At 37.5% G+C, this 103,270-nt stretch carries 96 protein-coding genes and 2 pseudogenes; 57 read left to right on the top strand and 41 right to left on the bottom strand.

What is annotated here, in order from left to right; all coding sequences use genetic code 11:
• Nucleotides 1–238: 238 nt before the first annotated feature.
• A pseudogene (locus H6F45_RS11405) lies at nt 239–424 on the bottom strand (prepilin-type N-terminal cleavage/methylation domain-containing protein); the annotation flags it as partial.
• Between the two features lie 627 nt (nt 425–1,051).
• On the opposite strand from H6F45_RS11405, the gene H6F45_RS11400 reads away from it, so the two are divergent.
• Both H6F45_RS11400 and H6F45_RS27015 read left to right on the top strand, forming a co-directional pair.
• Nucleotides 1,052–1,945 carry an ROK family protein gene (locus H6F45_RS11400; protein ID WP_190347228.1) on the top strand — a complete coding sequence of 298 codons (894 nt, stop codon included), beginning with the start codon at nt 1,052–1,054 and terminating at the stop codon, nt 1,943–1,945.
• On the top strand, nt 1,942–2,073 hold the full coding sequence (locus tag H6F45_RS27015; protein ID WP_277876978.1) for a hypothetical protein: 132 nt from the start codon (nt 1,942–1,944) through the stop codon (nt 2,071–2,073). The genes H6F45_RS11400 and H6F45_RS27015 overlap by 4 nt, the downstream gene beginning before the upstream one ends.
• On the opposite strand, the gene H6F45_RS11395 is transcribed toward H6F45_RS27015, so the two are convergent.
• Entirely contained in the window at nt 2,051–3,688 is a 1,638-nt protein-coding gene (locus H6F45_RS11395) for a CTP synthase (protein WP_190347227.1), read from the bottom strand. The genes H6F45_RS27015 and H6F45_RS11395 overlap by 23 nt on opposite strands.
• Before the next feature lie 304 nt (nt 3,689–3,992).
• Here H6F45_RS11395 and H6F45_RS11390 point away from each other — a divergent pair, with 304 nt between their 5' ends.
• Complete coding sequence (locus H6F45_RS11390; protein WP_096565324.1) at nt 3,993–5,768, top strand: N-acetylmuramoyl-L-alanine amidase; 1,776 nt, start codon at nt 3,993–3,995, stop codon at nt 5,766–5,768.
• Nucleotides 5,769–6,046: 278 nt separating this feature from the next.
• Here the strand turns inward: H6F45_RS11390 and H6F45_RS11385 are convergent, their stop codons facing one another.
• Complete coding sequence (locus H6F45_RS11385) at nt 6,047–7,405, bottom strand: ATP-binding protein (RefSeq protein ID WP_096565326.1); 1,359 nt, start codon at nt 7,403–7,405, stop codon at nt 6,047–6,049.
• 84 nt (nt 7,406–7,489) lie between these two features.
• On the opposite strand from H6F45_RS11385, the gene H6F45_RS11380 reads away from it, so the two are divergent.
• Nucleotides 7,490–8,182 carry a response regulator transcription factor gene (locus H6F45_RS11380; protein ID WP_096565328.1) on the top strand — a complete coding sequence of 231 codons (693 nt, stop codon included), beginning with the start codon at nt 7,490–7,492 and terminating at the stop codon, nt 8,180–8,182.
• A 466-nt stretch (nt 8,183–8,648) separates the two neighbouring features.
• Here the strand turns inward: H6F45_RS11380 and H6F45_RS11375 are convergent, their stop codons facing one another.
• From H6F45_RS11375 to H6F45_RS11365, 3 genes are all read right to left on the bottom strand, one after another.
• Nucleotides 8,649–9,161, bottom strand: coding sequence for a DUF2085 domain-containing protein (locus H6F45_RS11375; RefSeq protein ID WP_137666980.1), 513 nt, complete (start codon nt 9,159–9,161; stop codon nt 8,649–8,651).
• Nucleotides 9,162–9,237: 76 nt separating this feature from the next.
• Nucleotides 9,238–10,035: a Uma2 family endonuclease gene (locus H6F45_RS11370; RefSeq protein ID WP_190347235.1), complete on the bottom strand. Its 798-nt coding sequence runs from the start codon at nt 10,033–10,035 to the stop codon at nt 9,238–9,240.
• A 248-nt stretch (nt 10,036–10,283) separates the two neighbouring features.
• A complete protein-coding gene (locus H6F45_RS11365) occupies nt 10,284–12,395 on the bottom strand; it encodes a TIGR00300 family protein (RefSeq protein ID WP_190347226.1) in 2,112 nt (703 codons plus the stop codon).
• A gap of 439 nt (nt 12,396–12,834) precedes the next feature.
• On the opposite strand from H6F45_RS11365, the gene H6F45_RS11360 reads away from it, so the two are divergent.
• The 5 genes from H6F45_RS11360 (at nt 12,835) to H6F45_RS11340 (ending at nt 14,665) form a co-directional block, all read left to right on the top strand.
• Nucleotides 12,835–13,110, top strand: a complete 276-nt coding sequence (locus H6F45_RS11360) for a hypothetical protein (protein ID WP_096565334.1) — start codon at nt 12,835–12,837, stop codon at nt 13,108–13,110.
• A gap of 102 nt (nt 13,111–13,212) precedes the next feature.
• Nucleotides 13,213–13,371, top strand: a complete 159-nt coding sequence (locus H6F45_RS11355) for a hypothetical protein (protein ID WP_190347225.1) — start codon at nt 13,213–13,215, stop codon at nt 13,369–13,371.
• Between the two features lie 130 nt (nt 13,372–13,501).
• The gene (locus H6F45_RS11350; RefSeq protein ID WP_190347224.1) at nt 13,502–13,732 is read left to right on the top strand and encodes an HNH endonuclease signature motif containing protein; all 231 of its coding nucleotides are present in this window, start codon (nt 13,502–13,504) and stop codon (nt 13,730–13,732) included.
• 12 nt (nt 13,733–13,744) lie between these two features.
• Entirely contained in the window at nt 13,745–14,092 is a 348-nt protein-coding gene (locus tag H6F45_RS11345; protein WP_199291119.1) for a toxin-antitoxin system HicB family antitoxin, read from the top strand.
• 273 nt (nt 14,093–14,365) lie between these two features.
• Entirely contained in the window at nt 14,366–14,665 is a 300-nt protein-coding gene (locus H6F45_RS11340; protein WP_096565339.1) for an RNA-binding protein, read from the top strand.
• A 117-nt stretch (nt 14,666–14,782) separates the two neighbouring features.
• On the opposite strand, the gene H6F45_RS11335 is transcribed toward H6F45_RS11340, so the two are convergent.
• Entirely contained in the window at nt 14,783–15,811 is a 1,029-nt protein-coding gene (locus H6F45_RS11335) for an NADP-dependent oxidoreductase (RefSeq protein ID WP_137666984.1), read from the bottom strand.
• Between the two features lie 354 nt (nt 15,812–16,165).
• Here H6F45_RS11335 and H6F45_RS11330 point away from each other — a divergent pair, with 354 nt between their 5' ends.
• Both H6F45_RS11330 and H6F45_RS11325 read left to right on the top strand, forming a co-directional pair.
• Nucleotides 16,166–17,086 carry a ribonuclease D gene (locus H6F45_RS11330; RefSeq protein ID WP_096565343.1) on the top strand — a complete coding sequence of 307 codons (921 nt, stop codon included), beginning with the start codon at nt 16,166–16,168 and terminating at the stop codon, nt 17,084–17,086.
• 267 nt (nt 17,087–17,353) lie between these two features.
• Complete coding sequence (locus H6F45_RS11325; RefSeq protein WP_190347223.1) at nt 17,354–18,196, top strand: tetratricopeptide repeat protein; 843 nt, start codon at nt 17,354–17,356, stop codon at nt 18,194–18,196.
• Nucleotides 18,197–18,266: 70 nt separating this feature from the next.
• Here H6F45_RS11325 and H6F45_RS11320 read toward each other — a convergent pair whose 3' ends face one another.
• From H6F45_RS11320 to H6F45_RS11310, 3 genes are all read right to left on the bottom strand, one after another.
• On the bottom strand, nt 18,267–19,922 hold the full coding sequence (locus H6F45_RS11320; RefSeq protein ID WP_190347222.1) for a VC_2705 family sodium/solute symporter: 1,656 nt from the start codon (nt 19,920–19,922) through the stop codon (nt 18,267–18,269).
• Nucleotides 19,923–19,941: 19 nt separating this feature from the next.
• Complete coding sequence (locus H6F45_RS11315) at nt 19,942–20,196, bottom strand: DUF4212 domain-containing protein (RefSeq protein WP_096565347.1); 255 nt, start codon at nt 20,194–20,196, stop codon at nt 19,942–19,944.
• A 443-nt stretch (nt 20,197–20,639) separates the two neighbouring features.
• Entirely contained in the window at nt 20,640–20,921 is a 282-nt protein-coding gene (locus H6F45_RS11310; RefSeq protein ID WP_190347221.1) for a hypothetical protein, read from the bottom strand.
• A gap of 39 nt (nt 20,922–20,960) precedes the next feature.
• On the opposite strand from H6F45_RS11310, the gene H6F45_RS11305 reads away from it, so the two are divergent.
• On the top strand, nt 20,961–21,191 hold the full coding sequence (locus tag H6F45_RS11305; protein WP_137666989.1) for a hypothetical protein: 231 nt from the start codon (nt 20,961–20,963) through the stop codon (nt 21,189–21,191).
• A 5-nt stretch (nt 21,192–21,196) separates the two neighbouring features.
• On the opposite strand, the gene H6F45_RS11300 is transcribed toward H6F45_RS11305, so the two are convergent.
• Together H6F45_RS11300 and H6F45_RS11295 are read right to left on the bottom strand one after the other, a co-directional pair.
• Complete coding sequence (locus tag H6F45_RS11300; RefSeq protein WP_190347220.1) at nt 21,197–21,856, bottom strand: LapA family protein; 660 nt, start codon at nt 21,854–21,856, stop codon at nt 21,197–21,199.
• A 94-nt stretch (nt 21,857–21,950) separates the two neighbouring features.
• Entirely contained in the window at nt 21,951–22,571 is a 621-nt protein-coding gene (locus H6F45_RS11295) for a flavin prenyltransferase UbiX (RefSeq protein ID WP_096565351.1), read from the bottom strand.
• Here H6F45_RS11295 and H6F45_RS11290 point away from each other — a divergent pair.
• Nucleotides 22,550–22,741, top strand: coding sequence for a hypothetical protein (locus H6F45_RS11290; protein ID WP_190347219.1), 192 nt, complete (start codon nt 22,550–22,552; stop codon nt 22,739–22,741). The two genes, H6F45_RS11295 and H6F45_RS11290, sit on opposite strands and share 22 nt — an antisense overlap.
• A 57-nt stretch (nt 22,742–22,798) precedes the next feature.
• On the opposite strand, the gene H6F45_RS11285 is transcribed toward H6F45_RS11290, so the two are convergent.
• The gene (locus tag H6F45_RS11285) at nt 22,799–25,153 is read right to left on the bottom strand and encodes a ribonuclease R family protein (protein WP_096565353.1); all 2,355 of its coding nucleotides are present in this window, start codon (nt 25,151–25,153) and stop codon (nt 22,799–22,801) included.
• A gap of 966 nt (nt 25,154–26,119) precedes the next feature.
• Between H6F45_RS11285 and H6F45_RS27010 the strand changes: the two genes are divergently transcribed.
• Both H6F45_RS27010 and H6F45_RS11280 read left to right on the top strand, forming a co-directional pair.
• Nucleotides 26,120–26,242, top strand: coding sequence for a hypothetical protein (locus H6F45_RS27010; protein ID WP_277876977.1), 123 nt, complete (start codon nt 26,120–26,122; stop codon nt 26,240–26,242).
• A gap of 76 nt (nt 26,243–26,318) precedes the next feature.
• On the top strand, nt 26,319–27,140 hold the full coding sequence (locus H6F45_RS11280; RefSeq protein WP_190347233.1) for a hypothetical protein: 822 nt from the start codon (nt 26,319–26,321) through the stop codon (nt 27,138–27,140).
• On the opposite strand, the gene H6F45_RS11275 is transcribed toward H6F45_RS11280, so the two are convergent.
• The 3 genes from H6F45_RS11275 to H6F45_RS11265 form a co-directional block, all read right to left on the bottom strand.
• Nucleotides 27,084–27,239 (bottom strand): hypothetical protein, encoded by a 156-nt coding sequence (locus H6F45_RS11275; RefSeq protein WP_190347218.1) that lies wholly within the window; start codon nt 27,237–27,239, stop codon nt 27,084–27,086. The two genes, H6F45_RS11280 and H6F45_RS11275, sit on opposite strands and share 57 nt — an antisense overlap.
• Nucleotides 27,240–27,475: 236 nt before the next feature.
• Nucleotides 27,476–28,081, bottom strand: coding sequence for an ATP-dependent Clp endopeptidase proteolytic subunit ClpP (gene clpP / locus H6F45_RS11270; protein WP_096565355.1), 606 nt, complete (start codon nt 28,079–28,081; stop codon nt 27,476–27,478).
• Nucleotides 28,082–28,595: 514 nt separating this feature from the next.
• Nucleotides 28,596–28,898, bottom strand: coding sequence for a hypothetical protein (locus tag H6F45_RS11265; protein WP_190347217.1), 303 nt, complete (start codon nt 28,896–28,898; stop codon nt 28,596–28,598).
• 100 nt (nt 28,899–28,998) lie between these two features.
• Between H6F45_RS11265 and H6F45_RS11260 the strand changes: the two genes are divergently transcribed.
• Nucleotides 28,999–31,056 (top strand): thioredoxin domain-containing protein, encoded by a 2,058-nt coding sequence (locus H6F45_RS11260; protein ID WP_190347216.1) that lies wholly within the window; start codon nt 28,999–29,001, stop codon nt 31,054–31,056.
• Between the two features lie 261 nt (nt 31,057–31,317).
• On the opposite strand, the gene H6F45_RS11255 is transcribed toward H6F45_RS11260, so the two are convergent.
• Together H6F45_RS11255 and H6F45_RS11250 are read right to left on the bottom strand one after the other, a co-directional pair.
• Entirely contained in the window at nt 31,318–31,839 is a 522-nt protein-coding gene (locus tag H6F45_RS11255) for a DUF29 family protein (protein WP_137667677.1), read from the bottom strand.
• Nucleotides 31,840–32,019: 180 nt separating this feature from the next.
• Nucleotides 32,020–32,376, bottom strand: a complete 357-nt coding sequence (locus tag H6F45_RS11250) for a tetratricopeptide repeat protein (protein ID WP_137667678.1) — start codon at nt 32,374–32,376, stop codon at nt 32,020–32,022.
• A 203-nt stretch (nt 32,377–32,579) separates the two neighbouring features.
• On the opposite strand from H6F45_RS11250, the gene H6F45_RS11245 reads away from it, so the two are divergent.
• Together H6F45_RS11245 and H6F45_RS11240 are read left to right on the top strand one after the other, a co-directional pair.
• Nucleotides 32,580–33,167, top strand: coding sequence for a molybdenum cofactor guanylyltransferase (locus H6F45_RS11245; protein WP_190347215.1), 588 nt, complete (start codon nt 32,580–32,582; stop codon nt 33,165–33,167).
• A 93-nt stretch (nt 33,168–33,260) separates the two neighbouring features.
• Entirely contained in the window at nt 33,261–34,181 is a 921-nt protein-coding gene (locus H6F45_RS11240) for an ABC transporter substrate-binding protein (RefSeq protein WP_236104068.1), read from the top strand.
• Nucleotides 34,182–34,348: 167 nt separating this feature from the next.
• Here the strand turns inward: H6F45_RS11240 and H6F45_RS11235 are convergent, their stop codons facing one another.
• The 4 genes from H6F45_RS11235 to H6F45_RS11220 form a co-directional block, all read right to left on the bottom strand.
• Nucleotides 34,349–35,296, bottom strand: a complete 948-nt coding sequence (locus tag H6F45_RS11235; protein ID WP_190347214.1) for an FTR1 family protein — start codon at nt 35,294–35,296, stop codon at nt 34,349–34,351.
• Nucleotides 35,297–35,451: 155 nt separating this feature from the next.
• Nucleotides 35,452–35,886, bottom strand: a complete 435-nt coding sequence (locus H6F45_RS11230) for a ferritin-like domain-containing protein (RefSeq protein ID WP_096565368.1) — start codon at nt 35,884–35,886, stop codon at nt 35,452–35,454.
• Between the two features lie 170 nt (nt 35,887–36,056).
• Nucleotides 36,057–37,076 carry a helix-hairpin-helix domain-containing protein gene (locus H6F45_RS11225; protein ID WP_190347213.1) on the bottom strand — a complete coding sequence of 340 codons (1,020 nt, stop codon included), beginning with the start codon at nt 37,074–37,076 and terminating at the stop codon, nt 36,057–36,059.
• Nucleotides 37,077–37,302: 226 nt separating this feature from the next.
• Nucleotides 37,303–38,316, bottom strand: a complete 1,014-nt coding sequence (locus tag H6F45_RS11220) for a multicopper oxidase domain-containing protein (protein ID WP_190347212.1) — start codon at nt 38,314–38,316, stop codon at nt 37,303–37,305.
• Nucleotides 38,317–38,642: 326 nt separating this feature from the next.
• Between H6F45_RS11220 and H6F45_RS11215 the strand changes: the two genes are divergently transcribed.
• The 6 genes from H6F45_RS11215 (at nt 38,643) to H6F45_RS11190 (ending at nt 43,544) form a co-directional block, all read left to right on the top strand.
• Complete coding sequence (locus H6F45_RS11215) at nt 38,643–39,464, top strand: FkbM family methyltransferase (protein WP_190347211.1); 822 nt, start codon at nt 38,643–38,645, stop codon at nt 39,462–39,464.
• Between the two features lie 290 nt (nt 39,465–39,754).
• On the top strand, nt 39,755–40,678 hold the full coding sequence (locus H6F45_RS11210) for an energy-coupling factor ABC transporter permease (protein ID WP_096565376.1): 924 nt from the start codon (nt 39,755–39,757) through the stop codon (nt 40,676–40,678).
• A complete protein-coding gene (locus H6F45_RS11205; protein ID WP_190347210.1) occupies nt 40,671–41,321 on the top strand; it encodes an energy-coupling factor transporter transmembrane component T in 651 nt (216 codons plus the stop codon). Before H6F45_RS11210 ends, H6F45_RS11205 begins: the two co-directional genes overlap by 8 nt.
• Before the next feature lie 121 nt (nt 41,322–41,442).
• Nucleotides 41,443–42,207: an ABC transporter ATP-binding protein gene (locus H6F45_RS11200; protein ID WP_190347209.1), complete on the top strand. Its 765-nt coding sequence runs from the start codon at nt 41,443–41,445 to the stop codon at nt 42,205–42,207.
• A 165-nt stretch (nt 42,208–42,372) separates the two neighbouring features.
• Nucleotides 42,373–43,263 carry a beta-carotene hydroxylase gene (crtR, locus tag H6F45_RS11195; protein ID WP_096565382.1) on the top strand — a complete coding sequence of 297 codons (891 nt, stop codon included), beginning with the start codon at nt 42,373–42,375 and terminating at the stop codon, nt 43,261–43,263.
• Between the two features lie 53 nt (nt 43,264–43,316).
• Nucleotides 43,317–43,544 carry a hypothetical protein gene (locus H6F45_RS11190; RefSeq protein WP_190347208.1) on the top strand — a complete coding sequence of 76 codons (228 nt, stop codon included), beginning with the start codon at nt 43,317–43,319 and terminating at the stop codon, nt 43,542–43,544.
• Nucleotides 43,545–43,892: 348 nt separating this feature from the next.
• Here H6F45_RS11190 and pyk read toward each other — a convergent pair whose 3' ends face one another.
• Entirely contained in the window at nt 43,893–45,662 is a 1,770-nt protein-coding gene (gene pyk, locus H6F45_RS11185) for a pyruvate kinase (RefSeq protein ID WP_190347207.1), read from the bottom strand.
• Between the two features lie 640 nt (nt 45,663–46,302).
• Here pyk and H6F45_RS11180 point away from each other — a divergent pair.
• Nucleotides 46,303–46,782, top strand: a complete 480-nt coding sequence (locus H6F45_RS11180) for a hypothetical protein (RefSeq protein WP_096572549.1) — start codon at nt 46,303–46,305, stop codon at nt 46,780–46,782.
• Between the two features lie 826 nt (nt 46,783–47,608).
• Here the strand turns inward: H6F45_RS11180 and H6F45_RS11175 are convergent.
• From H6F45_RS11175 to psaA, 5 genes are all read right to left on the bottom strand, one after another.
• Nucleotides 47,609–48,076: a hypothetical protein gene (locus H6F45_RS11175; RefSeq protein WP_137667722.1), complete on the bottom strand. Its 468-nt coding sequence runs from the start codon at nt 48,074–48,076 to the stop codon at nt 47,609–47,611.
• Nucleotides 48,070–48,924, bottom strand: a complete 855-nt coding sequence (locus H6F45_RS11170; protein WP_242052598.1) for an STAS-like domain-containing protein — start codon at nt 48,922–48,924, stop codon at nt 48,070–48,072. The genes H6F45_RS11175 and H6F45_RS11170 overlap by 7 nt, the downstream gene beginning before the upstream one ends.
• An 11-nt stretch (nt 48,925–48,935) precedes the next feature.
• Entirely contained in the window at nt 48,936–49,625 is a 690-nt protein-coding gene (locus H6F45_RS11165; RefSeq protein ID WP_190347206.1) for a hypothetical protein, read from the bottom strand.
• A 215-nt stretch (nt 49,626–49,840) separates the two neighbouring features.
• On the bottom strand, nt 49,841–52,072 hold the full coding sequence (gene psaB / locus H6F45_RS11160) for a photosystem I core protein PsaB (RefSeq protein WP_096565394.1): 2,232 nt from the start codon (nt 52,070–52,072) through the stop codon (nt 49,841–49,843).
• A 109-nt stretch (nt 52,073–52,181) separates the two neighbouring features.
• A complete protein-coding gene (psaA, locus tag H6F45_RS11155) occupies nt 52,182–54,437 on the bottom strand; it encodes a photosystem I core protein PsaA (protein WP_096565396.1) in 2,256 nt (751 codons plus the stop codon).
• 622 nt (nt 54,438–55,059) lie between these two features.
• Between psaA and H6F45_RS11150 the strand changes: the two genes are divergently transcribed.
• On the top strand, nt 55,060–56,676 hold the full coding sequence (locus H6F45_RS11150; RefSeq protein WP_242052597.1) for a hypothetical protein: 1,617 nt from the start codon (nt 55,060–55,062) through the stop codon (nt 56,674–56,676).
• A gap of 282 nt (nt 56,677–56,958) precedes the next feature.
• Here the strand turns inward: H6F45_RS11150 and glsA are convergent, their stop codons facing one another.
• Nucleotides 56,959–57,873: a glutaminase A gene (gene glsA, locus H6F45_RS11145; protein WP_137667718.1), complete on the bottom strand. Its 915-nt coding sequence runs from the start codon at nt 57,871–57,873 to the stop codon at nt 56,959–56,961.
• Between the two features lie 57 nt (nt 57,874–57,930).
• On the opposite strand from glsA, the gene H6F45_RS11140 reads away from it, so the two are divergent.
• The 5 genes from H6F45_RS11140 to H6F45_RS11120 all read left to right on the top strand — a co-directional run bounded on the left by H6F45_RS11140 (nt 57,931) and on the right by H6F45_RS11120 (nt 62,968).
• Nucleotides 57,931–59,409 (top strand): thioredoxin-like domain-containing protein, encoded by a 1,479-nt coding sequence (locus H6F45_RS11140; protein ID WP_190347205.1) that lies wholly within the window; start codon nt 57,931–57,933, stop codon nt 59,407–59,409.
• A gap of 287 nt (nt 59,410–59,696) precedes the next feature.
• On the top strand, nt 59,697–60,056 hold the full coding sequence (locus H6F45_RS11135) for a hypothetical protein (protein ID WP_190347204.1): 360 nt from the start codon (nt 59,697–59,699) through the stop codon (nt 60,054–60,056).
• An 81-nt stretch (nt 60,057–60,137) separates the two neighbouring features.
• A complete protein-coding gene (locus H6F45_RS11130) occupies nt 60,138–60,326 on the top strand; it encodes a DUF4089 domain-containing protein (protein ID WP_096565405.1) in 189 nt (62 codons plus the stop codon).
• Complete coding sequence (locus tag H6F45_RS11125; protein ID WP_190347203.1) at nt 60,323–61,705, top strand: AtzE family amidohydrolase; 1,383 nt, start codon at nt 60,323–60,325, stop codon at nt 61,703–61,705. Before H6F45_RS11130 ends, H6F45_RS11125 begins: the two co-directional genes overlap by 4 nt.
• A gap of 162 nt (nt 61,706–61,867) precedes the next feature.
• Nucleotides 61,868–62,968 (top strand): hemolysin family protein, encoded by a 1,101-nt coding sequence (locus H6F45_RS11120; protein ID WP_137667714.1) that lies wholly within the window; start codon nt 61,868–61,870, stop codon nt 62,966–62,968.
• 58 nt (nt 62,969–63,026) lie between these two features.
• On the opposite strand, the gene H6F45_RS11115 is transcribed toward H6F45_RS11120, so the two are convergent.
• Nucleotides 63,027–63,263: a hypothetical protein gene (locus H6F45_RS11115; RefSeq protein WP_096565410.1), complete on the bottom strand. Its 237-nt coding sequence runs from the start codon at nt 63,261–63,263 to the stop codon at nt 63,027–63,029.
• A 387-nt stretch (nt 63,264–63,650) separates the two neighbouring features.
• On the opposite strand from H6F45_RS11115, the gene H6F45_RS11110 reads away from it, so the two are divergent.
• Nucleotides 63,651–64,820 carry an FAD-binding oxidoreductase gene (locus H6F45_RS11110; RefSeq protein ID WP_190347202.1) on the top strand — a complete coding sequence of 390 codons (1,170 nt, stop codon included), beginning with the start codon at nt 63,651–63,653 and terminating at the stop codon, nt 64,818–64,820.
• A 295-nt stretch (nt 64,821–65,115) separates the two neighbouring features.
• Here the strand turns inward: H6F45_RS11110 and ilvD are convergent, their stop codons facing one another.
• Entirely contained in the window at nt 65,116–66,810 is a 1,695-nt protein-coding gene (gene ilvD, locus H6F45_RS11105) for a dihydroxy-acid dehydratase (RefSeq protein ID WP_190347201.1), read from the bottom strand.
• A gap of 22 nt (nt 66,811–66,832) precedes the next feature.
• On the opposite strand from ilvD, the gene H6F45_RS11100 reads away from it, so the two are divergent.
• The 19 genes from H6F45_RS11100 to H6F45_RS11010 all read left to right on the top strand — a co-directional run bounded on the left by H6F45_RS11100 (nt 66,833) and on the right by H6F45_RS11010 (nt 89,586).
• Nucleotides 66,833–67,000: a hypothetical protein gene (locus tag H6F45_RS11100; protein WP_190347200.1), complete on the top strand. Its 168-nt coding sequence runs from the start codon at nt 66,833–66,835 to the stop codon at nt 66,998–67,000.
• 592 nt (nt 67,001–67,592) lie between these two features.
• Nucleotides 67,593–68,339, top strand: a complete 747-nt coding sequence (locus tag H6F45_RS11095; protein ID WP_190347199.1) for a hypothetical protein — start codon at nt 67,593–67,595, stop codon at nt 68,337–68,339.
• A 74-nt stretch (nt 68,340–68,413) separates the two neighbouring features.
• Nucleotides 68,414–69,238, top strand: coding sequence for a hypothetical protein (locus H6F45_RS11090; RefSeq protein WP_190347198.1), 825 nt, complete (start codon nt 68,414–68,416; stop codon nt 69,236–69,238).
• A complete protein-coding gene (locus H6F45_RS11085) occupies nt 69,231–70,106 on the top strand; it encodes a hypothetical protein (protein WP_190347197.1) in 876 nt (291 codons plus the stop codon). Before H6F45_RS11090 ends, H6F45_RS11085 begins: the two co-directional genes overlap by 8 nt.
• A 272-nt stretch (nt 70,107–70,378) precedes the next feature.
• Nucleotides 70,379–70,534: a hypothetical protein gene (locus H6F45_RS11080; protein ID WP_190347196.1), complete on the top strand. Its 156-nt coding sequence runs from the start codon at nt 70,379–70,381 to the stop codon at nt 70,532–70,534.
• Between the two features lie 131 nt (nt 70,535–70,665).
• Nucleotides 70,666–72,996, top strand: coding sequence for a hypothetical protein (locus tag H6F45_RS11075; protein WP_190347195.1), 2,331 nt, complete (start codon nt 70,666–70,668; stop codon nt 72,994–72,996).
• Between the two features lie 98 nt (nt 72,997–73,094).
• Entirely contained in the window at nt 73,095–74,210 is a 1,116-nt protein-coding gene (locus H6F45_RS11070) for a hypothetical protein (RefSeq protein ID WP_190347194.1), read from the top strand.
• 17 nt (nt 74,211–74,227) lie between these two features.
• Nucleotides 74,228–75,514: a hypothetical protein gene (locus H6F45_RS26520; protein ID WP_242052595.1), complete on the top strand. Its 1,287-nt coding sequence runs from the start codon at nt 74,228–74,230 to the stop codon at nt 75,512–75,514.
• A 4-nt stretch (nt 75,515–75,518) separates the two neighbouring features.
• On the top strand, nt 75,519–76,949 hold the full coding sequence (locus tag H6F45_RS11060) for a VWA domain-containing protein (RefSeq protein ID WP_242052594.1): 1,431 nt from the start codon (nt 75,519–75,521) through the stop codon (nt 76,947–76,949).
• Between the two features lie 45 nt (nt 76,950–76,994).
• Entirely contained in the window at nt 76,995–78,020 is a 1,026-nt protein-coding gene (locus H6F45_RS11055; protein ID WP_190347193.1) for a hypothetical protein, read from the top strand.
• Nucleotides 78,021–78,024: 4 nt separating this feature from the next.
• On the top strand, nt 78,025–78,834 hold the full coding sequence (locus tag H6F45_RS11050) for a hypothetical protein (RefSeq protein ID WP_190347192.1): 810 nt from the start codon (nt 78,025–78,027) through the stop codon (nt 78,832–78,834).
• Nucleotides 78,835–78,930: 96 nt separating this feature from the next.
• Nucleotides 78,931–79,932 (top strand): ARC6/PARC6 family protein, encoded by a 1,002-nt coding sequence (locus H6F45_RS11045; protein ID WP_199301798.1) that lies wholly within the window; start codon nt 78,931–78,933, stop codon nt 79,930–79,932.
• Nucleotides 79,929–81,299, top strand: a complete 1,371-nt coding sequence (locus H6F45_RS11040) for a serine hydrolase (RefSeq protein WP_137666797.1) — start codon at nt 79,929–79,931, stop codon at nt 81,297–81,299. The genes H6F45_RS11045 and H6F45_RS11040 overlap by 4 nt, the downstream gene beginning before the upstream one ends.
• On the top strand, nt 81,296–82,774 hold the full coding sequence (locus tag H6F45_RS11035; protein ID WP_190347191.1) for a vWA domain-containing protein: 1,479 nt from the start codon (nt 81,296–81,298) through the stop codon (nt 82,772–82,774). Before H6F45_RS11040 ends, H6F45_RS11035 begins: the two co-directional genes overlap by 4 nt.
• A gap of 10 nt (nt 82,775–82,784) precedes the next feature.
• Nucleotides 82,785–83,168, top strand: coding sequence for a hypothetical protein (locus H6F45_RS11030; protein WP_096565431.1), 384 nt, complete (start codon nt 82,785–82,787; stop codon nt 83,166–83,168).
• Nucleotides 83,169–83,225: 57 nt separating this feature from the next.
• Nucleotides 83,226–84,620: a VWA domain-containing protein gene (locus H6F45_RS11025; RefSeq protein ID WP_190347190.1), complete on the top strand. Its 1,395-nt coding sequence runs from the start codon at nt 83,226–83,228 to the stop codon at nt 84,618–84,620.
• A 108-nt stretch (nt 84,621–84,728) separates the two neighbouring features.
• Nucleotides 84,729–85,337 carry an FHA domain-containing protein gene (locus H6F45_RS11020; protein ID WP_190347189.1) on the top strand — a complete coding sequence of 203 codons (609 nt, stop codon included), beginning with the start codon at nt 84,729–84,731 and terminating at the stop codon, nt 85,335–85,337.
• 262 nt (nt 85,338–85,599) lie between these two features.
• Nucleotides 85,600–87,342, top strand: a complete 1,743-nt coding sequence (locus H6F45_RS11015) for a protein phosphatase 2C domain-containing protein (protein ID WP_190347188.1) — start codon at nt 85,600–85,602, stop codon at nt 87,340–87,342.
• A 48-nt stretch (nt 87,343–87,390) separates the two neighbouring features.
• The gene (locus H6F45_RS11010) at nt 87,391–89,586 is read left to right on the top strand and encodes a serine/threonine-protein kinase (RefSeq protein ID WP_190347187.1); all 2,196 of its coding nucleotides are present in this window, start codon (nt 87,391–87,393) and stop codon (nt 89,584–89,586) included.
• A gap of 34 nt (nt 89,587–89,620) precedes the next feature.
• On the opposite strand, the gene H6F45_RS11005 is transcribed toward H6F45_RS11010, so the two are convergent.
• Nucleotides 89,621–89,869, bottom strand: a complete 249-nt coding sequence (locus H6F45_RS11005) for a hypothetical protein (protein ID WP_190347186.1) — start codon at nt 89,867–89,869, stop codon at nt 89,621–89,623.
• A 9-nt stretch (nt 89,870–89,878) separates the two neighbouring features.
• Nucleotides 89,879–90,031: pseudogene (locus tag H6F45_RS11000) on the bottom strand (tetratricopeptide repeat protein); the annotation flags it as partial.
• Between the two features lie 171 nt (nt 90,032–90,202).
• Between H6F45_RS11000 and H6F45_RS10995 the strand changes: the two are divergent.
• From H6F45_RS10995 to H6F45_RS10985, 3 genes are all read left to right on the top strand, one after another.
• Nucleotides 90,203–91,906, top strand: a complete 1,704-nt coding sequence (locus H6F45_RS10995; RefSeq protein WP_190347185.1) for a histidine kinase — start codon at nt 90,203–90,205, stop codon at nt 91,904–91,906.
• Between the two features lie 101 nt (nt 91,907–92,007).
• Complete coding sequence (locus tag H6F45_RS10990; RefSeq protein WP_096565443.1) at nt 92,008–92,469, top strand: BON domain-containing protein; 462 nt, start codon at nt 92,008–92,010, stop codon at nt 92,467–92,469.
• A 172-nt stretch (nt 92,470–92,641) separates the two neighbouring features.
• Nucleotides 92,642–93,082, top strand: a complete 441-nt coding sequence (locus H6F45_RS10985; RefSeq protein ID WP_096565445.1) for a CAAD domain-containing protein — start codon at nt 92,642–92,644, stop codon at nt 93,080–93,082.
• A 214-nt stretch (nt 93,083–93,296) separates the two neighbouring features.
• Here the strand turns inward: H6F45_RS10985 and H6F45_RS10980 are convergent, their stop codons facing one another.
• Nucleotides 93,297–94,265: a YegS/Rv2252/BmrU family lipid kinase gene (locus H6F45_RS10980; protein WP_096565447.1), complete on the bottom strand. Its 969-nt coding sequence runs from the start codon at nt 94,263–94,265 to the stop codon at nt 93,297–93,299.
• Between the two features lie 600 nt (nt 94,266–94,865).
• Between H6F45_RS10980 and hemC the strand changes: the two genes are divergently transcribed.
• Nucleotides 94,866–95,834: a hydroxymethylbilane synthase gene (gene hemC / locus H6F45_RS10975; RefSeq protein WP_096565449.1), complete on the top strand. Its 969-nt coding sequence runs from the start codon at nt 94,866–94,868 to the stop codon at nt 95,832–95,834.
• 128 nt (nt 95,835–95,962) lie between these two features.
• Nucleotides 95,963–97,348, top strand: a complete 1,386-nt coding sequence (gene glgA / locus H6F45_RS10970; RefSeq protein WP_096565451.1) for a glycogen synthase GlgA — start codon at nt 95,963–95,965, stop codon at nt 97,346–97,348.
• Here glgA and H6F45_RS10965 read toward each other — a convergent pair.
• From H6F45_RS10965 to H6F45_RS10940, 6 genes are all read right to left on the bottom strand, one after another.
• Nucleotides 97,293–97,532 carry a hypothetical protein gene (locus H6F45_RS10965; RefSeq protein WP_190347184.1) on the bottom strand — a complete coding sequence of 80 codons (240 nt, stop codon included), beginning with the start codon at nt 97,530–97,532 and terminating at the stop codon, nt 97,293–97,295. The two genes, glgA and H6F45_RS10965, sit on opposite strands and share 56 nt — an antisense overlap.
• 133 nt (nt 97,533–97,665) lie before the next feature.
• A complete protein-coding gene (locus H6F45_RS10960) occupies nt 97,666–98,187 on the bottom strand; it encodes a hypothetical protein (RefSeq protein WP_096565455.1) in 522 nt (173 codons plus the stop codon).
• A 279-nt stretch (nt 98,188–98,466) separates the two neighbouring features.
• A complete protein-coding gene (locus tag H6F45_RS10955; protein WP_137669267.1) occupies nt 98,467–98,904 on the bottom strand; it encodes a hypothetical protein in 438 nt (145 codons plus the stop codon).
• A 375-nt stretch (nt 98,905–99,279) separates the two neighbouring features.
• On the bottom strand, nt 99,280–99,462 hold the full coding sequence (locus tag H6F45_RS10950) for a CsbD family protein (protein ID WP_096572553.1): 183 nt from the start codon (nt 99,460–99,462) through the stop codon (nt 99,280–99,282).
• A 334-nt stretch (nt 99,463–99,796) separates the two neighbouring features.
• A complete protein-coding gene (locus H6F45_RS10945; protein ID WP_190347183.1) occupies nt 99,797–100,018 on the bottom strand; it encodes a hypothetical protein in 222 nt (73 codons plus the stop codon).
• Nucleotides 100,019–100,063: 45 nt separating this feature from the next.
• Complete coding sequence (locus tag H6F45_RS10940) at nt 100,064–100,417, bottom strand: hypothetical protein (protein WP_096565459.1); 354 nt, start codon at nt 100,415–100,417, stop codon at nt 100,064–100,066.
• 353 nt (nt 100,418–100,770) lie between these two features.
• Between H6F45_RS10940 and uvrB the strand changes: the two genes are divergently transcribed.
• Nucleotides 100,771–102,768, top strand: a complete 1,998-nt coding sequence (uvrB, locus tag H6F45_RS10935; RefSeq protein ID WP_347237726.1) for an excinuclease ABC subunit UvrB — start codon at nt 100,771–100,773, stop codon at nt 102,766–102,768.
• A gap of 13 nt (nt 102,769–102,781) precedes the next feature.
• Here uvrB and H6F45_RS10930 read toward each other — a convergent pair whose 3' ends face one another.
• Nucleotides 102,782–102,934, bottom strand: a complete 153-nt coding sequence (locus H6F45_RS10930; RefSeq protein WP_190347181.1) for a hypothetical protein — start codon at nt 102,932–102,934, stop codon at nt 102,782–102,784.
• Nucleotides 102,935–103,270 lie beyond the last annotated feature (336 nt).

Raw genomic sequence — 103,270 nt, 5'->3', positions numbered from 1 at the left:
TTCAACTTATTAGTCTAATTTATAATCTCTATCTTAAATATCTTCTTTTATTTATCTATTGACTCCTCTTGGTAGTATTCATTCTTATTGCTCCTTATTGAGAATGGGTTTTGATGGCATTTTTGGTGTTTTTCTTTTTCAACAATGTATTTTTTCGCTAATATGTGATTTTTTAGGCTCAGTTTCCTTTCTTATTTCCGTAATTTCTCTATGTGCCAGATCAGGGTGCGGAATGTGGGATATAAGTTTTAGCGTCTGATTGTTGTGCTTTTGCAGCTTGACTTAGGAAGGAAGGAAGAGCGATCGCTGATAGAATACCAATCAGAATAAATACAATTAACAATTCAATAATCGTAAAACCTGCATTATCGTGATTTTTGATCAGTAGATGCTGCATCAACTTAGCTTTTATGGTTAGTTTCATAGTGGTTTCTTTGGGGATGAGAGAATTTTTGTTACCTCTATGAATAAATTACCCAATTTAAATTATTTTTGTATACATAACATTATACTTGTAATATTTATTATATTTATACCATAGCTACTTTACATAATTTTAACATCTATCCGTTGCAATACATACATAATTTACACACACTTATAAAAAACTGCTTTCAAACTCGTTCAAATTGAACCAAATTGAACCACCCAATTAAGGAAAAATAGCTGTGGTAAAATCTTCTTGGTGTAAATAAATTTCTGCCTGTTTTTGAAGTTGATAAATATCTACAAGAATAAATACTTAATAAATTATTTCCTTGATTTTATACCAAAAATATGTGAAGCTACACAGAATCATGAAATCCATTCATTAGACATCTCCAGAAAAGAAATTATGGAACCTATTTATGGGGGCAGGTCGAAGCTTATGGGATATCTAGATGTCTGATTTTTCCGTTAAATTATCGCCCATAAGCTTCGCCCCTACAATTTATGACAAATTAATACATTCTATTTTGGAGAGGTCTATTTATCAATCCCTAGCCGCATTTATTTGCGTTTATCTGCGTTAAAATATATTCTCATAAAATCAAGATTTAGGAATTAAACAGTGCAGCAAGTAATCGGTATAGACTTAGGTGGAACAGCAATTAAGTTAGGACGTTTTACAACAGATGGTAAATGTTTACAATCTATAACTGTGGATACTCCCCAACCAGCAACACCAGAAGCTGTATTATTAAAGATGATAGAGGCGATCGCACAAGTTGATCCAGATAATCAAAGTATAGCTATCGGTGTGGGAACTCCCGGACCTGCTGATGCTGCTGGCAGAGTTGCCAAAGTTGCCATTAATCTGGTAGGATGGCAAGATGTACCCTTAGCAGATTGGCTAGAAGCAAAAACTGGCAAACCCACTATCCTAGCTAATGACGCTAACTGTGCAGGTTTGGGAGAAGCTTGGTTAGGTGCAGGCCGTAATTTTCAACATTTAATTTTATTAACTTTGGGAACTGGGGTTGGTGGTGCGATTATTCTTGATGGTAAATTATTTGTGGGACATCAAGGAGCAGCAGCAGAATTAGGTTTAATTACTCTCAACCCCGATGGTCCAATGTGTAATAGTGGTAATCAAGGTTCTTTAGAACAGCATACATCAATTGCCGCTATTCGTCGTCGCACAGGAAAAGAACCCGCAGAATTAGGTAAACTTGCCCAAAATGGTGATATTGAAGTCTTGACATTTTGGCAAGAATATGGTAAAGATTTGGGAATTGGTTTAACAAGTTTAATATATGTACTCACACCCCAAGCGGTAATTATTGGTGGTGGTGTAAGTGCGAGTTTTCAGTATTTCTTACCAGCAATGCAAGCAGAAATAGAAAAGCGAGTTTTACCAACATCCCGTTTAGGTTTACAAATTTTACCAGCAGAACTAGGTAATTCAGCGGGAATGGTAGGTGCTGCTAAGTTAGCTTGGGGACTGGTGACAGTTGACAGTTGACAGGTGACTGGGGAAGAAGCAGAGGAACAGGGTGCAGGGTGCAGGGGGAAATTATTTGTATTTTCCCAGTCACCAATCACCAGTCCCCAATCACCAATCACCAAATTAGGAAACCTGCACTGGTTTAGATGTATTCTTACTGTGATGAGTACGGGAAATAGCAGCTTCCATGAAACCTTTAAATAAAGGATGGGGTGTACTCGGACGAGATTGAAATTCTGGGTGAAACTGACAAGCTATAAAAAATGGATGTTTGGGATATTCAACTATTTCTACTAACCTTCCATCGGGAGAAGTACCACTGACAACGTAACCAGACCCTAATAAAGCATTGCGGTACAAGTTGTTAAACTCATAACGATGTCGGTGACGTTCATAAATGACTTCTTCTTGATATAAATCAAAGGCTATTGTACCCGGTTGCACTCGACAAGGATACAAACCTAAGCGCATTGTTCCACCTAAATCTACTACGTCTTGTTGTTCAGGTAAAAGATTAATAATGGGATTTGTGGTGTAGGGGTCAAATTCGGCACTGTTAGCATCTGCTAAACCTTCAACATTTCTCGCCCATTCAATCACAGAACATTGCATTCCTAAGCATAAACCTAAAAAGGGGATTTGGCGATCGCGTGCAAATTTAATCGCGGCAATTTTGCCATCTATCCCCCGACTACCAAAACCACCAGGAACGAGAATACCATCCACACCTGCAAGATAATTTTCCGCTGACTCAGTTTCTAGGGTTTCTGAATTTACCCATCTTATTCGTAAATCACCGTAAGTAGAAATCGCCGCATGACGTAAGGATTCAACCACAGAAAGATAAGCATCACTTAAACGCACATATTTACCAACAATGGCAATTTCCACGCTGTATTTAGGACTATACATTCTTTCTACCATTGTTTCCCACTGACTTAAATCAGGCTGGCGTTGTTCCATTTGCAACAAATCTAAAGTTTGTTGTGCCAGTCCTTCTTTTTCTAAAATCAGAGGTACTTCATAAATGCTACTAGCATCTTGGCAAGTAATCACACATTCTACCGGTACATCGCAAAATTCCGATAATTTTTGTTTTAAACCCACACCAATGGGGCGATCGCAACGACAGACTAAAATATCTGGTTGAATACCAATGGATCTCAATTCTTTAACAGAATGTTGTGTAGGTTTGGTTTTCATCTCCCCTGCTGAAGCAATCCAAGGGAGAAGGGTGACGTGCATATACAAAACATTCTGTCTTCCCACCTCTTTCCGCAACTGACGGATAGCTTCTAAAAATGGTAGAGACTCAATATCACCCACAGTCCCGCCAATTTCCGTAATTACTGCCGCTGGATTAGTTTCCTTAGCAACTCTTAAAATTCGGTCTTTAATTTCATTGGTAATGTGGGGAATTACTTGTACAGTCCCACCATTATAATCTCCCCGGCGTTCTTTATTAATCACAGATTGATAAATCAAGCCAGTAGTAACACTGTTTAACCGGGACATAGAAGTATCAGTAAAACGTTCATAATGTCCCAAATCCAAATCTGTTTCTGCACCATCTTGGGTAACAAAAACTTCCCCATGTTGAAAGGGACTCATAGTACCTGGATCAACATTAATATAAGGATCAAGTTTGAGAATAGAGACAGAATAATCTCTAGATTTTAACAACCTCCCCAAACTTGCTGCTACAATGCCTTTACCAATACTGGAAACAACGCCTCCAGTTACAAAGATAAACTTAGTCATAGTATTTTCAATTTCTAGCAACTTCTAAAAATACATCCTGTCTCTTGAAGGATCAAGCGTGCGCCCAAGGGCTAAATATGAAGTAAACATTCAGCTAATGCTTAAAGGTAAGCTACCTCGTCAGCTTTTAGCAGTCAGGTTTTTAACGGTTACGCCAAAAATCATGATTCGTTCATTTACTGATTTATCAAATATTCTGACTCCTGACTCCTGACTTCGGAATTTTCACTTTTTATGCTTCATTCTTTATCCTTTATTGCCCATTGTCTCACAGTCATTATCGTAAAATCTTCTGTGTTTTGCCGTGAAAAAACTCTTAGGATTAGTAGTATTTAACTGTCTGCTTACCTCCTCCGTTGCTTTTGCACAAACATCGCTCCTAGTAGTTTTTCCCCCAACAAACTACCAAACCAGTAAAGAAAAAATATTTTTTATCGGTACTGCACCACCAGATGGAGAAGTTCTCATCAATGGTAGACTAATTAACCGCAGCAAGGCTGGTCATTTTTCTCCCAGTTTCCCTTTACAGTTAGGGGAGAATGTATTTAAGGTACGTTACCAAAATCAGGAACGAGAGATTAAAGTAACAAGGCTTTCTACTCAACCAGAATTACCACAAGGTTTAGGCTTTGCTAAAGATTCTCTGACTCCTGCTGTTGATATTGCCAAACTACCGGGAGAACTGATTTGTTTTGGTGCGGTTGCACCTCCTCAAGCTGGTGTTTCTGTCAAGTTGGCCGAACAAACCATTCCCTTATTACCACAACCACCACAGGCGCAATTACCTGCTAATTCAGGTGTACTAACGGGAAGAAATCAACCCACAACTTCTAGTCCTAACAAATATCAAGGTTGTACAACAGTGGCCAATGCTGCTGATTTAGGACAACCTCAATATAGTTTGACATTGAATGGTCAGACTATCACTGAAACTGGTAAGGGCAAAATTGAAATTCTTGCACCTGCACAGTTGCCAGTTGTGGAAGTGTCAGCAACATCAGGTGTTGCTCGCACAGGTCCTAGTACAGATTATTCTCGACTGACACCACTACCACAGGGAACAAGAGCAACAGTTACAGGTAGAGAAGGTGACTGGCTTCGCTTAGACTATGGGGCTTGGATCAATAGTAAAGAAACTAGAATTATACCAGGTGCAGTACCACCACAGACTGTAATTCGTAGTGTGGGATATCGTCGCTTGTCTGATAGAACAGAAATCAGGTTTCCTTTACAAATGCCCATACCTGTAAGTGTGGAACAGAGCGATGGGCAAAGCCCCGCCTTCGGCGATCGCACTTTTAGTCTCACCCTTTACAATACTATTGCTCAAACAGACACCATTCGCCTGGATGATGACCCCTTAATTTATCGCCTGGATTGGCAACAGGTGAGTCCTAAACAGGTGAAATATACCTTTAACCTCAAAAACTTCCAACAGTGGGGATATAAGCTGAAATACGACAACACAACGCTGGTTTTGACCTTGCGCCATGCACCTAAGATTCACAACAGAAAACGCCTACCTTTATCTGGTATTAAGATATTACTTGATCCTGGTCACGGTGGTAAAGAGTCTGGTGCAATTGGTCCGACTGGGTATCCAGAAAAAGATGCCAACTTGGTAATTTCTAAGTTACTGCGGGATGAGTTGGTAAAACGGGGTGCAAAGGTGGTGATGACAAGGGAAGATGATCGGGATGTGTCTTTAGTGGAACGTCAGCAGATAATTGAAAAAGAAGAACCGGCGATCGCCCTTTCTATTCATTACAATGCTTTACCAGATGATGGCGATGCCGAAAAAACCAGAGGTTTTGGGACTTTTTGGTATCATCCACAAGCACATAGTTTAGCAATATTTTTGCAAAATCATGTAGTAAAAACATTGAAGAAACCTCATTATGGGGTATTTTGGAATAATTTAGCCCTGACTCGTCCTGCTGCTGCACCTTCAGTATTATTAGAATTAGGTTTTATGATTAACCCCCAGGAGTTTGAGGAAATAGTCAACCCCCAAGAACAGAGGAAAATGGCGCGGACTTTAGCGGATGGGGTGACAGAGTGGTTTAAAGCTGCGAAGTAGAAAAGAGTTTCGCGCAAAGACGCAAAGGAAGAGAGGGGGAAGCATTCAGGCAACCAATTATCAATTTTATGACCAGGCTATTTTCCTGTAAGGGCGAAGCATTCGGGCAAGAAATTATCAATTTTATGACCAGGCTATTTTCCGAATGCTTCGCCCCTACTTCGCCCCTACTTCGCCCCTACTTCGCCCCTACTTCGCCCCTACTTCGCCCCTACTTCGCCCCTACTTCGCCCCTACTTCGCCCCTACTTCGCCCCTACTTCGCCCCTACGACTCCTGCTATATAGGAATTTTCACAGTAAAAGTTGTTCCTACACCCACTTTACTTTCTACAAAAATTTCTCCTTGATGTCGATCTACACATTTTTTCACAATTGGTAATCCTAACCCAGTACCAACAATACCTTCAACATTTTCCGAGCGATAATAAGGCTCATAAAGCCTCACCTGTTCCTCTGGAGAAATACCGATACCTTCATCTATCACTTGAAAAATAGTAGCATCCTGTTGAGCATTTAAAAACAAGTAAATTTTACCCCCTGGTGATGAATATTTGATAGCATTTAACAGTAAATTACTCAAAATAGAATATAGTAACTTTTCATCTAGATTAGCCCGAAAAGATTGACCATGTTTGATAAACTTAATAGTATGAGTTGTGCGACTAAACATTTGCACATCTTCCAGCAAATTTAAACAAAAATTTTCCACATTAATTAATTGAGGTTTATAATCTAGTTCACCTGCCTCCGCTCTAGTCAAAGTTAATATATCTGTTAATAGGTGATTCATTAACTTAGCAGAAGACTGAATCCGGTAGAGATTTTTTAACTCTTTTTCATCTACTAATTCTATCAAAATTTCCCTTAATAACTGACAAGATAGCAAAATTACACTTAAAGGAGTACGAAATTCATGGGAAATCATAGAAAATAACTGAACCTTGAGTTCACCAATCTTTTTTTCTTGAGCTAAGGAAGCTTCTAAAGATTTAATATGTTCTCGTTTCACCGATTGACTCTCAATTACAAAACATAAAATGCAAATTACTAACAAACTTAAAAAAGTTCCTATAATTTCCATGATTATTCGTAAGTGAATACCATTTTCTGACTGCTGGAGATAAGTTTTCAAGTAACTTTGTTCTTCCCCTTGAATTTCTAAAAATATCGTTATAATTTGCTCTCTGAGCTTAACACTAAGTTCGGTAATTTTATTTTGCCGTTGCCATGCGTTTTCATCTTTTTGATAAAGTTTTATAGATTCTTCTAACAGAGATAATCTTTGATTAAACAATGATTTTAAATTGTTTAACCTCTGTCTTTGATTGATATTTTTATGTATTTGAATATCTAATAGATTGAGGTCATTTTTAATATTATTGATAGCAGTTTGATAACGATCCAAATCTTGTTGACTGCCCAAAAATATATACCCCCGTCGTGCTGATTCAGCCACAGTCATTGCTGCATAAAAATCTGTCAAAGTATTGAGTGTTTGAGAAGTATGTTGAACTTGAGCAACATTTTCCTTAATTTCGGTAGTGTTGTTTAATGCAGCGAAAGTAACCAAAAGCATCAGAGATATAGCCAAAGAAACTCCCGCAGAAATCCAATTTACTGAAAAATGCAATTTCATAAATTACCTTTTTATTCAGATAGTCAATTTAAGTTAATATTTCCCTCATTACTTCATGACTTGCTGTGGAATAAGGAATAAATTATGCGAATTTTAATAGTTGAGGACGATATTCAACTGGCAGAAGCACTAATAGAAGCTTTAACCAGACGAAAGTATATAGTCGATGTTGCTCAAGACGGAGAAGCAGCTTGGCACGCAGCAGAGTCAATGAAGTATGATTTAGTGGTGCTGGATGTCACTTTACCAAAGTTAGATGGCATCAGATTTTGTCACCGCTTACGCACCACTAGCACCAACAGTCCAGCACATCGTAATTCAGCAGCACCCGTATTAATGCTAACTGCCCGTGATACCGTAGCCGATAAGGTTGCTGGTTTAGATGCCGGCGCAGATGATTATGTAGCAAAGCCCTTTGACTTAGAAGAATTAATGGCTCGGATACGTGCTTTACTCAGACGTGGTAGTGCTGCCAGTACAGTCAGTTTATCTTGGGGAAAGTTAACTTTAAATCCCAGCACTTACGAGACTACCTATGATGGTCATCTTATGTCCTTGACTCCTAAAGAGTATGCAATTTTAGAATTGCTGGTTGCTAATGGTAGAAGGGTATTGAGTCGTTCTAGCATCATTGAGCAGGTTTGGTCTGTTGATGACTCTCCAGTGGAGGAAACAGTAAGGTCACATATTAAAAGTATTCGACAGAAATTAAGAGCTTTAGGTGCGCCGGAAACTTTGATTGAAACTGTTCATGGTTTGGGATATCGTCTCAACTGATACAATTGATACAAAATTATAGGGAATTTGTTGTTAATCTGTTCAATGTAGAGGCGATTGATAAACTGTCTCTACCAGATTTTTATATCTCACAGGTTTCATTTATTAAATGCATTGTTAGAAAAGAATCAACTCACCATCATCATACAACTTTCTAGAAAATTTGATCTGCACAAATTCTGCACAAATCTTGCACAGTAATTGCATATATAGGTTATATCCTGAGAGAGTAAAAATTCTTTTTGCTCAGGAAAGATTGGACTAATGAATTAGCATTTGAGTGATGATTGATTACTAAGAACAACAACAAAAACGCCTTTCCTCTATCTTCAAATCATGTATTAATCAAATTACTAGTTATCCAAGGTGCGTGAACTAAATCACATTATTTTCATCAAAGGAATAAAAAATGTTAACGAACATTGTAGACGATGGTCGTGGCAGTGGTAGGTTTACTCTAGGTGGTTTACCTTTTTGTGTGCCTGTGTAAAATTGGCATAGCAAACAACCCCCAAGCTAAACCAGTAATTAAACCAAAAGGAGTAACAATATAATTGTTAAAATCCCACAAACTAAAAACTTGCGCTGCTAACTCCAAAGGATAAGCCATCATTAACACACTAGCAAAAGCAGCACCGATCCAACCATATTGATGTAACCAGAAACGGTTTTTTCCCTGGGTAAAGATATACAAAATACGAGTAATTAACAACCCTGTAACCGTGCCATAACACCGCATACACACCGCCATAATGTGAGGTGGTGCTAACTCCAAACCCATAGTAGGTTGAGGACAGACATGATTACCCATAAAATAAATAATATCCCCAATATTAGGCAGTACCAAAAAACCAGAAGCGGCTAAAAAGGGAGCAATAGGAGGACCAAAAACCATTCCTACTAACAGGAAGTCAGCAAAAAAACTCACCCAATTAATTTTTTGAAGTTGAAAATTTTGTGATACAATAGCCCGTTGCATCTTCTCTCTGTGTCCTCTGTGGTTCGTTTGTTTGTAGATCCCCGGCTTCTTTTATATAAGTCGGGGATCTTAATGATTATAAATGATCCTCTGGATTTATACCCAATTCTCGCAATTTTGCAGCTAACTTTGCAGCTTTACTTTCTGCTTGTTCAGCCCTTTGTTGTTGTTGTTCAGTTCTCAATCTTTCTAACTGTGCTTCTTCCTTACCGACCAATAATAAATTACCCTGATTATCCCACCAACGCAACCAAACTTGATCGGGATTATTTAAGTAACTTCCTTGCCATAATCCTAATTCTACACCTAATGGCAGAATTGGATAATGTCCCCGTTCATTAGGTTGCATTTTGTGGTAAGAAAAATCTACCAAATGATAAACTTCTAAATTGCCACTATTAACTTCATAAATGGCATAGTAGGGAGCGCGAATAACTCTTTCATAAACCCAAAATTTACCAGGTTTTTCACATGGTTGTAAACCCGCTAAAGGTGTTTTATCTCGTTCTTCTTCACCATTACCACTGGCTAATTCTATGACAATTAAAGGGGGAATATATTCCCGCCATAGAACATAGGATCGGCGAATTTTACCATCTAATCTTGGTGGAACATCAGGGACATAAAACCAATCTGGTGCTACTGTTCCCTTTTCCGGTGGTTCTGTTTCTCGCCAATAAATCCCGCAATCTTGACCTATACAAAATTGTCCATCGGGATGTAACTTTTGTAAAGTTTGAATAATTGAATCTGTGATGATTATGCTTTGGGGATGTTCTTGAAAGTTCTTCACGAATGTACCATCAGACTCCGGTAGTTGAGTATGATCAGGAAACTGCGGTGGTATAGCAATATCAGCCAGGGTTTCACTCATACTATTTAAAGGATTGCAGTAATCAGCAAAAGTGTAAGATTGGTTAGCATCAATTATTGGTTTTTTTCCATAGTTATTTTTTTCAGCTTCCATGTTTTCACAAGCTAATTTTGAGTTAATTATGTTTTTTCTTAGTTTTCTTTATATTATAACTCTCTGCGTTCTCTGCGCCTCTGCGTGAAAAAACAAAGACACAAAAACGCACAGAAAAAACCTTTGCGTCTTTGCGCCTTTGCGTGAGAAAATTCTTAACCTACATTAGCAACATAAGGACTCGTCAACTTATCCAACTGTTGAATTAACAAACTCAGAAACAAACCCACATCCGTAACCACACCTACAGACTCAATTGAACCGCGATCGCTCAATTTTGTCACCACCGCAGGGTTAATATCCACACATACCATCTTCACCCCTGCTGGTGTCATATTTCCTACACCGATGGAATGCAGCATAGAAGACAGCATCAATATCATTTCCGCACCTTGAATGATTTGAGCATATTCTTGCTGTGCTAAAATCAAGTTCATCTGCGTATCCGGTAGGGGTCCATCATCCCGAATTGAACCAGCTAACACAAAGGGAACGTCATTTTTCACACATTCATACATCACACCGCTAGTAATTACCCCAGCATCTACCGCTTTAGTGATGCTACCAAAACGGCGAATGGCGTTAATTACCTTTAAATGATGTCGATGTCCACCACGTACAGCTACACCGCGTTTCATATCCACACCGAGAGATGTTCCCATCATATTTTGTTCGATGTCATGAACTGCGATCGCATTTCCCCCTAACAGTCCTTGAACATAACCTTCACGAATCAATCTAGAAAGATGTTCTCCGCCGCCCGTATGAATTACCACTGGACCAGCAGTAACAACTACTTTACCGCCAGCATCCCGAATTTTACGTAATTCCCAGGCTACCTGTTCCACAACTAATTCTACCCGTCTTTCACTGGAAACACCAGAAGACATAAAGCTAAATTCCTGGGCGTTGCGTTGTTCGCGGGATTCGGTTTTGCGGATAGTGCGGATACCTTGAACGTCAACTACTACCTGTTCACCAATTTCTAGATCACGCAAAATTTTACATCTAGCAACTAACCCATTGGCTGTACTAGAAATAGCGATCGCCCCATCCATGCGTTGATTTTCTACTTTCAGCCATTTTCCATTTACCCTTACTTCGGTAGGATAAATCGTACTTACATAGAAATCATCAGGAGCAACACCCGCTTGTAAAACAGGTTCGAGTTTTGCATCTCTTTCATCTTGGGGTAAGTCAACCGCACCCAAATCAATCAACTGGGATATAATCTCTTCCATCACCTCGTGAGATGGTGCAGAAACCCTGACTTCTGCTGCTGAAGTGCTTTGACGTTGTTCTCCCAAGTTGAACTTGAGAACTTGGAAACTCCCCCCCATGTCTACGATCAAATCTAAAGCGCGGTTAATTAAACCCGCATCTAATAAATGACCTTCTAAACGAATTATCCGACTTTCGACTTGAGTTGTAGCGTGTACTTCTTCCCGTACAGGTTCAGTTACTCGTAAAGTTAAGCATTTAGCCGCACCACCAGCTTTGAGAAATTCAGTTAAAGGGGTTTCAATCACTTGAAAACCAACTTCCGCTAACCGTGATTTTAAACTATCACTGGCTTTGTTCATAATCACGATGCTTTCGATGTTCACCGCATTACAAGCAAAGTTAACCGCATCAGCTTCTGCAATGGCAATACGTTTTTCTGGTGCAACGCGCATTTCTATCACCCGGTTAGAGTAAGAGTCAAATGCACCGGGGTAATACAGCAAATACCCATTAGCTAGGGGACAGAAACAGGTATCAAGATGATAAAATCTTTCATCCATCAACCGCAGAGAAATCACCTCAATATCTAGCCATTTAGCCAAATAGGGGTGAGAATCTAACTCAGAACGGAAACCATACCCCGCCCATAACCAGCGCCCTTCTCTGTCTAGCAGTGCGTCACCTGCACCTTCAAAGGGTAAGTCTTTAGGAAGTGTGTAAACCTTAAAACTATTATTTTCAAACCACTGTTGAAAATACGGTTCTTCTCCTTGGCGTTCTTTATGTAAAAAACGGCTGAGAACCACATTTTCACCAAGAACTAAACCAGCATTGGCACTGAATACCATATCTGGCCAACCTTTTTGGGGTGTCACTAAATCGACAATGGCGTGATTTTTGATAACATTGTATAATTTATTCCACTGTTCTACAGCGCGATCGCGTGATGATTTGTGAATATTCCCTTCCATCCACGGATTAATTACATAGTCTACATCGTAGTGGTCGGGAGCGCACATTAAAAACCGAATTTGGGAAACCATAAAAAATTTTACTTTGCTTTTCAGTAATCTCTTCTGGATACAGAGTTTTGGTGTTCTAAGTCTGTCAAATCTGCTACTTAATTTCTACCTTTTGCTCTTGGTAGGCTTTACAAGGATATCGTTTTTATTCTATTACTGCTATAGGGAAATAGAGGGGGAGGAGGGAAAAATGAATTGTGGGGGATGTAAACTACTGGCACTTACATTTTCAACTAACTCATACTGAGTTAATTTTTATGAAAATTTGTATTAAAAAAATAATTCATTTTATGTATAACGACTGATTGCAAAAACTTACACTGAATCTAAAATCATAATTGTCACAATTAAGCACTTACACACAGAAGAATACCTATTGCATGAACCACACAGTCTGTTTGAGGATTTCCATATTAAAATTGTAGTATGACTTGATATTTACGAAATGGAGAAGATACCTATGTCAGCTAATCATATCTATCCACCAGAAATCAAAATTCTTAAAGAAGGAGAAGAGGTGCTGAATTTATGGCCTACAGATACAGGCTACCACGTTGTTATCAAAAATCAAAAAGGAGAAGTATCTGTGATGTCCATAAGTCTAGATGAGGATAAAATTCCCAGAATTAACCAAACTCCCAACTTAATTATTACTCACATGGATGAAGCTGGCATCGCAGAAGTAGTTACTAAGCAAGAAACACCAAACGGCACAGTAACAATGTCTAATTTCTAGAATATAGTGTCATGTAGTTTTGTATTTTGTATCCACTCAATCAAGGTGTTAACCATATCCAATAAATCAGATAGAAATAGAGCGATTAATGTCAGAATTGATATGTTAACAGAAACGGAACAAGAACAGCTTGCGAGTGGAATTAAAAAACTAAAAAAGCAAATTGCTCCTGAAGCAAGAGGTACAATAGTTGAAGGTAATATGAAATCTCTTCCTGCTAAGGAATCGAAATTACTGGATTCAAGTGACAGTAATGAATAATTACTTTTAGTTATATGTTATGAATTAAATTTCATCCTCTCCTGTTCTGTCAATTAAAAATAAATAATTGAAAACATCTAGAATAGGGGAGGAAATAATTTTTGATTGATAAGTTATCAGGAACATCGAAATGGGAAAAAAAAGATCTTACGAAAATAGAAAAGTGCAAAAGGAAGTAAAAGAAGTTGATGGATACCAGTGTATGGTTTGTGGAAAAATAACACAACAAGCGCATGGACATCATCTGATTCCTTACAGTGAAGGAGGAGAGGCTGACCTGCAAAATATGATCACTTTCTGCCCAGAGTGTCACCGTAAATATCATAGTGGTGAATTGAATATAGATATTGATAGGTTTTGATTTAGTGGGATAATGATCAGTCAATTAACATTGAGATTACCAGCTACATTACACCAACATTTAATCAAATTAGCTGAAACTGAAGGTATTTCATTAAATCAATATATAGTTTATGCTTTAACCCGCCAAGTTGTATCCACAGATTTTGTTCAAGCAACACCAGAAAAAGAAATAAGTGAACAGGAACAAAGTTTTCAAACACTACTACAAAGACTAGGAAAAGCCTCTGAAGGTCAAATTCAATCAGTTTTAGCTGAACGTGAAGTTGTAGAACCAGAAGAAGAATTAAGTAATGAAATTATCGCTTCTCTTCAACAAAAAATAAATAACGCAATCAACAAAGGACACAATAACCAATAAAAATAAAGAATTTTATATAAGCGTTACCGGATTAGGCGTTAATGTAATCAGCTTAAACGGATAATTTGCTTAGATGTTAATTGTTCACGTAACGATATGTAAAAGTTTCTGTCACTTCTTCCCCGAAAGTTAATTTCCGTGCCATGATGAGAAGTGAGAAGTAATTCGGCGACGGCGTTTGTTTTTAATATTAATAGGTTTTTTCCTTTTGGTACTTACAGACTTTTCTCCGAAATCTAAATCTCTACACTTTTATGATTTTGGAGAAAATCTATGTCAATTTATGTAGGCAACCTCTCTTATGAAGTTACCCAAGATACTCTAACTGCGGTTTTTGCAGAATACGGTTCTGTAAAGCGCGTTCAACTACCTACAGATCGTGAAACAGGAAGACTGCGCGGTTTTGGGTTTGTGGAAATGAGTACAGATGAAGAAGAAACATCTGCTATTGATGCCCTTGATGGTGCTGAGTGGATGGGAAGAGATTTAAAAGTTAACAAAGCTAAACCCAAGGAAGATAGAGGTGGTGGTAATCGCAGTGGTGGTGGTGGTTATAATCGCAATCGCTACTAAGTTATAAAATCAAGCATTTTTGCTAATGCAATAGTTTTAGCAAATTAATTGAATTAATTAAAGGCTCAGGTATGACAAAATAGTAATACTTGAGCCTTTTTAATGAATAATCTCAGATTAGGGCTGTTCAGAAATCTGCACAATTAATTTACCCATTTTTTCACTATTAAAAAGTTTGAGAATAGCTGTAGGTGCATTTTCCAAACCCTGGACAATTTCTTGCTGATATTTAAGTTTTCCCTGTTGTATCCATTGTCCCATCTCCCTAAAAGCAAGATCCCATTGACTCACATAATCAGTGACAATGAAACCTTTTATTAACACCCGCTTCATTAAAATCTGACTGAAATTATAAGGTCCAGGTAAAGGTTCTTCAGTATTATAAGTAGAAATCAAACCACAAAGAGGAATGCGGGCATTTAAATTCACTTGTGTTAAAACAGCGTCGAGAATTTCCCCACCAACGTTTTCAAAATATATATCAATTCCATTGGGACAAGATGCAGCTAAAGCGGGACTTAAATCTGCGGTTTTATAATTTATTGCAGCATCAAAACCCAGTTCTTCTAATAAATAGCGACATTTTTCATCGGAACTGGTGATCCCCACTACATGACAACCTTTAATTTTCCCTATTTGTCCGACTAATGAACCTACAGCACCAGAGGCCGCTGAGACTACCAAAGTTTCTCCTGCTTGAGGTTTTCCTATATCTAAAAGTCCAAAATAAGCGGTGCAACCAATAAAGCTAAGAACTGCCATAAAAGCAGTGAGGGGAACTGTTAAGGGTTGGGGAATTTTGGTGATGTAAGGAAGATTTCCAGTAGTAATTAAAGCGTAATCTTGCCATCCTAACAGTCCAGAAACGAGATCCCCCCGTTGAAAGTTGGGATTTTTAGATTCTTCCACTATACCCAGAACTAAACCACGCATGACTTCCCCAATTTCCACAGGTGGCATATACTGGGGGCGATCGCTCATCCAAATGCGATGGGTAGGATCTAAGGAAAGATAGATATTGCGGATCAGTATTTCGCCTGCTTTTGGTGTGGGAATGGGTTCTTGACGATACTCAAAGTCACTTACTTTGATGTCACCCACAGGACGAGATGCTAAACGCCATTGACGATTAATAGATGATTTCATAAATTTGAGTTTGTTTGTCAGGATTTTTGCAGATTAGCAAGAATTTTTATTAAAACTTAGCATAATTATCGGGCAGTAAGTAAGGGCAAAATGTCAGCATTCAGCCGTCAGCCAGAAACTGAAAAGTATCAGTAATAGGCTATAATCTACTCTCATGAACACTGATGTAAGTTAACAAAACTATGCATCTTTTTACTAACTCAGTCTTACTCAAGACAAAAGCTGTTAGCGTAGCGTGGCGTAGTCATTTACTGATTACTGATAGCTGAATACTTACGGCAAAATTAGTCACAAAATGTTAATTTATAAAATTATAACTAATTATAACTAAGTTAAACTGCTCTATATCTACCAATGCCTTATCTTACTACTGCTGCGGAAATCCGTTCTCAAATTGCTAAATACACCAAATCTAAAACTCTTTGGATAGATACAGAAGTGGCTGATTATAAAAGTCGTAATCCTCGATTATCCCTGATTCAAATATTGGATCATCCTCAAGATATGACTGGTGACAGTGTTTATATTTTGGATGTTTTAAATAAGTCTGATGTGATTGCTGCTTTTATTGAGCAAATCATGATGAATGAATCTATTGAAAAGGTTTTTCACAATGCAAGTTATGACTTGAAACTTTTAGGCAATAAAAAAGCCAAAAATATCACTTGTACTTTAGAAATGGCTAAGTCCATACCATATCATATTCTACCATTGCCTAATTATCAACTGAAAACTTTAGGTAATGTGTTGTGTAATTTTTATGGTATTGATAAACAGGAACAAGGTAGCGATTGGGGTATAAGACCTTTAAGCGATGAGCAATTAGAATATGCTTATTTTGATTGTATTTATCTGGCTCAAGTACATTCAAAATTATTAGCTTTACAGTCTCAAGTTATTACAAAACCAGAAACGGAAGATTTATCTGTACTTTCCCAAAAATATACAGAAGTGGAACAGCAAAAAAAACTGATTAATTCTGAATTTGATTATTTACAAGAAAGATTAAAAAAAGCGATGCAAATTCAAAATGTATCCGAAACTGAATATTATCAACTCAGTGGTTATGAACGGAAATCTGTTAAGGTGAAATTTACGGAGTTGGTGAGATTAGTAGAAAATGAAGATATTGATTTGGATTTTACCATTACTTTAACTGAGAAATTACAAAAAGAATTAGGCAGAAATTTAGAACAATTAGATGTAGATATTGAAAAAACTTCTGTTTGGCGGTTAATTACTAAATCTCAGGAAGAAGATGTTAAAAATGATTAATGGAATGCAAAAGCCAGAATTTATTATATTTTGAACTCACAGAACCCTGACTTATTTAATAAGTCGGGGTTTTAATTATTTATATTTACGTAAATGTATCTTAATCAACATTTTATAAAAGCTGAAATAGAATTATTTATACATTAAATTTTCCAATTACTGGTTAAATTTTGAAAAAGTAATTCATGGAATCTATTAGTTTCTTTTAGTTTCTATTAGATTTTGGTAACAATTTTTTCCGGGTATGCAAGTGATTGATAAGAACTTATGAAATGGCAGTTATTGACATATAATAGACAAGTGCTAGGTAGAATATTAAAAATAACAGTGATTACTGTTTTCAGTGGAATTTTATGCGTTTCTTGCAATCAAAATCAGGATGTTTTAGTAACAGAAATAGGGGTTAGTCCTCCGAACCGACTGACATCTAGAACATCCAAAGCAGGAGAGTTTTATATTCAGGGACAAAATCAGCACGCTAAAGGTAATTCTGAAGCGGCTATTGCTGCTTATAGTCGTTCAATTAGTCTTAATTCTCAATATGCACCTGCGTTTAAAAGTCGGGGTTTAGCATATTTTGATATTGGTAATAAAGAAGGTGCGATCTCTGATTATAATCAAGCATTACGTCTTAATCCTAATGATGCAGAAACCTATAATAATCGTGGTAATGCTTTTGCATCTTTGGGAGATCAGCAAGCAGCTATTTCTGATTATAATGAAGCGATTCGTTTAGCTCCAAATTATGCCGAAGCTTTCAATAATCGCGGTAATGCCCGTGCAGCCATAGGTGATAGAAATGGGGCAATAGAAGATTATACTGAAGCAATTAGAATAGATGAAAATTATTCTGTTGCCTATAATAACCGCGGAAATGCTTACGCTGCCCTGGGAGATCCACAAAAAGCGATCGCAGATTACAATCAAGCCATTCGTTTAAATCCTAATTTTGGTCCTGGGTTTAATAACCGAGGAAATGCTTTTGCTGCTGCTGGAGATAAACGCAGTGCATTACAAGATTTACAACGGGCAGCAGCTATTTTTGATCGAGAAGGTAACAAAGAATTGTATCAACAAGTAATGAAAAATATTGAAGATTTGGGAAGGTAAAAAGAATAGGAGTCAGGAGATCAAGGAGTCAGGAGTTAGAAGAAAGATAAATATTCCCAGTCCCCAATTACTATTCTTCAAAACTAGGAGTGCGTAAATCTTCCACTAAAGCTTGAATATCTTCAGGAGGTGGAGGAGTAAAACGGGAAACTATCAAGGTGACAATAAAATTAATGACCATTCCTAAAGTGCCGATCCCTTCAGCAGAAACGCCAAAAAACCAAGGTGTCATTCCGGCAAACTTCACACCAATAATATAGATGATTGTGAAAATTAAACCACTCAACATTCCCGCAATAGCACCTTGAGAATTTGTCCGCTTATCAAAAATTCCTAACACTATTACCGGAAAGAAACTAGCAGCAGCTAAACCAAAAGCAAAAGCTACCACCTGAGACACAAAACCAGGAGGGTTAACACCAAAATAACCCGCCAAAACTAAGGACAAACCAACAACAACCCGCCCTACAAATACCCGTTTTTCTTCCGATGCTGTTTCATCAAAAATACGATAATAAAGATCATGGGCGACAGAACTGGAAATCACCAATAATAAACCGGAAGCTGTGGATAATGCAGCAGCTAAACCACCCGCAGCAACTAAAGCTATCACCCAAGCTGGTAAGTTAGCAACTTCAGGAGTTGAGAGAACAATAATATCATTGTCAATGGTAATTTCGTTAGTTTGTTTATTCGGTGTTAACTGCAATTTTCCATCTTGGTTTTTATCTTCAAACGTCAACAGTTTAGTTTTTTCCCACTTATTTACCCAGTCTAATTTTCTCACTTCCTCAATTTTTTGATCATTAAAAGTCTGGATCAAATTGTACCTGGCAAACATGGATAAAGCGGGGGCAGTGGTGTATAGAATCGCAATAAATAATAAAGCCCAACCTGCGGAAAATCTCGCCGCCCGTACATTTGGAACAGTGTAAAAACGGACAATAATATGGGGTAACCCAGCAGTTCCCACCATCAAAGCAATAGTGATGAATAGGACATCTAACATAGTTTTATTAGCAAAAGGTTGGGTATATTCTTTAAACCCTAAATCCACCTGAAGTTGATTTAAATTATTAGCAACATCACTAAAAGTAAATGCTAATTGGGGAAAAGGATTTCCTGTAAGTTTATTTGCAATAGCAATGGCAGGAATTAAATAAGCTAAAATCAAAATGCAATATTGGGCAACTTGTGTCCAAGTAATACCTTTCATTCCTCCCAAAACTGCAAAAAAACCAACGATCACAATACCGATCATGACACCAGTATTGATATCAACTTGCAAAAAGCGACTAAATACAATTCCTACCCCGCGCATTTGTCCGGCAACATAGGTTAAAGAAACGAAAATTGCCGCCACAACTGCAACTAAACGAGCGAGATTTGATTTATAGCGATCGCCTACAAAATCTGGTACTGTATATTTACCAAACTTCCGCAAATATGGGGCTAATAATAAAGCTAATAAAACATAGCCACCAGTCCAACCCATCAAATAAATTGAACCATCATAACCCAGGGAAGAAATTAATCCAGCCATCGAAATAAACGAAGCCGCAGACATCCAATCTGCTGCGGTTGCTGCACCATTAGCAATAGAAGGAATACCCTGTCCAGCTACAAAAAAATCCTTGGTATTTTCTACTCTTGACTGCCAACCAATGTAAATGTAAAGAACAAAAGAAAGTCCTACTAAAATAATCGTCCAAAGTTCAACTGACACCGTTTATCCTCGCTTTGTTTTATTTTTTGATATTATATTTTCGGTCTAATTTATCCATTTGGAAAGCGTAGGTAAAAATCAAAACTACAAAAATCAAAATTGATCCTTGTTGTGCCATCCAAAAACCAAAAGGAACACCAAAAAACTTGATTGTGTTTAATGGTTGAACTAATAAAATGCTGAAAACTATGGAAGCTAAAGCCCAAATAATTAACAGATTTCTGATTAAATCAGTGTTAGCACGCCAATAAGCACGGCGTTGTTCTTCATCCATTGTTGTTATCCTGGTTGAATCATAGATAATTTCAATAGCCGTTATTATCTAACAAGAATCCAATTTTTCATGTTAATTTTTTTGAATTTTTGTAAATTATCTTTTGTAAATAAACTTCCGCAAAGTTGATTAACCATACTATGTACATATAGGAATCTGATTTGATATCTGAAATTATCTATGTAGGCAGGCAAGAGGCAAAAGGGTTTTAGAGAATTTAAGTGTACGGAGTTTTTTTCAAAAATCAAATATTATTCCTATAGTAAAATACAATTATTTCTAAATTTTTATTTCATCCTACATTCCGCAGAAGCGTAGAGTTAAAAAATAATTATCCCCAAAAGCCTTTATTGGTAATGATTTTCAGGATTTTAGTTAAAATGAACCATTATTCCCAAACTTGAAGAAAGTAAAACTGTTCAAACGCATATAAGATGTCATTTTTAACAAACTAAAATTGATAATGTCTCCCTTTGTTGATCAATATCATCAATAATAAAATCATATACTTGTCTATCAAATTGTTTCAAATTTTCAATATTATCGCCGCCAAGTTGGCAATAAAATTTATATTCATAAGTTGTCAGATATAAATTTTCGTCAAAACTAACTATAATTAAATCGTCTTTTTCAACATTTCCATTAGTTATAATAAAATCATTGTCAACAATTCCCAAATGTTCGTCTTTTATAAACCAGCTTTTCTCAACTGAGTTAGCTTTCATCAATCAGCAAATGTAATAAATATGCCTAATATGCAAACTATGACTCGAATTCGAGACATTGTACACACAGCTTTAACTACTGGCTATTTAACTTTGGCAGCAGAAAATCAACTTAGGGAACTTTTAACTACCCGATATGACAGTGAGGATTTTAATGCCTTTATGGCTTTGCAAGAAGCAGCAATGATGGGTCAAATAAAACAGGAGTCAAGAGAATCAAGAAAGCAGTTTAGCTTAAAGCAGACCGAATCACAAATTTCTGTGTCATAAACTTACTAGCGAGGACGTTCATTATTATCATCAAAATCTTCCTCTTCATCTTCAAAAAAACCCCAATCATCATCACTTTGATCAGTAGTTGGGGGTTGATAAGGAGGGATAATTACTCGGTAATCAGCATCATAAATTGATTCGGTTTTTCCTACACCAGTATTTTTCGGTGATTGAGAACTGTAGGAGTAAACAGAATCAGACTGAGATACATTTTTCCGAGCTTGCTGATTTGGGTAGGGTTTCGGGCTTGGTGTCTCGGCTGGTTCTGCAAAATCCCAATCATCAGCTTGATTAGGATCTGTTTCCCAATCATCAAATTCATTACTGGTAGTGTAATCGGTTTCTGTAACTGGCCTGCGTGGGCTACTGGGAGATGGTATAGTTTCTTCCCTGGGATTTGTCTTAACACGCGGTGCTGTTCTCGTTGACCTAGATGAAGATGCTTTTTCAGTAAAATAAGTAGTAAATTTAAACAAGGTGGTAATTAAAAAAGATGTTACACCACCAGCAGCAATGCTAAATAAAATCCATAAAGCCAGTGGTAATGGTTGAGTTCGCATCCCCAAAAATACTAAGGGGAGGGCAGGAGAAAAATTTTGAACTAACAATAGTGTTAGTCCCCCCAGCACCACTACCAACAAAATTACACGAATTCCAGCCATTTTTGTTATTAGTTATTAGTCATTAGTCATTAGTCATTAGTCATTAGTCATTTTTATCCAATCACCAGTCCCCAGTCCCCAGTCCCCAGTCCCCTTAAATATGACCTTCCCAGCGTTGAATGGGAATACAATCAATATCTAGTTGATCTAAAGCACGGGCTACGACAAAATCAACTAAATCTTCAACTGTTTGGGGGTTGTGATACCAGGCGGGAATGGCGGGAACAACTCTCACTCCTGTTTCTGCTAAGGTGGTTAAGTTCCGCAGGTGAATCAGGCTAAAAGGCGTTTCTCTGGGAACAATCACCAGTTTACGCCCTTCTTTGATCTGTACATCTGCTGCCCGTTCTAGTAAGTCTGAACTTAAACCCACTGCTAGTTTAGCTACTGTACTCATGCTACAGGGGATAATGATCATCCCCAAAGTTTTGAACGAACCACTAGCAATACCAGCACCAACATCACTCCAAGGATGACAGCGTAGTTGACCAGATAGGGTTACTCCGGCTTGAGTTCGCCAAAATTGCTCTTGTGCTTGGGGATCTGCTGGCATTCGGATATTTTGCTCTGCTTGCCAAACCATGTAAGTTGATTTAGATGCAACCAGTTCAATTTTATACTCAGCTTCTAAAAGAAATTTAAGAGCGCGAATGGCGTAAATCAGTCCGGATGCACCTGATACGCCTAAAATAAGTGGTTTACTGTTATTGGACACGAAAATACCCAGAAAATTTACCTAAGAAGAATTTAGAAGTCAGGAGTCAGGAGTCAGGAGTCAGAATGAATTCTGTGCAACTGGTGGATGAATCGGGGTTTAAAGCCCCCAGATTTATCCGTGAAGAAAAGAAAAAATTTTCGCGAGGTGTTACCCCTGACTATGTCTAGGGCACGTCTACGACGAACAGGCATGGGGTATTCTGACCGCTGAATTCTGACTTCTCTTCATTCATCTTCACTATAGGGATCTAAATCAAAAGATTTGATGTGATTTGGTAAGTAAATATCTGTGCCATCTTCATTAGCAACACTTACTCCTGAACCTTTGACCATACCATCAGCGCCAACTGTGACTAAATCAATTTGTTGACGGTAGTAGTCTACACTTTTGACTTGTACGGAGACGCGATCGCCTAATCTATAGGAAGCGCGATTTTTCCGCCCAAATAGTGCTTGTTGTCTAGCCCGATATTCATACCAATCATCTTTTAGTGAACTGACGTGTACTAATCCTTCTACCCGCAAAGGTGTACTTAGTTGAGAGCCGATTTCTGACTCTGTAGCTGGGACTTCGATTTCTACAAAGAAACCGTAGGATTGAACGCCTGTAATTACACCGGGAAAAACTTGACCGATGCGCTGTTTCATCAGTTGGGCCTTTTGTAGTCCAGCTAAATCGGCTTCAGCTTCTTGAACTTCTTTTTCTCGGTCATTAATCTGGACAAGGACTCTATTTAAATCGCTTTGTAGTTCTTGTTGTAGTTCTGGTGGGAGAACGTTCCAGTTAATTTCCAAATGAGAAGAAGAGTGACGCAGGTTAACACGCTCTTTAACACGGGTGTTGCGGCGATCGCGCCCATATTCCAATAAGGCATGATATACCCTTTGCATGAGTAAATCTGGGTAACGCCGCAAGGGTGAGCTTATGTGAAGATACTGTGGCAGTGCTAAACCAAAGTGAGATCCTTTGGTGGTGCTGTACATAGCAGGTTTGAGAGTATCTTGCAGCAGGTAGGTAAGAACTTGCTCAGATGGTGATTCAGCGAAAATACCGGTTAATTGCTGATAATCTAGGGGTTGAATTTCCAATTCTGGATCAAGTGTTAATTCCACACCTAAATTAATTGCCAGTTTCAGCATTTCCTGGACATCTTCAGGATCAGGTGTACCTTGAACTCGCCAAATAGCAGGAACTCCCAAGGCGCTGAGTTGATCTGCCATTAGTTCATTTACCATCAGTACAAACTCTGTGATGAGCGATCGCACTGATGAGTCATGAGGTACTACCGCCCCCATATTACCTTCATCATGATAAGGATTTTGGCTAGGTGGTAGATTCAACTGCAAGCTACCGCGAGATAAGCGAGCTTGTTTGACTGTTGTCGCCAAAGTTGCCAAATCACGTAATATCTCTGTACTTTCAACAGATGCTTTTGTTGATTCACCATTGAGTATTGCTTCCCCTTGCTCTTTGCTTACAGCCGTATCAACATTAATCACACTCGGTTGAATTTCCCACTCAATCACTTCTCCCAGTTGGGGATCAATGGTGATGACAAAGGAGAGTGCGAGGCGATCGCTGTCCGGTATCAATGAACAACGTTCCCCTACCGCATCAGGTAACATCGGCAAAATTAAATCTCCGAGATACACTGACCTGCCCCGCTTGAGTGCTTCTCTATCTAATATCTCGTCAGCCTGAATAAAGTGAGATAAATCAGTAATATGAACAATTAACCGCCAGGGTTGACTGGGGTTTTTCTCTAAGCTAAAAGCATTTTCTACTACTCTATCGTCACCGTTTACCCCTTCTATCGTCAGAGTAAACAAATTCCGTAAATCTACGCGATCTTTTAAATCTGCTTTCAGCAGCTTTTTAGGTAATTTCGCGGCTGCATCCAAGACATTTTCTGTAAAAGTCCGAGATAAATCGTGTTTGCACGTTACCAAGTCTATATCAGCAGCGGCTTCAGCATCGCTACCCAGAATTTGTACCACCCGCCCCAGGGGTGGATATTGAGCTAAGGGATAACGCAAGACTTCCACATGAGCTAAGTGGTCGATAGCTGCGTCTAAGTTAATGCCATTGGTGAGCAGTTTCAATTCAAACAGCAAACGATCATCCAAAGGTACAGCACGGAAACCCCCTTCTACTTGCTTAATCCGTGCTAGTAAAGTGTGATTAGAACGCTCCAGAATCAACTTTACCTCACCTTCAGGAGAACGGCGACGACTACCTTCTTTTAGAACTCTCACCAAAACGCGATCGCCATTCCAGGCATTACTGAGATGGCTTTCCCGGATATAAATATCCTCCGAGCCTTCCACATCCTGAATTGCAAAACAAAACCCCTTACTAGAACAGCGGAGTTTCGCTTCAATCAGCCCCTCTTCTGATACACGACGATACTTACCCCGATCTTTGACTAACAGTCCAATTTTTTCCAGCACCTCCAAAGCAATGTGAAGTTTTTCCAAACTATCTTCATCTTCACAACCCAGTTTTTTTTCCAAAACCTTCCGAGCTACCAATTTATCATCAGTAAAATTGGCAAGAAGTGTAGCGATTGAAAATTCCATGCAGTGAACCGACCTTTGGTCAAAACATCATTTTTCGTGTAATCTGGTTCTTCCGCTTTACTAAACTTACTCAAATCTACCTAAAGACTTGCAGTTAGCTTCCTGCTTTACTTAAGAGTGACGGCACTTACTTAATCCACAGGCTTTTGGTTTGGACAAAGCTTGCCCTACCTTAGAATTTTAGGATTTTCCGGCTTGGTTATCGCCTAAAAGGTATTTTAGATGAACTAATTTACCTTTTTCAAAACCTTGTTTACTTAAATTTGAGCAAATTTAAGTATATTTAGGTAAAATTTTGAGTTCAGTTGTTAGCTCTGTATCTCCTCACAGCCAACAGACACTCGTTGCCAACGAATTACCCTAGAGTGGTCTCTCGTAGATAAGACAAGGCAGCACAAGTTCCTTTCAGAGCGAGGCTCTGCTCGGAATTCTCACTGCACGACCAGAATTCACTTGGGTTCAACCTTCTTCACCTAACCAATCTTACACAGCACTCCTGATACTCGATTTCCACCTGATAATTACGCAATGGAATTTTGAGAGATTTGGTTTAGAGAACTCTTCAATTTCCACTAGCTGATACAAAAGGCAAGTAACAGATGTTTGATTGTCTAGATTTCAACAGGTACTACCATGAGAATCTGAGTTTTAACTAGGAGACACAGCCGATTAACCTAATTTTCCCCTCTGTAGAATCGGTAACAATCAGGTAAGCAGCTGAACAAGCAATGAGGGCGAACCTTATCTTTATTATTGTAGATTTAGAGCGCACTTCCAGAAAATACTTCTAGATATCTAGTTGGGTGATTAGTATAGCATTGAAAGGAAGACACCTGATTCAGTCAGCAGTAACTAAAATTTTCTGCGAATTATGCACAAATTAGTTGCTGCTACAATCTTGACTGATGATCATAGCGCAAAAAGTCGTAGGGGCGAAGTAGGGGCGAAGCATTCGGAAAATAACCTGTGATAAAAATTAATAATTGTTCGCCCGAATCCTTCGCCCGTACAGGAGGCAGGAGGCAGAAGTTCAAGGAGTCAGGCGTATGGCTTCGCCACGCTTCGCTATCAGGACGTATTACCAAGTAGTTAAATATCTATATAAAATCAAACAAATCTACAAAGTACAAATAAAGTAAAACAGATTGAGATGGGTGGAAATATGATGTTGGCTCAGTTCCAGAGATTGTATCCTAACGGAAGTATTATTTCTGAATTAGTAGAGATTTTTCAAGGTAAATATATCGTCCGAGTCAGTCTACAAATTGAAGGTGTCACCCGTGCCACTGCTATGGCGGGATCAGACACTGTGGAAGCTGCTGAAGACCAAGCTAGAAATCGGGCGCTGATGGTTTTGGGAATCACAAATACAACCAGGGAAAATGCTGCTGTTTCTGTTTCCCCAGAACCTGTTTCCCCTGTAACCGTGAATCCTTCCCCAAAAACTACCACAGTTTTCAATGAATCTGTCCCTAGCACTGGTGATGTTGCCAGGGGTCAATGGTCACTGGCTAACAACACTAAAAACGATACCTACAACCAAACTTTAGATCAAACTTTAGATCAAACTTTAGATCAAACTTTAGATCAAAGTTTTTCTGAAACTACTCCCACAGAAGAAAAAGTTCATACCTCAGCGCCTAACCTGAATCTAGTATCTAATCCCGAACCTGAACTTCAACCTTTACCAGAAATTCCTCCTAGTAATGTCACCCCATTTACTCCACGTAGTTATTCTTCTGTTGAAGATACTGGTTTGCGCTTAGGGATAGGCAAAACCAAGAGAAAAAGCGAACCAGTTAATTTATCTGATGTCATTGCCCAAACCGATGTCCAAATAGAACGCTTGGGCTGGACTAAAGAACAGGGAAGAGAACATCTCAAGAAAACCTACGGTAAACTGGGGCGTTCTTTACTGAGTGAGGAAGAGTTACTCGATTTTCTCAACTACCTCAAAGCTCAACCTGATCCTATAGCTGGATTTTAAAAGGAGGGGACTGGGGACTGGGGACTGGGGACTGGGGACTGGGGACTGGGGGAAATTAATTAGGGTTTGCTGAATAAACCTAAAACCTTGATATATCAAAGGTTAGAGGCTGATAAACAGAAAAAAAGTGCAAGGGTTTTGAAGGGTATACCGGAAAAAGTGTGCATTTTTTGGGATTTCAAGAGATGGCAAAGAAATTTTCAAATCTTCTCCTGACTCCTGACTCCTGACTCCTGACTCCTATGCCCTCACGGAAAGACTTTCTCAGCAACCCCTAATTATTTGTATTTTCCCAATCACCAATCAGCAATCAGCAATCACCAATCACCAATCACCTACACTACAACCATTGGACGGCTACCGGCGGAGTGACGGTCAATCACTTGGTCGATTAAGCCGTATTCTTTGGCTTCTTCTGGAGACATGAAAAAGTCGCGTTCTGTATCTTCGGCAATACGTTCAAAAGGCTGACCAGTGTGTTCGGCTAAATACTCATTCAGCTTGCGCTTGTGGTATAAAATTTCCCGTGCCTGAATTTCAATATCAGTCGCTTGACCTTGAGCGCCGCCTAAAGGTTGGTGAATCATAATCCGTGAATGAGGTAAACTCATCCTTTTACCTTTAGTACCTGCACTTAATAGGAAAGCGCCCATACTCGCCGCTAGTCCGGTACAAATGGTACAGACATCGGGGCGGATATTTTTCATGGTGTCAAAAATGCCCATCCCCGCCGTCACTGAACCACCAGGAGAGTTGATATACATATAAATGTCTTTCTCCGGGTCTTCAGAATCTAAAAACAACAATTGGGCAACTATCAGGTTAGCCAGACTGCTGTCCACCTGTTGTCCCAAAAAAATGATCCGCTCACGTAACAGCCGTGAGTAGATATCAAAGGCGCGTTCGCCTCGACCCGATTGTTCAATAACGATAGGAATCATTGAGCGTATTTGTATCTATTTGCTATTTATTCTATCTATGAGAGAGGCTGATTGTGTTGATTGTCAAATTTGGATATCTCGACAATAACAGATAAATTTTTGATCTCCTAATCATCTGCTCTGAGCAAACAGATTTTTCAATAGCAATACTCTAGAATCAAATATCTCATCGCCAAAATTTTTTTTAACAGGCACTTTTAGCGACTGATAGCAGTCTCAAGAATTGTGGCGATGTCAAAAGCGGGAGAATTCAAAAGTTCATCATCATTAACAGATGATTAACTTACATTCTGACACTAGCTGTCTGCGTGCCTATTTATTGACCTATAACTTTAGCTTGCCTTGTGTTGGCGAATCTATATTATTTGGTCGAAATTCTTTTTCAGGTATTAGTAACTTTTTTCACAATTTTTAACCTGAACCTGGTTAATTTTCCGGACATATTTTGCAAATCCGGTAAATCGGGACTATCTGGTGTATTTAGATTAACCAATCTAAATTTAAATGCTATTTTTCAAGAGAGGAGTGCTATGCTAGAAAGACTTATGCAAGCTGCTTTAATCACTTTTTTGCTGCACCTAATCGCAGCACTAAACCCCAGTACCCAAATTCCTCGCAAGTCTGTATCACCTGTATCGGAAATTCCAGCCCCTGTTCTCGGTTCAACTATTCGTTTTTCCAAATAAAAGGTGATTGGTGATTGGTGATTGGTGACTGGGTAAAAATAACTAATAAATAATAAATAATAACTAATGACTAAAAAGTAATAAGCTGATAAACCTTTAATTTGCACAACCAATGCGGGCAGGATGCCCACCCCACAAGAGTTTCAATTTTAGATAATATGCAAGTTAAATGTCCAACAGCTTAACTTTAAAAACGCTAGACTGGTCAGAAAATGGTGGAAAACTATTATCATGACTAATCGACTAGCTGACACAAAAAGTCTTTATCTCCGCAAACACACTGAAAACCCGATTGACTGGTGGCCTTGGTGTGATGAAGCATTGGAAACTGCAAGGGCGCAAAATAAACCGATTTTTCTTTCTATTGGTTACTCTAGTTGTCACTGGTGTACGGTGATGGAAGGTGAGGCGTTTTCTGATTTGGCGATCGCCCAATATATGAATGCCAATTTTCTCCCCATCAAGGTAGACAGAGAAGAAAGACCCGACCTTGATAGCATCTATATGCAAAGTTTACAAATGATGACTGGTCAAGGGGGTTGGCCTCTTAATGCTTTTCTCTCTCCTGATGATTTAGTCCCTTTTTACGCGGGTACTTATTTTCCTGTTGATCCCCGTTATGGTCGTCCGGGTTTTTTGCAGGTTTTACAAGCTTTACGCAATTACTACGATACTGAAAAAGAGGAGTTACGTCAAAGAAAAGCTTTAATTCTCGAAGCTTTGCTGACATCTGCGGTGTTACAAAATGATGGCAGTCAGGAAGTAGCTGATCAAGAATTATTACAAATAGGTTGGGAAGTTTGCACGGGGATCATTTCTCCTAAGCAGGTTGGTAATAGTTTTCCGATGATCCCCTATGGTGAGTTGGTTTTGCGGGGTTCTCGGTTTAATGATCAATCTCGGTATGATGGATTACAAGTTTCTACTCAACGGGGTTTAGATTTAGCTTTGGGGGGTATTTATGATCATGTTGCTGGTGGTTTTCATCGCTACACTGTTGATCCTACTTGGACTGTCCCCCACTTTGAAAAGATGCTTTACGATAATGGTCAGATTGTAGAATATCTGGCTGATTTGTGGAGTGCGGGAATTGAAGAACCGGCTTTTAAACGAGCGGTGGCTGGAACTGTAAAATGGTTACAACGGGAAATGACAGCACTTAGCGGTTATTTTTATGCTGCTCAAGATGCGGATAGTTTCACTAACCCCATAGATACAGAACCGGAGGAAGGTGCTTTTTATGTCTGGAGTTATCAGGAATTACAACAACTGTTAACAACTGAAGAATTAACGGAATTAGAACAACAGTTTACTGTTAGTGTTAATGGCAATTTTGAAGGGAAAAATGTTTTACAAAGGTTACATCCCGGTGAACTGAGTGAAACTTTAGAAGTTGCTTTGAGTAAGTTGTTTACTGTGCGTTATGGTGCAACTCCTGATGCACTAGCAACTTTTCCCCCAGCGCGAGATAATCAGGAAGCGAAAATCACTAACTGGCCTGGTCGCATTCCTGCGGTGACTGATACTAAGATGATTGTAGCTTGGAATAGTTTGATGATCTCCGGTTTAGCTAGAGCAGGGGAGGTTTTTCAAGAACCTAGTTATTTGGAGTTAGCAATAAAAGCGGCTAAGTTTATTTTAGATCATCAATTTGTGGATGGACGTTTTCACCGACTTAATTATGAGGGTGAAGCGACGGTATTAGCTCAATCTGAAGATTATGCTTTGTTTATTAAAGCATTGTTGGATTTACAGCAAGCGGATTTAGAAAATGCTGATTGGTTGGAAAAAGCGATCGCTCTCCAAGATGAGTTTAATGATTTTCTTTGGAGTGTAGAATTAGGTGGTTACTTTAACACATCTAGCGATAATAGTCAAGATTTAATTATCAGGGAGCGGAGTTTTGCGGATAATGCTACACCCTCAGCTAATGGGGTGGCGATCGCCAATTTAGTCAGGTTATCTTTACTTACTGATAACTTACATTATCTTGATTTAGCTGAATCAGGATTAAAAGCCTTTAAAGGTGTAATGAATGAATCTCCTCAAGGTTGTGCTAGTTTATTTACTGCTTTAGATTGGTATCGGAATTGTACATTGATTCGTAGTACCACTGAGCAGATTAAGTCATTAATGCCTAAATATCTACCCACTACCGCTTTTTCAGTTGTATTAGATTTACCAGATGGAAGTGTGGGTTTAGTGTGTCAAGGGTTGAAATGTCTTCCCGCACCAGGGAGTTTAGAGGAGTTGTTGTTACAGGTGCAAAGAAGTCAGAATAGAGGGTGAGGTGACAGGTAACAGGTGACAGGTGACAGGTGACAGTAAGAAGGGAATAGGGAATAGGGAGGAAGATTTTAGATTTTAGATTTTAGATTGGAGTTAAGAAAAACAATCCAAAATCCAAAATCCAAAATCCAAAATCCAAAATCCAAAATTAATAACTCCTGACTCCTGTACGGGCGAAGCATTCGGGTGATCAATTCTCGATTTTTCCCCAATATTGTTGTCCGAATGCTTCGCCCCTACGACTCCTGACTCCTGCGGTATTTACCTTTTTCCTATTTTCCAATCTTCACCACCAGGTAACTGAGTTAAAGTTTCTGCAACCATAGCAGGTAATTCTTTAGGTGAATAGGAATAAGTTAAATTGAGGAATTGTAAAGCAGTTGCAATTAACTGTTTTCTATCTATAATTTCTCCTAGTTGGAATTGGTTATAAATACCATTCATCACTTCCAAACTAGCATCAGCGATCGCATCTTCAATCACCTCTTCCTCCATAAAACTTTCCCATTCATCTTGATTGATGTAATAGGATTTCTTATTATCTTTAATATTGATCTTTTTAATTTCTCGGATAGCATTACGAATAGATGCAGACCAAGAATTTGTTAAACGCTGTTCGATTTGATTTTTAATTAAATGAATTAACAAAATCCTTACATACGACTGGATATTGCCCAAAATAGCTTGTTTACTCATTCCTTCTAACTCGTCCACAATTGCCAAAGCATCTGCGTAACGTCCTTGTAAAATACTATTTCTGAGGTCTATTAATTCTTGGGTCATATTTGTTAACCTCTCATCTAGCTATGTTTTATATTTTAACATAAAGGTGATACATCATTAGTCAGCAGTCACAAGTTTCAACAAATCAAGAGATATTTAATCAGAGATGTGACTGCAAAATAAAGTCATTCCCACACAGAGTATGGGAATGAGAATATTAGAAAGAAGTAAATATTAACATTAACGCAACTGTGATAACAAATTTTTCATTTGAGGAGTAGATAGAAATTTCTGAGCATCAGTAATCATACTTTGACCCCAAAAATGCTTTTTCATCCAGTGAAAATCAGCAAATTTTCTATCTAACTTTAATGCTGTTTCTGCTAACTTATAAGCCTGTTGTTGTTCTCCTTTACCATATAAAGCTACAGCTAAAGCTAAGGTGGCCTCAGCAGATTTATTGTTAATTTTAATCGCTTGTTGCCATTGTTGAATCGCTGTTTCTTTGTCTCCTTGTTCATATTTAATGAACCCTATATTATTGATAGCTGCTAAGTTGTTGACATCTATAGCAACTGCTTGATTATAATCAGACATAGCGGTGATATAATTTCCTAGTGGATAATAAATAATACATCTTTTAATGTCAGAATCCGCAAAATATGGCTCTATTTTGATACCTGTTCATAGAAAATGTACATTTTACTGAACCTTATTTAAGGTATCAATAAATATATTGATATAAATTTAACACTTATTAATACTTGATGATTAGACGTATCAATAAAGATTTTGTTCCTATGACTACATTAAGCGCCATAGTTCTTGCAGGTGGTAAAAGTTCGAGGATGGGAAAGGATAAAGCTTTGATTCCTATTCAGGGAATACCCTTATTACAAAAAGTTGGCAATGTCGCTAAAAGTTGCACGGATACTATATATATAGTTACACCTTGGCCAGAAAGATATCAACACTTACCGTTACCAGAATGTGAATTTATACAAGAAAACCCCCATAACACACAAGGACCTTTAGTGGGTTTTGTAAAAGGTTTAGAGAAAGTAAACACAGAATGGGTGTTATTATTAGCTTGCGATTTACCAAATTTGCAAGTTGAAGTGTTGCAAGATTGGGTGAAAAGATTAGATAATATAAAAGGAGAAAATATTGCTTGTTTGGTAAAAAATACCCAATGTTGGGAACCGCTTTGTGGTTTTTATCGCAGTTCTTGTTTACCTCTAATTTTAGATTTTATCAATCAAGGAGGACGATCTTTTCAACAGTTTCTAAAATTACATCCTGTGGAAACTTTACCTTTGTTAAAATCGGATATGTTATTTAATTGTAATACTCCTGAAGATTTAGATGAAGTGACAGGTGACAGGTGATAGGTGACAGGTAACAGAGGTAAAAACCTTGTTTGTTGCTAGAAGTTGCTATAATTTGAAAAAATAAAATTGCCGATTCCCAAAAAATAAGAAATGAGAAATCAAAACAATATTATGCGTCATAAATCATTTTTAGTATCAATTTTTTTAAGTTTGTTTTTGTTGTCTTGTGCTACAGAAACCAGCCAAACACAAGCAGTAAAACCAGAAATTACACCAGATATTACCATTGCACAAAAATCACCTAACACATCTGTGAAAAGAGTGGTTGCGCTTTCTTCGCTGTCTGCTGATATTATTGCTGAACTAGATCAAACAAAATTAGTAGGAATTGTTGGTAGTAAGTTATTAAAAGATGATCCTCGATTTAAAGATATTCCTCAAGTTAGTCAAGGACAAAATGCACCAAACTTAGAAAAGATTGTAGCATTAAAACCAGATTTAGTAATTGGTGTAGCAGGTTTTTCTGATGTACCATTACAAAAACTGCAACAGCTAGGAATAAAAACTTTATCCACAAAAGTATATAGCTGGGAAGCTTTGGAAGAACTCACTAAAAATATTGCAGAGAAAATAGGTGCAGATCCCCAACCTTTATTAAATAGATATCAAACTTTTTTACCGGAAAAGAAAAATCAAAAAAATCAGAATCTTTCGACTTTAGTTTTAGTAAGTCGTCAACCAATTTTAGCACCAAATAAAAACAGTTGGGCAGGTGATATAGTTTCTCTGTTTGGTGCGAAAAATGTCGCCGCAGAATTACAAGGTAATAGCCCTATTGGTGGTTATGTAACACTTTCAGCCGAAAAAGTTTTAGCAGCAAATCCTGATGTTTTAATTGTGGTTAGTGCTGAAGCAACTTTGTTAGATTCTTTGAAAAAAGAGCCGTTTTGGCAGAAATTAAAAGCTACTCAAAATAATCAAGTTTATGTTTTTGATTATTACGGAATGGTGAATCCTGGCAGTATAGCTGCAATTGAAAAATCTGCTCAGGAATTAAAGAAAATCTTTTGAGTTGTATTTAACAGGAGTCGTAGGGGCGAAGCATTCGGAAAATAACCTGTGATAAAAATTGAGAATTTATTGCCCGAATGCTGATGCTTCCAGCACGCTTCGCGAACGCCCTTACAGGAAAATAACCTAGATACCCGACTTCTTGGTATCTGGGTTGATATAGAATGCTATTTTTCAGCGACAGGAATATTTTTTTGTTTTTGCATATTTCCACCCATGATACTGCGAAAATACAAGCCACCAATACTAATTAAAAACACTAAATATCCAACTGCTTGCACTATATAAAGTTTATCTCTATAGCCAAATAAAGATTTGAGAATAATACCAGGAAACTTGCTATCAGGTAAAATGTTAGCAGTATTCCAAACCATTGGACCTAAAATACAAGAGTGAATTTTAGTAAAGTGTTCATAATAAAAACAAAGATTTTCCGAGGCGCGGTTGCTGAGTGCTAAACTAGCCATTGCATCATCAAAATGTTTTAAAGCCGAAATTACTAAACCAGCGACAATTAAAACTAATAAAACGCCCATAATTTGGAAAAATTGGCGAATATTAATTTTCACACCCCATTTAAATAATAAAACACCAATTCCTGCTGCTGTTGCTAAACCACCAAGTGCGCCTAAAGTTGGTAATAAACCTTGTTGAAAATTGGCAGCTACAAATAAGACTGTTTCAAAACCTTCCCGCACAACAGCAACTAAAATTAAACTAAAAACCCCCCATCCAGCATTTGAATTTTGTGTTAATGCTTCGTTAACTGCACCTTCAACTTGAGCTTTCATAAATCTGGCTTGTTTTGTCATCCAGATCAGCATCCAACTCAGCATAATGATTGCTAAAATACTAAATACACCTTCTAATGTTGGTTCAACTACAGAGGTGTATTGAGGATTTATAGAACCTAAAAATTTAATGATTTCAGTGAATAAAACGCCAATTAAAGCACTAACAATAATACCAACTCCAACACCTGCATATACCCATGAATTGAGATGAGATTGTTTGGCTTTTTTCAATAAAGCGAGGACAATACCCACAACTAGGGCAGCTTCTACACCTTCTCGGAGAGTAATAACGAAAGTAGGTAATGCAATACTAAAATTCATTTTTATTAGTGGTTATGAACGCTTGATCACTATTCTTGATTGTGTAAAAAACTGAGAACTATCAAATTTCTTTTTTCTTTGCTCGTTCCTACACATAGTATAGAAACGAACGAAAGAAAAGAAACTAAAAAGCTGAATCTTGACTCCTCGAAATATTAGCTGAAATCGCGTAACATTTTCTTGAGTTCTAAATTATGTAACTCTTCTTGTCCGATCATGCCACGGGCAAATTCTTCCAGATAAATACTAGCATCTTCAACTGTATTTAGTAGAGTTTTATACATATCCAATGCTTTCTTTTCATGGGATAAACTTTCTTCCAAAATATCTTTGACTGAATGTTTGAAAGTTTCTTCCATTTGGGCAATTCTCAAGGTAGGATGTCCATCTAAACCGGTGAGAATTTCTCCTACTTGTTGGGCATGAAGTAATGATTCACTGGCTTGGGCTTTGAAAAAAGCGACAATAGGTAAGCGGTTTGGTCCTGTTACCATTAGGGAATAATGAGTGTAGCGAACAACGCCAGCTAGTTCAAATTCCATGATGGCGTTGAGGATGTCAATGGTTTTTTGGTGGTCGAGTTCTCGCATCAGTTGTTAAGATGAGCAAAATTAAATTTGGAGAGGATTTTAGTGAGTAGCTATACACTTTTTATCTTAGTTCAATGTAGATAATTTTTTTAGTGTTTCACTTTTCACTATTTCCTCTATTTTCACTTATTTTAAGCTGTTTTTTGTGGATGTCCAATGGTGTGCAAATACTAACTTTGTGCTTTCGTGTTAGTTTGAGATAACACTTTTTGAGTGTTTTCCTCTATAATTTTTACCATTTTGGTAACATCTTCAGGGGTTTTGACTGCTTGTACGGGTGGAATAACAGCAGGCCAAACTTTTAATAGTTCTGTGAAAGCTTTATCTATGGCTTTGTGTGCTTCTGGGTTTGCTTGAGCCATTTGTCCAGAAATTCCTTGATATAGTTCATGGGAATAGACAACAAAACCACGAGAGTCTTGATATTCTATTGGTTCGGTAATTTTACCTTTTGCTACTGCTGCTCCATATTCGGCGTTAGCTGCGTCTAATAAACCATTAATTACTTTTAACACAAATTCTGGTTTTGAGCGTTCTTGAGTTGGTAATGCGGCGATCGCACTATCCACAGATGCCATAGAATTGGTAAAATTATCTTTGATTTTAGCATCTTGAGGATTAGATTTTACCAAGTTAGTCAAATTCACTAAATTAGTTTTAAATTCTTTGACTTTGCGTTCATTAAGTTGTTCTTCTACATCAACATAAATCTCCTCAACTGGATGTCCTATATGGGGTTCGGCTTGTTTGGGTTGATTTTGTGCTAACAATTCTTGTGCTACTAAAAGATGTCCTTTCATTAATGCCAATTTTGTCATGTAATCTACATCTTTTGCTTCTCCTGTGAGTACAACTTCTTCAACTGTCACCATGTCTTTAATTTGCTCAAACTGTGCTTGAGTAATTACTTTTTTGGTGACTAAATCTTCTGGAGAACTGTAAGGACGACTGGCTTGTATTTTATTAGATAAAGCGGGTACACCAAGTTGAGCTTCAAATTTGTCTAACTCGGACAAAATAGCATCATTAATATTAATTTTGGCTTTCCCACTATGACTACTGTGGGCGCTGGCTTGCGTCACTGCTGGGGTTGAAGTCGTTTCTGCGGTGGGGGTATTCCCCGCACAAGAACCAAGGGTAACAATCACACAAGCCGCTATTGATAATAATATGTAACGTGATTTAATCATTGATTTGCTCCTGGAGACGCTAAAACCCAATAATGGACAAATTTACAGAATTGACTGGTGAGTATAATTAAAAGTAATTTGCATTAGTAATTATATTTTTTTAGCATAAATGACAAATTATAGTAACTATTTTTAACCAGCAAAAGTATAGTTTAATCATTTCTTAACCAAGTGTTAGGTAAGTTCCATGACTTACAAATTTCTGTCCCCAGTCACCTGTCACCTGTCACCTGTCACCTGCGATAACTTCAAACTGTCCCATACATCCATTTTCAGCGATCGCATCCTGATGGGGATGAAACATATACTTACCCGGATAACGAAACGCAAACTCTAAAATGTGCCTTTCTGCTACACCCATTGTTAAAACATCCGTCTTTTCACTGGGAGTCATCGTCATCCCCGAACGATAAACATCAAAAAAGTTAGCGTGTAAATGGAAGGTGACAGCAGGATCAAACTCAATAATATTCAAAACATAAGCTCTAATTAATTGATTTTGATAAATTTGAATAGGATGGTGCATATAATGATGAGGCAAACCATTAAATGCGTAATACTCATTTTTATTATCATCATTTATGTCATATCCAGACATAATTAAAACAATTTCATCAGCAGGAGGACGGGATTGAGGCGGATCAATAATAAACATTCCATATAAACCCTTAGCAATGTGACGGGTTACAGGTGCAATATGACAGTGATACAAATGCACACCATAGGGTTCTGCATCAAATTCATAGATAGTTGCTTTACCATTACTCACAGGTTTTACACCATCCATTTCTGCGGGATGCACCCCATGGAAATGTAAAGAATGGGAATGTCCAGCCTTATTGAGAAATAATACTCTTATTCTTTCCCCTGCTTTTGCTCTTAACGTCGGTCCAGGAATACGCCCATTTAAATCCCAAATATTGTAAGATACCGCATTATTTAGCTGAATGGTGGAAGTACCTGCTATTAACTCAAATTCTCGAATAGTCCGCCCATTTTCCTGCTTTAATGTCCCATAATCAAAGTTTCTCAGCACCTGTATGGGTTTGGTAGCACTGTTAGTAGCATTATTAGATGATTCCATTTCCATTGGGGGAACTTTAACAGTGACATTATTTTTTGCATTTATAGTCTGTAAAATTGCAGTTACACCAATTACACCACCGCCAAATATGCCCATTGTTATCAGTTGGCGGCGATTTAAAAGTATATTTTTACTCCGACTAAAGTTTTCAGACATTTTTCAGACATCAGGTGATGAGGAGGGAACACAAATAGGAAATTGCAAATTATTTGCAATTACCATTAGTTATAGTATAGGAATCAGGAATTATTGTCAATAATTATGGAAACTATGGAGAAATACAGGGCATAGTTAAGCAGCGCAATTTCGAGAAATTTTTAGTTTATTAGATAATTTAGGTTACGCTTACGCTGGTAATCTTGATCAAGTCTTGGGAAAAGATGGTCATGTTCGTTATTTTAATGCTGTCTTTATTAAAGAATAAAAGCAGAAAAATTTCTACTTGGTTCTACTTGAAATAATTAACTGTGAGGTTGAAAATCATGCGTGTTGAATCTTGTTGTCAATCATTATTAGCAGAAATTATCCAGGAAATTGATCCCCAAAAAGAAGGATTTTGTATTGATGTTGGGGTGGGGACTTTTGCTTTTTATTGTGAAGTATTTGCTAAATTAGGTTATCCCACTATTGCAGTTGAACCCCTTCCTGTTAAGAAATTAAAACAGATTAGTGCTAGTTATGGAATTAAACTTTTGGAAAGTTGTTTATCTAATATAGATGGAAAACAACTGCTATATTTAGGGAATTTTGCAGGTCTATTTAATAGTAATTTTAGTTCTCTTTCTCCTGAGTGGTTTGGTTCTTCTCCTAAAACCAAAGAAGTAGAATCTATCACTTTATCTACTTTATTATCCAGAATTAAACCTGATAAAATTACTTGTTTGAAATTGGATATTGAAGGTTGGGAATTTAATGTAATTGAGCAATTGCCAAACATTGATAACGCTTTACTTCCCCAGGTAATTATGTTTGAGTATGGTGGTGGAGTCAATAAAAAACAAGGTCAAAAAGGTTGGTCAAAGGATTTTTTAGAAAAAACTTTAAATTGTCTGAAGATTTTGCAAAAATGTGGTTATCAATCGTGTATTATGATTGATTTTGCTCCCCAAAGTAAAGAGAGATGTTTTGATCTGCAATCTGTGAATATAGCAGTTGATCAATTATTTGATGATCAATCTGTTTATGGTAACATAATTACCTTGAAAAATGGCAATATTTCACCAGCCAAAATTCACACAATTTGTCAACCTTATTATCAAGCTTCTCTGATTGATCTTTTGGTTCATCAGTTAGTTTCTAGATAGTTAACCACAAACACTGCAAATTCCTGACTGATTAAATCAATCAGGAATTAATATTTACAAAAATAAACAATAAATATACAAATATTCATAATTTAATAAATAAATACAAATTTGGATGTATTTTTTATTATAAAAATTTTCCAAATCCCTGCCAAAACATCCTCCAATGGGGCATTGTAAATATAGGGGAAATTTAGTTTCCTATAAATTTAGAATTGTCATGCTATCTTTTGCAGTTGTAATTCTATTGCTGAAATTAGTGTAAAAAAAAGCGAAAAACAAGGATTTTCATGCATATACCAGATGGATTTATTTCTGTTCCAGTAGCAGCAGCTACAAGTTTAGCCAGTGGAGCAGCTTTATTTGTGTCCTTTGGGCGATCGCAAACAGCTTTTGGTGTTCGTCGCGCTCCCGTATTAGGATTAACCACAGCCTTTATTTTTGCCGCCCAAATGATTAATTTTCCCGTAGCGGGAGGTACTAGCGGACACCTGTGCGGCGGTGCTTTAGCGGCGATTATGTTAGGTAGTCCTTGGGCAGCAATGTTATGTATAGCAACAGTTTTAATAATTCAAGCAGTGCTATTTGCTGATGGTGGTATTACTGCCTTGGGTGCAAATATTTTAAACTTGGGAGTAATCAGTGTTTGGGTAGCTTGGTTCTTAACCCAGACCTTACAGCGACTACTGGGTGGTTCTAAAGGGCGTTTACCCCTAGCCGCAGGTATAGCAGCAGGTGTTAGTGTAGTGGCAGCAGCTATAGCTTGTGCTATTCAGTTAGCCCTTTCTGGGACAGCACCAGCGAATATAGTTTTACCTGCAATGACAGGTGTACATATTTTGATCGGTGTAGGTGAAGGCTTGATTACTGGTGGTGTGTTAGCCTATTTAGCCACAGCACGTCCAGACTTGTTACCAGGAGAAGAAGAGAAATTTGGAGGATGGTTGATACCAGTGGTGAGTATTTTCCTAGTTGCAGGTGTTTTATCTTTATTTGCTTCCGCTTGGCCAGATGGGTTAGAAAGAGTAGCAGAAAACTTGGATTTTATCAACAAAGCCGAAGAAGTCAGAGTTGTAGTACCAACACCCTTAGCTGATTATGAAATTCAAGGTTTAGGACAAATCGGTACAAGTATTACTGGTTGGGTAGGTGCGACAGCTTGCTTTGCTGTGGCTTTTGGTATTGCTAAAGTGATGAAACCTAAAAATGCTTAACATTTCCTTGGCATTACGCTTGCAATTATCCCTGATCATTGTGATTGGGGCAGCTTTTTTAAAGCCTCATAGCTGGTCAAATTTGCTGGTGTATGGTGCGATCGCACTTTTGTGGGTATTTATATTCCGGGTTTCTATTCGCAAATTAGGGAGTTTACTAGGTGCAGAATTGATTTTTCTGTCATTGGTAGCGTTACCCTTGGGGTGGGAAAAAGCAAGTTTTTTACTGGTGCGATCGCTAATTTGTTTAATAGTCATGAATAGCTTTTTACTCACCTTACCCCCCCACAGTTTTGGCATCGCCCTTAAAGGTTTACCCGTACCCGCCCCATTAAAGGAAAATTTGCTCCTAGCTGGGCAATATCTAGAAATTTTACTCTCAGAATTAGCCAGAATGCAGCGTAGCGCCCAACTACGAGGTTTAAATGGTGCTGGGGGATGGTTACGTTATGCCAGTGCAGCTATGATCGGCTCTTTGTATCTGCGTACTTTAGACAGAGCAGAACGAGTTTATGGTGCAATGATCACTCGTGGTTACAATGGTCAACTACCTATAGACTCTACCCTTAACCCAAAAGAACGTTTTACACTAATCTTAGTCTTCATTATTGCTGCTTGTATTACCGTCAGTTCCTATTTTTAATACACCAGGAAACAGGAAGGGGAGATGGGTAGATGGGGAGGAAAGGGAAGTTAATAACCCAATCACCAATCACCAATCACCAATCACCAATCACCAATCACCTATATTTGAGTTGTGAATCTTGACATCCTTAACTTCTCATCCCCAAACTTTTATCTTTCATCCTCATACCTCTGTCGTTGAGGTGAAAAATCTGGTGTATGCCTACTCACACCAGCAACCCGTATTAAAAGATATTTCCTTTACCTTAAATGCAGGCGATCGCGTCGCTTTAATGGGTGCAACAGGTTCAGGAAAAAGCACTCTCCTAGAAAATCTCATCGGTTTAAAACATCCCCACAGTGGCACAATTTCTATTAACGGTATTCCCGTAGAACCAAATACGTTACCCCAAATACGCAGACACATCGGTTTTACTTTTCAAGATGCCAATGATCAATTATTTATGCCGACAATTTTGGAAGATGTCACCTTTGGACCACGCAACTATGGTATTTCACCAGCAGTAGCAACGGACAAAGCACGACAGTTATTAGCTGATTTTGGTTTAGAAGAATATGCTCACCGTTCCGCACACGAACTTTCTGGAGGACAAAGACGTTTAGCCGCCCTAGCATCAATATTAGCTCTAGACCCAGCAATTCTGATTTTAGATGAACCAACCAACGGACTTGATCCTGCATGGCGACGACATTTAGCCCAAGTATTATTAAAGTTGCCTGTGCAGGTAATGTTAATTGCTTCCCATGACTTACAGTGGTTAGGGAAAGTGACCCAACGTGCTTTAGTCCTTTCAGGTGGTCAAATTCATATAGACAGCCAGATCCATCCGCTATTACAAGATGGCAAAACCTTAGAACAGTTAGGTTTACCAGTAGACTGGTGATGAGATTGACACTCTCCGGGCTAAAGCCACGGAGATTTTACATTCTACGTCAGAATTTGCTTGAGATATTTGTCTATGCTTTTTGGAACTATGAAATTAACATAAGTTTACTTTTTACTAAGAATTGTCGTATATTTTTAATATTTGACACAAAAGGAGTTAATAATGCTTACGTCGGAGGCACAAAAGCCGCTGACAATCCCGCCCAAAGAACTTTTAGCACCTCCTGGGGATTTTAATCCCACAATGTTGCTATTTTTTACAGTAGTGACAATGTTGGTATTTTCCAACTTTGGTTATTGGGTATGGGAATGGCCGCATTGGCTATGTTTTAGCATTAACACTCTGGCTTTACACTGTTCTGGGACGATTATTCATGATGCTTGTCATCAGTCCGCCCATCGTAACCGGGTGATTAATGCGATGTTAGGGCATGGTAGCGCCCTGATTTTGGCTTTTGCTTTTCCAGTATTTACACGAGTACATCTTCAGCATCATGGTAACGTCAATCACCCCAAAGACGACCCAGATCATTACGTTTCTACGGGTGGTCCATTATGGTTGATAGCGGTGAGGTTTTTGTACCATGAAGTATTTTTCTTTCAACGGCGATTGTGGCGCAAATATGAGCTACTAGAATGGTTTATTAGCCGTTTGATTGTAGTTTCTATTGTTTATATTTCCGTCCAATATCACTTTTTGGGCTATATTCTCAATTTTTGGTTTATTCCAGCGTTTATAGTGGGAATAGGACTAGGGTTATTTTTTGATTATTTACCCCATCGTCCCTTTGTAGAACGCGATCGCTGGAAAAATGCCCGCGTATATCCTGGTAAAATTCTCAACATCCTGATTTTAGGACAGAATTACCACCTCATTCATCATTTGTGGCCTTCAATTCCTTGGTATAATTACCAACCCACTTACTATTTGATGAAACCGCTGTTAGATGAAAAAGGTAGTCCTCAGACTTCAGGGTTATTGCAGAAAAAGGATTTCTTTGAGTTTGTCTATGATATTTTCATAGGTATTCGCTTTCATCACCACAAAGAATAGGTAAATTTTTAAGGTGGGTTAACGACTGTTTAACCCACTAATATAAATAGGGGTTGCTGAGAAAGTCTTTCCGTGAGGGCATAGGAGTCAGGAGTCAGGAGTCAGGAGTCAGGAGTCAGGAGTCAGGAGGAGATTTGAAAATTTCTTTGCCATCTCTTGAAATCCCAAAAAATGCACACTTTTTCCGGTATACCCTTCAAAACCCTTGCACTAATTTCTGTGTTTATCAGCCTCTAACCTTTGATCCCACATTCCGCACCCCCCAGTGTCACAATCGGTAATTTCGGATTTTTGAAGACCTTTGAGGATAATTTTAATACAAAATGGTCTAAAGTTTAGGTAGCGATAGCGAAGCGCTGCTGCAAGCAGTTCGCCAATCTCAAATCCCCAAATGACCATTTTTCGTTGTGTGACAGTTTAGGGTGCGGAAGGTGGGTTAAAATGAATCTGACGATAAAAACAGAATCTTCAACCTAGCATTTGCTAACTCTCAAATTCCTCATCGTCAGATTTATAAATCAGTCAAATTACAAGAACAGAAAGTTTCAAAAAAGCGGTAGAAATTAAAAATTAAAACAGATAATTGTTGGGTTTTAATTTTCAATTTTCAATTTTCAATTTTTAATTCTTTACGGTGTTCCCACTGCACCAGAATAAACCAAACCCCGCTGCATATCCAAAGTCAAAATTGACCCATCTTTTATTACCTGCGTCGCTTCCTTCACACCAACAATAACAGGTACACCAAGACGTAAACCAATTACTGCTGCGTGACTAGTAAGACTTTCATCTTCAGTAATAATACCACTAGCTTTGCGAATCGCATCAACAAAATCAACGCCTGTACTCGATGCCACCAAAATATCGCCATGATTAAAATGAGTCGCATCTATACCAGTACGCACAACCCTAGCGCGGCCACTGACAGAACCTTGTCCTAAACCAATACCTTGACCTAGTACCGCTGTCACCACTTCCACTTTAATCAAATCTGTTGACCCAGAAACACCTTGCAGTGTACCAGCAGTCATCACCACCAAATCACCCTCACTCAACAGGTTTTTTTCCTGGGCTACATTAATAGCAGCTTGGAAGGTTTGACCAGTAGAAGGTAAATCTAACACCAACAACGGTTTTACACCCCAAACCATCTGCAATTGTCGCGCCACATTGACATGGGGTGTGATGGCTAAAATTGGCGTTTTCGGACGGTATTTAGAAACATTCCGCGCAGTTGCTCCCGTTTGTGTCAAAGTCATAATTGCTGCTGCACCTAAATTCTCAGCAATTTGACCAACTGCTTGACTGATAGCATTAGGAATAGAACGTTTATCATCTCGCGTCAAACGGGAAGGATGTTCTGCTTCTTCCTGTTCAATGCGTTCAGCAATTCTCGCCATAGTTGCTACCGCTTCCACAGGATAACTACCTACAGCAGTTTCGTTGGAAAGCATCACCGCATCCGTACCATCTAAAATCGCGTTAGCCACATCAGATACTTCTGCACGGGTAGGACGGGGGTTGCTGACCATGCTATCTAACATTTGGGTAGCGGTGATGATGGGAATACCCAAACGGTTAGCAGTAGCAATTAACCGCTTTTGCAACACAGGTACATCTTCTGCTGGCAATTCTACCCCTAAATCACCTCTAGCCACCATCACCCCATCACACAAAGACAGAACCGCTTCCATTTGTTCTATCGCTTCGTGTTTTTCAATTTTGGCAACTACAGGAACGTTTTTCCCCGTGCTGGAAATTAACTCTTTAATTTCGATAATATCCTGGGGGTTGCGAACAAAGGAAAGTGCTACCCAGTCTACACCCTGATCTAGACCAAACATCAGATCCTCGCGGTCTTTGTCGGTCATGGCTTTGATGGATAAGTAAACTCCCGGAAAATTAACACCTTTGTTGTTAGAAAGTTTACCTGCAACTGTAACCCGACAATGTAAATCGCCTTTATCGCGGTTAATTTCCTCAACAACCATTTCTACCCGGCCGTCATCGAGGAGAATTTTGGAACCGACGGGGACTTCTTCTGCTAAATAATCGTAGGTAACGCAGCTAATTTCTTGAGTTCCTACCACTGGGCGGTTTGTTAAAGTGAAGCGATCGCCCTTAGACAACATGATAAAACCATTTTCAAATTGTCCCAAGCGAATTTTTGGACCTTGCAAATCTTGTAAAATTGCTACAGGTCTATTCAGTTCAAAAGCGGTTTGTCTAATTAACCGGATACTGCGCTGATGGTCAGCATGAGTGCCGTGGGAAAAATTTAATCGCAGTGTCGTTGCACCCGCTTCAATAATTGCTTTCAGCATTTCTGGACTACTGGTAGCAGGTCCAACAGTAGCAACAATTTTGGTTCGGCGCAGAGAATCTCTTAGTTGCGTCATGGGCGGATTTTAGAATTTTTTGGTTCTATCTGGGAAATAATGGTAAATTAAGCAGTCAATTCTTTTCAGTCACTGCTATATCAATGTCAATTAATATCAAAAGCAGTGAAAGTGGGGGTGAAGTATAGATTTGATTTCGTACAGTTAGTAACTTTATAGAAAAATCTCCTCAAGCCACTTCCTCTAATCAGCAAGACTCCGGTTAAATCTTACTATACAGAATCCCCAGAAAAAAGTTAGAAATAACTCAGGATTAAGTTATAGACAAGTCAGAGTTAATTTTACTTCTCAACAGACCTGATAGACACTTCCAGCTTGTCTAACCTGTAATCTTGGATTTGATTAGCAGCAATCACTTCCTGCCTGATCAGCTTCATTTCTGATTTAATCTCGTTGAGCTTTTCCCACGCAGCAAACCCCCAATTAGCAGCTAAAGTCCAGTTGGCCTCAAAATAGTCAATAGCGTTATCAACATCATCACCGGTTCATTACTCATGGGTGGTTTTTCTGTGTTCATAAAATCCGCATTAGTAAGGATGTATCAATAATTTTTCAAAAAGCTACTCAATTAAGAGTGGTTTTTGTTTTGGGTGTAGAATTGGATTATCCTGAATGGGTTTTTACTACTTTTAGCATATTCATATTAATCGTGCGTAAGTATACAGTAATTGCTCCTGTGAGCCTAAGTATTGCTTTGTTGATGACTGGTTGTAATGAGAGTAAAATCTCTCAGTGTCAACGATTGGTTAAAGTTGTGAATCAAGGGACTTCTTTGATTGATAACAATAAAGGAACACAAGTAACAACTAGCTTGCAACTCTCCAAAGATTTGCAAAATGTCACTAAATCAATTCAAGAATTAAGATTAGCAGATCCCAAACTCCAAGAATTTCAAAGTAGTTTTGCGAAAGTTTTTGATAATCTCAGTCAAGCGATCGCTAAAGCTGCTAATGCTCTGGGTACAACTAAAACAGCAGAAGCTTCTACAGCAGGTAGGGTAAAAATCCAAAAGGCCAGAACAGATATTGACTCAGCATTAACAGCAGCAGCTAAAAGTGCTGGTAAAGAATCAGATACCTTTGGGAATCAGTTAAATAAATACTGTAGTCAATCGCAATGATTTTTGATTTTTTACCCCTCCTGTGGGGAGATATTTGACCATTTTGGGCAATTAATTTATAATCAGTAGGAATTTAAAGATATTTTAAACCTTCCACCCAAAATATTTTATATTTTGGGTTATTTTTTGGCTGCTTGTAGAGCAGGTTATATAGGGCGATCATGTTTGCGCTCTCATTATAGCCAAACTGCGAATAGTTATAGCTTGCTGAATAAATGTAAAACCTAGAGAAATTAAAGGTTTGAGGCTGATAAACAGAAAAATAGGTGCAAGGATTTTGAAGGATCTACCATCACTGAAATCTTGAACCAACAAAAATTGATGGATTTTATTACACAGTATAATCACAAAACCCTTGATTTATCGTTTAAAACCAATAAAAATAAGGTAGTCTTATGGCGCATCTTTTTAGAGGATGTCTGAGAAGTATCAGGTTTTATCCAGATTCCCCCAAAAAATTAATCAAAGTTCCCCTTTTTAAGGGGAATAAAGGGGGATTTACAAGTGTTTTATGCAACACAAAAAAGTTTTCAGACATCCTCTTAGATTATCTGGGTTTGTACGGTGTGGTGTAAGATTTGAGATCAAAAGCGTGAACTTATCCCACTAATCCAAAAATGCCTATTTTTTCAATTTAGGTGTGTTGTCAAATCTTGATTTTTCGTTTTTGATGTGCAAAAAAATAAAGATTTTTACCGCAAATCAGATTAGTGGGATAGATTCGTGTATTTTGGGTCTCATAAAAGGAAAAAATTGGTTGTTAAAGATAGCAGTTACTAGCCCTTTCCTCTTGTATTTGAAATATACTCTTATATCGCTTGATAAATTAAATTGGTTTTTTCATCAAAAAGGCAACCTCGCCATAACCAGGATTTCCGGTTAAACCTTGTAAATTATTATGTTCTATATCTTCATCTTGACCAAGTTTACTTGTCCATTTGCCATCAGGTAATTGTCTAGCAATGTGGGTTGGTATTTTATTGGAGTTGGCATATATAGCAATTTTCTGAAATCCTGTTTCTAATACGTCATTCTCACAAATTTCATAACCAATTGTTTTAAATGCTTGCTGAAAAGCTTCAAGAGTTTCTTCTCTAGGAACACCTGGTGGCCAGTATTCTTCATTTTGAGCATCTGGCCACCACCACTTTTCATCATCTTCTGCTGCCCAAGCTACACAATTATAATCTGTTGTATCTGGACTGGTGAGCTTATATCCGTGGATCACTAAATTGGGAAAATCACGCTCAATAAAGTTTTTTACATATTTAGTCCAGGCGTTATTTCCTACCACTTATAGCCTCTTTCCCTTCCCCAATCAAGCCATGCTTTAGTCATTTCTTTTGTATTTCCTCTGTACTCTGGAGGCACAGGATCTTCTCTAGAAATAGATTTTAATGCCCAAAACCATCTTCCAGATTTTTTCTCTAATTCTCTCAGTAATAAAGGTATTACAGGTTCACCCATACCTATAATTTGTTGATAGGCAGGGTGCATACACATTTGGTTGGTTGATGACACACCACGAGTTTCTTCACGCCATTCTTCAACAAGTGTGGTGAAATCAGATTTTTCATTTATTACTTGGTCTAATCTACTACGAAAAATAGGATCCGAGTAGTATCGCTTGGAGTTTTCTATTACTAAACTGATTATTTGATTGCCAAGAGGTTTAATATTATTTATTTTTAATAACTTGCTGAGGTTTTCTGGCTGTATATCTTTCAATAATTGTCCGATAGCAAAGTTAAAAAATGGAGCAGCAAAAACTTCCACTCCTGCAAAGTCTAATTCTACAGGTTGGTTAGCTTGTAATTGTCGATGAACCAAATCATAAATTTTTTGTCCATCGTTCACTGTAATACAGGTTTTACCTACTAGGTCGAAAACTTCATATTTTGTAAATACTTTAACTTTACTATTACTGGGAGGCAATATACCTCTTTTGAATAAGAATAAATTGTTAGGATTATTCTCACTGACTCTTTTTTTTAGATTTAAATAATTCCAGTCCAACTTGTTTGTGAGGCTGGCTTTATTCATTTCATTAGAATCTTGACTAGGTACATAAGCAAGGGGAAAGTGCTTCAAACTTCGCTGCTTCTTAGGAAACCAAGAGCTAACTTTTTCTGCTACTGTCATCTTTATAACCTCTACTCTACATCTAGATCATTTAAGTATGGAATATTTGCTTTATTTAGCATTGACTCAATAGCTTTTACTTTTCTATCTGCTATATCTAACTGTTCGCGTAATTGTTTTAAATCATTTGCATCCAAAGCTACAAAAAACTCATGTTTACCATCTAAATCTACATATTCAATTTTCAGCATATTAACTATAGCTACCGCTGCTGTACTGTCTTCTAAGTCAGATTCAAAAACAGGACGCATATCAGTGTGAATCCGTGAATTTTGAAATAGCCGCTCATGGTCGCGTATAACTTCAATGGCTTTAGATGTAAAATTAAGAATACTATCAAAATCTAAAAAAGTAACTAAACGCCTCTCAAATTCCTGTTTTTGTTCTTTAGTAATCTCAACTTCTTCATCATTTTCAACAGCTTGACTAATTTTTTCTACTACTTCATCTGTAGAAGCATCATTATTTTCCTGAAGGTAGTCTCTAAGGTTATGTATAGAAATCAGAGTTTCTATGACATCTTTGACTTCTTTTTTTGTCAAAGTATTAACCCTTGAAGTAACTGCTGATACTAAATCATTAATCTGTAATGGCTGTGCTTGTTGAAAAGCATCAATAAAACCCTGTAAAGTTTTTTCATCAATGCTTATCAGTAGCTTAAAACCAGGCTTAAATTCTTCTGGTATTTGCAGTTCTGTCATATTGCTCCTAAAGCATTAAAACAATTTAAAACTTACAACAATTTCAAAATAATAGTTTTTTACAAAAATTTATTCTAGTGATTTACTAAAATTCTAGCAAATCTATTGTTGCTAATAGCTTATTCCTTTTGATTTTGCATAGTCAGATACTACCAAAATCCCCCACCTTGCGGCAGGGGATTTTTTAGTTACTTACCTAAAACCAGTAGTCAAGATCAACCGAACTTACCAGCAGTAGAAGCAATGAGGAACGCTGCGTAGGTGACGATATAGCCAACGGTGAAGTGAGCTAAACCAACCACACGAGCTTGAACAATGGAGAGAGCAACAGGCTTATCTTTCCAGCGAACCAAGTTAGCCAGAGGAGTACGCTCGTGGGCCCAAACCAAGGTTTCAATTAACTCTTGCCAGTAACCTCTCCAGGAGATTAAGAACATGAAACCAGTTGCCCAAACCAGGTGTCCAAAGAGGAACATCCAAGCCCAAACAGAGAGGTTGTTCATGCCGTAGGCGTTGTAACCGTTGATCAACTGAGCAGAGTTCGCCCAGAGGTAGTCACGGAACCAGCCCATCAAGTAAGTGGAGTTTTCGTTGAACTGAGCAACGTTACCTTGCCAAATACCCAGGTGTTTCCAGTGCCAGTAGAATGTTACCCAACCAATGGTGTTTAACATCCAGAACATAGACAGGTAGAAAGCGTCCCAAGCGGAGATGTCGCAAGTACCGCCACGGCCTGGACCGTCGCAGGGGAAGGCATAACCGAAGTCCTTTTTATCGGGCATCAGTTTAGAACCACGAGCATCCAAAGCACCTTTAACAAGTACCAAGGTGGTGGTGTGGATAGCCAAGGCGAAAGCGTGGTGAACCAAGAAGTCGCCAGGACCAATTGTTAAGAACAAGGAGTTTGTTCCAGAGTTAATGGCATCTAACCAACCAGGTAGCCAAACGTTACCAGCGTTGGGGTAAGCGGTGTAGGCGATACTGTCAGGGTTGGACAATAATACATCCAATCCGTACAGAGCTTTACCTTGAGCCGCTTGAATGAATTGAGCAAATACTGGTTCGATGAGGATTTGTTTTTCAGGAGTACCGAAAGCAACTACTACATCGTTGTGAACGTACAAGCCCAAGGTGTGGAAACCAAGGAATAAGGATACCCAGCTGAGGTGAGAGATGATCGCCTCTTTGTGCTGCAACATCCGGTCTAGTACGTTGCCTTTGTTTTGTTCGGGATCGTAGTCACGAACCCAGAAGATTGCGGCGTGTGCAAAAGCACCAACCATCAAGAAACCAGCGATGTACTGGTGGTGGGTGTACAGTGCTGCCTGTGTGGTGTAGTCCTTAGCGATGAAAGCATAAGGAGGCAGAGCGTACATATGTTGAGCAACCAAGGAAGTAATTGTTCCTAACGCAGCCAAAGCCAAAGACAATTGGAAGTGTAAGGAGTTGTTGATGGTGTCGTACAAACCTTGGTGGGGCAGGTTAAACTGACCTTCGCTCTTGCTACCGGGAACTAAACCGGACTTGGAGTTGAGCATTTCTTTGATGCTGTGACCAATTCCGAAGTTAGTGCGGTACATATGACCAGCGATGATGAAGATAACAGCGATCGCCAAGTGGTGGTGAGCCATGTCAGTCAACCACAAGGATTCTGTTTGGGGGTGGAAACCGCCCAAGAATGTGAGGATCGCAGTACCAGCACCAGTGGAAGTACCAAAAAGATGGCCGGCAGTGTCAGGGTTCTGAGCGTAAACACCCCAGTTACCAGTGAAGAAGGGGGTTAAGCCTGCGGGGTGGGGAGCAACGGACAGGAAGTTATCCCAGCCTACGTGGATACCACGGGATTCGGGGATAGCAACGTGAACCAAGTGACCAGTCCAAGCTAAGGAGCTAACACCGAACAAACCAGCCAGGTGGTGGTTCAGACGGGGTTCAGCACTCTTGAACCAAGAGAGGCTAGGACGGAACTTGGGTTGTAAGTGCAACCAACCAGCGAACAGGAACAATGCAGCCAACAGCAACAAGCCCAAAGAACCTACATACAGTTCTTGGTTTGTCCGCATCCCGATGGTGTACCACCAGTGATAAACACCGGAGTAAGCAATGTTTACAGGATTGCTTGCGCCAGCTTGAGTGAAAGCGTCAACTGCTGGTGCGCCGAAGTGGGGGTCCCAAATCGCATGGGCGATAGGACGGACATGAAGGGGATCTTTAATCCACTGTTCAAAGTTACCTTGCCAGGCTACGTGGAACAGGAGGCTGGAAGCCCACAAGAAAATGATTGCCAAGTGACCGAAGTGAGTGGCGAAAATCTTTTGGTAAAGATTTTCTTCTGTCATGCCATCGTGGCTCTCAAAGTCATTGCCCATGGCGATCGCATACCAAATGCGCCGCGTAGTTGGGTCCTGTGCGAGATCCTGGCTAAATTTTGGAAATTTTGTTGCCATAGGGTTGATGATTCCTCTGACCTTTAGCCATTGCTATCACTGCTACCAGTGAAATTTTGGATTTTGGGTTGGAGATTGATCCAAAACCCAAAATATTCACTGAAATTTTTTAACCTACTGAAAGGATGTGTGCGTGGAAGAATGCCCAGGTGGTGGCTATTCCTCCGAGTAGATAGTGAGCTACACCTACTGCCCGACCTTGAGTGATGCTCAAAGCACGGGGTTGAATTGTAGGAGCTACTTTCAGTTTATTATGCGCCCAGACGATGGACTCAATTAATTCTTGCCAGTAGCCACGACCACTGAACAGGAACATTAAGCTGAATGCCCAAACAAAGTGAGCGCCTAAGAACATCAGTCCATAAGCGGACAGTTCACTACCGTAGGAGTTGATTACTTGTGTAGCTTGCGCCCACAGGAAGTCACGTAACCAACCGTTGATGGTGATAGCACTTTGTGCAAAGTTGTCACCTGTGATATGACTTACCACACCATCATCTACTGTACCCCATACATCAGACTGCATTTTCCAGCTGAAGTGGAAAATTACAATTGACAAGGAGTTATACATCCAGAACAGTCCCAAGAATACATGGTCCCAACCAGAAACTTGGCAAGTACCACCACGGCCTGGACCGTCGCAAGGGAAGCGGAAGCCTAAGTTGGCTTTGTCTGGAATTAGACGAGAACTGCGAGCGTACAATACACCTTTGAGCAGAATCAGCACAGTCACGTGAATGGTGAAGGCGTGAATGTGGTGAATCATGAAGTCGGCTGTACCTAAAGGAATTGCAGCAGCAGCTACTTTTCCGCCTACAGCTAACACACCACCGCCAAACACATAACTTACTGTTTCTAGGGCGTTAGGTGCGGTTGTTCCTGGTGCTAGTGTATGTAGGTTTTGTACCCACTGAGCAAACACTGGTTGCAATTGAATTGCAGCATCAGAGAACATATCTTGGGGACGACCCAAGGCACGCATGGTGTCGTTGTGGATGTACAAACCAAAGCTGTGGAAGCCGAGGAAAATACAAACCCAGTTGAGGTGAGAGATGATTGCATCACGGTGACGAATCACGCGATCCAATACGTTGTTTTGGTTCACAACGGGATCATAATCACGCACCATGAAGATTGCTGCGTGAGCAGCACCACCCACAATCAAGAAGCCACCGATCCAAATATGGTGAGTGAAGATACACAACTGAGTAGCGTAGTCAGTTGCCAAATAAGGATAGGGGGGCATCGCGTACATATGATGCGCGATGATGATTGTCAAGGAACCCAAGAAGGCCAGGTTAGTAGCCAACTGAGCGTGCCAAGAGGTGGTCAAGTTTTCATAAAGTCCTTTGTGGCCTTCGCCTGTGAAAGGACCTTTGTGGTTTTCTAGGATATCTTTGATGCTGTGACCGATACCCCAGTTGGTGCGGTACATATGACCGGCAATGATGAACAGCACTGCGATCGCTAAGTGGTGATGAGCAATGTCAGTCATCCACAAACCGCCTGTTACGGGGTTCAATCCGCCTTTGAAGGTCAGAATGTCAGCATAAGTTCCCCAGTTCAAGGTGAAGAAAGGTGCTAAACCACTAGCAAAGCTGGGATACAACTCTGTGATTAAGTCTTTGTTCAAAATGAACTCATGGGGCAAGGGGATGTCCTTAATGGCAACACCAGCGTCTAATAGCTTGTTAACTGGTGCGGACACATGGATTAAGTGACCTGTCCATCCCAAAGAACCGCAACCTAGCAATACTGATAGGTGGTGATTCAACATTGACTCCACGTTCTGGAACCATTCCAGTTTGGGAGCGCGTTTGTGGTAATGGAACCAACCAGCGAACAGGAACAAGCCCGCTAATACTAAGCCGCCAATGGCAGTTACGTATAGTTGGAAAGAGCTAGTGATACCCCAGCCACGCCATACTTGGAACAATCCAGAGGTGATTTGAATGCCGTGGAAACCACCGCCCATATCACCGTTTAAAATATCTTGTCCCACAATAGGCCAAACTGTTTGGGCGCTGGGCTTGACTCCTAATGGATCAGCCAGCCAAGCTTCATAGTTGGAGAACTTAGCGCCGTGGAATAACATTCCGCTTAACCAAATTGTCACTACAGCCAAGTGGCCAAAGTGAGCAGAGAAGATTTTGCGAGAAATGTCTTCTAAGTCGCTTGTATGTGTATCGAAGTCATGGGCGAGGGCGTGCAGGTCCCAAATCCAGGTGGTGGTTTTTGGTCCTTTAGCTAAGGTTCTGTCGAAGTGTCCTGGTTTAGCCCATTTCTCAAATGAGGTGGGTACAGGATCGTTATCAACGATGACTCTTGCTTTTTTCTCCTCTCGCTCCGGAGGACTAATCGTCATTCGACCTCCTCTGTGAATAGGGAATGAGGAATCATGTACACCACAGAGTGAATTTCACTCTTTGTCCCCAGATGTTTTTTGGGGACCTGTGGATTTGTTGTTTCTGTTGAATTATAGAGTCTGTACTTGTACTTTGTTGGAGACATTTTAACAATAATTCAAAATCGCCAGATTTATTGTCATATCTGCCTTTTTATATTCAAAGCTATTGTAAAAAAGTCAATACTTTTTCTATTAAATTTACAAACTATAACAATTCTTAAAATTTATGGTTAATCTCTAATACAGCCATAAATCATCATGTTGTAACTGGATATGTTGCTTATGCTGAAATTTAAATCTGTAAATTTAGTGATAAATATTACTTAATTTTCATATTTTTCATCTTGATGTAAAGAGATGAACCAAATTTTCTGTAAATCACAAAGTTACAACAGCTTGCCGTTTTCAGCAGTTAGTTTGCAGCAGCATAACCTTTGATATGTAAGGCTTTTTGATGTAAATTTATAACTAATAAACCTGCAATTTGCTGTATACCCCAGTCTGGGTTTATGGTATCTGGGGTGTAGGGTGTAAAGTGTAGTTAATAAATTTTGCTGAATAAAATCATAGGTATAACAGCATGAAATGTAAACGAAAGCAAGCTTTTAATGAAGCCTTAAACAAGAGCTTACCTATTTTTAAGTGGCTCTTGACTTTGGTGCTGGTGTTAGGTTTAAGTAGTTGTGCTGATAAAGCTGGTGGACAAGACGTATTTATTAATAAGCAAAAACCAGTTGCTGAAATTGCCCAAGTTGATCGTAAATTTTCAGAAACTGCTCCTCCAAAGCTAATACAAGAACTAAGAGGAGATTTGGAAAGTTATCAACCACAGGTAACAATACTTACGCCTACAGCAGATGAGATAATTGAAGATAATACTGTTACAGTCCGTTTTCAGGTTAAGGACTTACCAATTTTTAAAGATCCCAAATGGCAACTGGGACCACATCTGCACGTAATTCTTGACAATCAACCTTATATAGCTGTTTACGACTTAAATAAGCCTTTAGTATTCCCTGATTTATCCGCAGGTACTCATACTTTGCGTGTATTTGCGTCTCGTCCTTGGCATGAAAGCTTTAAAAATGAAGGTGCTTATGCCCAAACCACATTTCACGTCTTTACTAAAACCGACGATAACAACCCTGACCCTAATTTACCTCTTCTCACCTATAGTCGTCCTAATGGTAGTTATGGTGCTGAACCAATTATGTTGGATTTTTACCTAACTAACGCGCCTTTGCATCTTATGGCTGAAGATCATCCTGAAGACACAATGAGCGATTGGCGTATTCGTTGCACAATTAATGGTGAAAGTTTTATTTTTGACCGCTGGCAAACAGTCTACCTCAAAGGTTTTAAACCTGGTAAAAACTGGGTAGAACTAGAATTTCTTGATAACCAAGGCAACCCAGTAAAAAATGTCTTTAATAGTACAGTGAGAGTGATTAATTACCAACCGGGTGGTAAAGATACCCTTTCTAGAATGGTAAGAGGGGAAGTTACGGCTGATGAAGTGCGTGGTATTGTAGACCCAAATTACACAGTTGAGATTCCTATTACTGAACCTAGACCGACTGTAACGCCCAAAGTTGAAGAAATTCCAGCACCTCAACCACAGATAGAACCTAAAGTAGAAAAACCCACAGTTCCAGAAATTGAAGTTTCTCCTATTCCTCAACCCCAGATAGAACCTAAAGTAGAAAAACCCACAGTTCCAGAAATTGAAGTTTCTCCTATTCCTCAACCACAGATAGAACCTAAAGTAGAAAAACCCACAGTTCCAGAAATTGAAGTTTCTCCTATTCCTCAACCCCAGGTAGAACCCAAGACAGAAAAACCCACAGTTCCAGAAATTGAAGTTTCTCCTATTCCTCAACCACAGGTAGAACCCAAGACAGAAAAACCCACAGTTCCAGAAATTGAAGTTTCTCCTATTCCTCAACCCCAGGTAGAACCCAAAGTAGAAAAACCCACAGTTCCAGAAATTGAAGTTTCTCCTATTCCTCAACCACAGGTAGAACCCAAAGTAGAAACAACTCCTACTCCTGAAATTGAAATTCGTAAAACACCCGCTGACTCATTAGAAACAGAGGAGTTGAAACCAGAAACAACAGAAAAAACAGGGTTAAACAGATTAAGTGAGTATTTTAAGAATCGAAATGTAATTAAACCCGAAGAGCAAGTCCTAAGTTGACAATTTCATAGACAAAACTATACTTATATTGACAAAAATCAATATATTTTTAGGAAAAAATCAACTACTTGATATATAATACGGTGATATCAAGTATTGAATTGAGACTATTGCCGACGCGAAAACCAAGCAATGATGGTGGTAGTCTTTTTCAGAAACTTAATTGGAACACAATCGCGTCTGGCTAAGGCGTGAAAGTCTACTGAGGGATAACTGCTCCCATGCTCCCGTTGAAGTAGAAAGTAAAGTCTAGTTTTGTCTAGGTTTTATATAGCAGAACAATTAACTAAAAATACTCAGTTGCAAATTTTGGGATAAAGTTTCCATCAAGGTCAGACCAGCTACAGAATTACCTATACTATCTAAAGCAGGACTGTAGCTGGCTATAGCTCCTTGATTTGGTACTATTGCTATCAAAGCCCCACTTATACCCGATTTCATGGGTAAACCAATTTTGACTGCATACTGAGGAGAAGCTTCATATAGTCCACAAGTTAACATTAAAGCGTTAACAATTTGGCGATGTTGGGAATTTATAAAACTACTTTTACAGGCTAATAATTTTCCTAATTTCGCTAAATCTTCCACAGTACCAGAAATACAGCATATTTGCTCATAAGTGTCAAGAGCCAATTCAATATTTTCAATGTGTTGAGTTTGGTAGAGATATTGAGCGATCGCCACATTTACCTGAGAACGAGTAGCACGCACGGAAGCCAACATTTCTACATCTAAATATAGTTGACTACCGGCTAATTTATTCAACCACTGACAAAACAACTGAGTGCGATGATTTCCATTTTTACCTGGTAACTTATCAGCTAAAGTAATAGCACCACTATTAATCATTGGGTTGCGGGGATGTCCATGATCAGCTATTAACTGTTCTAAAGAATTAAAAGGCATTGCTGAAGGTTCAACACCAACCGAGTTTAAAACATTTGCCGTTCCTAAATGTTCCAACAGATATAGTAAAGAAAAAGGTTTAATCACACTCATTAAAGGAAATATACAAGCGTTATCTCCTAAAGTGTAATTTTCTCCTGACTGACAATAGATATGAACAGCAACCCAACTAGGGTTAGCTACAGCTAAAAGGGGTATCCGTTGCATCACACTTCCTTGTGTTGCTTGGTTTTTCCCTTGCTGAACCCAGAGAGATAAATTATTTATATTGATGTCTTGAAGTTTTACCAAAACGCTGATCTCAATCTTAAAATCTACAATAATCTTCTACAATAATCTAAAATTACTATGATTCCTCGTGTTAGATCGCCAGAATTACCAGAAAATTACCCTTGGTTAAATACAGATAAACCCTTATCTCTAAAAGCACTCAGAGGGAGAATTATCATTTTAGACTTTTGGACATACTGTTGTATTAACTGTTTGCACATATTACCAGACTTAAAATATTTAGAACGTAAATATCAAGAGATTATAACAGTTATTGGTGTTCACTCTGGGAAATTTGACAACGAGAAAGAAATTGAAAATATCCGTCAAGCGATATTGCGTTATGACATTGAACATCCGATTTTAGTTGATAGTGATTTTCGCGTTTGGGAACATTATACTATCAAAGCTTGGCCTACTTTAATTATTATTGATCTACAAGGATATGTGATCGGGCAATTTGCAGGGGAAGGACATCTTCACAAGATTGAAAACATGATCATTCAGATTTTGAGTAAAATCCCAAATCACATTAATATTCAACCATTAAAATTCACCTTAGAAAAACAGCATCAAACATTAATTACACCTTTAGCTTTTCCAGGTAAAGTTTTAGCTACACCAGACGGTTTATTTATTGCTGACTCTGGACATCATCGCGTAATTATGAGTAGTTTACAAGGGGAAGTTATTGATATAATAGGAATAGGTAAACGGGGTGTAAAAGATGGTAATTTTCAAAGTTGTGAATTTTCCGCACCTCAAGGAATGACTTATGATAGTGACACTAAAAGTCTCTACATTGCTGATACAGAAAATCATCTTTTAAGAAAAATTGATCTGCAAAAACAAATAGTAGAAACTATTGCCGGAACAGGGAAACAAAGTAATATCATCTATCCTCATGGTGGTAAAGCCTTGGAAATAGAATTAAATTCACCTTGGGATCTAGTTAAAGTGGGAAATTCTCTCTTTATTACCATGTCTGGAAATCATCAAATTTGGGAAATGAATTTATTAACAAATACCATTCATAGCTATGCTGGTAGTGGCGCAGAAGGTTGTGTAGATGGGAATTTTCAAGAATGTGCATTTGCTCAACCTAGTGGGATAACTACAAATGGTAAAGAGTTGTTTATTGCTGATAGTGAAACCAGTTCTATTCGGGGGGTGGAAATATCAGAAAATGGTAAGGTGAGAACTATTTGCGGTAGTGGGATGTTATTTGGTTTTGGTGATGTAGATGGAGTAGGTGAGGATGTGCGTTTACAGCATTGTTTGGGTGTAGAATATTTTAATCATCAGCTTTTTATTGCAGATACATATAATCATAAAATCAAATTAGTGAATCTGAGCAATGGGGAGTGTAAAACGATTTTATCAGGTGGGGAAAGTTGGGTTTTTTATGAACCTTCAGGGTTGAGTTTTTTTGGTGATTTTCTCTATGTTTGTGATACAAATAATCATGTAATTAGAAGGGTAAATTTAGAAACTTTGGAGGTGATAATAATGGAGTTTGCTGGTTTATGTGCGTCTGGTGTGTGTTTTCCATCTTGAGGATTTAAACAATAATTAACCGCAAATAAACGCAGATAAACGCAGATGATAATGGATGATTTTATGTAATCTTATCTGAAAACAATGTTACGTATTTTTACGGCATGATTAGTTAAATAATAAATATGATATATTTATTATTGATGTAATTGAGTTTAATGATTTAGTATATTACTTGTTAGGTTGATGAACATGAAATATAAATTTATTCCTTTAGACTGTGATGATGATATATTGCTGATTAACAAAGAATTTAATCTATCTCAATAGCTTAATGATGAGGTAAAATGATTGTAACAGTATCAATTAAAGATGAATACATTGAAGTTTTATCCGCATTAGGAGATTTACAAGAATCAATGGATTTGGCGCTTAAACAATATACTCTTGATAAGATTGCTGTAAAAATTGCTGAACTGCGTCACCGAGATATTAAGTATCAAGAAAAATATCAGTTAGATTATTCTAGGTTTTGTCAGAAAATATATGAAGATGAAGAATTTCTTCAACAAATAGAAAATTCTGTAGATAAAACATGGGAGATTGATTTAGCTGATTGGGAATTTTGTCATAAAGGAGTTGAAGATTGGATAGAAAAATTACAGACTATTTTGCTGACATATGTAAAATTCTCTAATTGTTGCTAATTCAATATTTATTTAAAGGAGTATTAATAAATATGATATAAAACAAGATTAATAACAAATCACAAATTAAGTATCAAAAACATGGAAAATCAAAATTTAAATACCCTAGAATATGTGAAACAAATGTCGTTATTATTGGAATTACCAATTAATAATGAATATAAAGATGGAGTAATTGCCAATTTTGAAAGAATCAAATCAATAGCAGAAGTAGTCAATAACTTCCCTTTACCAGAAGAAATAGAAATAGCAACTACTTTTGAACCATGAATGACGCTGTAAATATATCTCAAAATGTCTTATCAGGTAAATTTAGCGCAGTTGAAATTACCCAAACAACCTTAAATAAAATAGCCGCCAAAAATCAACAATTAAACTGTTTTACTGAAATTACCACAGAAACAGCTTTAAAAGATGCTGCCAAAATAGATCAAGAAATTGCTCAAGGTAAAAATCCTGGTATATTAGCTGGTGTACCTTTTGCTGTTAAAAATTTATTTGATATTGCTGGTTTAACAACTTTAGCAGGGGCAAAAATTAACGCCGAAAATTTACCAGCTATCCAAGATGCAACCGCAGTTGCTAGGTTGAAAAAAGCCGGTGCAGTTTTGGTGGGTGCGTTGAATATGGATGAGTATGCTTATGGGTTTGTGACAGAAAATGCCCATTATGGTACAACTTGTAACCCCCATGATCTACAACGAATAGCGGGAGGTTCTTCGGGAGGTTCTGCTGCTGCGGTTGCTGGGGGTTTAGTTCCTTTCTCTTTGGGTTCAGATACGAATGGTTCTATTCGTGTTCCTGCGGCTTTATGTGGTATTTTTGGTTTTAAACCTACTTATGGCAGGTTATCCCGTGCGGGTGTCAAATTATTTTCTAGTAGTTTAGATCATATCGGACATTTTGCAACTTCTGTGAGAGATATTGCGACAATATTTGATGTTTTGCAAGGTGAAGATGAGCAAGATCCGGTTTGTACAAAACGTCCGATTGATTTATGTTTACCACAAATAAATAATGATATTTCTGGGATTAAAATTGCCATTGCCGATGATTATTTTACCCAAAAAGCAGAACCAGCAGCTTTAGCAGCAGTGGCAAAAGTTGCTCATGCTTTAAATGTTACTGAATATGTCACAATACCAGAAGCGGAAATAGCTCGTGCTGCGGCATTTGTAATTACAGCTTGTGAAGGTGCAAATCTGCATTTAGAAAACTTAAAATCCCGTCCGCAAGATTTTGATCCAGCAACGCGAGATAGATTTTTAGCTGGTGCTTTAATTCCTCATTCTTGGTATATCCAAGCACAACGTTTTAGAAGATGGTATAGAGATCAAGTGAGAGAGATATTTGCCAATGTAAATATAATTATTGCTCCAACAACCCCAATTTCTGCCCCATTAATTGGACAAAAAACGATGATGTTAGATGGTGAAGAAATTCTTGTCCGTCCACATTTAGGGTTGTTTACTCAACCATTGTCTTTTATTGGTTTACCTGTTTTATCAGTACCAATTAAGGAGAAAAATTCTCTACCTTTAGGAGTACAATTAATAGCTGCACCCTATAATGAAGCTTTGATTTTAAGAGTTGCCGCATTTTTGGAAGCACAGGGTATTGTTTCTGGTGGTTTACTGCATGAATTTTGACTTCTGAGGTTTCGCCAAATAAATTATGAAAATCTGTGAAAATTTTTATATTGAGAAATTTCCAAATCGCGTTACAATCATTAAAGCTTAAATGAGTTAATTAGCTGATTCAGCTTTTAGCTAACTCCAACCATCTATCTATTCCCAAACTTGGGAAATTATATGTTACAGCTAGTAATTACTGTTTGTGTACTGCTTTTAGGTTCAGCATTGTGTTCTGCTACAGAAACGGCGCTGTTATCTGTTCCCACATTGAGAGTGCGACAATTAGCGGAATTTAAAAAACCTGCCGCAGTTGCACTTCTAGCGATTCGTGAAAACATGAATCGGCCTATTGCCACAATAGTAATCCTCAATAATATTTTCAACATTATTGGAAGTATTATCACAGGTAGTATTGCAACTCAAGTATTAGGAGATAGATGGCTTGGTATATTTTCGGGAATATTAACTTTTCTGATTATTATTTTTGGAGAAATTATACCCAAGACAATTGGTGAGAGATATTCTGAACAAATTGCTATACTCACAGCCATACCTGTAACGGGAATTTCTCTAGCTTTTACACCCTTAGTATGGATTTTAGAAAATGTCACTGCACCATTTTCTCAAGGGAGAAAAAGACCAACAACCAACGAAGCAGAAATCAAACTCCTAGCAAATATTGGTCAGCAAGAAGGTATTATCCAAAGTGATGAAGCAGAAATGATTCAGAGGGTATTTAGATTAAATGATGTGACAGCATCTGATTTAATGACACCCCAAATTATGCTGACATATATACGCGGTAATTTGACCTTGGCTGAAGCAAAAGCAGATATTATTGCTTCCCAACATACCCGGATTATTGTTATTGATGAATCTATTGATCAAGTGATGGGATTTGCTTTAAAACAGAGTTTACTTACAGCGATGGTGGAAGGAAGTGGTGAACAAAAAATTGCTGATTTAGCTAGAAAAGTGCGCTTTGTTCCTGAGATCATTCGTGCTGACAAACTGCTCAAAAATTTTATAGAATCCCATGAACATCTTGCAGTAGTAGTAGATGAATATGGATGTGTTGCTGGTGTGATTACTTTGGAAGATGTGCTGGAGGTAATAACTGGTGAAATTGTAGATGAGACTGATAAAACGGTCGATTTACAAGAAATTGCCAGGAAGAAACGAGCAAAAATGTTGCAGTCTATCAATACTCTTCATACTGGAGAAAAAACTGAAGAAAAACATGATAACTATGATCTAAAAATAGGAAACACAAATTAATTTAAAATTCCAAATTTTTGCAAAATAAGCTACGCGAAAAAAACTTAACATCCAGGAATTAAACATTGTGAACTCCCGGAGGATAAATAACTTTTCCTTGATATTTATCTTCATAACCTAAGAGTGGTTTCACCATAAAAAAGTCTTCAGGAACATTAAAAGGACATTCTATTTGATAATTTATGGCTGCTTGAAAACCAAAGGGGTGATAAAGTTTGGGATATCCCAAAACTACAACTAATGCTTCTCCTCTATTGTCTGCTAGTTCTAGTACAGCACGGCGTAAATAAACCAACCATTCTCAATCGCTAAAAAGCTTACGACTCACATTCCGCATAAGCGGAGAGTAAAAAAATAATTATCTCCAAAAACATTGTTTGGTAAGGGTTTTCAGGATTTTAGTTCAAAAGAACTATAAAATGTTTATTAGGAATTTATCTCATTTATTGAGAATATTTTTGGAGTAAAGTTTGTACAACCCTGAATCTTTCGTGATAATTATTCAGAATTGGATTTTATCTGCGGAATGTGGGTTACGACCTATTATTTTTGACTTTTGACTTTTGACTTTTGACTTCCGCGAAGCGGTACTAGTGTGTTGACTTTTGCTATGGTTGGATAGTCGAGGATATTTTCAGCACGGATTTTCATAATCAAATTGTAATTATTTATGTAATTTTTTATGAAAGTGTATGATTGGATTGTGGTTGGTGCAGGAATTACAGGTGCTGCACTTGCTTATGAATTAGCAAAAACGGGGTTTTCGGTACTGCTGCTAGAACAAGACAAAACACCACAAAATGCTACTCGCTATAGTTATGGTGGAATTGCTTATTGGTCTGGTACAACACCTGTGACACAACAACTATGTCAAGAAGCGATCGCTCGTTATCAAATCCTAGCGCCAGAATTAGATGCTGATATCCAATTCCGAGAATTAGATTTATTACTAACTATCGCTAATGATACTGAACCAAAGGTAGCAGCCGCATCCTATTCTCATCTTAGCACACCACCCCAGCTATTGAGTGTTCAAGAAGCTTGTGAGTTAGAACCATTACTCAATAAAAATGCTATCTCTGGTACTTTAACTGTCAAACATGGTCATGTCCATCCGCAAAAACTAAGGCAAGCATACATTCAAGCATTTCTACGTCTGGGGGGAGAAATACAGTTTACCAAAGTATTAGAACCTACATATATTTTTGCCGCTGACAAAAGTTTTAGAGGTGTAAAAACAACCACGGACACCTTCCACAGTGCTGATATAGCCATTTGTACTGGTGGAATGAGCCGAAAATTATTAAAATCAGTAGGTATTTCTGTGAAAATTTATTTTTCTCATGCAGAAATAATTGAAACTCCATCAGTGGATCTGCGGTTACGCACCTTAGTCACACCGGCGATTTTACAACGCCTTCAATTAGAAATTGCATCAACTCAAAATGATCAATTATGGGATCAACCTGGTGAAATAGTACCACCTATTTTAGATGCAGGTGCAGTCCAGTTTCTTGATGGTAGTTTGCGTTTAGGTCAAATTAGTCGTATTCTTACAGATCCCCATGAACAAATTAACTCAGAGGAAAGTGAAAAATGGTTGCGAACAAGTATCACCCACATATTACCAGCTTTGGGAAATTTACCAGGAACTTGGCATCATTGTTTAGTTGCATTTAGCAAAGATAAATTACCTTTAATTGGTACTATTCCCGAATTTGAACATATTCATATTTTCTCTGGTTTTAGCAGTCCGTTTGTTTTTGTTCCACCTTTAGCACAACGCTTTGCTAAATTTCTATCTGGACAGGAAGATGAGATTATTGATCAGTTGTTGACGCTACCCGCCTGAAAAGGACGGGGATTCTTGTTTCAATGGTAGGGACAATTCATGAATTGTCCCTACATCTTTTTCGGACAGGTCTAATTAGGGGTTGCTGAGAAAGTCTTTCCGTGAGGGCATAGGAGTCAGGAGTCAGGAGTCAGGAGTCAGGAGGAGATTGGAAAATTTCTTTGCCATCTCTTGAAATCCCAAAAAATGCACACTTTTTCCGGTATACCCTTCAAAACCCTTGCACTAATTTCTGTGTTTATCAGCCTCTAACCTTTGATATATCAAGGTTTTAGGTTTATTCAGCAAACCCTAATTAATGATGATCGAACAAATCTAAATCTGTAACTGCGCCAACGCTACTAGAGGCTACGAGTTTAGCATATTTAGCTAACACACCTTTAGTATAGCGGGGTGGACGGGGTTGCCAGTTGGCACGACGACGGGCTAATTCTTCATCAGATACATTGATCTGTAATAACCGCGCATTAGCGTCAATGGTAATGCTATCACCTTCTTCTACCAAGGCAATATTACCACCAACTGCGGCTTCCGGGGCAACGTGACCAACTACCATCCCGTAAGTACCACCGGAAAAACGCCCATCGGTGATTAAACCCACGGAGTCACCTAAACCTGCACCAATAATAGCAGAGGTGGGAGCGAGCATTTCCCGCATTCCTGGACCGCCTTTGGGTCCTTCATAACGGACAATTACCACATCCCCAGCTTTGATTTTCCCTGCCAAAATGGCATCTAAACAAGATTCTTCTGATTCAAATACTCTCGCAGGTCCGGTAATGGCTGGTTTTTTCACTCCGGTAATTTTGGCAACTGCACCTTCAGTAGCCAGGTTGCCTTTGAGAATAGCCAGGTGTCCTTGGGCGTACATGGGGTTATTCCAAGGACGGATCACATCTTGAGCGGGTGATGGTTCGTCAGGAATATCTGCTAAAACTTCGGCTACAGTTTGTCCTGAGATGGTGAGACAGTCACCATGTAACAGGCCATGAACTAAGAGCATTTTCATGACTTGGGGAATACCACCGGCTTTGTGTAAGTCTGTGGCTACATATCTACCACTGGGTTTTAAGTCACAGATGACGGGAACACGACCGCGAATGGTTTCAAAGTCGTCTAAAGTGAGTTCTACACCAGCAGCACGGGCGATCGCCAGAAAATGTAAAACTGCATTGGTAGAACCACCCACGGCCATAATCACAGAAATGGCATTTTCTATAGATTTACGGGTGATAATTTGCCGGGGTAAGATTTGTTTACGGATAGCTTCTACTAAAACGGCTGCTGATTTGGCGGTACTTTCGGCTTTTTCCTCATCTTCTGCGGCCATTGTGGAGGAATAGGGTATACTCATGCCCATTGCTTCAAAAGCTGAGGACATAGTGTTAGCTGTGAACATTCCTCCGCAAGAACCAGCACCGGGACAAGCGTTACGTTCTACTGCGAATAGTTCATTTTCATCAATTTTACCGGCGCTGTGTTGACCTACTGCTTCAAAAGAACTGACAACGGTTAAGTCTTTACCGTCATATTTTCCGGGTTTGATTGTGCCACCATATACAAATATGGCGGGGATGTTCATGCGTGCCATTGCTAACATAGCACCGGGCATATTTTTATCACAACCACCAATAGCCAGCACACCGTCCATACTTTGCCCACTACAAGCGGTTTCGATAGAATCGGCGATGACTTCCCGGGAAACTAGGGAATATTTCATTCCTTCTGTTCCCATTGAAATGCCATCACTGATGGTAATAGTACCGAAAATCTGGGGCATTGCTCCCGCTTCTTTTACACCAATTTCTGCTCTTTGGGCGAGTTTGTTAATCCCCATATTACAGGGGGTGATGGTGCTGTAACCATTGGCAATACCGACAATGGCTTTGTTAAAATCTTCATCTTGGAAACCAACCGCCCGTAACATAGCCCGGTTAGGCGATCGCTGCACCCCTTGAGTAACTACTTTACTTCTTAAATTTTCTGCCATTTTTATTGATTCCTTCTGTACCATGATCGCTATTATGGCGATTTTTGTGGGTTTTGTAGACTCTGTAGATTTTGTAGGTTTTGTAGATATTTATTCTCTCAAAAAGTGGTCATTGGTTATTAGTTTCTTAGTTATTGATTTATTAATGATTGGCTTATTAATCATTGGTGATTATTTATGTATCAAATAAGTAGTCGTGTAAAATAAATTTTATAGTTAAATCTTATAGTTAGATTTTATAGTTAGATTTTATAGTTAGATTTTATAGTTAGATTTTATAGTTAAACGATGTTTTAAAAGTGCTATTCCGTGAAGTAATGTAATTAAAATCATGGTATAAGCTGTTACACAGCTAAATTGTATAATCCTAATATTCTGAACTCTTGTTTAACAGGCAAGATGCCTGTTCCACTTATACAAATTAAATGAACAACAGCTTATCACTTTAAATTACTTATTTTACAAATCTTTAGAAATTGTTAAAAAATTTTTTTTAGGTATAAATTAACTCCTATTAAAACCTCTCCCTTACAAGGTGAGATGCTTTAAAAAAACCTTAAAAAACCTTTTACGTAGTTATGTAATGACTTATGTAACAAGTGTAGAGATGTTAGTTTCTCGTAGATTTTTAGTTTTATTTTATACTTTTTGAACAAACTGCTACACAAAAAAAATAAAAAAAATAAAAAAAATAAAAAAAATATACTTCATTTCAAAACTGTGTCACAACTATTATCGTATAATTAGATTCAAATATATATAGTGTCATCAAAGTAATCTGTGTGGGAGTAGTATACATAGGCGATCGCGCAACAGGCAAGACTCACCTAGCACTAGAGTTAGCCAACCCCGATGGTGAATATGTCAAAGTTAGTAATCTCGATTATGACAATCTGAGATTGTTATTGCTGGATGAAAATTACCAAGGCAAGCCCACGGATGCAGTAGCACCATATGAATATTATTTAGATATGAATGTGCGGCTACCATCTGGGAACAAGCAGGTTTTAGTAAATTGGGTTGATACAGGGGGGGAGGTATGGCGGAAAAGTTGGCAAAAAGATAATACTGATCGGTGGATTCAATTTTTAGATCCTATTCGCAATAGTGAAGGACTATTACTCATTATTCCACCCCATCGGGGGATGACTTTTCAAGCTGGTGTGGATGTAGAACAGTTCCCCACACAGAAACAATGGTGTAATCGTTTTGAGAGATGGGTAACATTTTTCCATCAACAATGTCCAAAAGTCAGACATTTGGCTATTTGTATGAACAAAGCTGATTTATTTTGTAATTTATCCACAGAAGGAGGAAAACTAGCTTATAAACCCCACGGTAGTTCCCTCAACTGGCAACAACGACATAGTTATGTTTTACAAAGATATTTTCGTCCGATTTATTCCCAGATAGAAAAATTAAATCAAGGTATTGATGGCGGTTCTGTGCGGTGTTTCATTACATCTATTTACCATCGGAGTCTCCTAGAATTACCTTGGATTTATTTAGGTAGTTTTTTAGCTAAATAGGTGTAAATTATGTAGATATTATGGATATTATTCAACGATAACAAAGATTTGAAAAATCATTACAAGGGTGTGATATGGGCAATATTCACGTAATTGGACCACAGGCTTCAGGAAAAACTACTTATTTAGCAGCTTTGGCTTATCAACCAAGTAAAGCAGCTTGGAGAAAGAAAAATTTTAAAGTTCAAGCATTAAATGACGAAACCAAAGAATTAGCAGATAATGCAGAAAATATTATTGTAGAAGGTGCATCTTTAGAGCCTACTCAGACCTATGTTACAACCATTGATGATTTAAAAGTTTACTCATTTTTGATTGAAATCCAGAAAAAATGGCAAAAACCAGAAAAAATTAATTTAGCTGTCCGTGACTATCCAGGAGAAGTTTTTAAAGAATTAGAATCTGTATCTGCTGATCCAGTCCATGAAGAATTTATGAATGAGTGTTTAAGTAAAGATACTCAAGGGTGTTTAATTTTGTTAACTGAGTGGAAACAAGGAACAGATAAATTTTATAAACGAGTCTTCAAAAGGTTCATAGACTTAATGGATAAACAAGAAAGATTGCAGGATTTACGGTTAGCAGTAGCCATGAGTAAATGTGAAAGAGGGGAACTGTGGCCTGGTAGGTTAGATCCAGAAAATGATTTATTTGCCATTCATTTTCCAGACACTCTAAGATTTTTAAAAGACAATATTCCTAGTAAAAATCTACAGTTTTATGCTATTTCCACCTTTGGAGTTTTACACCGTACAGATCCACGACCAAATCGCAAAGAAGAATTAGGAAAACAGAACAGATATTCTGTTTTAAGAGAACCTGAACAATGGTCTCCCTATGGAATGATCTCCCCTCTTTATTGGTTGAGTACAGGTAAGAAGATGAAAGAAGATGCTTAATTTATTTAAAAGTAAAAATCAGACCCCATTACAAAGTAGTGTAGTGTTACGAGTGATAGGCGATCGCGCTTCTGGAAAAACCACATATATGGCTTCCTTAGCACGGTGGCCAAATGCTGATCCTGACAGTCCAGTGCAAGCTGTAACTGCTGTAGATGAAGGTGGAGAAGAACTGATCAGCAAAGCTCAGAATATCTTAGAACAAGGGTTACAACTAGAACCAAATAAGTTAGAGAATATTTCAGAGGTTACAAATTGCACTTTGCAAATAAGTCTAAAAGAAAAAAAAATAGGTTCTCCATTGTTTAACCTGAATATCAGTTCTAAAGACTATACAGGGGAATTTTTTAGTGACTTATTACATCAAAGTCAAAATCCCCAGTTAGAGGAATATTTAGAAGATTGTTTACAAGCTAATGGTATTATGTTTTTAGTTGATGGTAGCAGTCGCCGTAAAGACTTAGAATATGCCAATGGTTTAGACAAATTGCTGTTAGCACTGGATCGGAATGATATCAATGGCAGTAAGCGCCGAATTGCCTTAGTATTGAATAAATGTGAACAATCTGATTTATGGGTAAATCGAGATAAACCAGGATTTTTAGCATCAGCGCGGTTTCCCCAAGTTTGCCGCAAATTACAAGCTTGGCAACAAATGGGAGGAGGAGAGATAGAATTTTTTACAGCTTCTGCTTTTGGGATGTTGGGTAATAAATATCCCGAACCAAATGTTAACTTATTAAATAGGAGTAGAGGAGGAGTGAGAGCAGTAATTAAAAATCCTAGACTGTGGCGGCCTTTTGGTTTAGTTGCGCCCATTTATTGGCTGGCTAAAGGTTCACGTCATCCAGAGTTAGATCATCTATGAAAGAAGTTAGCCATTTTTGATCTTACCCTCACCCTCTCCTAGAACACCGATTCATTAATCGTAAGGGCGAAGCATTCAGACAGAATATCAATGGTTTTAGCGATAGGTTATCAGCCAAATGCTTCGCCCCTACTAAAACCAAAATTTTATTGTAAGGGCGAAGCATTCAGACAGAATATCAATGGTTTTAGCGATAGGTTATCAGCCGAATGCTTCGCCCCTACTAAAACCAAAATTTTATTGTAAGGGCGAAGCATTCAGACAGAATATCAATGGTTTTAGCGATAGGTTATCAGCCGAATGCTTCGCCCCTACTAAAACCAAAATTTTATCGTAAGGGTGAAGCATTCAGACAGAATATCAATGGTTTTAGCGATAGGTTATCAGCCGAATGCTTCGCCCCTACTAAAACCAAAATTTTATCGTAAGGGCGAAGCATTTGGACAGAATATGAACTGGTTTTAGCGATAGGTTATCAGCCGAATGCTTCGCCCCTACTAAAACCAAAATTTCAAAGCCTCTCTCCTTGTAGGTAAAAATAAAAAACATGATAAAAAATATGAGTTCACCAAACATTGAAATCCACGAATTTAGTACAGGTATTCACATTCAAAAACGCGATAATGGTTGGGTGTCCCTTGGTTTTACGGGACAATATATGAACGCTACTATTAACCCTATTCCTCAAGTTGTAGAAAGGGCGATCGCTAATCAAGAATTTGCTTTAACTGAAGGTGCATCTAGTGAAAAACCGGCAATTATTGGGCGGGTAGTAGGAAGCGGTGATGATGCTTGGTGTGTAATCGCTGTTGTTACACGAGGAGAGGATGAAGTGGGACGCAGTGCGGCTTTTTATCGTTATTTTTTATGTCAGGGAGATAACAGTTATTTACGGTTTATATTGGCTTGGTGGGAACAAAATCAAAAACCAAGATTTAACCCTTTAGATGTTAAAGATAGTCCTCATTTATTTACAGGAGAAACTCCTAAACCTGATCATGATCAAATAAATGAATATAAATCTTTACCATTTGCACAACAAAAACCGATAGTTTTACCAGTAGAACGGCAAATTGATTTATATACTCTTAACAGTTTAGCTATTAGAAAACCTAATGAATCTAAAAATGGTTTACCTGTATCCTGGGCGTTTAATGTAGAAGCACTGGTAAAACCAGAACGTTTCCAAATAATTCAACCAGCATCACAAAAAGCCTATGACGGACTAACACGAGCCATTGCTAATGCTGGTCAGATTGTTTCAGCAGTAAATTTTGATGAAGCAGCGTTAAAGGCCGGGATTCGCAGTTTAATGAATAGTTCCCAAGTCAAACCGGAAGCAGTGGAGGAAATTGTTAAAGCTGTAGAAAATGAGGAAGTTACTGATGAATATTGGGAGAATTTATTTAATGGTCAAGGTGCGGATAAAGCGATCAAGCAAAAAATTTACAGTCCGCAAATGGTAAGATTGATGACAATAAGGGCGATGGTTTTACCAGAGACTTTACCGCAGTTTTTGGCATGGTTGAAGATTCAACCTGGTAAGAAACCTGATGAAAATCAAATGATGTCTTTAGAGTTGCAAAAAGCTATTCGGAAATCATTCCCTAAAGAACAACTATCAGCAGGAATTAAATATCTATTACCCAAGTTATTAGATGAGAAAATATCCGTAGATAGTCTTAGTTGGTTGTTAGCGATGGAAGGTAGTGCTTGGGTTTATGCTCAAAAGGAATTTTTTAATGATATTAAATATGATTTACAATTAATTCATGATCATTGTTCTAATTCTAATAACTTATACCCAAATTCTGTTCTTAAAAGTCAAATTAAAACTCAAAATGATTCATGGCAAAATAATTTGAAATGTGAAAAGGAAATTTGGGAAACGTTAATACACAATTGGAAAGGTATTCAACAAAGACTCTATATAATCGAAGGATATCAACCTTTAGCTGAATTATTTGAAAATTTCAAAGAATATGATTTAGCTGCATATTTTTATCAAATCCAAGAGGGAGAAGTCAAAAAAGATTTATTTGATCTAGTAACTGATGCACCATACCGTCGCCGATCTTCATCTGTTGTTTTTGGTTTAAGTCTTGTACGAAAAAAGAATTTAATTGATCATGCCTTTGATTTTATTATTTTTATTGTGGAGTATGATATGAAACTTGGATTGGTTGTTCCTCTTTCCCTAGTAATCTTAGTCAGTGGTTGGTTTATCGGTACAAAAACTTGGCAATCTTATACTAGTGCAACTGATATTGAAAAATCTTTGTGTAGTAAGACTTTTAACGATCCTCAAGAGAACAAAGACTGTCAGGTTATATTGGTAGATAATGACATTTATGCTTTTAGTGAAATCAAGCAATTAATTCCAGCGATTGTAAATGATGTTGTTAATCAAAAAATTAACCCACCAACACCAACATCAACACCAACACCAACACCAACATCAACACCAGTAGATCAAAACGAGATAAAAGAACAAGTCTCAAGGAAGCTAGAGGAAATCTTAGAAAAATCAAGATTAAAAAACAATACAGAACCTAAACTTCAATACACAGATTTATCCCTTGATAAAAAAGCAACAGACTTAGTGATTCAACAGCAATGGGTGAGAGCAATTTATAATTATCAAATTGATAACCAAATAGAATATCAAAAAATCGCAGTTAATAATGGTGAAAAACCTAAATGTTTTTTCAGGATTTTCTTCTGTTCTGATCCTAAGAACGATAATTCTAATAACCAAACTGTTGAGGTAAAAAACTCTAAGCTTTATGAAAAGTTGACAAAAGATATTAAAAAGAAATTGAAAGATACTAAGGGGGTAAATAATAAACCATCCAGTTCAGTTCCCTCCTCTTTACAAGGGGAGGATTAGGGAGGGGTAAAATATTTGATACAGTATGACAGACTTTTCAAACAACTTCTCACAAAAAGTTGAATTAATCATCGCTATTCACAATATTCACAACTTTCATGAACTCACAAACACAAACATCACTAAAATTAGCGATTCGGAAATTAATCCACAGTTCCCAAGTCAAACCGGAAGCAGTGGAGGAAATTGTTAAAGCTGTAGAAAATGAGCAAGTTACTGATGAATATTGGGAAAATCTCTTTAATAATGAAGGTGCTGATATTGGAATCAAGCAAAAAATTTACAGTCCGCAAATGGTAAGATTGATGACAATAAGGGCGATGGTTCTTCCAGAGACTTTACCGCAGTTGTTGGCATGGTTGAATATTCAACCTGGTAAAAAAGTTGATGAAAATCAAATGATGTCTTTAGAGTTGCAATCTAAAATTACTGGATATCTCAAAGAACAAATAAAAGAAAAAATTATTCAGGGCATTGATTTGTTAATGATTAAGTTACTAAAAAAACAAATCACTCCTGAGATTTTAGCATCGTTCTTTCAGATGGAAGGTAGTATTTGGAATGTTTGTTATCAAGATTATGTGAAAATTATTAACTATGGTTTAAATGTGACTCCTAAATCTGAAATGCTAAATTCTCTGATGGATAATTTGTCAGATATAAGTAATAATTTAAGCAATAATCTAACATATTATTACCTGGATAATTTGTCAGATATAAGTAATAATTTAAGCAATAATCTAACATATTATTACCCGATGGCAAAACTATTTGAATTACTAGCAGAATACAAATTAGCTGCATATTTTTATCAAGTGAGTTGTGGCGAAGTTCCTCAAAATATTTTATCAAAAATGTCTCTGGATCCTCAAACTTATAAAGATCGTGATTCTGGCATTATTATTTATGGCTTGTATATCACACGCAAAGCAACAAAGATTGAGTTAATGTCCATGCAGATGATAGACTTTATGTCATATATCAAACGTGGTATTATTGATTGGGCTGGTAAAATATTTAATGTATTAAAATTTGTTATTCTGGGAATCATTGCCATTACAATAACTATAGGTAAATTGATATTTCAGGTTTTATTATTTCTCTTTTATGCGTCAATTTGTTTAGCTTTTTTTGGTTTTGCATTGCAAAACTTCGGGGTATTTTTTATACTAGTGGTAATTTACTTGATTGCCGCAGGTTCAAACAATAATTAAGCGGGGCTACAAAATTTATGAGAATCTACCTTTACATCATAGCCGGGATTACATCAGCCTTACTAGGCTGGAATATAGGTCAATTTTTCCTCACAGATTTAGGGTTATTATCACAATTTCCCGAAATTGTCTTATTTCCTTGTATAGCAATTTCCTTAGCATTTGGTATGGTGATAAATGAAATATTTATCAGCAACCCTACCAGACCAAAACGCAGTTTGCAAACTGCCAAACAACCCCTATTAATCGCCTTGGGATTAGGTACACTTTCTGGTTTAATAGCTGGTATTATTTCCCAAATTCTCTTTTTGCCAATTATTCGTGTACCTACACCTATAGTCAGAACATTAGGATGGTTATTAATTGGTAGTTCTGTAGGTATTGCGGAAGGTTTAAGTTGGCGGTGGTATAGTATAGAAGCTGGAAGTAAAAAACGCTTTCAACAAAGATTAAAAACTAGCGTTCTTGCTGGTATTGGGGCGAGTTTTACCGCAGCAGTTTTGTTTGAAATAATGCGATTAAGTTGGGGGACAATGCCGGCGGAATTTAAAGGTATAGAAGATCCCATTGGTTTTAGCATTTTAGGTCTTTTATTAGGTGCTGCTTTTAGTCTCACTAACTCCCCTAGTTATATTGCAGCTTTGCGGGCGGGTAGAGGTTTTGAATATGTGGAATTTAAAAATTTTCCTCGACAATATATAGAATTTAATCATGATGTTAAAGAATCTGTAGAGTCTGTAGAGTCTGAGGATGATGTTAAAGAATCTGTAGAGTCTGTAGAGTCTGTAGAGTCTGAGGATGATGTTAGAGAATTTGTAGAGTCTGTAGAGTCTGTAGAGTCTGTAGAGTCTGTAGAGTCTGTAGAGTCTAAAAAGGATGCTCAAAATCCACCAATACCAAATATCAATCAATCTTATCCTGCGATTGATAAGTCTTACCTATCATTTATCACAGAAACTGACAATATTAATGATGATGAAATTGAAGAAGGTTTATCAATTCAGTTACCTGGTAATGGTACAATCAGAATAGGCTGCACTGTTGAAAATACACATATTTCTATTCCTGGTCTACCGCTCCATGTTGCTGATATTAAACTAGAAAAAAGGACAGCTACTCTCATTCCAGATCATCAGTTTTTTTATGCGATAGAAGTAAATGGAACTAGGTTGAAGTCTCGACGCAGTATTCCTTTAAAACATAATTATGTTTTAACTTTTTATACAACAAGTGTCGATGGTATTAATGAAGAGAAATATTATCGTTTTGTCTACTATAACCGCTTTTTAGATCCCCAGGCTTAAAGACATGGTAAAAACAGAATTTACAACAGAATTTCCAGATGATCAAATATTGTCTGGTGGACATACTTCGACAAGCTCAATACAAGTCCTGCCCGCCCATCGAAAATCAAAAATTATCAGTAAACAAATCATATCAATTATAGGCATTACCAGCATTACAGGCAAGATGCCTGTTCCACAAGAGTTGATTAAAAATTGTTTGATTGGTAAGTCTTTAGCTGTATTTTTGTTGGTACTTGGTGCTTCATTTAATCCTACTTTAGCAGCAGTTAAAGAACCTGAAATTGTGGGTAGTCCTACAATTAAAAATGATAAAGTAACAGTTAGAATTAAGGTCAAAGATAAAAATGATAAACCTGTTATGGGTTTACAAGATACTAATTTTAAATTAACAGTTGATAATCGGACAGTCCAATTTAAACCTAAAGATTGGAAAAGTCCAGAAGAAAGTGTACCTCCTCCTGCTTGGATTATAGTTTTACTTGATTTTAGTGGTAGTATGAATCAGGTAGATAGTAGGGGAATCAAAAAAGTCACTGGTGCAATTAAGGCGATTCGGCAATTTACTAAAATTTCTGGAGAGAGGGGAGGAAATACACAAATTTCTATAGTTCCTTTTGGTAAGTCTGGCAATAATTGTCCTGAATATCCTGTGAATAAAGAAACTTTAGATAAATTTCTATCAGCCGATGATGTTAAACTAGGAAATCTTCTAGATTATTTATCTGGTTTAACTCCCTGTGCATCTACAGATTTATATGAACCTTTAACCAAAGCTGTGAATTTTTTAGGTAATGAAAAAGACTCGCGTTTTAAATTACCAGAAAATTCTTTCCAACCACAACCAAGACTATCAATAATTCTCTTGTCTGATGGTTATCATAATGCACTGAATGAATACGCTGATTTTGAGGCTTTAAAAAAGTTACTTAAAGGTCATGAAAACATTACAGTACATACTTTAGGTTATGGATTGACACCACAGGAATTAGGTATAAAATATAAATTAGGTAGACCGGCTACCCGTGGTGATATCAATACAAAAAAAGTTCCTGAAGCGGAATTTGTAGACCAAAAAAGATTAGCGGAAATTGCCAATTTAACGGGAGGTATTGCGGAGTTCTCTGGTGATGCAGAAACAATAGGAGAGAACTTACAATTATTTTTAAATGCTTTATTGGGAGAATATGAAATTACCTATACCCAACCCAATGCAGAACGAGGATCTAAACATAATATTAAAGTGAGGGTAACTGAAAAAGGTAAATCTGTGGATTCAAAACAGGTAGAATATATTATGCCTGTGTTTGGGCGATCGCTTCCTTGGGAAGTTCGTTTAATGATGGTTATAACGGTGTTATTTATCGTTATTGTAGGGGGGATAGTTCCTTTTCACTATTGGGGAAAATATCTCAAAGCAGAAGGTAATAGATGAATTTAAAGAATGAATTGAAAGAGTGCATTTAAGGAATACAAAGGAATGAACTTGATGAAAATTCTTAGATTTTATGTAAGTGCTTTGAGTTTTTATTTCCTGACTGGTTGTTTACCAATTCAACCACTTAATGAAATGGGTATTTTTCAGAATAGTTCTCAGAATAATTCTCAGAATAATTCTCAGAATAGTTCTGGATGTTCTACCCAACCAACCACAGTTTTAAAAACCAACGATGTTAAACTTGTTTCTCTCAATTCTCAAACCATCACAGAGTCAGGGATGGTGACAAATAATAAATCACTTGGTTACACTTTTATAGGGAAAACAGGTAATAAGTTAGTTTATCAAACAAATCAAAATATTTGTATTTGGGTTTATACACCAGATAATAAATTAATGAATAATCCTATTTTACCTGTTGATGGTAAATATATTATCCAAATTGGTGCTATGGAAGGTGCAACTACTTTTGATTTAGCATTGCAACTAGAAGATAATACCCAAGCTGTTAATTTATCATCTTCTCCTACACCTATAACAACGACTGAGATAGAAAAACCATCTTCTCCTAAACCTGTAACAACAACTAAGATCAAAAAATCATCTTCTCCTAAACCTGTAACAACAACTAAGATCAAAAAAACTCAGACACAAAAAACAACTAATAATATCTCACCAAAAGAAAATATTTCTGAAAAATCAATATCAGTATCAACAATACCAAATAGAATATCACCAGCAAAAGCTATAGAAAACTATTATACTATGATTAATAATCAACAGTATGATTCAGCTTGGGATATTTACCCCACAGAAGTTAAAGAAGACAAAGAATTACACCCTAATGGTTATGATTCTTTTATTGAATGGTGGACAAAAGTTAATTATGTCAATGTTAATAATGTTAGTATTGCATCGGAGAATAATGATTCTGCTATTGTCAATTTTAGAAGTCGCTATGAAATGAAAAATGGTAAATCAATTCCTGTGAGATTAAAATTTTATCTTGTTTGGAATCAAGAAAATGAGAATTGGTACGTTACTAAAATTAAGCTAATTAATTCATAAAAATATGAAAATATACCTAAAAAACTTATTTATTTACTCTACCATTGTAACCTTTATCACCTCACTCATAGCTTGTCAGAATGATTCTTTTTTACCTGATTTTACTACTTCCTCTGGTTGTAGTGAAAAACCTAAAGTTTCTTTGAATGCAAAAGATGTAGAAGCTATGGTACTAAATGAAAGTACAATTACAAAATCTGGTCAAGTCAGCATTAATAAATCAGTTGGTTACACTTTTATGGGTAAAACTGGTAATAAGTTAGTTTATCAAACAAATCAAAATATTTGTATTTGGGTTTATACACCAGATAATAAATTAATGAATAATCCTATTTTACCTGTTGATGGTAAATATATTATCCAAATTGCTGCTATGGAAGGTGCAACTACTTTTGATGTAGCATTGCAATTACAAAAAGATGCAGAAACTCCAATCTCATCAACCCAACCAACCACCTTAAAAACAAAACAGACAAAAAATTCAAATCGACAAGATCCTGCTGTTTTTATTAGAAATTATTATTTATCTTTAAACAACCGCGAGTATAGTCAAACATGGAGTAATTTATCAGATCAGTTTAAAAATTATTCTAGTAGTTATTCTGAATATCAAAAATGGTGGAATAGTGTTAAAGAAATCAAAATTGGTAACATTGAGATTGTAAACATTAGTAACAATACTGCTAGTATAGATGCTGAGTTATGGTATTATATGAACGATGGTAGAGAGTTTCAAGATACTCGCAATCGTATTTATTTAATATGGAGCGAAAATAATAATACCTGGCTAATTAATGACAAGTCTGAACCATGATGATCCAAGTTAATATTTATCCGAGATTTATCCGAGATTTATCTGAGATTTATCTGAGACTTATCTGAAAAAATAATTTTAGGGAAACTACATGATATGATCAAAAAGTTAATTGTGTGTTGTACCTGTCTATCTATCCTTGGTTGTCAAACAAACGTAAATCCACTTAACTCTATTTTTCAGAATAATGTTGTTACCTCCTCTGGTTGTGGTGATAAACCTACAGTTTCCCTAACTGGAAAAGATGTAGAAGCAGTTGCATTAGATGAAAATACAATTACGAAATCTGGTCAAGTTAGTGTTAATAAACATATTGGATATACTTTTACAGCAACCACAGGACAAAAATTAAATTACAGCACTGATGCGGATATTTGTCTTTGGGTGTTTACTCCAAATAATGAAATTATCGACGGTGGAGAATTGCCTAAAAATGGTAAATATATTATTCAAGTAGCTGCACCCCAAGGGGTAAAAACTTTTGATTTAAAAATAAGTTTAGGAAATTTAGAAACTGCGGTATCTAGTCCTACACCTGAATATACTCCTACACCTGAATCTAGTCCTACACTTAAATATACTGCTAGACCTAATACTACTAGAGCTAATACACCTGAATATACTCCTACACCTGAATATACTCCTACACCTGAATATACTCCTACACCTGAATATACTCCTACACCTGTACAGCCACAACATGATATTTCTCAAGAAGAAGCATTAGAATTAGTCCAAAGATGGTATGCAGCAAAACCTCAGATATTTGGACCTCCTTTTGATACTAGCTTGGTAGATCAATTAGCAACAGGAAAACTACATACATTTACAACTAAACCTGATGGACCAGTAGCGTGGTTAGAAGAAAATGATGCTTATTACAAATACAATTCTTCAGAAATACAAAGAGTTATTGATTTTTCTAATTCGGGAAAATTACCTTACATAAAAGTTAGAGTATCCGAGGAACTGTATTTATACGGTAAAAGAGGAATTGATAGACAAAATTCAGGATCTTACACTAATAATTTTATCTACGTTTTTGAAAAAGAAAACGGAACTTGGAAAATTTATGATTATAGGAAGGTAGCAAGATGAATAATAAAACTCGGATCAAAAAATATAAAGTCAATAAAAAAGTATTATTGAAAAGGTTGATTTTCCTTTTCTTGTTACCTATTTCCTTGTTAATAATTATTGTTAATAAATTGATTGCGAATCAATCTGAAAAATCTCTACCTACAGTTCAACTAGATGTTACTTCTAATCCTAGTATTAGTGGTAAAAATGAGATTTCTGTGCCTTTTAGTAAGAGTCAAATTCCTGTTTCTTTATCAAAGGAAAATATAACAGAAAAAACAATAGAAAAAACAACAGAAAAAACAGAACAAATGTCAACTACTTCTCCATTAATAATGGAAAATACTATACAATTTACACCACCAAGTATAGGACTGAACGAAACAAGATTGATTCAACCTGATGATTATAATTTAGAAAATCTACCAAATAAATATGCTAGTCTAGTTTATAATGTCAAGTCTCCAGAATTTAAAAGTAATGAAAATCTAGACAACATAGTTAATCAAATTGTAAATTATGTAGAAAATAAAGGTTTGCCGAGTGATAAACTATCTGTTAGTTTATTACAAATAAATCAGCCAGAATTTCCTACTTATTCTGGGTATTTATCAAAAGAACCTAGATTTACTGCAAGTGTAGTAAAATTATTTTGGATGGTTTATTTGTATGGAAATTACAACAGTAATCAGTTACAACAAGGAATCATTTCTGATAAAGATGTAAAGAAAATGATTCAGGATTCAGATAACGAATCTTCTAGTGTGATTGTAGATAAAATCTCAGGAACAGAATCAGGTAAATCTCTATCAGATGAAGAGTTACAAGACTGGCTGCAAAAGCGTTTAGCCATGAACTTATTTTTTCAAGATGCTGGTTATTATATAATTAATATCAGCCAAAAAGTGTTTCCTACTTCTTATAAAAAAAATGATGGACCTGTAGGCAGAGATTTACAAATTCGTCGTAGTGAAACAAACCCTATTCGCAATTATACTACATCTTATGATGTAGCAAGATTATTATATGAAATATATACCGAAAAATCAATTTCTAAACAATATAGTAGAAAAATGAAAAAATTAATGAAAAGAGATTTAGCGCCAGCAGCTTGGAAAAATAAACAATTTAATGCTATTGAGGGTTTTTTGGGTCAGGGACTACCTGAAGATGTTGAGTTTTATTCAAAAATGGGCTGGAACTCTAAAACTCGTAACGACGCAGCTATCATAATTAGTCCTGATGGAAAATGTAAATATATATTAGTTGTTTTTGGAGATGACCCAAGTTTTTTTCAAGATAAAACTTTATTTCCAGAAATCTCGCGTTTAGTTTACGAAAAAATGCTAAATAGTCCCAATACAATATCTGAATTAAATCCATGACAACTTTTAATCTACTTAATCGCTTAAAAAACAACAAACCTCTACTATTTGCAATATACGGCGCTGGCGGATGTTTGACAGCAGCAATTTTATTAGGAGAACCATTTTTAGCCTTAACTAAATCTGATACACCTACCCAAAACGAACCCCAAGCAATAGTTTTGTTAATTGACACATCCTCAAGTATGAGTGATGGCAAATTAACAGAAGTCAAAACCGCAGCTAGTAAATTTATAGAACGTCGTAATTTACAGACGGATCAAATAGCAGTCGTCAATTTTGGTATAGACGTTAAAACTGTTACTCCTCTGACAAACGACATTAACACTTTAAATAATGCCATTAGTAGTTTATCAGAAGATGGTTCTACACCAATGGCTCAAGGTATGGATGCAGCTTTAGGAGAATTACAAACAACTACATTAAATCAGAACATCAATAATAATATCATTTTATTTACCGATGGTATACCAGATGATCCCAATTTTGCTTATAATTCAGCCTTAGCAACTAGAAACGCAGGAATAAAATTAATTGCAGTCGCTACTGGAGACGCGGATATTAATTATTTAACTCAAATTACAGGCGATCGCTCTTTAGTATTTTATGCTAATTCCGGTCAATTTGATCAAGCATTTCGCAACGCAGAAGCTGTAATTTATCAACAATTAGTTGAGTCTAATTCTAGAGAAAACTATAGTATTGGTGATTTATTATTACGTATGAGTGGTTGGACAGCATTTTTAGCAATGGGAATATCCCTAGCTTTAATTATGGGACAAAACCGCTATATGCGTTTACCTTTATTAACAACAAAAAAAGGAATTATTGCCGTCAGTGGTAGTTTAATAGCAGGAACAATAGCAGGTACAACAGGACAATTATTATTTTTAATATTTTCACCTCTATCTAATATAGCATTATTAGAAGTTGGTAGAATTGCTGGCTGGGTAATTTTAGGAGCGTTAGTAGGAGGAGGTACAAAATTTTTCGTTCCTAATTTAAACCTCAAAAATGCCTTAATAGGAGGAACAATTGGCGGGGGAATTGGTGCTAGTGGTTTTTTAATTACTGCTAGTATTTTCGGTGATATTTTGGGGCGGTTATCCGGTGCATCTATCCTGGGATTTTTTATTGGTTTAATGATAGCGTGGATAGAACAAAAACAATTAGCATCAGCACCATATTTATTGGTACATTGGACACCCACCGAAAAAACAACATATTTATTAGGAACAAAACCAATTTTAATTGGTACATCTTTAAATGTGGAAATTCCTGTAAATTCTGCTGATGGATTTACACCAATTACTGCTAAAATCTTCAAAGAAGGAGAAAATATTATTATGGAATTTAATCAAGAATATGCGATGATGAAAAAAATGAAGAAAACAACTCAAGATTTAAAGATTGGAGATACTCGTAAACTAGGACAAATTACCATAGAAGTCAAGGATAAAACCGCTAATCAATAGTTAACTAATAATGGTTAAATATACATTTTACCTCAAAATCCAAAACTCCAACGAAAGGTATGAATACACCCTAGATTTAAACCCCATGCAAGAAGATACACCAGAACAGGTTTTTACTCCCACCATAAAAGAAACTATCCGTACAACATTACAAAATCTCAGCTTATCAGCAATCAAGGATCACCAACTTAATAACATTATTCAAACCTGGATAGAAGATATTAAAGAGGGTTATAGATTTAGTTCCCTAACTCTCAATTTAAGATTATTGATAGAGGAGAACATTGACAAATTACAAGAAACCGGCAATCAAGAAACCCCGAAAATTATTAACCCAGATATATCAGATATAGAACCACAATTTGGGATGTTACCACCTTTGAATTTTGTGTAATCATGTTTATTTAATTATTCAATAATCATTCAATAATCATTCAATTAGGACATAAAAATGCAGAACGCTATTAACGTTAATATTACTCCCCATCGGGAATTTATGCCAGCAGACAGCACAGCACAAAAATTATTTGTGATGTTGAAATTACGTCCCATTAAAGATGTAGCTACAAGTCGCCCACCTACCACATTTACCTTTGTGATTGACACCAGTGGATCAATGTATGAAGTAGTAGCAGGAGATGTCAAACCTACAGGTATTACTTATCAACAAGATGGGAAACAATATGAACAAGTCACAGGGGGAAAATCAAAAATAGATATAGTGATTGAATCCTTGTTAGCATTAGTAAATTCAGGAAAATTAACAACAAGCGATCGCATTGCCATAGTCCAATTTGATGATAATGCTTCCCAAATTATTGGGTTAACCAGTGCTACAGAAGTCCAAAAACTAGAAACCGCCATTAACAACCTGAGAGAATTTTCCGGTGGTACACGCATGGGTTTAGGATTACGGAGTGCATTTGATTTGTTAAGTGAACAACAAATGACAGTCAAACGTATCCTATTATTTACCGATGGACAAACATTTGATGAAGATCAATGTCGGTCAATTGCTAATAATTTAGCCACTAATAATATACCAATTACAGCCTTAGGAGTAGGGGAAGAATTTAACGAAGATTTACTGACTCATCTTAGCGATTTTACAGGAGGAACATTACTATATATAGTACCAGGAATTGCCAAAGGTACAGAAACATCAATTTTAGATTTACCTCATAAAATCATCGCTGAATATAGCCAAGCCCAACAAGAAGTTATCACCAATTTAGCCTTAACAGTAAAAACAGTCAAAGGAGTAGAACTAACCCGCGTAGTTCGTGCTTATCCTACCCAAGCAGAATTTCCTCTCAATCAAGATCCTTATCCATTAGGAAATGCGATCGCTAATGACGAAACCATATTTATTTTAGAATTTACCATTAATAACCGCCCCGCCTCTCGTGTACGTATTGCCCAACTAGGATTAACGTATGACATTCCTGGGCAAAAAATCCGTGGTGAACTACCACCACAAAACCTAATTATTCAATTTATTCCCGGAGAACAAAATGTAGCCCAAGTTAATAAAGAAGTCATGGATTATGTACAACAATGCAACATATCTAACTTAGTTGATCAAGCTACTAGAATAGCAGAAAAAGACCCAGAAAAAGCCGAACAGATATTAGAAACAGCCCGACGGATGACAGTTAAAATCGGCAACACAGACATGACAGAATCCTTAAATAACGCCCAAGCAGAACTGCGTAAAACCCGAAAAATCTCACCAGGAACTCGGAAAACAGTCAAAATGGGTGCAAAAGGTAAAACCGTGAAAATGGGTGACGATATTAATGAAATGCCATCAGAAGAAGAAATGCGAAAACTCACAGGAACATAGTAATTGATAATTGATAATTGATAATTGATAATTCCTAATTCAGAGTTAGGGGTGGCTGTAAAACCTTGCACGAAAACAATTAATAATTGAAATTCAGGAGAAAAAACCATGATTACTTGTACAGCTTGTGGCTATGATCAAAACCCAGACAACTCAGAATTTTGTAACGCTTGCGGTTCAGAACTGCAAACTATCATCATACCCCCACCAATCACACCCCCACCAATCACACCCTCACCAATCACACCCTCACCAATCACACCCTCACCAATCAAACCCTCACCAATCATAGAACCAAGCGTAGCACCTACAGTCATTCAACCACCCCTACCACAACCTAACTATCCCATAATTACTAATACATTCACTACAAATACATCCACCAATGCTAAAATAATATGCAAACAAATTAACGCCCCCATTCCAGAATTTCTCATAGAGAATAACGCCATAGTAGGTATATTTGATCCTGACGTTGGACCAGTAGATATAGATTTAGAAACATTTTTTGGAGGAGAAACAGTATCTCGTAATCATGGCGAAATTTATCATGAACTAGGAACATGGAAAGTCAAAGATTTAGGTTCTACCAATGGTATATTTATCAAATCCCAAGGACAAACGCGCTTTAGTTCCAGAATTACCATACCCACCCCCTTAAACTCTGGTGATGAAATAGCATTTGGTAAAGTTAGATTTCTATTTCAAACCTTATGAAAAATATGAAAAATCAAACTTCCTTTTTCAAGTTAAGCTGTTGTGCATTTAATTTGTATAAGTGGAACAGGCATCTTGCCTGTTAAACAAGAGTTCAGAATATTAGGATTATACAATTTAGCTGTGTAACAGCTTAAAACTAAATACCACCTAAAAATACCCCCTAAAAATACCACCTAAATACCCGCAAAATTTAATAACCTAAAAATCGGGTATTTATTCTTATTCTCTTTGTAACTCTGCGTCTGGCGCGTGAAAAAAAATGAGTGAAATTACAAATCCATCGCCATTAATAATTCAAGAAAACATCTGTTGTCAAATCCAAAACCTGCAAATAGAAATCATCTCCTACTTAGGACAAATCACACCTGAGATTGATTACTTTCAAGTTAACATCATAGCTGCTGAAAAACCAGGGTTACTCAGAATAGGTGGAACTGACAGCGCCCTCAACCGAGAATTAGAATTAAGAAACCAATTAGGAGATTATAAATTAATTTCTCCACTCCTAGCGCACACCATAGAAGATCATATAAATATTCAAGTTTCTCATTTACCAATTGCTGATAACACAGAAATAGATACACAATCAGAAATTTTCAAAACAGAAACTTTAGCAGATGAATATTTAGCAGATGAAACTTTAGAAGAGGAATATTTAGCAGATGAATATTATCCAGAAACTGAAATCATCACCAACACATCCAATCAAAAACTCCTACTATTAACCTACCTTCCCCACGAAAATCAAACCTTAGAAACTTGGCTACAAACCGAACATACCCTAGAAAAATCATTATTAATTACCAGCCAAATCTGTCAATTATTCCGCTATTTACATCAAAGAAAATGGTGTATTATTAATATAATACCCCAATTTATGCAAATAGGAACACCCATCCAATTCTTTGATTTAACTAGCGCCTATCCTGTCGGTGAAAATCTCAATATTGGCTTAATGGGAAACTATTGCGCCCCTGAATTAGCATACTGTAAATATCCTATTCAAGAAACAATGAGTAGTTACACAGTAGCAGGATTATTATATCATATAATTCACAACCAAAATCTACCTAACGATCCCACTATAGAAATACAAATCAAACCCATTCCTCACCTGTATCAAATCCTGAAGATTTGCTTATCTCCCATCCCGGAAGAAAGATTTACATTAGAACAATTATTAACAATATTAGTTAATACCCGTCAAGAAATTAGCATACCAGATATTACTTGGGAAGTAGCCAGTTTGTCTACTGTAGGATTATCAATAAACCGCCTGAAGAATGAAGATAACTATGGAATTAAACAACAAAAAAACAGTGGTCAAGAAACTATAATTTTAGCTGCGATCGCTGATGGTATGGGAGGAATGTCCCAAGGAGAATTAGCCAGTAAATTAGCAATTAAAACCATATTAGAAACACCCATACCTCCAACAAATCAAACCAAAGAACAATATCAAGAATGGTTAACCTCCTTATTTACACAAGCAAATGAAACAGTATCCAACCAAGTTAAAGAAGGAGGAACAACCCTCAGCGTAATTTTTGCCATATCCCAACAATTGATGATCAGTCATGTGGGCGATAGTCGCATTTATTTACTACGTCAAGGAGAAATAAAACAACTGAGTCAAGATCATTCCCTCGTTGCCATATTATTAGCTAGTGGACAAATTACAGAAGCCGAAATTACCACACATCCAGATAGAAACGTCCTCACCAAATCCATCGGCGGAAAAAAGAGATTAAGCCATGATTACGTTCAAGATTTAAGACAAACAACCTCAGAATTAACAATGAAATTAGCAGATCAAGATATCATTTTACTATGTTCCGATGGTGTTTGGGACTTAGTTTCTCAAACTGAACTAGCGGAAAATTTCACCAATCAATCAAATTTACAAACAGCCGTAAATGCTACTATTAACCAAGTATTAGAACGAGGTGCATCTGATAATGCTACCCTGTTAGCAATACAATGTTTAGTTAGTTATCTTTAGTTAATCACCAATCACCAATCACCAATCACCCATTACTCATTAACATCTATGCAATGCCCCACCTGTCTCACTGATAATGTAGATCATGCTACTATTTGTATTGCTTGCGGTACACCTTTAACCCCCCATTCCCCTACATCAAATCTGCATTTATCCCCAGGAACATTAATTGGCAATGGTAGATATAGAATAGAAAATGTCTTAGGACAAGGTGGATTTGGTATTACTTATGCGGCAACATATTTACAAAATTCCGCAAAAGTTGCCATCAAAGAACTATGGCCAGAAAATGCAGCCAGACAAGGTAATACAGTTTTGTGGCCAATGTCAATTACTCCCGTACAGCGTCAAGAACAACTGCAAAGATTCCAAATAGAAGCCAACTATTTACAACAATGTGTACATCCAAATATCGCTAAAATTTATGAGTATTTCTTAGAAAATAACACTGCATACATGATCATGGAATTACTGGTTGGTAAATCCTTAGATCAGATATTAGCAACAGAAGGAATATTAGCAGAAAATCGAGTTAAAAATTATTTTCTGCAAATTGCTGAAGCTTTAAAAGTAATTCACAGTCATAATTTATTACATCGAGATATCAAACCCGAAAATATTATCATTGTAGATCCAGATCAAGCGGTATTAATTGATTTTGGTGCAGCCAGAGAATTTATAGCCGGTCAAACTGGAGATATGACTAGAATTTTAACACCGGGATATGCACCCTATGAACAATATATTCAAAAAGGTAAACGATTCCCTGGTACTGATATTTATGCTTTATGTGCATCAATGTATGAATTACTCACGGGAAAATTACCCACAGAAGCCACAGAAAGGGCTAGTGCATTTTTACAAAACAGTGCCTTAAATACATTAGTAACATTAGTAGATCCATTAATTGCACCGCGACAACTCCGCCCTGATTTAAGTCTTTTAATGGAAAAAGTCATATTAACAGGAATGCAATTTAGAATAGAAGATAGATTTCAAACTGCTAATGAATTAATAGCGGCACTCCAAGGTAAATTTATTTCTCCCCAACATCAACGGGCTAAAGAATTAGTAAAACAAGGTAAATTAAATGATGCAGTCCAAGCATATCAAAAATATTTGTCAGTTGAACCAGAAAACGGGGAAGCAGCCGTAGAACTAGCATTATTACAAATATATATTGATGAACAAGAAGCAGAAATAGATGCTCAAAATGCCATTAAATTACAAGCAAATGATGGCAGAGGATACGGAGTTTTAGGATTGATTAATTGCCGTCGAAACAATTGGCAAGAAGCGGTAAAAAATTTACAAATAGCTGTTAATTTATCTCCTAATGAAACTTGGATACAAGCTAATTATGCGTGGGCATTAGCTAAATCTGGTAATTTAGCAGCAGCCGAAAAAACCATAGATACAGTATTAAAAATCCAACCAGATTGTACTTTTGCTTTAAGTTTGCAATCATGGATATATGTACAGCAACAACAATGGAAGTTAGCGATCCGTAAAGCTACTCAAGCAATATTTAAATTAAATAATCAAGTAAATAATCAAGTAAATAATCAAGTACAAAATCAGCTAAATCATCATGAAAAGCAATTACAAACTAACTTACAAAATAGTTTATATCCTTATTTAATTATTGCTTTAGAAAAAGCCGTTGTCACTAAACAAGCTAATGATGTAGATAGAAGAATTGCAGAATTTATTCACCAAGTACCTAATAGTAGTATAGCTTGGGGTTTAAAAGGTTGGAAACAAGGGAATCAATACTTATGGCAAGATGCACTTATCAGTTTTGAAAAAGCTGCCCATCAAACATCTCATCAAACATCTATTCCTGGTTGGGTATTACTTAATTATGGGATTACTCAAGAGAATTTAAAAAACTATCAAAGTGCTATTCAAATATATGAAAATTATTTACAAACATTCCCACCCCTAGCCTTTCCTTACTTTCGTCTTGGTACTTTATACGCCCAAATAGGAGTATGGAATCAGGCTAAGTTATATCTAGAAAAAGCCATTAAATGTAATGGCAATTATGCAGAAGCATATCATAATCTAGGTTGGGTATTAATGAATATTAAAAATCAAGATGGGGAAATAGAAAATAGCAGAGAAATGTTATCTGCTTATAGTCAAGCTATCAAATTATATACCTTGTCTGCAACGTCCCCAAGATTGCAACTATCCGCAAATATTAAACAGGCATTTCAATTAATAGGTGTGAATATTTAGGGATTACTTAGTAAATAGGGTTTGCTGAATAAACCTAAAACCTTGATATATCAAAGGTTAGAGGCTGATAAACACAGAAATTAGTGCAAGGGTTTTGAAGGGTATACCGGAAAAAGTGTGCATTTTTGGGGATTTCAAGAGATGGCAAAGAAATTTTCAAATCTCCTCCTGACTCCTGACTCCTGACTCCTGACTCCTGACTCCTGACTCCTGACTCCTGACTCCTGACTCCTGACTCCTGACTCCTGACTCCTATGCCCTCACGGAAAGACTTTCTCAGCAACCCCTAAATAGCTACACCACGGGATAAATAAGCACCTGCATAGTCTGGTTTGAGAGCGATCGCTTGACTAAAATAATCAATAGCCTGTTTGAGATTACCTTTTTCTGCTGCTGCTACACCCCAAGTATAAAAGTCTTCTGGTTTAGCTATTTGTGCAGGTAATACCACGGCTCACTCGATTTTCTTATAACCAATGGCATAAATATAACTTCATCCAAGAGATTGATGATACTTGCATTCAAAAACGTAGTAATAGAGTTATGGCCTTAAAGTCATTCAAAAATAACAGGAATATCAAAAGATTTCTGTTTTGCTGTTGGAGGAATATAAAGCATGGTTATAGGTATAGATAGGCGTGCTGTAGGCGTATTTCCAGATCGCCATGATGCTGAACAGGCGCTACATGAATTGAGACATTCAGGCTTTCCAATGGAAAGAGTTTCTGTTATCGCTAGACATCACGAAAATGAAGAAATTGCTGGTCATCAAGTCCGTGAGAAAGTTGGTGATCAGGCGGAAGAAGGTGCAACAATTGGGGCAATTTCTGGTGGTGTTTTAGGTGGTATAACTGGTTTATTAGTAGGACTAGGAACGTTAGCTATTCCCGGAGTCGGTCCAATTATGTTGGCTGGTGCTACAGCTACAGCTTTAATAACAACCCTTGCTGGTGCTGGTATTGGTGCCGCGGCGGGAGGTTTAATTGGTGCGTTAATTGGTTTAGGAATTCCCGAAGAAAAAGCCAAAATTTATCATGATAGAGTACAGAGAGGAGAATATTTAGTCATTATTGATGGCACAGATGCGGAAATTGCTAGAGCTAAAGAAATTCTGCATCATTGGCGAATAGAAGAATTTGAAGTTTATGATCAACCGGATGGTAAACAACCAACTACAGAAGTTGTTCATCAGGATGTAACTGTTCCTAGAGAAACAACTGTTCCTAAAGAAACAACTGTTCTTAAAGAAACAACTGTTCCTAGAGAGACGACTGTTCCTAAAGAAACAACTGTTCATAGAGAAACGACTGTTCTTAAATATGCAATTGGCTATTTTTCACTGCTGCAAGATGCGGAAACTGCTATTAATGATTTAAGAAATGCAGGTTTTCCCTTGAACCAAATTGCTTTAATACACAGAGAACGTCAACACAGAGATGCTTTTGGGGGTGTTCATTGGAGCGATCGCTTTGAGTCTACTCGTTTTAATATTCCCGATCATCAAACTCAGTTTTACAACGAACGCATCCATCAAGGAGACTATATCATTATCGCTGGTGGTACAGATACCGATATTCACCGGGCTGCAACTATTCTCAACCGACATGGAATTAAACAATGGCAAGTTTACGAAGCAAATGGTCATGTAAAAGCACCTTCGCCAGCACCTTTACAAACTACTAAAAGAGCAGTTGGTGTATTTTCCCATCGTCGTGATGCAGAAACAGCACTCAGAGACTTGAGAAATGCTGGTTTTCCCATGAACCAAGTTTCCCTTATTGCTAAAGACACAGACAACAGTGAAAAAAGGAATTTAGAGGGTAATAAAGCAGATGAAGGACTAAAAGCCGGTGCTGCTACAGGTGGTGCAATTGGTGGTATAGGTGGTTTATTAGTTGGTTTGGGAACTTTAGCAATTCCTGGAGTTGGACCTGTCATGGCTGGTGGTGCGGTAGCAACTGCTTTAGCCACAACCTTAACCGGTGGTGTTGTCGGTGCAGCAGTGGGAGGTATTGCAGGGGGGTTAATTGGTTTAGGTATTCCTGAAGAAAGAGCGCGAGTTTATAGCGATCGCTTCCAAAGAGGTCATTATTTAATCATTGTTGATGGTACTCAAGTACAAATTCACCAGGCTGAAACTATCCTCAAAGGTTTGGGAATTGAAGAATTTGATATTTATGATGCCCGTGATGTCAACGAATATCAACCGAGTGAACATCAACGCAGTTTTGAAACTGTCAAACCTACAGAAACCGTTCATGGTGATTTTGCTGGAGAAGCACCAGTAATTATTATTGACCATCGCCAAAAAACAGTTTAATTCCCATTAGTTTCACCACATTTGAGGAGCAATAAAATTAACAGTTTAAATTTTGCTCCTGCCTCCTGAATTTTGCTATATCAAAATCAAACAATAAACCAATGAAAAAGTTAACTTCATTCTTAATAGGTTCACTTTTACTTTTTAGTGCTGCTTGTGATAATACCGCTAAAACAACTGTGACTGCACCTGAACCGGGAGAAGGAGAAGTTCCAGTCAGTCCAGCAGCAGAAACCAGACAAGAAGCTAAAGAAGACGCTCAAAGTGAACTTCGCAGAAGACAACTCAACGCTGATATTCGCGCTCGTGAAGAACGAAATCTGCTAACTACTGATCGTACAGAAAGAACAGCAGCAGACTTAGCTAGTGAAGTCCGTTCTAAGTTAGAAGCTAATATTCCTGGTGGTGCATTAACAGTTAAAGCTACCGATGATGGTACTGTTACTGTATCAGGGACTGTAAATAATCAGGATCAGTTAGCTAAAATTGAACCTTTGGCTAAAGAAATTAATGGAGTGAGAAATGTAATTGTTAATGCAACAGTCGCACAACCAGGAAGGTAAAACTGCTCACAATTAATATCTGTTAATATCTCTAAGTTGATGGACTGAAATAAGTTTTTCTGGTCAATCCTCAGTAATCAAGATACAAACTGAAATATTTTTGACTTGGTATTCTGAGTCAAGACTGTTATATTGATTTACGTCCAGTCACTTATCAACACTGTTGTGCCAAATGGCAAACATTATGGAAACTCAACAACAGCAAGACTCTGCTACTTCCGTTTCACCACCAGGGGTATTATCTCTTGAAGGTGCAGAAACTGGAAATTTGCCTAAACTGCAACCAGCTAAAGCGCCTAACAGTCAATGGCAACGAATTAGCTCACAAATAGTTGACTTATTAGATCAACTACCAAATTATGTGGGTAGTTTTTTTGCTAAAAATCAGCAAGCTATCTTAACAATTGTGTTAATTTTGTCTGCCTTTGTTACGGTTAAGGTGGCGATCTCCGTTTTAGATGCTGTTAATGGTGTGCCTTTATTAGCTCCCATTTTTGAGCTAATTGGCATATTCTATGCTATGTGGTTTGTCTTCCGTTATCTCCTGAAAGCGGAAACTCGACAAGAATTATCCCACAAAGTTAGTGCATTCAAACAACAACTTTTAGGTTAATCATAGGTTAATAATTCAGAAGTCAGAAGTTCTGAATTTGGGATTTTAGATTTTGGATTTTGGATTGTTTTCATTTAGCACAATCTAAAATCTAAAATCTAAAATCTAAAATCTAAAATTTTTTATTTTTTTGCCCTATACCATAAAATTGTGATAAAAATTGATAATTATTCGCCCGAATGCTTTGCCCCTAAGACTCCTGACTCCTGACTTTTTATGTAGATTCCTCTTTTATTTCTACAGTTAGGTTAGGTAAACCATCTAATTTTTCTGTGGGAATTTCTTCTTTTACATAAGGAACAAAAACCGTTAACCCTGCTGGGATACATTTAATTTCTACAGGAGTTGTACCTACTATTTCCCCATCTATAACTACTTTTTGCGGTGGTTTTGTGGTGATTTTAAATTGTTTAGCTCGCAAATAACCAATATCATCTCTTTTCACTGGTGTACCTGTAGCAGCAGTTTGGAATAAATGAAATGTGGCAGCGATCGCACCTGTTTTAGTTTCTGGAGCTACTATTGTTAAATCTAATAATCCATCATCATAAATAATCCCGGAAGGTCCTTGAGCTAAAACAGAAGTTGGAGGTGCTGCATTTGCTACCGTCACCGCTGATGCAAGAGTTTGAATGATCTTATCTTCTGTTTCAATTTCCACAGCAAATCTTTGTAAATTTCCCAGTTCTTGAATACCAGCTAAGATATAAGCTATCATCCCAAAACGATTTTTAGTTTCTCGATCTGCTTTTTCTACAGTTTCTGCTTCAAAGCCAATACCTGCTAATAATATCATTGGATGATCATGACAATAAGCAACATCTACTGTGCGAGTTTTACCTTGTAAAATGGTTTGACAAGCTGCGGCAATTGTATTAGGAATATTTAATGCTGCGGCAAAAGCGTTTGCTGTTCCTCGTGAAATAATCCCAAAAGGTATATCAGTATTAACTACTGCTTCCGCTGCTGCTGATAATGTCCCATCTCCCCCAGAAACAATGATCGCTTCTACTCCCCTTTCTACTGCTGCACGTGCGAGTTCATCAGCATCAACTTCTTCAGTGGTGAGATAAATATCTAAATCAATTTCTGGTTCTAATATTGACCTAATTTGCTCTAATTCAAAGTCTGGATCACCTTGACCGGCAACTGGGTTAAAAATTAAACAAGCAGAACGAATCATAGAGATAATTGATAATTGATAATTGATAATTGATAATTGATAATTGATAATTGTTTCAGTAATGGTCAATTGTTCATTGTTCATTATTGAATATTAGCATATCTTGAAAATTTCAACTTCTCTCTCAAGACTACTTTGGTTGATGATTTACTACAATTTATTTTCCTGTTTCCTATTCCTTTACCTAAACTATAATTTCTCAATGTGTAAATTTAATGTGTAAATTTATTTTGATCTCACGAAATAAATAAAATGATCTGAGACTTGATATGATTGAACCACAAAGGGCGCAAAGGACAGAAAGGGAAGAAATTTTCAGAGATTTTTTAGTGTTGCTGCGGTTGTTTTTTCTTTGATTGAGATAGTCCTCATCAATCTTTGTTGTAGTATCTAAAAAAAATCTGCATATAGGTAGATGCGGAAAAATAAAATATGTAAAAATATACATAACGTTATACATAACGTTTTATCAAACTGGTAGCCGCTGTTGATATAAGAAAAATGTAACCGAATGTAAAGAGAGTGATTCCATCCGGTAAGTCACTTGCTGCGGTAGTCTAGATCAATGTGAATTTATCGCCTGGTTTGACAAATTGTTTTATGACTTCAGTTTCTAGCCCTCCACGCACTATTCGTATTGGTTCACGTAAAAGCCAACTAGCTCTAGTTCAAACATACTGGGTAAGAGAGCAACTTCAGAAAAGTTATCCTGATATCAATTTTGAAGTCCATACCATGTCTACCCAAGGCGACAAAATCCTGGATGTAGCATTAGCTAAAATTGGTGACAAAGGATTATTTACCAAGGAACTCGAACTGGGAATGATCGAGAAAAGTATTGATTTTGCCGTTCATTCCCTTAAAGATTTGCCTACCAACTTACCAGAAGGTTTGGCACTAGCAGCAATTACAGAACGGGAAAATCCAGCCGATGCGGTAGTATTCCATGAGCAATACAAAGGACAAACTCTGGAAACTTTACCAGCAGGTGCGGTGATTGGTACATCTTCTTTAAGAAGACTGGCACAACTACGCCATAAATTCCCCCATTTTACCTTTAAAGATGTGCGGGGAAATCTGAACACACGCATGGCTAAGTTGGATGCGGGTGAATATGACGCTTTGATTTTAGCCGTAGCTGGTTTAGAAAGATTGGAAATGAGCGATCGCATTCACCAAATTTTACCCCCTGATATTTCCCTGCACGCAGTTGGCCAGGGTGCTTTAGGTATAGAATGCCGTGCTGATGATGCTGAACTAATCACCATTCTCAAAGCTATTCAACATCCCCAAACACGCGATCGCTGTTTAGCAGAACGATCTTTTCTGCGCTCTTTAGAAGGGGGTTGTCAAGTTCCCATTGGTGTCAACACAGAAATCAATGGTGATAATTTAACACTAACTGGTATTGTAGCTAGTGTAGATGGTCAAAAACTGGTAAAAGATACCGTTACTGGTTTAGCCAAAGATGCAGAACAACTGGGAACACAACTAGCCAATACCTTACGTCAACAAGGTGCAACTGAAATTTTAGAAGAAATCTTCACCGAGATTAAACGCGGATCATAAAGGGAATGGGGACTGGTGACTGGTGACTGGGTAATCAATTTTATCTTTACCAATTACCAATTACCAATTACCAATTACCAATTACCAATTACCAATTACCAATTACCAATTACCAATTACCAATAATTATGCGAATTTTATTTGTTGCAGCGGAAGCTGCTCCCATTGCCAAAGTAGGTGGAATGGGTGATGTTGTCGGTGCATTACCAAAAGTTCTCAGACAAATGGGGCATGATGTACGGATATTCCTGCCTTATTATGGCTTTCTGCCAGATAAGATGGAAATTCCCAAAGAGCCAATTTGGAAAGGCTTTGCCATGTTCCAGGACTTTTCAGTTTATGAAAGTGTCCTCCCTGGAACTGATGTTCCTTTGTATTTATTTGGACATCCTGCTTTTTCACCCCGTCGTATTTATGCCGGAGAAGATGAAGATTGGCGTTTCACTTTATTTGCTAACGGTGCGGCGGAATTTGCCTGGAATTATTGGAAACCGGAAATTATCCACTGTCACGACTGGCATACAGGGATGATTCCGGTATGGATGCACCAAGATCCAGATATTACCACTGTGTTTACTATTCATAACCTTGCCTATCAAGGACCTTGGGAATGGTATTTACGGAAAATTACTTGGTGTCCCTGGTATATGCAAGGACACAACACTATGGCCGCAGCGGTGCAGTTTGCTGACAGGGTAAATACAGTTTCCCCCACCTATGCAGAACAAATCAAAACTCCTGCTTACGGTGAAGAAATCGAAGGTTTATTGTCTTTTATTAGTGGCAAGTTATCAGGGATTATTAACGGTATAGATACGGATGTTTATGATCCGGCAACTGATAAATACATTAATCAAACTTTTACTACCGATACCTTAGATAAACGCAAAGCTAACAAAATTGCCTTGCAAGAAGAAATGGGATTAGAAGTTAATTCTAGTGCCTTTTTAATGGGTATGGTGAGCCGGTTGGTAGAACAAAAGGGTTTAGATTTGGTGATCCAAATTCTTGACCGCTTTATGGCTTATACAGATGCTCAATTTGTGTTGTTGGGAACAGGCGATCGCTATTATGAAACCCAAATGTGGCAGTTAGCATCCCGCTATCCTGGCAGAATGGCCACCTACCTTTTATATAATGATGCTCTTTCCCGTCGCATCTATGCCGGTACTGATGCTTTCTTAATGCCAAGTCGTTTTGAACCTTGCGGTATCAGTCAAATGATGGCTTTACGTTATGGTTCTGTTCCTATCGTCCGCCGTACAGGGGGATTAGTTGATACTGTCACCCACCACGACCCCGTAAATACCGCAGGTACAGGTTATTGCTTTGACCGCTATGAACCTTTAGACCTATTTACCTGTATGATTCGGGCTTGGGAAGGTTTCCGTTACAAACCCCAATGGCAAGAATTACAACAACGGGGTATGAATCAAAACTTTAGTTGGTATGAATCTGCTAAACAGTACGATAGTCTATATCGTTCCATGTATGGTTTACCACCAAACGAGTAGGTGACTGGGGACTGGGGACTGGTGACTGGGGACTGGGGACTGGGGACTGGGGACTGGGGACTGGGGACTGGTGACTGGTGACTGGGGACTGGGGACTGGTGACTGGGGACTGGGGACTGGGGACTGGTGACTGGGGACTGGGGACTGGTGACTGGGGACTGGGGACTGGGGACTGGGTAATCAATTTTATGTTTTTTAATCAACTATTATATATCTCAAGAACAGAGAGAAAAGACTGGGAATTAATTCCCAGGCGGTTCAGGAAGCTAATCGAGTATGTTGTAAGATGTAAGGATTGAAATCTTTACCCATAAACCTTACTTCCGACCACCCAACCATTTAGCCGCCGCAATACCGATAATTCCTGCCACAATAGGATTACTCAAAAACTTAATAATTCCTGGTTGTTCTGCTAACACATCACGGAAAACATCAGGATGATTATGATAAGTAAAAGATGCAAGCGTACTCACATCATCAGCAGTCATGCGGTTAGGGTGATGGGTAGAAAGATTTAACTGCTGTTCTAACCTTTTCTCATCCAGTCCTCGTTCCTTTAATTGTTTGAAAAATGCTCTTGCAACATCATCTCTTTCATTCGGTTTAATTTGAGAAATGGCCTTTTGTAATTCCGGATCCATTTGACTGGGAGGGATACGTTCTGGATGCAAAGATTGATTAAATAAATGTCTTCTTTGATCCTTGGTTGTGCGTTGAGCAAAATCATCAAAGGTTTCGTACTCATCCGTTGTCATGGCGTTGGGATTATCCAAAGATTCTACATTTCCCTGCGCCAAATCTTGTAAAATATTACGTCTATATTCTTCACTACTTCTCACTTTAATTATCTCCTATATTTTAGGGTTTTTAATTTCCTAATATTTGAAAAACAATCCTCCTAGCTAGGGGTTGCTGAGAAAGTCTTTCCGTGAGGGCATAGGAGTCAGGAGTCAGGAGTCAGGAGTCAGGAGAAGATTTGAAAATTTCTTTGCCATCTCTTGAAATCCCAAAAAATGCACACTTTTTCCGGTATACCCTTCAAAACCCTTGCACTAATTTCTGTGTTTATCAGCCTCTAACCTTTGATATATCAAGGTTTTAGGTTTATTCAGCAAACCCTAGCTATACCTAATTTGATTAGTCTGAGCAACATAATCAGCAGTCAAAATTAGTTTTTTATCAGGACTATATACCAAAACCTTCACATCCTGATTAGGAAAATTCTTTCTAAAACCTTGTACCAAAGAACTCGCTAAAGGACGCACTTCATTAGGACTAACTTGAGGAGAAATAACCACACCTAGCTTATTATTATCTCGCACATAAGCATCAGTAATTAACCCCTTAGAAGTTTGTACAACCCAATTACCAAAATTTTGCCCTGCGGGAGTATTACCACGTTCTAATTCAGCATAAGTCACATCTCTTCCCACCGCTGGAGTCGTTGAGCGATCAACTTCTGCAACTCTTCCCCCACCACAAGCAGAGGTTAAAGTTAATATTAAAATCAAGACAAAAGCAGTCAAAATTTTACGACTCTCCTGAATTAGATTCATAATTTTTCTCCTCAGACAAATAAAAATTTAAGTCCTATTTTTAAGTCCTATTTTCAGGAAGGTTCGTAGTTAGGGCTTTAGCCCTAAAAAATATGGGAATTTAGCGATAAATCGCTAACTAGGGGTTGCTGAGAAAGTCTTTCCGTGATGGCATAGGAGTCAGGAGTCAGGAGTCAGGAGTCAGGAGGAGATTTGAAAATTTCTTTGCCATCTCTTGAAATCCCAAAAAATGCACACTTTTTCCGGTATACCCTTCAAAACCCTTGCACTAATTTCTGTGTTTATCAGCCTCTAACCTTTGATATATCAAGGTTTTAGGTTTATTCAGCAAACCCTAACTACGAACCTATAGGGATAAATCGCAACTACGAACTATTAATCAAGCTTTTTCTTGACGTTATCTTTGACATCTTCTACAGCGTGACGTACTTCGCTTTCTGCTTGTTTAGCTTTACCTTCTGTTTTATCTTCTGGATCTCCAGTAACGTTTCCTAATGCTTCTTGTGCTTTACCTTCAATATTTTTTGCTGTAGCTTTTGCTCTTTCTTCTAAAGTCATTTGTTGTCCTATTTGTTTGCAATTACTATTCCACACTAGCGGTAATATAGGCTGATTACTTCCACCATCAGGTATACAGTTGATGTTAAATATCTATACAAAAAGGAATAAATAGGGGTTGCTGAGAAAGTCTTTCCGTGAGGGCATAGGAGTCAGGAGTCAGGAGTCAGGAGTCAGGAGTCAGGAGGAGATTTGAAAATTTCTTTGCCATCTCTTGAAATCCCCAAAAATGCACACTTTTTCCGGTATACCCTTCAAAACCCTTGCACTAATTTCTGTGTTTATCAGCCTCTAACCTTTGATATATCAAGGTTTTAGGTTTATTCAGCAAACCCTAAATAAGCAAATATTCTGATTCTTGATTTTGGCATTTTTCCCATAAAAAATCCCAGTTTATGAATAAGACTGGGAAAAATTGAAAATGACCTCTCTCTTCAAGGAAGAGGATTGAAAAAGCGGATTTTTTTTGGTTTTTTCCCCTGGAAAGGGGAGCTTTTAAACCGTATGGCTGACGCTCACGGCGGAAGTCTTGAATGAAACAATTATCAATTGTCAATTGTCAATTATCAATTGATAAAAGTATGAGGATAATTTTGGTAAATTAGTCTAGAAAACCCATCAAAATATCAGAGTCATCAATTGTATTTGATGCTACTGGACGATTACCAAAAATTGAATAGTTTTCGGAAACTACCAACGCACTAGAACCGATGGGACGATTTCCGGATAAGTTGATACTGTTTACAACGCTGAAGGTATTGGCACCAATGGGACGAATACCCATTGCATTATATGTTTCAACTACTTGTAAGCTACTTGTACTGATAGGACGTAAACCAGCAATTGATACTGTTCCTGCAACTTGTAACCCACTGCTACCAATAGGACGCTCCCCAGCGACTACAATTGTTCCTTGAGAAGCTTGTTCTGTATTACCTTGGTTATTTTCTTCCACTTTTTTATCTCCTTTGCTGCTAAGATGCTTTGTAAACTAACGCATCTAGCTGGTTACGTGAATTTTACAATAATTAAGGAAAGGTATTTTTTCCTAATATATGTAGAGTTTAACTCTAAAAAACAACCCATATATATAAGTTTCTTCAAAAGTGATACATAAGTAAACTTAAACTATTAATTTATGTAAACAAGTATTGCTAAATCTTGATTGCTTTCAGATCCCCGACCTCTTGAGGACTGACGCAGCGTAGAACAGAAGTAGGGGTAATTCATGAATTACCCCTACGCAAGAAATGGTAGACCATATAGGATGTCGCTACTATAGGAAAGGGTAGATTTAACGAAACAGTGATCATGGAATTTAATCTGCAAGCTCCTTTTACTCCAACAGGTGATCAACCACAGGCGATCGCTCAACTTTTGAAAACCATCCAAGCGAGTAATCGTTATCAAACTTTACTCGGTGCTACGGGAACGGGTAAGACGTTTTCTATCGCCGCAGTTATTGAAAAAGTTGGTAAACCTACCCTAGTTCTGGCACATAATAAAACCCTAGCAGCCCAGTTATGTAACGAGTTACGGGAATTTTTCCCCCATAACGCAGTCGAGTATTTTGTTAGCTATTACGACTATTACCAACCAGAAGCTTATATTCCCGTCACTGATACCTACATCGAAAAAACCGCAGCGATCAATGATGAAATAGATATGCTGCGACATTCTGCAACTCGTTCTCTGTTTGAAAGGCGTGATGTAATTGTTGTTGCTTCCATTAGTTGTATTTACGGTTTAGGGATGCCCGCAGAATACCTCAAAGCCGCAATTAAACTAGAAATAGGTATGGAAGTTGACCAAAGGCAAGTTTTAAGAGATTTAACATCTGTGCAATATAGCCGCAATGATGTAGAAATGGGAAGAGGTAAATTTCGCGTTCGTGGTGATGTTTTAGAAATTGGGCCAGCTTACGAAGATAGAATAATTAGAATTGAATTTTTCGGCGATGAAATTGACGCAATACGTTATATTGATCCTATCACTGGAGAAATTCTCAGCAGTTTAGAAAAAGTCAATATTTATCCTGCGCGTCACTTTGTCACCCCAGAAGAACGTTTAGAAATTGCTTGTGCTGATATCGCTGCGGAATTAAAATCACAGAAATTAAAATTAGAAGAATTAGGAAAATTAGTAGAAGCACAAAGAATAGATCAACGGACTCGTTATGATCTTGAAATGTTAAGAGAAGTGGGATATTGTAACGGTGTAGAAAATTATTCTCGTCATTTAGCAGGGAGACAAGCGGGAGAACCACCAGAATGTTTAATTGATTATTTTCCCAAAGATTGGTTATTAGTAATTGATGAATCTCACGTTACAGTACCACAAATTCGCGGAATGTACAACGGTGATCAAGCACGGAAAAAAGTTTTAATTGATCATGGTTTTCGTCTTCCTAGTGCTGCTGATAACCGTCCTTTAAAAGCTGAGGAATTTTGGCAAAAGGTTAATCAATGTATTTTCGTTTCTGCAACTCCTGGAAGTTGGGAAATTGAAGTTTCTGAAGATAAGATTGTAGAACAAGTAATTAGACCTACTGGAGTAGTTGATCCACAAATATTTGTTCGTCCCACGGAAGGTCAAGTTGATGATTTATTAGGAGAAATTAAGGATAGAGTTGATAAAAAAGAACGGGTTTTAATTACTACGTTAACTAAAAGAATGGCGGAAGATTTAACAGAATATTTGGAAGAGAGAGGAATAAAAGTTAGATATTTACATTCTGAGATTAATTCTATTCAAAGAATTGAAATTTTACAAGATTTAAGAAATGGGAAGTTTGATGTTTTGGTAGGGGTGAATTTATTGCGGGAAGGTTTGGACTTACCAGAGGTTTCTTTGGTGGCTATTATGGATGCAGATAAAGAAGGTTTCTTGCGTGCAGAACGTTCGTTAATTCAAACTATTGGCCGTGCAGCGCGTCATATCAACGGTAAGGCAATTATGTATGCTGATAATTTGACGGATAGTATGATTAAAGCGATTGAAGAAACTGATCGAAGACGGGGTATTCAAATGGCTTATAATAAACTGCACGGAATTACTCCAAAACCCATTGTTAAGAAATCAAGTAATGCAATTTTATCATTTTTGGATGTTTCCCGACGGTTGAATGCGAGTGATTTAAAAGTGGTTGATGAACATATTGATGAATTTGCTTTGGAGGATATTCCAGAGTTAATTACTGTGTTGGAAAAACAGATGAAAGAAGCAGCGAAAAAGATGGAGTTTGAAGAAGCTGCAAAATTGCGCGATCGCATCAAGCATTTAAGGGATAAAATGTTGGGTAGGTAAACCTAATTTATAATTAGCGCACTACTAACTTCTTCTGAATAGCAGCATCTTGAATGACATATTTGTTGCTAGTAAACACCTGAATACCTGGAACAACACTATAATCCATATCATCAGTAATAATCTTAACTGTTCCTGCTCCTGCTTTGCTAATAGCTTCAAGCATCAGCAAATCATAACCATCAACTGCTTGAGTGGTAAATCTGTTAATAGCGGCATCAGTTGTTGCGTCATCTACTGTTAGATTAATAGGAATTGCGATTTTTTTTACTTGTCGCCAAGTAAACTGGACTTCAGCTACAACATTTGCTCTTTCGGTTGGATAATTATGACGATATTCTTTAATTGGTAAATATCCATTAGATTGAACATAAATAGGGGTTGCTGAGAAAGTCTTTCCGTGAGGGCATAGGAGTCAGGAGTCAGGAGTCAGGAGTCAGGAGGAGATTTGAAAATTTCTTTGCCATCTCTTGAAATCCCAAAAAATGCACACTTTTTCCGG

Source organism: Sphaerospermopsis sp. FACHB-1194 (assembly GCF_014696235.1).
GTDB lineage: Bacteria > Cyanobacteriota > Cyanobacteriia > Cyanobacteriales > Nostocaceae > Sphaerospermopsis > Sphaerospermopsis kisseleviana.
The sequence above is the reverse complement of the archived record's forward strand: the minus strand, read 5'-3'. Positions and strand labels throughout refer to the sequence as shown.

Coding starts and splice junctions, on each gene's coding strand:
- H6F45_RS11315 (WP_096565347.1), bottom strand. CDS start 20,196: ATGGATGAAGAACAACGCCGTGCTTATTGGCGTGCTAACACTGATTTA.
- H6F45_RS11060 (WP_242052594.1), top strand. CDS start 75,519: ATGGTAAAAACAGAATTTACAACAGAATTTCCAGATGATCAAATATTG.
- H6F45_RS11045 (WP_199301798.1), top strand. CDS start 78,931: ATGATCAAAAAGTTAATTGTGTGTTGTACCTGTCTATCTATCCTTGGT.
- H6F45_RS11165 (WP_190347206.1), bottom strand. CDS start 49,625: ATGACAGAACTGCAAATACCAGAAGAATTTAAGCCTGGTTTTAAGCTA.
- H6F45_RS10985 (WP_096565445.1), top strand. CDS start 92,642: ATGGCAAACATTATGGAAACTCAACAACAGCAAGACTCTGCTACTTCC.
- H6F45_RS11140 (WP_190347205.1), top strand. CDS start 57,931: ATGATTCCTCGTGTTAGATCGCCAGAATTACCAGAAAATTACCCTTGG.
- H6F45_RS11205 (WP_190347210.1), top strand. CDS start 40,671: ATGCTTAACATTTCCTTGGCATTACGCTTGCAATTATCCCTGATCATT.
- H6F45_RS11210 (WP_096565376.1), top strand. CDS start 39,755: ATGCATATACCAGATGGATTTATTTCTGTTCCAGTAGCAGCAGCTACA.
- H6F45_RS11040 (WP_137666797.1), top strand. CDS start 79,929: ATGAATAATAAAACTCGGATCAAAAAATATAAAGTCAATAAAAAAGTA.
- H6F45_RS11215 (WP_190347211.1), top strand. CDS start 38,643: ATGCGTGTTGAATCTTGTTGTCAATCATTATTAGCAGAAATTATCCAG.
- H6F45_RS11385 (WP_096565326.1), bottom strand. CDS start 7,405: ATGAAATTGCATTTTTCAGTAAATTGGATTTCTGCGGGAGTTTCTTTG.
- H6F45_RS11280 (WP_190347233.1), top strand. CDS start 26,319: ATGTTGGCTCAGTTCCAGAGATTGTATCCTAACGGAAGTATTATTTCT.
- H6F45_RS10955 (WP_137669267.1), bottom strand. CDS start 98,904: ATGAATCTAATTCAGGAGAGTCGTAAAATTTTGACTGCTTTTGTCTTG.
- H6F45_RS11335 (WP_137666984.1), bottom strand. CDS start 15,811: ATGAAATCATCTATTAATCGTCAATGGCGTTTAGCATCTCGTCCTGTG.
- H6F45_RS11110 (WP_190347202.1), top strand. CDS start 63,651: ATGAAAGTGTATGATTGGATTGTGGTTGGTGCAGGAATTACAGGTGCT.
- H6F45_RS11360 (WP_096565334.1), top strand. CDS start 12,835: ATGTCAGCTAATCATATCTATCCACCAGAAATCAAAATTCTTAAAGAA.
- glgA (WP_096565451.1), top strand. CDS start 95,963: ATGCGAATTTTATTTGTTGCAGCGGAAGCTGCTCCCATTGCCAAAGTA.
- H6F45_RS10950 (WP_096572553.1), bottom strand. CDS start 99,462: ATGACTTTAGAAGAAAGAGCAAAAGCTACAGCAAAAAATATTGAAGGT.
- crtR (WP_096565382.1), top strand. CDS start 42,373: ATGCTTACGTCGGAGGCACAAAAGCCGCTGACAATCCCGCCCAAAGAA.
- H6F45_RS11085 (WP_190347197.1), top strand. CDS start 69,231: ATGCTTAATTTATTTAAAAGTAAAAATCAGACCCCATTACAAAGTAGT.
- clpP (WP_096565355.1), bottom strand. CDS start 28,081: ATGATTCCTATCGTTATTGAACAATCGGGTCGAGGCGAACGCGCCTTT.
- H6F45_RS11220 (WP_190347212.1), bottom strand. CDS start 38,316: ATGTCTGAAAACTTTAGTCGGAGTAAAAATATACTTTTAAATCGCCGC.
- H6F45_RS11225 (WP_190347213.1), bottom strand. CDS start 37,076: ATGATTAAATCACGTTACATATTATTATCAATAGCGGCTTGTGTGATT.
- H6F45_RS11380 (WP_096565328.1), top strand. CDS start 7,490: ATGCGAATTTTAATAGTTGAGGACGATATTCAACTGGCAGAAGCACTA.
- H6F45_RS11370 (WP_190347235.1), bottom strand. CDS start 10,035: ATGAGTGAAACCCTGGCTGATATTGCTATACCACCGCAGTTTCCTGAT.
- H6F45_RS11305 (WP_137666989.1), top strand. CDS start 20,961: ATGACTCGAATTCGAGACATTGTACACACAGCTTTAACTACTGGCTAT.
- H6F45_RS11170 (WP_242052598.1), bottom strand. CDS start 48,924: ATGACAGTAGCAGAAAAAGTTAGCTCTTGGTTTCCTAAGAAGCAGCGA.
- ilvD (WP_190347201.1), bottom strand. CDS start 66,810: ATGGCAGAAAATTTAAGAAGTAAAGTAGTTACTCAAGGGGTGCAGCGA.
- H6F45_RS11130 (WP_096565405.1), top strand. CDS start 60,138: ATGGAAAATCAAAATTTAAATACCCTAGAATATGTGAAACAAATGTCG.
- H6F45_RS11345 (WP_199291119.1), top strand. CDS start 13,745: ATGATCAGTCAATTAACATTGAGATTACCAGCTACATTACACCAACAT.
- H6F45_RS11080 (WP_190347196.1), top strand. CDS start 70,379: ATGGTTTTAGCGATAGGTTATCAGCCGAATGCTTCGCCCCTACTAAAA.
- H6F45_RS11120 (WP_137667714.1), top strand. CDS start 61,868: ATGTTACAGCTAGTAATTACTGTTTGTGTACTGCTTTTAGGTTCAGCA.
- H6F45_RS11015 (WP_190347188.1), top strand. CDS start 85,600: ATGAGTGAAATTACAAATCCATCGCCATTAATAATTCAAGAAAACATC.
- H6F45_RS11030 (WP_096565431.1), top strand. CDS start 82,785: ATGGTTAAATATACATTTTACCTCAAAATCCAAAACTCCAACGAAAGG.
- H6F45_RS10930 (WP_190347181.1), bottom strand. CDS start 102,934: ATGCTTGAAGCTATTAGCAAAGCAGGAGCAGGAACAGTTAAGATTATT.
- pyk (WP_190347207.1), bottom strand. CDS start 45,662: ATGACGCAACTAAGAGATTCTCTGCGCCGAACCAAAATTGTTGCTACT.
- H6F45_RS11025 (WP_190347190.1), top strand. CDS start 83,226: ATGCAGAACGCTATTAACGTTAATATTACTCCCCATCGGGAATTTATG.
- H6F45_RS11350 (WP_190347224.1), top strand. CDS start 13,502: ATGGGAAAAAAAAGATCTTACGAAAATAGAAAAGTGCAAAAGGAAGTA.
- H6F45_RS11375 (WP_137666980.1), bottom strand. CDS start 9,161: ATGCAACGGGCTATTGTATCACAAAATTTTCAACTTCAAAAAATTAAT.
- H6F45_RS11325 (WP_190347223.1), top strand. CDS start 17,354: ATGAAATGGCAGTTATTGACATATAATAGACAAGTGCTAGGTAGAATA.
- psaA (WP_096565396.1), bottom strand. CDS start 54,437: ATGACGATTAGTCCTCCGGAGCGAGAGGAGAAAAAAGCAAGAGTCATC.
- H6F45_RS10980 (WP_096565447.1), bottom strand. CDS start 94,265: ATGATTCGTTCTGCTTGTTTAATTTTTAACCCAGTTGCCGGTCAAGGT.
- psaB (WP_096565394.1), bottom strand. CDS start 52,072: ATGGCAACAAAATTTCCAAAATTTAGCCAGGATCTCGCACAGGACCCA.
- H6F45_RS11300 (WP_190347220.1), bottom strand. CDS start 21,856: ATGGCTGGAATTCGTGTAATTTTGTTGGTAGTGGTGCTGGGGGGACTA.
- H6F45_RS11340 (WP_096565339.1), top strand. CDS start 14,366: ATGTCAATTTATGTAGGCAACCTCTCTTATGAAGTTACCCAAGATACT.
- H6F45_RS11020 (WP_190347189.1), top strand. CDS start 84,729: ATGATTACTTGTACAGCTTGTGGCTATGATCAAAACCCAGACAACTCA.
- H6F45_RS26520 (WP_242052595.1), top strand. CDS start 74,228: ATGAGAATCTACCTTTACATCATAGCCGGGATTACATCAGCCTTACTA.
- H6F45_RS11230 (WP_096565368.1), bottom strand. CDS start 35,886: ATGCGAGAACTCGACCACCAAAAAACCATTGACATCCTCAACGCCATC.
- H6F45_RS10995 (WP_190347185.1), top strand. CDS start 90,203: ATGGTTATAGGTATAGATAGGCGTGCTGTAGGCGTATTTCCAGATCGC.
- H6F45_RS11330 (WP_096565343.1), top strand. CDS start 16,166: ATGCCTTATCTTACTACTGCTGCGGAAATCCGTTCTCAAATTGCTAAA.
- H6F45_RS11100 (WP_190347200.1), top strand. CDS start 66,833: ATGATCGCTATTATGGCGATTTTTGTGGGTTTTGTAGACTCTGTAGAT.
- H6F45_RS11050 (WP_190347192.1), top strand. CDS start 78,025: ATGAAAATATACCTAAAAAACTTATTTATTTACTCTACCATTGTAACC.
- H6F45_RS11090 (WP_190347198.1), top strand. CDS start 68,414: ATGGGCAATATTCACGTAATTGGACCACAGGCTTCAGGAAAAACTACT.
- H6F45_RS11250 (WP_137667678.1), bottom strand. CDS start 32,376: ATGTCTGATTATAATCAAGCAGTTGCTATAGATGTCAACAACTTAGCA.
- H6F45_RS11365 (WP_190347226.1), bottom strand. CDS start 12,395: ATGGTTTCCCAAATTCGGTTTTTAATGTGCGCTCCCGACCACTACGAT.
- hemC (WP_096565449.1), top strand. CDS start 94,866: ATGACTTCAGTTTCTAGCCCTCCACGCACTATTCGTATTGGTTCACGT.
- H6F45_RS11310 (WP_190347221.1), bottom strand. CDS start 20,921: ATGAAAGCTAACTCAGTTGAGAAAAGCTGGTTTATAAAAGACGAACAT.
- H6F45_RS11125 (WP_190347203.1), top strand. CDS start 60,323: ATGAATGACGCTGTAAATATATCTCAAAATGTCTTATCAGGTAAATTT.
- H6F45_RS11255 (WP_137667677.1), bottom strand. CDS start 31,839: ATGACCCAAGAATTAATAGACCTCAGAAATAGTATTTTACAAGGACGT.
- H6F45_RS11235 (WP_190347214.1), bottom strand. CDS start 35,296: ATGAATTTTAGTATTGCATTACCTACTTTCGTTATTACTCTCCGAGAA.
- H6F45_RS11055 (WP_190347193.1), top strand. CDS start 76,995: ATGAACTTGATGAAAATTCTTAGATTTTATGTAAGTGCTTTGAGTTTT.
- H6F45_RS10990 (WP_096565443.1), top strand. CDS start 92,008: ATGAAAAAGTTAACTTCATTCTTAATAGGTTCACTTTTACTTTTTAGT.
- H6F45_RS11150 (WP_242052597.1), top strand. CDS start 55,060: ATGAAATGTAAACGAAAGCAAGCTTTTAATGAAGCCTTAAACAAGAGC.
- H6F45_RS11010 (WP_190347187.1), top strand. CDS start 87,391: ATGCAATGCCCCACCTGTCTCACTGATAATGTAGATCATGCTACTATT.
- H6F45_RS11135 (WP_190347204.1), top strand. CDS start 59,697: ATGATTGTAACAGTATCAATTAAAGATGAATACATTGAAGTTTTATCC.
- H6F45_RS11075 (WP_190347195.1), top strand. CDS start 70,666: ATGAGTTCACCAAACATTGAAATCCACGAATTTAGTACAGGTATTCAC.
- H6F45_RS11285 (WP_096565353.1), bottom strand. CDS start 25,153: ATGGAATTTTCAATCGCTACACTTCTTGCCAATTTTACTGATGATAAA.
- H6F45_RS11245 (WP_190347215.1), top strand. CDS start 32,580: ATGACTACATTAAGCGCCATAGTTCTTGCAGGTGGTAAAAGTTCGAGG.
- H6F45_RS11035 (WP_190347191.1), top strand. CDS start 81,296: ATGACAACTTTTAATCTACTTAATCGCTTAAAAAACAACAAACCTCTA.
- H6F45_RS11240 (WP_236104068.1), top strand. CDS start 33,261: ATGAGAAATCAAAACAATATTATGCGTCATAAATCATTTTTAGTATCA.
- H6F45_RS11070 (WP_190347194.1), top strand. CDS start 73,095: ATGAACTCACAAACACAAACATCACTAAAATTAGCGATTCGGAAATTA.
- H6F45_RS11395 (WP_190347227.1), bottom strand. CDS start 3,688: ATGACTAAGTTTATCTTTGTAACTGGAGGCGTTGTTTCCAGTATTGGT.
- H6F45_RS11355 (WP_190347225.1), top strand. CDS start 13,213: ATGTTAACAGAAACGGAACAAGAACAGCTTGCGAGTGGAATTAAAAAA.
- H6F45_RS11260 (WP_190347216.1), top strand. CDS start 28,999: ATGACTAATCGACTAGCTGACACAAAAAGTCTTTATCTCCGCAAACAC.